The sequence below is a fragment of the Streptacidiphilus monticola genome (genome assembly GCF_042658505.1).
GTDB lineage: Bacteria > Actinomycetota > Actinomycetes > Streptomycetales > Streptomycetaceae > Streptacidiphilus > Streptacidiphilus monticola.
In genome coordinates this window covers 81,159-170,199 of the sequence record NZ_JBHSQJ010000064.1, presented here as the reverse complement: position 1 = coordinate 170,199, position 89,041 = coordinate 81,159, and the positions used below count along the sequence as shown (strand labels likewise).

The 89,041-nt window shown below is 71.6% G+C and carries 83 protein-coding genes; 53 read left to right on the top strand and 30 right to left on the bottom strand.

The features are described from left to right. Positions 1 to 127 precede the first annotated feature (127 nt). Positions 128 to 874: an STAS domain-containing protein gene (locus ACFP3V_RS16340; RefSeq protein WP_380583970.1), complete on the bottom strand. Its 747-nt coding sequence runs from the start codon at positions 872 to 874 to the stop codon at positions 128 to 130. A gap of 245 nt (positions 875 to 1,119) precedes the next feature. Next, positions 1,120 to 1,554 (bottom strand): winged helix-turn-helix transcriptional regulator, encoded by a 435-nt coding sequence (locus tag ACFP3V_RS16335; RefSeq protein ID WP_380583968.1) that lies wholly within the window; start codon positions 1,552 to 1,554, stop codon positions 1,120 to 1,122. A 153-nt stretch (positions 1,555 to 1,707) separates the two neighbouring features. Here ACFP3V_RS16335 and ACFP3V_RS16330 point away from each other — a divergent pair, with 153 nt between their 5' ends. From ACFP3V_RS16330 to ACFP3V_RS16320, 3 genes are all read left to right on the top strand, one after another. Then, a complete protein-coding gene (locus tag ACFP3V_RS16330) occupies positions 1,708 to 2,568 on the top strand; it encodes an SDR family oxidoreductase (protein WP_380583967.1) in 861 nt (286 codons plus the stop codon). Positions 2,569 to 3,127: 559 nt separating this feature from the next. Continuing rightward, positions 3,128 to 3,802 carry a Type 1 glutamine amidotransferase-like domain-containing protein gene (locus tag ACFP3V_RS16325; protein ID WP_380583965.1) on the top strand — a complete coding sequence of 225 codons (675 nt, stop codon included), beginning with the start codon at positions 3,128 to 3,130 and terminating at the stop codon, positions 3,800 to 3,802. A gap of 179 nt (positions 3,803 to 3,981) precedes the next feature. Continuing rightward, complete coding sequence (locus tag ACFP3V_RS16320; protein WP_380583963.1) at positions 3,982 to 4,158, top strand: hypothetical protein; 177 nt, start codon at positions 3,982 to 3,984, stop codon at positions 4,156 to 4,158. Positions 4,159 to 4,326: 168 nt separating this feature from the next. On the opposite strand, the gene ACFP3V_RS16315 is transcribed toward ACFP3V_RS16320, so the two are convergent. Then, entirely contained in the window at positions 4,327 to 4,941 is a 615-nt protein-coding gene (locus tag ACFP3V_RS16315; protein ID WP_380583961.1) for a TIGR03086 family metal-binding protein, read from the bottom strand. 57 nt (positions 4,942 to 4,998) lie between these two features. Here ACFP3V_RS16315 and ACFP3V_RS16310 point away from each other — a divergent pair, with 57 nt between their 5' ends. After that, positions 4,999 to 5,481, top strand: coding sequence for a MarR family winged helix-turn-helix transcriptional regulator (locus ACFP3V_RS16310; protein WP_380583959.1), 483 nt, complete (start codon positions 4,999 to 5,001; stop codon positions 5,479 to 5,481). A 282-nt stretch (positions 5,482 to 5,763) separates the two neighbouring features. On the opposite strand, the gene ACFP3V_RS16305 is transcribed toward ACFP3V_RS16310, so the two are convergent. The 5 genes from ACFP3V_RS16305 to ACFP3V_RS16280 all read right to left on the bottom strand — a co-directional run bounded on the left by ACFP3V_RS16305 (position 5,764) and on the right by ACFP3V_RS16280 (position 10,493). Then, positions 5,764 to 6,687, bottom strand: a complete 924-nt coding sequence (locus ACFP3V_RS16305) for an LLM class F420-dependent oxidoreductase (RefSeq protein WP_380583957.1) — start codon at positions 6,685 to 6,687, stop codon at positions 5,764 to 5,766. 282 nt (positions 6,688 to 6,969) lie between these two features. Continuing rightward, on the bottom strand, positions 6,970 to 7,320 hold the full coding sequence (locus ACFP3V_RS16300; RefSeq protein ID WP_380583955.1) for a hypothetical protein: 351 nt from the start codon (positions 7,318 to 7,320) through the stop codon (positions 6,970 to 6,972). A gap of 110 nt (positions 7,321 to 7,430) precedes the next feature. Beyond that, positions 7,431 to 8,060, bottom strand: a complete 630-nt coding sequence (locus tag ACFP3V_RS16295; RefSeq protein WP_380583953.1) for a DUF3887 domain-containing protein — start codon at positions 8,058 to 8,060, stop codon at positions 7,431 to 7,433. An 88-nt stretch (positions 8,061 to 8,148) separates the two neighbouring features. Then, positions 8,149 to 9,126 (bottom strand): tetratricopeptide repeat protein, encoded by a 978-nt coding sequence (locus ACFP3V_RS16290; RefSeq protein WP_380583951.1) that lies wholly within the window; start codon positions 9,124 to 9,126, stop codon positions 8,149 to 8,151. Between the two features lie 776 nt (positions 9,127 to 9,902). Next, entirely contained in the window at positions 9,903 to 10,493 is a 591-nt protein-coding gene (locus tag ACFP3V_RS16280) for a helix-turn-helix domain-containing protein (protein ID WP_380583949.1), read from the bottom strand. Positions 10,494 to 10,699: 206 nt separating this feature from the next. On the opposite strand from ACFP3V_RS16280, the gene ACFP3V_RS16275 reads away from it, so the two are divergent. From ACFP3V_RS16275 to ACFP3V_RS16265, 3 genes are all read left to right on the top strand, one after another. Next, positions 10,700 to 11,464 carry an AfsR/SARP family transcriptional regulator gene (locus ACFP3V_RS16275; RefSeq protein ID WP_380583947.1) on the top strand — a complete coding sequence of 255 codons (765 nt, stop codon included), beginning with the start codon at positions 10,700 to 10,702 and terminating at the stop codon, positions 11,462 to 11,464. Positions 11,465 to 11,701: 237 nt separating this feature from the next. Next, complete coding sequence (locus tag ACFP3V_RS16270; protein WP_380583945.1) at positions 11,702 to 12,115, top strand: peptidoglycan-binding domain-containing protein; 414 nt, start codon at positions 11,702 to 11,704, stop codon at positions 12,113 to 12,115. 118 nt (positions 12,116 to 12,233) lie between these two features. Beyond that, positions 12,234 to 13,226, top strand: coding sequence for a C40 family peptidase (locus tag ACFP3V_RS16265; protein WP_380583943.1), 993 nt, complete (start codon positions 12,234 to 12,236; stop codon positions 13,224 to 13,226). Between the two features lie 163 nt (positions 13,227 to 13,389). Here ACFP3V_RS16265 and ACFP3V_RS16260 read toward each other — a convergent pair whose 3' ends face one another. The 5 genes from ACFP3V_RS16260 to ACFP3V_RS16240 all read right to left on the bottom strand — a co-directional run bounded on the left by ACFP3V_RS16260 (position 13,390) and on the right by ACFP3V_RS16240 (position 22,126). Continuing rightward, the gene (locus ACFP3V_RS16260; protein ID WP_380583941.1) at positions 13,390 to 13,707 is read right to left on the bottom strand and encodes a hypothetical protein; all 318 of its coding nucleotides are present in this window, start codon (positions 13,705 to 13,707) and stop codon (positions 13,390 to 13,392) included. Between the two features lie 777 nt (positions 13,708 to 14,484). Beyond that, positions 14,485 to 16,446: a PIG-L family deacetylase gene (locus tag ACFP3V_RS16255; protein ID WP_380583939.1), complete on the bottom strand. Its 1,962-nt coding sequence runs from the start codon at positions 16,444 to 16,446 to the stop codon at positions 14,485 to 14,487. A gap of 97 nt (positions 16,447 to 16,543) precedes the next feature. Beyond that, positions 16,544 to 19,411 (bottom strand): stealth conserved region 3 domain-containing protein, encoded by a 2,868-nt coding sequence (locus tag ACFP3V_RS16250; protein WP_380583937.1) that lies wholly within the window; start codon positions 19,409 to 19,411, stop codon positions 16,544 to 16,546. Positions 19,412 to 19,415: 4 nt separating this feature from the next. After that, the gene (locus ACFP3V_RS16245; protein WP_380583935.1) at positions 19,416 to 20,321 is read right to left on the bottom strand and encodes a hypothetical protein; all 906 of its coding nucleotides are present in this window, start codon (positions 20,319 to 20,321) and stop codon (positions 19,416 to 19,418) included. After that, complete coding sequence (locus ACFP3V_RS16240) at positions 20,318 to 22,126, bottom strand: stealth family protein (protein ID WP_380583933.1); 1,809 nt, start codon at positions 22,124 to 22,126, stop codon at positions 20,318 to 20,320. Before ACFP3V_RS16240 ends, ACFP3V_RS16245 begins: the two co-directional genes overlap by 4 nt. A gap of 225 nt (positions 22,127 to 22,351) precedes the next feature. Between ACFP3V_RS16240 and ACFP3V_RS16235 the strand changes: the two genes are divergently transcribed. Beyond that, a complete protein-coding gene (locus ACFP3V_RS16235; protein ID WP_380583931.1) occupies positions 22,352 to 23,401 on the top strand; it encodes an LCP family protein in 1,050 nt (349 codons plus the stop codon). A 174-nt stretch (positions 23,402 to 23,575) separates the two neighbouring features. Here the strand turns inward: ACFP3V_RS16235 and ACFP3V_RS16230 are convergent, their stop codons facing one another. From ACFP3V_RS16230 to ACFP3V_RS16210, 5 genes are all read right to left on the bottom strand, one after another. Then, complete coding sequence (locus ACFP3V_RS16230) at positions 23,576 to 24,418, bottom strand: transglutaminase family protein (protein WP_380583929.1); 843 nt, start codon at positions 24,416 to 24,418, stop codon at positions 23,576 to 23,578. Between the two features lie 5 nt (positions 24,419 to 24,423). Next, complete coding sequence (locus ACFP3V_RS16225; protein ID WP_380583992.1) at positions 24,424 to 25,410, bottom strand: alpha-E domain-containing protein; 987 nt, start codon at positions 25,408 to 25,410, stop codon at positions 24,424 to 24,426. A 14-nt stretch (positions 25,411 to 25,424) separates the two neighbouring features. Beyond that, positions 25,425 to 27,011: a circularly permuted type 2 ATP-grasp protein gene (locus ACFP3V_RS16220; protein ID WP_380583927.1), complete on the bottom strand. Its 1,587-nt coding sequence runs from the start codon at positions 27,009 to 27,011 to the stop codon at positions 25,425 to 25,427. Between the two features lie 225 nt (positions 27,012 to 27,236). Continuing rightward, positions 27,237 to 28,844 carry an ABC transporter permease gene (locus ACFP3V_RS16215; RefSeq protein WP_380583925.1) on the bottom strand — a complete coding sequence of 536 codons (1,608 nt, stop codon included), beginning with the start codon at positions 28,842 to 28,844 and terminating at the stop codon, positions 27,237 to 27,239. Next, positions 28,841 to 29,737 carry an ABC transporter ATP-binding protein gene (locus ACFP3V_RS16210; protein ID WP_380583924.1) on the bottom strand — a complete coding sequence of 299 codons (897 nt, stop codon included), beginning with the start codon at positions 29,735 to 29,737 and terminating at the stop codon, positions 28,841 to 28,843. Before ACFP3V_RS16210 ends, ACFP3V_RS16215 begins: the two co-directional genes overlap by 4 nt. Positions 29,738 to 29,811: 74 nt before the next feature. On the opposite strand from ACFP3V_RS16210, the gene ACFP3V_RS16205 reads away from it, so the two are divergent. Further along, a complete protein-coding gene (locus ACFP3V_RS16205; protein ID WP_380583922.1) occupies positions 29,812 to 30,327 on the top strand; it encodes a GbsR/MarR family transcriptional regulator in 516 nt (171 codons plus the stop codon). A 360-nt stretch (positions 30,328 to 30,687) separates the two neighbouring features. On the opposite strand, the gene ACFP3V_RS16200 is transcribed toward ACFP3V_RS16205, so the two are convergent. Next, positions 30,688 to 31,239 (bottom strand): Uma2 family endonuclease, encoded by a 552-nt coding sequence (locus tag ACFP3V_RS16200; protein WP_380583920.1) that lies wholly within the window; start codon positions 31,237 to 31,239, stop codon positions 30,688 to 30,690. Positions 31,240 to 31,680: 441 nt separating this feature from the next. Here ACFP3V_RS16200 and ACFP3V_RS16195 point away from each other — a divergent pair, with 441 nt between their 5' ends. The 3 genes from ACFP3V_RS16195 (at position 31,681) to ACFP3V_RS16185 (ending at position 34,037) form a co-directional block, all read left to right on the top strand. Continuing rightward, positions 31,681 to 32,400 (top strand): helix-turn-helix domain-containing protein, encoded by a 720-nt coding sequence (locus ACFP3V_RS16195; RefSeq protein ID WP_380583918.1) that lies wholly within the window; start codon positions 31,681 to 31,683, stop codon positions 32,398 to 32,400. A 94-nt stretch (positions 32,401 to 32,494) separates the two neighbouring features. Continuing rightward, entirely contained in the window at positions 32,495 to 33,049 is a 555-nt protein-coding gene (locus ACFP3V_RS16190; RefSeq protein WP_380583916.1) for a dihydrofolate reductase family protein, read from the top strand. Positions 33,050 to 33,641: 592 nt separating this feature from the next. After that, on the top strand, positions 33,642 to 34,037 hold the full coding sequence (locus tag ACFP3V_RS16185) for a VOC family protein (protein WP_380583914.1): 396 nt from the start codon (positions 33,642 to 33,644) through the stop codon (positions 34,035 to 34,037). A 126-nt stretch (positions 34,038 to 34,163) separates the two neighbouring features. On the opposite strand, the gene ACFP3V_RS16180 is transcribed toward ACFP3V_RS16185, so the two are convergent. Further along, positions 34,164 to 34,859: an ArsR/SmtB family transcription factor gene (locus tag ACFP3V_RS16180; protein ID WP_380583912.1), complete on the bottom strand. Its 696-nt coding sequence runs from the start codon at positions 34,857 to 34,859 to the stop codon at positions 34,164 to 34,166. Positions 34,860 to 34,924: 65 nt separating this feature from the next. Here ACFP3V_RS16180 and ACFP3V_RS16175 point away from each other — a divergent pair, with 65 nt between their 5' ends. Further along, positions 34,925 to 36,250 (top strand): hypothetical protein, encoded by a 1,326-nt coding sequence (locus tag ACFP3V_RS16175; RefSeq protein WP_380583910.1) that lies wholly within the window; start codon positions 34,925 to 34,927, stop codon positions 36,248 to 36,250. Beyond that, on the top strand, positions 36,247 to 37,056 hold the full coding sequence (locus tag ACFP3V_RS16170) for an isocitrate lyase/PEP mutase family protein (protein WP_380583908.1): 810 nt from the start codon (positions 36,247 to 36,249) through the stop codon (positions 37,054 to 37,056). The genes ACFP3V_RS16175 and ACFP3V_RS16170 overlap by 4 nt, the downstream gene beginning before the upstream one ends. Before the next feature lie 383 nt (positions 37,057 to 37,439). Here ACFP3V_RS16170 and ACFP3V_RS16165 read toward each other — a convergent pair whose 3' ends face one another. Next, a complete protein-coding gene (locus ACFP3V_RS16165) occupies positions 37,440 to 38,726 on the bottom strand; it encodes an MFS transporter (protein WP_380583907.1) in 1,287 nt (428 codons plus the stop codon). 82 nt (positions 38,727 to 38,808) lie between these two features. Between ACFP3V_RS16165 and ACFP3V_RS16160 the strand changes: the two genes are divergently transcribed. Further along, complete coding sequence (locus ACFP3V_RS16160; RefSeq protein ID WP_380583905.1) at positions 38,809 to 39,786, top strand: ArsR/SmtB family transcription factor; 978 nt, start codon at positions 38,809 to 38,811, stop codon at positions 39,784 to 39,786. Positions 39,787 to 39,840: 54 nt separating this feature from the next. On the opposite strand, the gene ACFP3V_RS16155 is transcribed toward ACFP3V_RS16160, so the two are convergent. Next, on the bottom strand, positions 39,841 to 40,203 hold the full coding sequence (locus ACFP3V_RS16155) for an ANTAR domain-containing response regulator (protein WP_380583903.1): 363 nt from the start codon (positions 40,201 to 40,203) through the stop codon (positions 39,841 to 39,843). Positions 40,204 to 40,653: 450 nt separating this feature from the next. On the opposite strand from ACFP3V_RS16155, the gene ACFP3V_RS16150 reads away from it, so the two are divergent. From ACFP3V_RS16150 to ACFP3V_RS16080, 15 genes are all read left to right on the top strand, one after another. Then, positions 40,654 to 43,128, top strand: a complete 2,475-nt coding sequence (locus tag ACFP3V_RS16150) for a glycosyltransferase (protein WP_380583901.1) — start codon at positions 40,654 to 40,656, stop codon at positions 43,126 to 43,128. After that, positions 43,125 to 44,423 (top strand): glycosyltransferase, encoded by a 1,299-nt coding sequence (locus tag ACFP3V_RS16145; protein ID WP_380583899.1) that lies wholly within the window; start codon positions 43,125 to 43,127, stop codon positions 44,421 to 44,423. Before ACFP3V_RS16150 ends, ACFP3V_RS16145 begins: the two co-directional genes overlap by 4 nt. After that, positions 44,420 to 46,168, top strand: a complete 1,749-nt coding sequence (locus ACFP3V_RS16140; protein ID WP_380583897.1) for an ArnT family glycosyltransferase — start codon at positions 44,420 to 44,422, stop codon at positions 46,166 to 46,168. The genes ACFP3V_RS16145 and ACFP3V_RS16140 overlap by 4 nt, the downstream gene beginning before the upstream one ends. Positions 46,169 to 46,173: 5 nt before the next feature. After that, positions 46,174 to 47,436: a glycoside hydrolase family 5 protein gene (locus tag ACFP3V_RS16135; RefSeq protein WP_380583895.1), complete on the top strand. Its 1,263-nt coding sequence runs from the start codon at positions 46,174 to 46,176 to the stop codon at positions 47,434 to 47,436. Between the two features lie 38 nt (positions 47,437 to 47,474). Next, complete coding sequence (locus tag ACFP3V_RS16130) at positions 47,475 to 48,050, top strand: hypothetical protein (protein ID WP_380583893.1); 576 nt, start codon at positions 47,475 to 47,477, stop codon at positions 48,048 to 48,050. Between the two features lie 60 nt (positions 48,051 to 48,110). After that, positions 48,111 to 50,831 (top strand): CBM96 family carbohydrate-binding protein, encoded by a 2,721-nt coding sequence (locus ACFP3V_RS16125; RefSeq protein WP_380583891.1) that lies wholly within the window; start codon positions 48,111 to 48,113, stop codon positions 50,829 to 50,831. 173 nt (positions 50,832 to 51,004) lie between these two features. Next, positions 51,005 to 52,153, top strand: coding sequence for a permease (locus tag ACFP3V_RS16120; RefSeq protein ID WP_380583990.1), 1,149 nt, complete (start codon positions 51,005 to 51,007; stop codon positions 52,151 to 52,153). After that, positions 52,150 to 52,866 (top strand): TIGR03943 family putative permease subunit, encoded by a 717-nt coding sequence (locus tag ACFP3V_RS16115; protein ID WP_380583889.1) that lies wholly within the window; start codon positions 52,150 to 52,152, stop codon positions 52,864 to 52,866. The genes ACFP3V_RS16120 and ACFP3V_RS16115 overlap by 4 nt, the downstream gene beginning before the upstream one ends. Positions 52,867 to 53,010: 144 nt before the next feature. After that, positions 53,011 to 53,970: a metal ABC transporter solute-binding protein, Zn/Mn family gene (locus tag ACFP3V_RS16110; RefSeq protein WP_380583887.1), complete on the top strand. Its 960-nt coding sequence runs from the start codon at positions 53,011 to 53,013 to the stop codon at positions 53,968 to 53,970. A 5-nt stretch (positions 53,971 to 53,975) separates the two neighbouring features. Then, positions 53,976 to 54,851, top strand: a complete 876-nt coding sequence (locus ACFP3V_RS16105; RefSeq protein ID WP_380583885.1) for a metal ABC transporter ATP-binding protein — start codon at positions 53,976 to 53,978, stop codon at positions 54,849 to 54,851. After that, the gene (locus tag ACFP3V_RS16100) at positions 54,848 to 55,750 is read left to right on the top strand and encodes a metal ABC transporter permease (protein ID WP_380583883.1); all 903 of its coding nucleotides are present in this window, start codon (positions 54,848 to 54,850) and stop codon (positions 55,748 to 55,750) included. Before ACFP3V_RS16105 ends, ACFP3V_RS16100 begins: the two co-directional genes overlap by 4 nt. After that, positions 55,747 to 56,601: a metal ABC transporter permease gene (locus tag ACFP3V_RS16095; protein WP_380583881.1), complete on the top strand. Its 855-nt coding sequence runs from the start codon at positions 55,747 to 55,749 to the stop codon at positions 56,599 to 56,601. Before ACFP3V_RS16100 ends, ACFP3V_RS16095 begins: the two co-directional genes overlap by 4 nt. 23 nt (positions 56,602 to 56,624) lie before the next feature. After that, entirely contained in the window at positions 56,625 to 57,059 is a 435-nt protein-coding gene (locus ACFP3V_RS16090) for a Fur family transcriptional regulator (RefSeq protein WP_380583879.1), read from the top strand. 196 nt (positions 57,060 to 57,255) lie between these two features. Continuing rightward, positions 57,256 to 58,227 carry a CobW family GTP-binding protein gene (locus ACFP3V_RS16085; RefSeq protein ID WP_380583877.1) on the top strand — a complete coding sequence of 324 codons (972 nt, stop codon included), beginning with the start codon at positions 57,256 to 57,258 and terminating at the stop codon, positions 58,225 to 58,227. Beyond that, complete coding sequence (locus ACFP3V_RS16080) at positions 58,224 to 59,270, top strand: WD40 repeat domain-containing protein (RefSeq protein ID WP_380583875.1); 1,047 nt, start codon at positions 58,224 to 58,226, stop codon at positions 59,268 to 59,270. Before ACFP3V_RS16085 ends, ACFP3V_RS16080 begins: the two co-directional genes overlap by 4 nt. Positions 59,271 to 59,356: 86 nt before the next feature. On the opposite strand, the gene ACFP3V_RS16075 is transcribed toward ACFP3V_RS16080, so the two are convergent. Continuing rightward, positions 59,357 to 59,617, bottom strand: coding sequence for a type B 50S ribosomal protein L31 (locus ACFP3V_RS16075; protein WP_380583873.1), 261 nt, complete (start codon positions 59,615 to 59,617; stop codon positions 59,357 to 59,359). 37 nt (positions 59,618 to 59,654) lie between these two features. Continuing rightward, positions 59,655 to 59,819 (bottom strand): 50S ribosomal protein L33, encoded by a 165-nt coding sequence (gene rpmG / locus ACFP3V_RS16070; RefSeq protein WP_380583871.1) that lies wholly within the window; start codon positions 59,817 to 59,819, stop codon positions 59,655 to 59,657. A 160-nt stretch (positions 59,820 to 59,979) separates the two neighbouring features. On the opposite strand from rpmG, the gene rpmB reads away from it, so the two are divergent. The 4 genes from rpmB to rpmF are packed head-to-tail and all read left to right on the top strand — an operon-like array spanning position 59,980 to position 61,926. Beyond that, positions 59,980 to 60,216: a 50S ribosomal protein L28 gene (rpmB, locus tag ACFP3V_RS16065; RefSeq protein WP_380583869.1), complete on the top strand. Its 237-nt coding sequence runs from the start codon at positions 59,980 to 59,982 to the stop codon at positions 60,214 to 60,216. Beyond that, positions 60,216 to 60,521: a 30S ribosomal protein S14 gene (rpsN, locus tag ACFP3V_RS16060; protein WP_380583867.1), complete on the top strand. Its 306-nt coding sequence runs from the start codon at positions 60,216 to 60,218 to the stop codon at positions 60,519 to 60,521. The genes rpmB and rpsN overlap by 1 nt, the downstream gene beginning before the upstream one ends. An 11-nt stretch (positions 60,522 to 60,532) precedes the next feature. Then, positions 60,533 to 61,735, top strand: a complete 1,203-nt coding sequence (locus ACFP3V_RS16055) for a CobW family GTP-binding protein (RefSeq protein ID WP_380583865.1) — start codon at positions 60,533 to 60,535, stop codon at positions 61,733 to 61,735. A 26-nt stretch (positions 61,736 to 61,761) separates the two neighbouring features. After that, positions 61,762 to 61,926, top strand: coding sequence for a 50S ribosomal protein L32 (rpmF, locus tag ACFP3V_RS16050; RefSeq protein WP_380583863.1), 165 nt, complete (start codon positions 61,762 to 61,764; stop codon positions 61,924 to 61,926). Positions 61,927 to 62,012: 86 nt separating this feature from the next. On the opposite strand, the gene ACFP3V_RS16045 is transcribed toward rpmF, so the two are convergent. Together ACFP3V_RS16045 and ACFP3V_RS16040 are read right to left on the bottom strand one after the other, a co-directional pair. Further along, positions 62,013 to 62,174: a nucleotidyltransferase domain-containing protein gene (locus ACFP3V_RS16045; protein WP_380583861.1), complete on the bottom strand. Its 162-nt coding sequence runs from the start codon at positions 62,172 to 62,174 to the stop codon at positions 62,013 to 62,015. Between the two features lie 112 nt (positions 62,175 to 62,286). After that, positions 62,287 to 65,091, bottom strand: a complete 2,805-nt coding sequence (locus tag ACFP3V_RS16040; protein ID WP_380583859.1) for a glycosyl hydrolase family 28 protein — start codon at positions 65,089 to 65,091, stop codon at positions 62,287 to 62,289. Positions 65,092 to 65,525: 434 nt separating this feature from the next. Between ACFP3V_RS16040 and ACFP3V_RS16035 the strand changes: the two genes are divergently transcribed. From ACFP3V_RS16035 to ACFP3V_RS15980, 12 genes are all read left to right on the top strand, one after another. Then, complete coding sequence (locus ACFP3V_RS16035) at positions 65,526 to 66,530, top strand: LacI family DNA-binding transcriptional regulator (RefSeq protein ID WP_380583857.1); 1,005 nt, start codon at positions 65,526 to 65,528, stop codon at positions 66,528 to 66,530. Between the two features lie 113 nt (positions 66,531 to 66,643). After that, on the top strand, positions 66,644 to 69,604 hold the full coding sequence (locus tag ACFP3V_RS16030; RefSeq protein ID WP_380583855.1) for a glycoside hydrolase family 2 TIM barrel-domain containing protein: 2,961 nt from the start codon (positions 66,644 to 66,646) through the stop codon (positions 69,602 to 69,604). 67 nt (positions 69,605 to 69,671) lie between these two features. Continuing rightward, the gene (locus tag ACFP3V_RS16025) at positions 69,672 to 70,994 is read left to right on the top strand and encodes an ABC transporter substrate-binding protein (protein ID WP_380583853.1); all 1,323 of its coding nucleotides are present in this window, start codon (positions 69,672 to 69,674) and stop codon (positions 70,992 to 70,994) included. A gap of 103 nt (positions 70,995 to 71,097) precedes the next feature. Beyond that, positions 71,098 to 72,075: a carbohydrate ABC transporter permease gene (locus ACFP3V_RS16020; protein ID WP_380583851.1), complete on the top strand. Its 978-nt coding sequence runs from the start codon at positions 71,098 to 71,100 to the stop codon at positions 72,073 to 72,075. Then, the gene (locus tag ACFP3V_RS16015; RefSeq protein WP_380583849.1) at positions 72,072 to 72,959 is read left to right on the top strand and encodes a carbohydrate ABC transporter permease; all 888 of its coding nucleotides are present in this window, start codon (positions 72,072 to 72,074) and stop codon (positions 72,957 to 72,959) included. The genes ACFP3V_RS16020 and ACFP3V_RS16015 overlap by 4 nt, the downstream gene beginning before the upstream one ends. Before the next feature lie 192 nt (positions 72,960 to 73,151). After that, positions 73,152 to 73,559 carry a hypothetical protein gene (locus ACFP3V_RS16010; protein ID WP_380583847.1) on the top strand — a complete coding sequence of 136 codons (408 nt, stop codon included), beginning with the start codon at positions 73,152 to 73,154 and terminating at the stop codon, positions 73,557 to 73,559. 9 nt (positions 73,560 to 73,568) lie between these two features. Continuing rightward, positions 73,569 to 73,787, top strand: coding sequence for a helix-turn-helix transcriptional regulator (locus ACFP3V_RS16005; protein ID WP_380583845.1), 219 nt, complete (start codon positions 73,569 to 73,571; stop codon positions 73,785 to 73,787). Positions 73,788 to 74,106: 319 nt separating this feature from the next. Continuing rightward, complete coding sequence (locus ACFP3V_RS16000) at positions 74,107 to 74,610, top strand: P-loop nucleotide/nucleoside kinase family protein (protein ID WP_380583843.1); 504 nt, start codon at positions 74,107 to 74,109, stop codon at positions 74,608 to 74,610. A 138-nt stretch (positions 74,611 to 74,748) separates the two neighbouring features. Further along, complete coding sequence (locus tag ACFP3V_RS15995) at positions 74,749 to 75,093, top strand: phosphatase domain-containing protein (RefSeq protein WP_380583841.1); 345 nt, start codon at positions 74,749 to 74,751, stop codon at positions 75,091 to 75,093. A 363-nt stretch (positions 75,094 to 75,456) separates the two neighbouring features. Further along, a complete protein-coding gene (locus ACFP3V_RS15990; protein ID WP_380583839.1) occupies positions 75,457 to 76,605 on the top strand; it encodes a L,D-transpeptidase in 1,149 nt (382 codons plus the stop codon). Positions 76,606 to 76,791: 186 nt separating this feature from the next. Then, positions 76,792 to 77,634 (top strand): helix-turn-helix domain-containing protein, encoded by an 843-nt coding sequence (locus ACFP3V_RS15985; protein ID WP_380583837.1) that lies wholly within the window; start codon positions 76,792 to 76,794, stop codon positions 77,632 to 77,634. Positions 77,635 to 77,684: 50 nt separating this feature from the next. Continuing rightward, positions 77,685 to 78,476 (top strand): class I SAM-dependent methyltransferase, encoded by a 792-nt coding sequence (locus ACFP3V_RS15980; protein WP_380583835.1) that lies wholly within the window; start codon positions 77,685 to 77,687, stop codon positions 78,474 to 78,476. A gap of 178 nt (positions 78,477 to 78,654) precedes the next feature. Here ACFP3V_RS15980 and ACFP3V_RS15975 read toward each other — a convergent pair whose 3' ends face one another. The 3 genes from ACFP3V_RS15975 to ACFP3V_RS15965 all read right to left on the bottom strand — a co-directional run bounded on the left by ACFP3V_RS15975 (position 78,655) and on the right by ACFP3V_RS15965 (position 81,087). Continuing rightward, positions 78,655 to 79,311 (bottom strand): hypothetical protein, encoded by a 657-nt coding sequence (locus ACFP3V_RS15975; protein WP_380583833.1) that lies wholly within the window; start codon positions 79,309 to 79,311, stop codon positions 78,655 to 78,657. Positions 79,312 to 79,706: 395 nt separating this feature from the next. Next, positions 79,707 to 80,462, bottom strand: a complete 756-nt coding sequence (locus tag ACFP3V_RS15970; protein ID WP_380583832.1) for an SDR family oxidoreductase — start codon at positions 80,460 to 80,462, stop codon at positions 79,707 to 79,709. Beyond that, entirely contained in the window at positions 80,455 to 81,087 is a 633-nt protein-coding gene (locus tag ACFP3V_RS15965) for a TetR family transcriptional regulator (protein ID WP_380583830.1), read from the bottom strand. Before ACFP3V_RS15965 ends, ACFP3V_RS15970 begins: the two co-directional genes overlap by 8 nt. Before the next feature lie 239 nt (positions 81,088 to 81,326). Between ACFP3V_RS15965 and ACFP3V_RS15960 the strand changes: the two genes are divergently transcribed. From ACFP3V_RS15960 to mhpA, 7 genes are read left to right on the top strand one after another with little or no spacing between them, the layout of a single operon-like run. Next, complete coding sequence (locus tag ACFP3V_RS15960; RefSeq protein ID WP_380583828.1) at positions 81,327 to 82,688, top strand: MFS transporter; 1,362 nt, start codon at positions 81,327 to 81,329, stop codon at positions 82,686 to 82,688. A gap of 46 nt (positions 82,689 to 82,734) precedes the next feature. Then, positions 82,735 to 83,670: a 3-carboxyethylcatechol 2,3-dioxygenase gene (locus ACFP3V_RS15955; RefSeq protein ID WP_380583826.1), complete on the top strand. Its 936-nt coding sequence runs from the start codon at positions 82,735 to 82,737 to the stop codon at positions 83,668 to 83,670. Further along, entirely contained in the window at positions 83,667 to 84,587 is a 921-nt protein-coding gene (locus ACFP3V_RS15950; RefSeq protein WP_380583824.1) for an alpha/beta fold hydrolase, read from the top strand. The genes ACFP3V_RS15955 and ACFP3V_RS15950 overlap by 4 nt, the downstream gene beginning before the upstream one ends. Beyond that, positions 84,584 to 85,378, top strand: a complete 795-nt coding sequence (locus tag ACFP3V_RS15945) for a 2-keto-4-pentenoate hydratase (RefSeq protein ID WP_380583822.1) — start codon at positions 84,584 to 84,586, stop codon at positions 85,376 to 85,378. The genes ACFP3V_RS15950 and ACFP3V_RS15945 overlap by 4 nt, the downstream gene beginning before the upstream one ends. A gap of 2 nt (positions 85,379 to 85,380) precedes the next feature. Further along, positions 85,381 to 85,845 carry a nuclear transport factor 2 family protein gene (locus ACFP3V_RS15940; protein ID WP_380583820.1) on the top strand — a complete coding sequence of 155 codons (465 nt, stop codon included), beginning with the start codon at positions 85,381 to 85,383 and terminating at the stop codon, positions 85,843 to 85,845. Continuing rightward, positions 85,842 to 86,624, top strand: a complete 783-nt coding sequence (locus ACFP3V_RS15935) for an HpcH/HpaI aldolase family protein (RefSeq protein ID WP_380583818.1) — start codon at positions 85,842 to 85,844, stop codon at positions 86,622 to 86,624. Before ACFP3V_RS15940 ends, ACFP3V_RS15935 begins: the two co-directional genes overlap by 4 nt. Continuing rightward, a complete protein-coding gene (mhpA, locus tag ACFP3V_RS15930) occupies positions 86,621 to 88,249 on the top strand; it encodes a bifunctional 3-(3-hydroxy-phenyl)propionate/3-hydroxycinnamic acid hydroxylase MhpA (protein ID WP_380583817.1) in 1,629 nt (542 codons plus the stop codon). The genes ACFP3V_RS15935 and mhpA overlap by 4 nt, the downstream gene beginning before the upstream one ends. A 275-nt stretch (positions 88,250 to 88,524) precedes the next feature. On the opposite strand, the gene ACFP3V_RS15925 is transcribed toward mhpA, so the two are convergent. Beyond that, complete coding sequence (locus tag ACFP3V_RS15925; protein ID WP_380583815.1) at positions 88,525 to 88,878, bottom strand: YciI family protein; 354 nt, start codon at positions 88,876 to 88,878, stop codon at positions 88,525 to 88,527. Positions 88,879 to 89,041: the final 163 nt, after the last annotated feature.

The window sequence follows — 89,041 nt, the reverse complement described above, 5'->3', positions numbered from 1 at the left end:
GCGGCCGGCAGCCGGCCGCGTTGCGGCCTGGGCCGCCCCCGGCCATGCGACGTGCGGCGCATCTGAGCACCCAACCATGGCCTGCGACAGGCGGGTTCGCGGTCCTGCAGGCGACGATCGGTACGGCCTAACCCCGCGACCGCGCGTGGGGCGCGGCCGGACGAGCGGAACACTGGCAGGACCGGGTTCCTGGGCACGGCAGGAGAACAGGCCTGGTTTCCGTCAGGTCGATGATCTCTTCGAGGACCTTGGAGGGTCGGCACAGGCGCAGCGCGATGTCACGGCGGACGGCGGCCTCGCGAAGACGCAGTAACGTGTTGACGGCGCCGGTGTCGCAGAAGCGCAGCCCGGAGCCGTCGAGCCTGATCGTCTTGATACCGCGTTCGAGGACCGGCCCCAGCGCGGCGGGCAGAGTGGCGCAGGTGTGGAAGTCGAAGACGCCGTCGAGCCGGACGGTGAGCGTGTCGCGGTGGGCTGCGACTTTCATCCGCAGGAGTGAGCGGTCGCCGGCCGTGCGTCGGTCGGGTCTGTCCCAGCGGGCGCGAAGCGGCGTGTTGGCTTCTCTCAGCAGTGCGTGGGCGGCTCCATAGCTGCGTCCCAGGAGATCGGCGATGTCGCGGATGGCGACGCCGCTTTCGTACCACGCCCGGGCACTGTGGGCCATCTCGGCACGGGTGCGGCCGCGAGCCGGTTCGCGCTTGCCGGGAGCCTGTTCATGGTTGTCTCCCTTCGGTCGGTCGGTGCGACGGGGTCCATCGTCACGCCAGACCGCTGGTGAGACTGCCAATCCGCCTATGAGGGGGGCGCGTTGCGGGCCGCGCGCCGTGCGTGACGCGAAGACCGGGCAAGTTTGGGTGGAATTGTCAATTGGCATATGCCAGACCATTCTTGCCGCCGGGACAGTCCGCCGGGACGTACGGGGCGAGGCGGTGCCGGTCGGCCCGAGTGTCACCAGGCGGCCGCTGGTGCAGGTACCCCGCGAGCTGCCGGAGGCCCCGGTGACGGTGGCGGCTTCCAGCCCAGTGGCCCAGCGCCCGCCACGCCCGCCAGCCACGGATTGTGTCCGGGCTCGGCGAGGCCGGTCGTCTCATCGTCCCCCCGGCCTCACGGCCTCGTCGGCTACGGCGCAGCCGGTTCGGTCGCCCCTGCGGGCGACATGCGCGCAGTACGGCCGTCGTACTCCCGGCGGGCGGTGATGACTTCCTCGATGTGCCGCACCGACCACTCCGTGAGCGCCTTGAGGGGTTCCCGCAAAGTCTGGCCGAGCGCGGTGAGTTCGTACTCCACGTGCGGCGGCACCTCCGGGTAGACGGTCCGCCTGACCAGTCCGTCGCGTTCGAGGGTGCGCAGGGTCTGGGTGAGCATCTTCTCGCTGACGCCCGCCAGCGCCTGTCGCAGCCGGCTGAACCGGCAGGCCCCGTTCCGGCCGAGCTCGCCCAGCACCAGGACCGCCCACTTGCTGCCGATCTGGTCGAGCAGATCCCGCGACGGGCACCCGCGCTCGTACGGATCGAATGACGCTATGGCCCCGGTCACGTTCCCGACACCTGCCACAAGGCTCACCTCGATACTTTCACTCGGGTGAGTACCCTACCAGGAAGTGGTTACTTCCCAGTGGAGAGCATGCAGCTCATCCTGGTTCCCATCCCGCGGCGGACGAGCAGCGGGAGGCGTGCGAGGCACGCGGGAAAGGAAGGAAGGACCGCCATGTCGATCGTCGTCACCGGGGTCACCGGCCAGCTGGGAAGGCTCACCGTCGAGGCGCTGTTGCGTCGCGGGATCCCGGCCGCGGACATCATCGCGACCGGCAGGAACCCAGCCGGGCTCAAGGACCTCGCGGAGCGGGGCGTCACGACGCGCCGCGCCGACTTCACGGACTCCGACAGCCTGGCCGAAGCCTTCGCGGGGGCGGACAGGCTACTGCTGATCTCGGCCTCGGTCCCCGTGGAGGAGCGAGTCGCCAACCACCGCCGGGCGATCGACGCCGCCGTGACCGCGGGCGTGTCGCTGGTGGTGTACACGAGCACGACCCACGCGGACACGGCCACCACCGTCATCGGAGCCACACACCGCGAGACCGAAGAGCACCTGCGGGACCGCGGAATCCCCACGGTGTTGCTGCGCAACGGCTGGTACCTGGAGAACTACACCAGCCAGTTGGCGCGAATCCTCAACTACGGCGCCGTTGTCGGCGCCGCGGGCCAGGGGCGGATCAGCGCCGCGTCCCGCGCCGACTACGCCGAGGCCGCGGCCGTCGTCCTCACCGCCGAGGGCCACGCCGGCGCCGTGTACGAGCTCGGCGGCGACGAGCCGTTCACGCTGGCGGACCTGGCCGACGCGATCTCTGCTGCGAGCGGGAAGCAGATCGCCTACTCCGACCTGCCGGTCGACGAGTTCGCCCAGGTGCTGGTCGCCGCCGGCCTGCCCGCCGAGCTGGCGGAGGTACTGGCCGACGCCGACCTCGGCCTGGGCCGTGGCGAGATGTACACCGATTCCGGCGACCTGCGCCGCCTGATCGGCCGCCCGCCGATGACCCTGGCGGAGGCGATCGCAGCCGCGCCGTTCTAGCCCGGCACCACCTGGACGGCAGGGTGCGACCAGGGCGGGCGTGGGCTGCTGTCGCAGTCGGAGGGCGGGCGGTGTCCCCAGGGCCGGAGCCGTGGCCGACAGTCGTGCTCGACAGTCAACCTGGACACGGTCGGGGTGACGGGCATGCCTGAGCCGTTCGCCGCGAGCGTCGTGGGGGGATCGTCTGGTGAGGCGTGGCGCGGCCGGACTCGAAGGGCCGTGTTGCGGCGACGTCACCGCGGCCGAGCGCCCGGTCAGGGTCGGCGCGCCGGTGGGGCGCGTGCTTGCCCTGGTCGCGGACGAGGAGGACGCCAGGCTTGGTAGCGAGGCCGTGGTCGCAGCTCTGGCGGGTCCCGCGTCCATTCCGATGCCTGTCTGATCGGCGGGATTGCGGAGCGGTTCCCTGTGCCGTCTTCCGAGCGAACCGGCGCCCACTCCCATGCTTGTCCGCGTCAGCGGCTCGTGCTTGACTCGTCTGCCGAAATGCCCCGCGGCGGTTCAAGGTGCCCACCGTGGCTCCTTGTTGCCCAGCACGGCTCCGATGCACAAGGAAGGCGCGATGAAGCTCCTCCTCACGTCAGGCGGCGTCAGCAACCAGAGCATTCGTGAGGCCCTGTGCGACCTGCTGGGCAAACCCATCGCCGAATCCACCGCCTTGTGCGTCCCCACCGCGATGTACGGCATGCCCGGGACCGCCGTCATGACATGGCGGCAGATCGCCGGGCAGACCCCGACGCCCATGGTCGAGCTGGGGTGGAAGTCCGTGGGCATGCTGGAGCTGACCGCGCTGCCCAGTGTCGACGAGCAGAACTGGGTCCCCGTGGTCCGGGAGACCGACGCCCTGCTCGTGTGCGGTGGCGACGTCCTGTATCTGCACCACTGGATGTGCGAGTCCGGTCTGGCGGATCTCCTGCCGTCGCTGAGGGAGACGGTCTACGTGGGCCTGAGCGCAGGCAGCATGGTGATGGCCCCGCACGTGGGGGAGGAGTTCGTCGGCTGGAAGCCGGCCGCCGGGGGTGACAGCGCTCTGGGCATGGTCGAGTTCTCGATCTTCCCTCACCTGGACAACCCGATGTGCCCGCAGAACACCATGGCCCACGCTCAGAAGTGGGCCTCGCGGATGCCGGTTCCCGGATACGCGATTGACGATGCCACGGCCATCAAGGTGGTGGACGGCGCCGTCGAGGTCGTCTCCGAAGGTCAGTGGAAGCTCTTCGAGCGCTGGTCGAGTTGACCACGAGCGTTGGGGGCAGTGCTGGGGTTCGATCAGGAGTGAAGACCTCAGCTGCGATGGAGCTGCCCGGGACTGCGCACCGCGACCGAGACGCGCGTGTGCGACCGGTGCCGCGAACGCAAGCAGGCCCTGCCTGCATCGGCTCGCCGACGGGGCCGCCCGGGGTGCACCCTGGGCACATGAGACGGAGAGCGGTGCAGGACGGGCAGGCCGACAGCGAGGCCACGGCCATGGCCACGGCCACGCCGCCCACGGAGGAGCTGGCCGACCTGGCCGAGGTCGTCCAGGCAGAGGAGGGGTCCACGCCCCGGAAGACCGCCGACCCGGACGGGCGCGACGAGGGCCTCCTGGAGTAGCTTGAGGGGCCTTCGACCCTCCGCGCCGCAACTCCCATGGCGCTCAAGGCGTTCACATGCCGCCCCCCGAGTCGGCACACCACTGGGGGCGGCTGAAGTTCGATGCGCGTCGCGTCGCGTCGCGGCGAAGAGGACCCGCCTGCTGAGCCCTCTCGACCCATCGCGGCCTCAGCAGGCGGGGGTCCAGTCCGGGCGCCGACCGAGCAGCGCGAGGGTGCGGTCGAGCGGCCCGGCCCCGGGAGCGGGGTCCAGTTCGGGCTTGAAGGCGCTGCCCGCGGCGAGGCGCGCCTGGCCGCGGGGGACCGCGAGGGCGACGGCCAGCCCTGCCTCCAGCAGTTCGTCCCCCGGGTCGTAGTCGCGACCGAGGCTCCGGGCGACGTCCCAGCCGTGCACGAGGTAGTCCACCAGGTGGAAGCCGACGGCCAGGGCAGCCGGGAACTGTCCGTCCTGAGCCAACTGCGGCAGTGCGAGGGCCTGCTGAGGGCCGCTCAGCTCGGCGAAGGCCGCGGTCACGTCCTCGGCCGCGGTCAGGTGGTCCGCCACCGGATCCGACGCCGTCGGCCACTCCGCCCATACGCCCGCCTCCCCGCCCCGCCCGCGGGCCGCTGCCGCGAAGCCACGGTGCTGCGCCGTCATGTGGGCGAGCAGCCGCCTCAGGTCCCAGCCGTCACAGGGGGTCGGACGGCTGAGATCTCCAGGGCCGGCCTGGGCGGCGAATCCGGCGCTGTCGCGGACCGCCTCGGCGTCGAGCCGCAGGAGGCGATCGAACTCCTTCGAATCCATATGCATATGCCTACGATGTGCTCATGCATATGGATTGTCAACGGGTACGTTCCTGCCATGCCGGAGAACCGCCCCGACCTCGCCGCCATGATCGTCCCGCTGGGCCGCGCCCTGATGGCCGCCGAGCAGCCAGTCCTCGACGCGTACGGGATCACGATGTGGGGATACTCGGTGCTGCTCCACCTCGACGACGCGCCGGTCCGCACCCAGGCGGCCCTGGCCGAGGCGATCCGGGCGGACAAGACCCGGATCATCCCGGTTCTCGACGACCTCGCCGCCCGTGGTCTGATCCTCCGCCGGCCCGATCCAGCCGACCGCCGGGTCCGCCTTCTCTCGCTCACACCGGAGGGCCGCCGCCTGCGCGACACGGTCCAGTCCGCCATCCAGGCGGGCGAACGCCGCCTGCTCTCCGGCGTCCCACCCCGCGACCGCGACGCCTTCCTCCGTGTCCTGCGCTCGTTGTCGCAGCTGTCGGACGTCGACTTCGGCCCGCAGGCGCAGACCCGCGCGGCGGAAGAGAGGGAGTCAGGCGCCGAGTGATCGGCGGCCGTCGCCGTCGCGGGGGTTCGGCGGGCGAGGCGCTGCGTCGAGGTCGGCTCGGTGCCGCGGTCGCCACTGCCTCGCCGGACGGCCAGCGGCCCAGGCCCGGGGCAGGCCCGGCCTGGGCCTCCGGCTTCGAGGTGGTGACGAGAGCCGAACTCGGGCCGGCGGCGCACGCGCTGAGGGCGGGCCGCTGCTGCGGGCGGCTGCCGCATGTCCTGGCTGTGCGTCAGCAGCCGGGCGCAGCAAGGACGTTCGGCAGCCCCATCGGGTACCTGCCCGTCAGCCGAGCTGGGTGCCGACCTGCGAGGCGATCAGCTCCAGGTGGTCGAGGTCGTCCAGGTCGAGCACCTGGAGGTAGATGCGGCTGCTGCCCGCCTCGGCATAGCGGCCGATCTTGTCGACCACCTCCGCGGGAGTGCCGGCCAGTCCGTTGGCCTTGAGCTCGTCCACCTCGCGGCCGATGGCAGCGGCACGGCGGGCCACCTCGGCGTCGTCGCGGCCCACGCAGACGACGAGCGCGTTGCTGTACCGCATAGACTCCGGCGCGCGGCCGGCCTTCTCGACGTAGCCGCGCACGTTGTCGATCTGCGCGGCGGTCTCCTCGACGGAGACGAAGGGGAGGTTGTACTCGTCCGCGAAGCGTGCCGCGAGCTCGGGCGTGCGGACCGGGCCGGTGCCGCCGACCAGGACCGGGATCTGCTCCTGGACCGGCTTGGGCAGCGCGGGGGAGTCCTTGAGCCGGTAGTAGGTCCCCTCGAAGTCGAAGGTCTCGCCGAGCTTCGTGGCCCACAGCCCGGTGACGATGGCCAGTTGCTCCTCCAGCCTGCCGAACTTGCTCGCGGGGAACGGGATTCCGTAGGCGGTGTGCTCCGCCTCGTACCACCCGGCACCGAGGCCGAGCTCGACGCGTCCCCCGCTCATCTGGTCGACCTGCGCCACCTGGATCGCGAGTACGCCCGGGTACCGGAAGGTGGCGGCGGTCATCAGGGTGCCGAGCCTGATGCGCTTCGTCTCGCGCGCCAGCCCGGCCAGCGTCGTCCACGCGTCCGTCGGCCCCGGCAGCCCGTCGGAGTCGCCCATGGACAGGTAGTGGTCCGAACGGAAGAACGCGTCGAACCCCAAGTCCTCGGCGGCTCGGGCGATGCGCAGCAGGGTGTCGTAGGTCGCGCCCTGCTGCGGTTCTGTGAAGACACGAAGATCCATGTCCCCAACCTACGTCAGCCGCCACGGCGTCCCCCTCCGACCTGCCGCCTCGCGCGCCGTGCCGGCTCTCAGTGCCGGGCAGGGCCTAAGGGGTTCGTCGCCGACAGGTCAGGTACAGCGGCATGAAGAGGATCCACAGGCACAGGCAGCCCAGTGCCCAGGTGGCGGGCGTGGCCACTTCCATCGATCCCACCGAGAAGGAGACGGGCGTTCCCCGCCTGGAGTGGGCGGAGGCGTCGTGGTGAACCCACAGTACGGTCGCGAGGAGGACCGCCAGGGGAGTCAGCGTGGTGAGGTACGGCGCCATCGCGCGGTTGCTCTTTCGGTGATGATGCGGGCGACGGCGGCGGCGTCGTCCGGGGTGATCGTCGGGTGGACCCGGTGGCCGACGTCGAGCACGAGCGCCGTGTCCTTGTGCGGCCGGTGGGGATCGAGGTTCGACCAGTGGACGAAGTCGCCCGAGCCCCAGATGCGCCACCTGCGCGCCTTGTTGACGCCGGTCAGCGGGAGTGTTCGGACGCTGTGGATCGAGGTGTAGCGGATCCGCTTGGTGCCCCAGGGGTAGTAGCGGCGGATCGCGATCCCTTCGTCGTCGCAGCGGATGGTGCCGTCGTCGTAGGCGGCCGTGGTCATGGTCGTGGTCCCTTCCTTACGGTCCGTCGGCCGCTGGGGGCATCGGTGCGCCCGGTCACCGGCCGGGGCGTCACCGGGTCATGGCGCCACGGGGTCATGGCGCCAGGGGGTCACGGCGTCTCGGGGGCGAGGATGAAGATGCCCGCGACCTTCTCGTCGGAGTCGAACGCGATGCGGGCCTTCATGTCGCCAGCCTCATAGCGCAAGGGGATGTCGACGACCGTGTGGTCGCCGATGCGTCGCACGAACGGCTCGCCCTCGCCGAAGCCTTCGAAGGCGCCGACGAGGCCGGCCACCGTGGCCATGCCGTCGAGGCGGACGTCGTCGGTGAAGGCGGCCAGCACCTCGGCGTTGAACGACGGCCGGGCGTCGTCCATGCGGCCGTCGAGGACCGCGGCTGCGATCCGGGTGGCGCGGGCGGCGGCGTCGGTCATGTGCACGGTCTTGTCCATGGGTTGCCCCGTTCTCGGGTCGATGGGTCTGCCGAAGCGCTGGAAGGCGGCCTGGCGAGTGACTCCGAGCAGGTCCCCGATCTCCTGCCAGGTGTGGCCGGCGTCGCGGCACTGCTGCACGGACAGCTTCAGCACCTGCTCCGCCAGACCGTCGACGTCCGCGGCGAGGCGGACGAGGTCGAGATAGGCCGGCTGGGCCACGGGGCTGCCGGTGGACCGGGCCAGGAGCCCGGCCTGCTCGGCCAGGCGGGAAGCCAGGCCAGTGAGCGGCATCGGTGAATCAGTCACATGTCAAGGATGGCTTTACACGGGCGGCTCGTCAAGGATCCCTTTACAGCCTCGTCCGGTGAGTGCGCCGAGGCAGGGGAGCGCTGCTTCAGTCGCCGCCCGTGCCCAGTGCCTCGATCTCCGCGCGTACCGTCAACGCGGCGTCGTGATGGCCCAGTTCCTGCCACAGGGCGTGGGCCTCCAGGAAAAGGGCGCGAGCCTGGGTCGGGGCCTGGTCGGCTGCCTTGATCCGGCCGAGGTCGGCGAGGATGCTGGCCTGCGCGTAACGGTCGCCAACCCTCCGGGCGATGGGGAGTGCCTGTTCGAGGAGGGGGAGGCTTTCCGCCGGCCGACCGTGGTGAAGGTGGACCTCGGCCAGGTTGAGCAGCGCCACGGCCTCGCCGTCGACATCGCCCTCCTCCCGGTGGATCTCGAGGGCGGCGTGCAGGTAGTCGAGCGCTTCCGCGTCCTGGCCCAGGGCGTTCGCGCACGTGCCGAGGTTGTTCAGCGAGTTTGCTTCGGCGGACCGACGCCCCAGGGCGCGGGACATGGCGAGAGCCTGGAGCTGGTGCGTCATCGACTCGGCCCACCGTCCCTGGTGGGAGAGCAGGCTGCCGAGGTTGCTCAGGACGGCCACCTCACCGATCCGGTCCCCGATCTCACGTCGGATGCGCAGCGCGGCCGTCAGGTCCTGCGCGGACTCCTCGAAGCGGCCCGCCAGGGTCATCAGGCTGCTGCGCCCGTTGAGCAGGGATGCCTCCGCGCCGCTCTCCCCGACGGCCCGGGCCGCGGCCAGGCCGACATCGATCATGGCCAGTGACTCCGCGTACCAGCCGCACTGGCGGAAGGGGCCTCCCGCGAAGACGGGAAGTCGCCAGGCGATGTCGAACGCCTGGTGCTCGAAAGCGAGTTGAGCGGCCTCCAGCAGGGCCGCGCGCTCCTTGTCGCACCAGCCGGTGGCCGCGTCGACGTCGGCGAACACCAGGGGGTGCTGCTGCCGGTCGGCCTCCGGGAGCGCGGGGCGGCGGCCGTTGGGAAGCAGGAGGCCGTCGGCGGCGGCCACGCCACCCAGATACCAGCGGGCCATGCGGCGCGCCGCCGCCCGCTGGGCGTCGGTGTCCTCCTCGGCCAGCTGCTAGCGGGCGTAGAGGCGCAGCAGGTCATGGAGGCGGTAGCGTCCCGGTTCCGGGCTGTCCACCAGGTGGTGGTCCACGAGCTGTTCGAGGGCTTCCTCGGTGTCCTGCGCCGGATGTCCCAGCAGGGCGGCTGCGGCGGGCAGGCCGACCTCCTTGGGGGCCAGGCCGAGGAGCCGGAACGCCCGGCGGAGATCGATCGCCGTGTCGGTCTGCGGCTTGGGCAGGCCGGTGTAGGTCAGGTGGAACACCGCCCGGACGGTCAGGTCGGCTGCTTTGAGCTCGTCGAGTCGGCGGCGCTCGTCACGCAGCCGGACCGCGAGCGCGCCCACCGGCCAGGACGGTCGTGCGGTCAGGCGGGCCGCGGCGATCTGGACGGCAAGCGGAATGCCGTCGCACAGTCGGGCCAGTTCGGCTGCCGCAACCGGATCCTGGCCCACGCGGGCAGCACCGATCCGTGCGGTCAGCAGGTCGACGGCCTCTCTGTCGGTCAGCGGGCCCAACAACGTGGTTCGGGCGCCCGGAATTCCGGGCAGCCAGTCGCGGCTGGTGACCAGGACGGCGCAGGACCGTTCGGCGGGCAGGAGCGGCAGCACCTGGTGGGTGTCCTTGGCGTTGTCCAGCAGCACCAGCGCGCGTCGGCCGTGCAGGGCGCTGCGCCACCGGCCGGCGAGTTCGTCCACGTCGGCGCGCGGGTCCACGTCGCTGCCCAGGGCCCGGAGCCAGCCGCTCAGGACGTGGTGCGGGTCGCGGGGCGCGAGGTCGGTGCCGCCGAGGTCGGCGAAGAAGTGGCCGTCGGGGAAGCCCGGTGCGAGGCGGCGGGCCAACTGGAGGGCAAGGGACGTCTTGCCCATTCCGCCACCAGGGCCGCTCGCAGAGCCTGCAGCTCCTGCGCGCGCCCGGCGAACCCGGCCAGGGCTGGGGGGAGTTGGGCGACCGCCGGTTTGGGTGGCGGTTGCGCGGCGCCCGAGGTCGTGACCGCGCGGGCTTCGGGGATCCGGCTTCGGATCGTGGGCTCTGGCGAGCCGGCGGCCGCGGGTGCCTCCGGTGGGGTCGGAGCGGGCTGGGCGCCGGTGGCGATCGCGTGCAGGCGCAGCAGGTCCTCGTCGCCGTGCGTCGCCGCCAGCAGGCTGGTCAGCGCGGCGTGGGTGACCAGGCGCTTGCCGTTCAGCCAGCGCTCCCAGGAGGCGTGGCTGTAGTGGGTCAGCCGGCCCATCTGCTGGTAGGTCAGGCGGTGTTCGTCCTTGAGAGCGCGTAAGCGGGTGACCAGTTGCCGGTGCGCCGGCCCCAGATCGTCGGGCAGCGCGGCCCAGTACGTCACGACCTGTTCACCCCCTGACGACGTCACCACATGGTGGTGACGCGGTCTCACCGCGCACCTCACCGGCGCTGTGCCGATGTGATTGTCACACGCACGGTCCAGGTGCTTGGCGGCCTCTCACCGAATCCCGAAGATCGACGGAGCCAGGTTGGTCCCGGCCGCCGCACGGTCGCCGGGGCCGCGCTTCTACAGACGGGGGAACTGCCGTGCGCTTCAGGCTACTTGGCCCACTGGAAGTCACCGACCTCGCCGGAGGATGGAGGCCGGTCACCGGTCCGCGTCAGCGGGCCCTGCTGGCCACCTTGCTCCTGAACGCCAACACACCGGTGTGCGTGGACCGACTCGCCGAAACGGTCTGGGACGGCGCTCCGCCTGCCGGCTACGCCCAGACCCTGCGCAGCCATGTGATGCGGCTGCGCCGCAGCCTGCCCGCACAGGATGGGGCATGCCTGAGGGCCCAACCTCCCGGGTACGTGCTCGGGCTCGACGAGGGTGCTCTCGACGGGCACCGCTTCGAGGCGCTGTGCCGTGCAGCGGCCGACCGGTTTCACGCCGGTGCCTGGAGCGCGGTGGCCGAAACGGCGGAACGAGCCCTGACGTTGTGGCGCGCGACGCCGCTCCTGGACGTGCCCTCCCAGGTCCTGCGCGAGAGCGTCGTTCCGCGCTGGGAGTGCCTGCGCCTGCAGGTCCTGGAGTTCCGGTTCGACGCGGAACTGCGCCTGGGGCACCACCAGATGGTGGTGCCCCAGCTGCGGGACCTCGTGGCGGCTCACCCCCTGCACGAACGCTTCCACGCGCAGCTGATGGTGGCCCTGTCACGGACGGGGCGCCGTGTCGAGGCGCTCTCGGTCTACCGATCGGCACGGCGCACGCTGATCGACGAACTCGGCGTCGAGCCGGGGCAGGAGATGGCGAGCCTGCATCAGGCCATCCTGTCCGGCGCCGACCCGGGCGTCGACCGCGCGGCCTGACCTCCCCCTGTCGCGCGGCCTCGCCACTGAGCGCAGGACCGCCCGACAGCCCGCACGGGCCGGCACGGCAGGCCGTCATCGCCGGGTCTCCCGGGAGGCCCGTGCCACGCGCCTGCCACAACCGTCGCACGGCGTTGCCACGCCTGCCCGGCATGGTCGTGAGGCAGCTGCAGGACCGGCGGATCGCGGTCCGCACAGGCAATCACCGACAGTCCTCCTTCACGAGGGGAAACAACCATGGCAAACCGCTCTCTCACCCGGCCGCTCGCCCGGCGGATCGCCGCCGCCGCCGTCGGCGTCCTCGCCTTCGGCGGCCTCACCGTGGCGGCCGGCGCGCCGGCGCAGGCCGCGAGCTCGTCCCTGTGCAACTACACCAACTCCCAGCCGGAGATCACCGTCGGCAGCCAGGGCATAGCGGTGAAGCAGGCCCAGTGCGAGCTCAACTGGGCCTACGCGAAGGGTCACTCCACCAACTACGGCAACGGCTCGTACCAGGGGCTCACCGTGGACGGCGACTTCGGCTCCAACACCGAGGCCGCGACGAAGAACTTCCAGATCCACTGCATGGGCGCGACGGACCCCGACGGCATCATCGGGCCGAACACCTGGTCCGCGCTCAACTACTGGGTCAGCCAGCCCGGCTACTGCTGAACCCGGCCCACGACCCGCTCCCCATCACCCCGCTCCACCCAAGGCCCGCACCACCGCTCGGCGGGGCGCTTCGCCCTGCCCGGAAGCAGCAGTCACCTCTGCAGACAAGGAACAGTTGATGTCTCTCAAGAGACGTTCGGTCCTGGCCGTCGCGGCCGCCGCGGTTGCGCTGGTTGCCGCGACGCCCACCCTCGCCAACGCCGCCCCGACCACCGCCGCGTCCGCGGCGGCCGTCACCGCCAACTCGTCCGTGAACGGCAGCATTTCGGCCTCGGAGATCCTGTCCCGGGCGGCTTCCTGGAACGGCACGCCGTACAGCACGACGACCTACAAGTACGGCCCCGGGGGCGACATCGCCTACCGCACCGACTGCTCGGGCTACGTGTCGATGGCGCTGCACCTGGCCAGCAGCCTGACCACGATCTCCCTGCCGTCGGTGGTCCACTCCATCAGCAAGGCCGACCTTCAGCCCGGCGACATCATCGGCGTGCTCGGGCCGAACACCGGCGGCAACGCCGGTCACGTGCTGATCTTCGACGGCTGGGCGAACAGCGCCCACAGCCAGTACTACGCCTGGGAGAACTCCGGCGGCGCAGGCGTCCACCACCCCACCATCCCCTACCCGTACTGGCCGAACACCAGCGGACCCGCGGCCTCCCTGTACCAGCCCTACCGGTACGACAACGAGTCCGGCACCAGCGCCGGCGTGCCGCCGTGGCCGAACCTGGTGGAGGGTGACACCGGCACCAATGTCGAGGCCGCGCAGTACCTGCTGGACGACCACGGCGCCTCCCTCACCACCGACGGCCAGTTCGGCGCCAACACCCTGGCCGCTGCCAAGGCCTACCAGTCCTCGCACGGCCTGAGCGTCGACGGCCAGATCGGCCCGCAGACGTGGAGCTCGCTGATCGTCCAGATCCAGCAGGGCTCCACCGGCGACGCCGTCACGGCCGCCCAGCTCGAACTGGACAAGTATGGCTACGGCCTGACCGTCGACGGCCAGTTCGGACCCGCCACCGACAGCGCGGTGCGGGCGTTCCAGTCCGCGCACGGACTCCAGGTCGACGGCCAGATCGGCCCGCAGACGTGGCAGACGCTGGTCGGCGACTGACACCGCCCCCGTTCCAGGCCACTCGGGCACCGCCGGCCGCCGGCCCGCCGGGAGGCGCAAGCGGGTACGGCAGAGTGCTGCGTGCCGCAGCAGAAAGGGACCGCGACCGGAGTCTTCCCGGTCGCGGTCTGTCCGCGTCGAGCCTTCAGTCGTCCTGCCGGGCTCAGACTCCGACGAGCGCGGGGAGGTCCGCGGGGGCGGGAGGCGTGGTCGGTGCCGGCTCCGCGGTGGCCCAGTGGGCGGGGCGCAGTTCCGAGTCCAGCAGCGCGCCGAGGTTGACCTCGACGGTCAGCTCGGCGCCCAGGAGGTCGCGTCCGTGCCGGCCGAGCAGCTTCTCCAACTCGCCCACGGGGGCGAGGACCAGGATCGCGCCGGCGCGCCAGGCCGGCAGGACGACCCAGGCACGGTCGGCGCGGACGCGGGCGACGCGTGCGAGCGTCCGCGCGCGGGGGTGGTGCGTGGATTCGACCTCACGGGCCATGGAACGGTCTCCTGCTGAGGGTTGGTTGCCGGTGTCCGCTGCCGTCTGCCCGCACTCCCGCATCTCATGCCGGGAAACTCGATCCACTTCCGGGGCCCTGCAGGTAGGGGAGCGGGACGGCGCGGCCCTCCGCTCAGTCGGGCGGTTCGGGAGGGCCTGGCTGCTCGTGGGGGTCGGTCGGCGTGGGTTCGGCCGGCGGGGGAGTGGGGTCCGGCTCGGGAGGCGGGACTTGGGTGCCGGGCGGGGCCGGGGGATCCGGGGTGGTCGGCGGCCTGACGGGCTCTGGCGCGGCAGGCTGCCGCACGGGCTGTCCGAGCGGGACGTCGTTGCGCTGGGCGGTACTCATGACGGCGTGAGCTCCTCTCTGCGGGCCGCTGCTTCCGGCACCACGAGCCCCACCTGCCCCGAACGAGGACGAAATCACCTCAGCCTCACGGCGGCACCAGGGGTGGCCGGGGCGGGTGGAGGCCGGCTCCCGGCGGGGTGAGACCCGGACCGGGCGGATCGGCGGACCCGTTGCCGTCCAACGCCGCGAACGCGCCGCACTCCGCTGGGCGCGGCCGAATCGACATGTCGTCAGGATGCGTCGCTGATCGGGTCGTTCGCGTCGCCGAGCCTGTCGTCGGGGTCGAGGCGGCAGGTTCCCCGTGCGAGCGGATCGGTTCGGGGTCGGTCCGTGCCTCGCCGCCCGTGCGGGCCGGTTGCCCGGGGCCTGGCGCCTGCGCGGAGGCACCGGACGGCAGCGTGGAGCCGTCCGCCGGAGCGGCCGACCGCGCGTCAGCCCACCGCCCGCCACGGGGTGAAGGGGCCGTGGCCCGGCGTCTCCTGCCGGGCCACGTGCAACCGTCCGTCGAGGCCGATCACCGCCACGACGGCCCGTCCGTGGGCGTCGTAGGCGGCTGCCGGGGTGTGCGCGAAGGCGCCGTCCGGGACCGGGAGTTCGGACCAAGGGGTTTCCTGCGGCCAGAAGCGGTAGGCGACGCCGCCAAGGTCGCTGCGGGTGACCAGCAGGGTGCCGTGGGCCGCGGAGGGGCCGGGTGCCGCCACCACCGGGCCGAAGCCGCCTCGCCCGCCGGCCGGCTGGGCGGGCTGGCCCCAGCGGCCGCCGGGCGCGTCCTCCTCCGCCACCATGATCCTGATGGACCCGGGGCGCCGGTACGCCACCATCACCCGGCCGTCGGGCTGCAGCGCCCCCCCGGGTGGCGCGCCGGGCACGGTCAGCTTGAACCTCGGGCCGCGGCTGAGCGGCTGCCTGATCTCCGACTGTCCCCAGTGGTGCACCGCCCCGCGGTTGGCGGCGAACACCTCGACCCGCCCGTCGTGGGAGGTCAGAGCGGCGAGTCCCTCCTGGAGTTCGGAGCCCTTGAGGTCGAGCCAGTCGGACCAGCCGGTGCCCGGGTCGAGGATCCGGGCGCTGACGCCCTGGCCGGCGTTGCGCACGAAGACGTGGATCCGGCCGAGACCGTCGCGAACGGCAGTGGGTCCGCCCAGGTGGCGGGAGCGTTCGCCGCCCGCCGACGGATTGCCCAGCGTCCGCCACGGGTGGAAGGGCATCTCCGGCTCGGACTGCTCGAGCAGCACGAGCTCCCGGCCCTGCGGACCGTCCTGCGTCAGCTCGGTCAGGCGCAGGGCGAAAAGCAGCCAGCGGCCGTCGGAGCTCAGTACCGGGGCGATGCCGGGCGCGAGGGGGCCGCCGCCCATCGGGAAGGGCCCGGTCCACTCGTCCCCGCCCGGTTCGGCCTGCATCCACGCGTTGGCCTGCTGTCCGACGACGGCGAAGGCCGTCAGCCGACCCTTCGGGTCCTGACCGAGCCACCGGGTGGCCGCGGGATAACGGGGGGTGGTGCTCTGCAGCCAGCCGGTGCCGCGGGTGTTGAAGGCGATGTGGTAGTCCCCCGAGCCGGCCGGGTCACCCGTGTCCCAGGCCTCCGCGCCGCCGTAGAGGTTGAGGTAGAACTCCTTCTGCGACACCGCCTGCGGGCTGAGCCCGTGCGGCCAGCGCTCGTTGGCGTAGCCGCGGAAGCTTTCGACCGAGAACCGGCCCGTGGCTTGCGGTCCCTGGTAGCCGTCGAGGGCCGCCCAGGCGAACAGGCCCGCCGCGGTGTGGTCGTGATGGTCCGACAGGTCGCCGAAGTCCCGGTGCTGCGGGAAGCGTTCGGGGTCGTGGACCAGGCGGTCGGGGTCGGGGTCGAGGGTGCGCACCAGGGTCGGCGCGAAGAGGCCGAGCAGCTGCCGCAGGGTGTCCAGCAGCCCGTCCCTGGTGTACGCGTACTCGGCGTCGACCAGGCCGCCGGCGGGCGCGATGGTCACGGCCGACTCGATCTCGCCCGCCCAGAGCCGCTGCAACTGCCGACGGGGGCCGGGCTCCTCGGCGTGCTGGCGGATGTTCAGGAAGACCAGGGAGACGTCCGGCCGGTCCTGCAGGGTGTAGACCTCCGCGTATCCGCCGCTCGTCGGGAGGACGGCCGATCGCCAGGGGGCCCGGGGGTTGCCGAGCGCCATCGCCCCGTAGGCGGCGCGCAGGCCGTTCTGCCGGGCCTTGGTGTAGGCGGCCTTGTCCGCGACGGCCAGGCCCTCCTGGAGGCGCATCGGGTTGCGGCCGTCGGCGTCGCCGGCGCTGAGGTACACCGTGGCGCTCGGCGTGCCGGCGCGCAGGCCGTGGACCGTCGCCGGGTTCATGAAGAACAGGTCGTCGTCGGGGTGTGCGACGATCTGCAGCACCCGTGCTCCCTCGGTCACTGCGAGCCCTTCTCTCTGGTCGGAACTGGTCGGCCGTGGTGGTCCCGATGGTCCTGGTCGATCCTGGTGGTCCTGGTCGGCGGTTTCGGATCCCGGCTCACAGGGGCCACTGAGGCAGGTAGCCGGAGTGGTGGCGGCGGTTGCGGTCGGAGCCTGTCTCGAACTGCGAGGCGACCGGGAAGTAGCTGGGCAGGAAGGCGCGGAGGACCGAGTCCTGCTCGTCCTCCGGCACGTCGCCGTCCGGGAAGTCGTTCAGGCAGAAGGTGTCGTGCGGCCGCGCGGCCAGGATCCGGGCCAGTTTGGGCCGCTGCTCGGCGAGGCCCACGTTCACGAAGCCCGCGTTGATCCTTCCCGCGACGCTGCGGTGGGTGTAGTAGCCGTAGTAGTGGTGCAGCGAGGAGGCCACCGAGATGTCGCCGAGGCTGCGCAGCTGGTGCGACGCGGTCGCCGCGAACTCCTCGGGGAACCGCTGCTCCAGCTCCGCCAGCACGCTACGCCGCAGCGGGTGCGGCGCGTGGACGAAGGAGCGGACGGGCGTCTGCCCGAAGGCGGCGGCGATCAGGGCCCGGTTGTTGAGGGCGCCGGCCATGCTGTACTCGGTGGCCTCGTGCGGGGCGATCATCGGCACATGGTTGGACGACATGAAGAACCGGGCCTGCCCGTTGCCCTCGAAGAACAGCTCAGGACGTACCGGGCGGCCCACGAAGACGTCGTCGTTGAAGTACAGGAAGTGCTCCGCCAGGCCCTCGATGTGGTGCAGTCGGCTCTCGATGGCATGGGAGTTGTAGGTGGGCAGCCGGCCTGCTGAGCCGAAGATGTCGGTGTGGTCCACGACGCGGATCCGCGGATGCGAGGTGTCCAGCCAGGACGGCACCTGACGGTCGGTCACCAGGTGGATGGTGCGCACCCAGGGTGCGTACATGTCCAGGGAGCGCAGTGAGTAGCGCAGCTCGTCGCGGTTGCGGAAGCGGGCCGCGCTGGTGGCCGCGTCCTCGGTGACGACCCCGAGTTCGGCGAGCGCCGCCTGCTTGCGCTCCGCCCAGGCAAGGTCCGAGCCGTCGACCCAGGTGTAGACGACGTCGATGGGGAACTCCACGTCCCCCCAGAGCGGGCGGGTGAACAGCGCACCGGTCGGGTAGTCGCGGCCGCCAAGGGTCAACCTGCTCTGTTCCATGGCGCGTTGGGGGACCTTGGTGCCGATCGCGGTGCGCGTGGGCGAGTGGAAGAAGGGGGCGCCTTCCGGGTCGTCGTCCCAGAAGGCGACGGTGCAGCCGTAGACCTGGCCGAGGCGCAGGGTCCGCGAGGGGGACACGGCGTTCTGGTAGACGCGCAGGGCGGAGCCGGCCATGGGCTCCAACTCCGTGGCGGCACCGGCGAGTCCGGTCACCACGGGCTTCTGGGCCTGGTCGAGCAGGGCGACGTACACGGGTTCGCGGGCGTGGGCTCCGGCCAGCGCCTTCAGGACCTGGCTCCGGAAGTCGCGGTGCACCGCGACGGTGTGGCGCACCAGGCTGTCGCGGACCACCGCATAGGGGATGTCCGCGGCGTCGAGGGCGTTCGCCACGAGAGTGAGGTTGGCCTGCACCTGGTCGAACGGTGAGCGCCACTCCAGGGGACGGCACAACTGGCCGCCCTGGCTGACCAGGTGCGGATGGCGTTTGAGGATCTCCGCCTCCAGGGCCTGCTGGCGTCCCTTGCGCAGTCTGGTCGGCGCTGCCGGCTCCGCGGCGACCGGTCCGTCCAGGACGGCGGCCAGCTCGTGGGCGGCCAGTCGGTCGAGGCGCGCCTCCTCCCTGGTACCGGCCGCGGCGGTGGCGGCGAGGCGGTCGAAGAGCTTCTGCCAACGCCCGACCGGCGGCTCGGTGGCGGCCCTGCGGTCGGCGGCCTCCCGGGCGGCCGCGCCCATCGCGCGTCGCAGTTCGGCGTCGCCCATGAGCAGGCGCAGCGCCGCCGTCAGACCCGCGACGTCGTCCTGGGGCAGCAGCAGACCGTCGTGGCCGTCCGACACGATCTCCTGTGGGGCGTGCGGGGCGGCGTAGGCGATCACGGGGACACCCGCGGCCTGGGCGTCCAGCAGCGCCGCGCCGTCCACGTCCTCGGCGGCCGTGGACAGGGCCACGCTGGCCTTCGCCCACTCGGTGCTCAACTCCTCGGCAGCGCCGAGGAACTGGACCTGATAGCCCAGTCCCAGCTGTTCGGCCCGCGCGCGCAGGGTCCGGCGCGGCGGGCCGTCGCCGGCCACGCGCAGCGCCCAGTCGGGGAACTCCCCGGCCAGCGCGGCCCAGGCGGTGAGCGCCTGGTCGACCTGTGCCTCCGCCACCAGGTCCGCGACGAGCAGCACCAGGCGGGTCTGCAGGGTCGAGGCGGGTCGGTAGCCGGCGGGAGGGGTGGCCGGCACGACGGCGATCTCGGGTGCCGCGGCCCCCAGCGACTCGAGGAGCCACTGGCGGTCCGCTTCCGCGGCCACCACCAGCGCGTCCGCTCCGGCCGCGTGGCGGAGCAGCGGCTCCACCTCGGGCTGCGGGCGGCATTCCGGCGCCCGGTGCTCCTGATGCACCGTCCACACCTGTGGCGGAGCGGCCTGTTGGGCCACGGCCAGCAGCGCGGGGCTGCCGATGACGAGCACGTCGGTCTCGAGCCTTCGGAGCGCCCGCTCCAGTTCCAGGTCGGTCAGCCGGTTCAGCCGGGGCTCCCAGTCCCGCTGCACCTGGCGGCTGGCGCGCGAGGCGAGCTCGGCCCAGGCGCCCCGCGGGTCGGGCGCGTCCCGCTCCGGACGCGGCGTCGGCCCGGTGGCGTCCACCAGGAAGCGGACCGGGACCGGAGTCGCCGGGGCCTTGCGGGCCGTGCGGAGCACGCTCAGGACCGAGACCTCGTGGCTGCCGTCCAGCTCGGCGGCCTGCCGCAGTGCCCGGCGGCTCTCCGCGCTCGCGTCGTCGGCCGCGACGAGCAAAAAGGTGATCTTCATGTTCTCAGGGGGTCTCGGTCATTCGACTGCAGGTGATGCGGAAGTTGGCTGCGGGCGTGTAGCGGGGCTCGACGACCAGGGGCGCCGCGCCCGGCGCGGCCACCGCGGTCCGCGCCTGTGTCCGGACGCGTGCCGGGTCGTGCAGGTCGTGCAGCCGGTGGCCGAGTCGCAGCCGGCGTCCGTCGGCGGCGCAGAACACGACGTCCCAGTGCTCGGGTCGCCGGCGCGCCGGCGTCATCGCCGTCAGCGGCGCGGCCACGCGCAGCAGGCGATCCCCGAGGCGCTGCGGCCGGATCCGCAGGGTGCGCCCCCGGGCGACGAACTCCACCTCGCCCTCGGCCGCGGTGTCGCCGACGACCCGGAAGTCCACCTGGACGCCGCTGAGGTCGAGATGCACCTGGACCACCTCGGCGCTGGGGCGCAGTGGCGAGACGTGAAGCCGCAGGGTGCCGAAGGTGGTGCGTCCGATGCGGTGGCGCAGGCCCGTCATCACGGACCCCGCCTGCTGCCGGGTGAGACCGTGCTGGGGCCCGGTGGGCTCGGGCAGCACCAGCGGCAGCCGTCGGCTGCCGCCCAGCAGCAGGCCGGCCTTCCAGCGTCCCGCGTCCACGGGCAGCCCACCCAGTCCGGCGCCGAGCAGCACGGCGGCCTCGGCCTGGAGGCGGCCGTCGGCGGTGCGCCGGATCCGGGCGGGAGCGTGCAGGCGCCGCCGGCCCTGACGAAACGTCACTTCGGCCGCGTCGCCCGGGGTTTCCGCCGGCAGCAGCACGCACAGGTTGAGGGTGTGTCCGTCGAGCACGGCGGCGTAGCTGACCACCGCACCATGCCGGGTCCGCCGTGGCACCAGCCAGCGGTCGCGGACTGCGGCGCGCCAGGTCAGCAGCCTTCCGCGCAGACGGGCGGCGTTCATGCCGTCACGCTCCACTCGTGGTCGCGGACCAGAGCCGTCGGCTCCACGGGCGCGCCGCCGCCGGGGAGTTCGTAGGGGCTGGGCACCGGGAAGTAGGCGCCCAGGAACTGCCGCAGCGCCTCGCCGCGGCGGCCGCGGTCCTCGGTGACGACGGTGTCGTTGATGCAGAAGGTGTCCAGCGAACGGGCGGCCAGGATGCGGTTCATCCGGCGCTGGGCGGCCCGGTCGGACAGGTCGACGTAGTCGTAGCGGATCCGGCCGATGGTGGCGCGGGCCGTGTGGTACGCGTAGTAATGGTGCAGCGAGGACGTCACGGACAGGTCGCCGGGCGAACGGAAGCGGGAGAACTGCGTGCGGCGGTGGTCGTCGGCGTAGACCTGCTCGATCTCGGCGAGCACGCTGCGGCGCAGCGCGTGCGGGGTGTGCTTCATCTTCTGCGAGACCACCGTGCCGAAGTGCTGGGCGATCAGCCCACGGGTGTTCTTGCCCGCCGCGTTGACGGGCAGGTCCTCGGCCGCCGGACGGCCGTGCGGGATCAGGGCGTTGGACGGGAAGAACTTGGTCAGCCCGTTCGAGTGGAAGAACAGGTCGGGGGAGACCAGGCGGCCGAAGAGCACGTCGTCGTTGAGGTAGAGGAAGTGCTCGGCGAGCCCGTCGATGTGGTGCAGCTGGCTTTCGATGGCGTGCGAGTTGAACGTCGGGAGCGCGTCGGGGTCGGAGAAGATCTCACGGTGGTCGACCACCCGGATGTCCGGGTGGTCGGTGTTGAGCCAGACCGGACGCTGGCCGGCGGTCACCAGGTGGATACGGCGTACCCAGGGCGCGTACTGGTGGATCGAGCGCAGCGAGTAGCGCAGTTCGTCGTGGCTGGTGAACCGGGAGTCGTTGGCGGCCTGTTCGTGCAGGCGCCCCCCGCCTTGACCGCGGGCCCGGTCCCGCGCGGCCCGCCACACCGGGTCGCTGTCGTCCACCCAGGTGTAGACGACGTCGACGGGGAAGGGGTGGTCCTCGGGCAGCCAGCCGGCGAACTCGGGCAGAGTGGCGACGCCGCCGCCGTCCCCCGGGGTCCGGGCGGAGGTGAACAGCGGGCGGCCCACGGTGACCAGTCCGGTTCCGCTCGGGACGCGGGTGATCACGCGGTTGGGGCGCGGCGCCACCAGTTCGCCGTCCTCCTCGGACCAGAACTCGATTTCGACGCCGGCCTCGGGGCCGTGCACCAACTGCTCGCTGGGGTCGCAGACGTACCAGGCGACCCGGACCGCGGAGTGGCCGCGCAGGCGCCGCCAACTCGCCTGGGCGCCGCCGGGGACCATGTCGTGGCCCTGGGTCGTGGCGGGCCCGACGTGGCCGGCGCCGGATGCGAGTGCGGCGCGCAGCGCCGACTCGGCGGCGGGCCGCTCGTCCGCGGGCACCGCCAGTACGGGCGTCGAGCTGCGGCCGGAACGGACGGCGAAGTGCGTCACGCGGGCCGTTTCCAGGGCGTCGACGACGCGGTCGAAGGCGCGGGCGCGCACCTCCCAGGCCACCGGCGCCTCGCCGCGCTCGGCGCGGACCACTCGCCCCTGGTACCAGAGGGTGCGCCGGACCGCGGCCGCGCTGTGCCTGCCCTTGGCCCTACGGCTGCCTCCGGACAGCCGAACCATGGCTCTGGCGCGCGCACTTGACACCACGGCCGCCGAGTCCTTGACGGTGCTGCGGAGTTCGACGGGCACCCGGCCCGCGATGCCCCGACGGACCGCCACGGGCAGCACCTTGCGGTAGACGGAGACGACCGAAGTGGCTTCGGGGTTGACGCGCCCGCTCACCAGGTCCCCCTCCGTTCTCCATGTGAATGCCGCAGGTGTACATGCCACCAATGTCAGTTGAAGATTTGGTGAACATCGTACGAGGGCATTAGCGTACACATCCCTTCGGCCGTTGCAAGCTGCAAATCAGCAGCTGAGATGCCCTGTGCGGCCAGGAGTCGCACACAAACGAGCCACCTCGGGTGAGAGGCGGCCAAGAAGTTCACGTCAGGAGGAGCAGCTCGAATGGCAACAGGCCAGGGCAAAACGCGCACCAGGGGACAGAAGATACGCAGAGGCATCGCCTGGGGTGCGCTCGGCGTCGTCGTGGTGGGCGGCGGCCTCGGGGTGTGGGCCTACTCACACCTCGACGGCAACATCAGGACGGTCGACATCAAGAAGGCCCTCGGCAACGACCGACCGGCCCAACTCCCCACCGGCGCACAGGACATCCTGCTGCTCGGCTCCGACTCGCGCTCCGGCCTCAACGGCGACGTGATCAACGACCACGAGTACATCGGCGCCCGCTCGGACACCGCGATGCTGGTCCACATCCCGGCCGGCCGCAAGAGGGCGACCGTCGTCAGCATTCCCCGCGACACCCTGGTCGACCGCCCGTCCTGCACCTCGGAGACGGGTCGGCACGTGGCCGCGGCCCACCTGGTCATGTTCAACTCGGTGTTCAGCACCGGCGGTCCGCCCTGTGTGGTGAAGACCATCGAGAAGATGACCGACATCCGGATCGACCACTACGTCGAGATCGACTTCAGCGGCTTCAAGAGCCTCGTCGACGCCATGGGCGGCGTGGACATCACCGTCGACAAGGCCATCGACGACAAGCACTCCGGCCTCGACATCCCGGCCGGCACCAGCAAGTTGAACGGCACTCAGTCCCTGGCCTTCGTCCGGACCCGCTACAGCGTGGGCGACGGCAGCGACCTCGGCCGGATCCAGCTGCAGCAGAAGTTCCTGATCTCCGTCCTCTCGCAGATCCAGAAGCAGAAGTCGCTCAGCGATCCGGTCAAGCTGTACCGGATCGGCGACGCCGCCACCAAGGCGATCACCACCGACTCCGACCTCGGCTCGCTCACCAGCCTGCTCGACTTCGCCAAGAGCATGCAGGGCCTCAACTCCGCCCATCTGCAGACCGTCCAGCTCCCGGTCGCCTACGACGTCAAGAACCCCAACCGCGTCGTCCCCGTCCGGAAGCTGGACGACGAGCTCTGGCAGGCGCTGCGCACGGACGCCCCGATTCCGGAGGCGGTCAAGCACTCGCCCGCGCACGGCACGGTCTGATCACGGCCGGGAGGGGCGGCCCGCAGGCGCCTCCTCCCGGCCGTCGGCGGGCTTCCGCCGCGCTCGGATCCCCGCTCCGGTTCGGAGCCGCACCGGCCGGGCCCGACGGTCACGCCACGACGACCGACGGGACCGACGGCCGACGTCCGAAAGCTCGCGGAGCGCGACGCAGGCTCAGGACAGGCGCGTGAACTCGACCCGGACGAACGGCTGTTCCCCCGGTGGGCCGTGGTAGACGCCCTTGTGCGGGGGCACGTCCCCGTACTCCCGCCCCCGGGCGACGACCACGTGCGACTCACCGGGCCGGGTGCCGTTGGTGGGGTCCTGGCCCACCCACTCCCCGGCCCAGTACTCGACCCAGGCATGCGACTGCCCCTCCACCGGGCGGCCGCGTTCCGCCTCGGACTGCGGATGCAGATAGCCGGAGACGTACCGGGCCGGAAGGCCGGACGCCCGAAGCAGCGCGGCGGTCAGGTGGGCGAAGTCCTGGCACACTCCGGCCCCCTGCTCCCAGACGTCCAGGGCGCCGCTGTGCACGCCGGTGCTTCCGGGGGTGTAGGTGACCCGCCCGCGGACCAGGTCGACGACCGCGGCGGCCGCCTCGTGCGCGTCCAGCCCCGCGGTGGTCTGCCGGGCCAGCGCGGCCAGCCGGTCGGGGACGGTGGTGCGCGGGGTGGGGCTCAGGTACTCGGTCAGCCGGGAGTCCGCCGCCTCCGCGGCGATCAGCTCCCGGCTCGGCGGTGCCGCCAGCGGCGCGGGCGGCGCCGTCTCGACCAGGCTGCCGGCCTCGACCTCCAGCACGGTGTGCTGCTCCGGCAGGTCGAACACCGACACCTGGGTGCCCCAGTAGTCCCAGTAACTCCACACCGGGGCATGCGGTTTGACGGTCACCCTGGCGTCCAGCACGGTCTGCGTCGGCAGCGTGGGCGGGGTCATCCGCAGCTCGTTGTAGGAGGAACTGGCGGGGGCCGCGTAGCCGACCCGCGTCACGTGCCTGATCCGCAGTCTGCTGCCCATCGTGCTCACGCTCCCGCCTCGCTCGTCTCCGCCGGTCCGTACTCGCCCTGGGCGAACTGCAACGACCACTCCACCGGGCCGTCGTAGGGGAAGTAGCGCTCGGCCACCGCCCGGGTGGCCTCGCCGCAGGCGAGTTGCAGCCCGCGCAGCAGCGCCGGAAGCCGGTCCAGTTCGCGGGCGTCCAGGTACTCGAGCCGGGTGCGCATCCGGCCCACGGCCAGCCGGGCGGGCTCCGGACGCTGGAAGGCCGGGGCGCCGCCGGCGGCCCCGCCCAGCTCGGCCAGGCACTCCTCCGCCGTCGTCAGCGCGTGCAGCACCGACCGCGGGAAGCCCCGGTCCAGCAGCAGGAACGCCGCCGCCTCCGCCGGGTCGCCGCCCGCGCCGTGGGCGCGGCGGAAGGCCTCGTCCGCACCGCTCGCGCCGAGCAGGGTGGGCCAGTCCGGCGCGTGCAGCGCGGCCAGCACCCGGACGGCGAGCAGTCGGGCGGTCATGTCGACCCTTTCGAGGCTGCGGCCCAGGACGACGAAGCGCCAGCCGTCGTCGCGGTTCATGGTGGAGTCGGCCAGCCCGAAGAAGAGCGCGGCCCGGCGCCGGACCAGCCCCAGGTAGGCGCCCGGCCCGGTGCGGCGGGCGGCGGCGCGCTGCTCGCCGAGCTGGTGCCAGGTGGAGTTGAGGGTCTCCCACATCTCGGTGGAGACGACCTCACGGGCCGTCAGCGCGTTCTGCCGGGCCGCCGCGAGGGCGCCCTCGATGGAGCCGGGGCTGACGGCGTCGAAGGCCAGCCGGGCCAGCACCGAGTCCATCGAGCAGGGCTGGTCCGGCCCGACGACGACGCCGAGGATCGCGTGCAGCGAACGGCAGGCGGCGTCCTCGTCGCTCCAGGGGTCCTCCAGCAGCCGGTGCAGGTAGGCGTCGAGGATGCGCGCGGTGTCGTCCGCCCGCTCGACGTAGCGGCCGAGCCAGAACAGCGACTCGGCGATGCGGGAGAGCATGGTGTCGGCGACGGTCACTGCTGCTGCGCCTCCTCCTGGGTGCGGACGGCCTGGCTGCCCGGGCCGAGCTGACGGGGGCTCACGTCCTGTACGGCGACCGGGACATCCGGCTGCGGCGCCGCCTGCTGAATCGTTTCCTCCAGGGTGGGCACCCGCGGTCCCGGAAGTACCCAGGTGTCCTTCGAGCCGCCGCCCTGGCTGGAGTTGACGATGAGGTTGCCCTCGCCGAGCGCCACCCGGGTCAGCCCGCCGGGCAGCAGCCAGACGTCCCTGCCGTCGTGGACCGCGAAGGGGCGCAGGTCGATGTGGCGGGGCGCCAGCACGTCGCGACCGTCCGAGCTGCGGGAGAGGGTGGGCGAGGTGGACAGCGCCACCGGCCGCTGCGCGATCCAGCCGCGCGGGTCGGCGGCCACCTCCTTGGCCAGGGCCGCCAGGCGTGGCCGCTCCGCCTTGGGCCCGATGACGATGCCCTTGCCCCCGGCTCCGTCCACCGGCTTGAGCACCAGCCGGTCCAGCTGGTCCAGCACCTCCTCCAGCCGTCCGGGCTCCTCCGGCCGGATCGTCTCGACGTTGGGCAGCAGCGGCTCCTCCGCCAGGTAGTAGCGGATCAGGTCAGGGACGTAGGTGTAGAGCAGCTTGTCGTCCGCGATGCCGTTGCCGACGGCGTTGGCCAGGGTGACGTTGCCCGCGTGCGCGGCGCCGAGGATGCCCGGGACGCCGATGACCGAGTCGGGCCGGAAGTGCAGCGGGTCCAGGAAGTCGTCGTCGAGCCGCCGGTACACCACGTGCACCGGCTGCTCGCCCCGGGTAGTGCGCATCCGCACCCGGTTGTTCACGCAGACCAGGTCACGTCCCTCGACCAGCTGCACGCCCATCAGCCGGGCCAGCAGCGCGTGTTCGAAGTACGCGGCGTTGTGGACGCCAGGGGTGAGCACCACCACGACCGGCTCGTCCACCCCGTCCGGCGCGCAGGCCCGCAGCGCGGCGAGCAGCCGCTGCGGGTACTCGTCGACCGGCCGCACCGGCTGGTCGGCGAAGAGGGAGGGGAAGGTCCGGGTCATCACCCGTCGGTTCTCGATGACGTAGGAGACCCCGGACGGCACCCGGACGTTGTCCTCCAGCACGCGGAACCGCCCCGCCTCGTCCCGGACCAGGTCGATGCCCGCGACGTGGATGCGCACCCCGCCGGGCGGCTCGATGCCGTGCGCCGCCCGGTGGAAGTGCGGAGAGGAGTACAGCAGCCGGTAGGGCACCACACCGTCGGCGAGGACGCGCTGCCGCCCGTAGGCGTCGGCGAGGAAGGCCTCCAGGGCCAGTACCCGCTGCCTCACGCCCCGCACCAGGCCGTCCCACTCGACGGCCTCCAGCACGCGCGGCACCAGGTCCAGCGGGAACGGCCGCTCCTCCCCGCCGTAGGAGTAGGTCACGCCCCGGTCGGTGAAGGCCCGGGCCATCTGGTCGGTGCGGAAGCGCAGGTCCCCTGCGTCGAGCGGCTGGAGCGCCGCGAACACGGCCGCGTAGGCCGGGCGCACGGCGCCAGGGCTCTCGAACATCTCGTCCCACGCGTCCGCCGGCGTGTACGAGTCGAAAATGTCCGCCATTCAGCGAAGTTATGGCCCGTCCGTTTCGACGGAATGTCAGCTGCCTTACCGAATGCGCACAACCGCCCCTCAGCTCGACTCTTTCGGGGATCCTGGTCGCCCGCGTGAGCTGACGGCTCGCCAGGAACGGGGGCGTCGAGTGCCCGCGCGGTCGAGGTGGCCCTGGAAGGCTGTCCGCGGCCTACGGCCCTGTGTGACTGGGGGACCGCTCAACTCCCCTCCGCCTCACCCCACATCCCGCCGTCGCAGGCCGGCGAGACCAGCTCCCAGCAGCGCCGCCGACAGCAGCACCAGCCACACCAGCGGCGCCGTCCGCAGCTCCCCGCCCGGCAGCCGCGGCACGTGGGTGAACGGGGTGAGGTCCAGCAGCCACTGCCCGGCGTCGACCACGGGCCCGAGGTAGGCGATCAGCAGGGCCACACCCAGCACGCCCCAGGCGGCTGTCGTCCACCGCGGCAGCAGTCCGAACAACGCCGTGCCGAATCCCGCGAACAGCCAGACGGCGGGCACTTGGACCAGAGCCGCGCCCAGGAGCCTGCCGGTCCAGGTGCCGGCGTCGCCGAGGACCGCACCCGTGCCCAGGCCCGCCCCGAGTCCGCCCGCGAGCAGCAGCGCGGCCGAGCCGGCGAGCGGATAGGCGAGAAGACCGGCCGCCCAGGACAGTCGGCCGACCGCCCCGGCGAGCAGCGGTTCGGCCCGCCCCCCGGTCTCCTCGCCGCGCAGCCGCAGGGTGCTCTGGACGGCGTAGGCGGCCGAGGCCATCGCCAGGAAGGTCATGCAGGTGGACAGATAGGAGTCGACAACCCCGGTGGTGCCGCCCATGCGCTCCATCATCTGCGCGACCTGGGCGCTGTCGTCCACGAGTTGTCGCACCCCGTCGGTGATCGCGCCGAGCACCAGACCGGAGACGAGCAGCGCAGCGGTCCAGCCCCACAGGCCGGCCCGCTGGAGCCGCCAGGCCAGCCCGGCGGCACCGCGGAGCGAGGACGGAGCGTCCGCGGGACCCGGCCGGTCGGGAAGCAGGCCGGCCCCGTGGTCACGCCGCAGCAGCAGCGCGTACGCTCCCGTCATCTCCGCGGCGGCGACGACCAGTTGGAGCAGCAGCACCCACCAGCGGTCGGCCGCGAAGGGCTGGACCTGTTCGGCCCAGCCGATCGGGGAGAGCCACACCAGCCAGTGCCCGGCGCCGTGCGGACCGGCCGCGTCGCCGACGGTGCGCAGCAGGAAGGCCAGCCCCAGCAGCGCCCCGCCCAGTCCGTTGGCCGCCCGCCCGGTCCGGGCCACCTGGGCCGCCAGTGCGGCCACTCCGGCGAACAGCAGGCCGGTTGCGGCGTACGCGAGGCCGAGGGCCAGCGAACCTGACGCGGCCTCACCGAGCGTCAGGAGGACGACGGTTGCGACCGCGCCGACCGTGGCACAGGAGACGGCGGCGGTCGTGAGGGCGGCGCTGAGAGCGGTGCCGCGTCCGACGGCTCCCGCGCCGAGCAGCTCCAGTCGCCCCGCCTCCTCCTCGGCCCGGGTGTGCCGGGTCACCAGCAGCAGGCAGAGCAGCCCGATCATCAGTCCGCCGTAGGGCAGCGCCCGCCAGGCGACGACCGCGCCGAGCGAGTGCGTGTCGTAGAGCGGCCCGTAGAGGGCGCGCAGCGAGGGGTTGCCGTTGATGCTCGCCGCCAACCGGTCGCGGGACGCCTGGTCCGGGTAGAGCTTCCGGATCGAGAAGGCCGTGCCGGCCACGGTCGCGATGAGGGCGTAGAGCCAGACCGGGAGCATGATCCGGTCCCGGCGCAGGGCGAGCCGCAGCAGCGGGGACAGCCCGGCGGTGAGGGTGGTCATGCGCCGACCGCCTCGGTCTGGTAGTGGCGCAGGAACAGCTCCTCGAGCGTGGGCGGCCTGCTGGTCAGCGAGCGGACGCCGGCGTCGGCCAGGGCCCGCACCAGTGCCTCCAGATGCTCGCCGTCCACCTGGCAGCGCAGCCGGTTCCCGGTCACCTCCACGTCGTGCAGCCCTGGCAGTGCGGCCAACCCGTCGGCGGCCGCCGTCAGTTCCGCCTCCACCGAGGTCCGGGTCAGATGCCGCAGCTCGGAGAGCGTGCCGGTCTCCACGGTCCGCCCGGCCCGGATGATGCTCACCCGGTCGCACAGTGCCTCGACCTCCGACAGGATGTGGCTGGACAGCAGCACCGTGCGGCCCGCCGCCCTGGCCTCTGTGACGCAGCCGCGGAAGACCTCCTCCATCAGCGGGTCGAGGCCGGAGGTGGGCTCGTCCAGGATCAGCAGCTCGGTGTCGGCGGCGAACGCGGCCACGAGGGCGACCTTCTGCCGGTTGCCCTTGGAGTAGGCGTTGCCCTTCTTGGTCGGGTCCAGCTCGAAGCGCTCCAGCAGTTCCCTCTTGCGCGCCGGGTCCGCCCCGCCGCGGAGCCCGGCCAGCAGGTCGATCGCCTCACCGCCCGTCAGGTTCCGCCACAGCGTCACATCGCCCGGGACGTAACTCAGTCGGCGGTGCAGGGCGACCGCGTTCCGCCAGGGGTCGCCGCCGAGCAGCCGGGCCTCGCCGCCGTCGGCGCGGATCAGGCCGAGCAGGACGCGGATGGTGGTGGACTTGCCCGCGCCGTTGGGACCGAGGAAGCCGTGGACCTCCCCCTGCTCGACCGCGAGGTCCAGCCCGTCGAGGGCACGGGTCCGGCCGAAGCTCTTGACCAGGCCGGTAACGGAGAGCGCCGTTGTCATGGGGGTGACGCTACTCTGGTTTCACAATTTTGTGAATGTTACGAATCGTCTGTCCATCGAGCTATCCTCGCCCCATGGCGACCAATCCCTTGCAGCCCCCGGCCACCGAGCGCGACGTGCCCGACCCGGCCGCGATGCGGGACTTCGTCGAGCGCTTCGCGACCGTCCTCACCGAGAGCGGCATCCCGCGCATGCCCTCGCGCGTCTTCGTCGCCCTCCTCGCCACCGACTCGGGCCGACTCACGTCGGCACAGCTCGCCAAGCAGCTGGAGATCAGTCCAGCGGCCGTCTCCGGGGCGGTCCGTTACCTGGTCCAGGTCGGCCTGGTCACCCGTGAGCGCGAGCCCGGCACGCGCCGGGACCGCTATCGCGTCCTTGACGACGTCTGGCAGGAGGCGCTGACCAACCGCGACCACGTGCTCGCCCGCTGGGAGTCCGCCCTCGCGGAAGGTGTCGCCCTGCTCGGCCCCGACTCCCCGGCCGGCAGTCGGCTACGCGCCTCCCAGGAGCTCTTCGCCTTCCTCCGCCGCGAGATGCCGCTGCTGCTGGAACGCTGGAACGCCGAAAGAGCCGCAGCCCACGGAGACTGACCGGGCGTCAGGTCGCGGCCGTGGCCGGGGCTTCAGTCCCGAAGTGGTCGACATGTCGACCGACGCCACATCGGACTCCTCGACAGCGCGTACCACTGAGGGCACCTTGCCGACGGCCTCGTCGTGGATCGGCACCTGCGCCGCGGGGTGCCCGCTCCTGCCGGCGGGCGCGCCCAGGGGGCAGCCACTGCGGAATCCGGGCGTTGGGCCCTCGCCCGAGGAAGCACGTTCCGCCGGTTCCTGGGAGCCCGGGCAGCTCCGCCGCCAGTCCACTCCGCGGAAAAGCTGACAGCGCAAATTCTGCGCATGCCCGGAAGCGGACGCTGGTTTCGGAGCGCGCCCTCCCCGTCGGAATGCCTCTTAATATGGAAGAAGTCCTGAGGTATCGAGGGTGAAATTGAAGGGGGCGGGTACGTGGATCGCCTGCCCAAAGTCTGCATCCTCACGCATGCGGTACCGCCCTGCGTCAATCTCCTGGAAGAGTGTCACCGTTTTTTGCTGGGCGTCTACGATCAGGTACAGCGGAATGCCCATGATGGGGTAATCTCTCAGCTTTCCCGCCCAGTCGTTCTCGGGATTGGAAGGAGAGACGACCTCGACGGCGATCAGTGCAAGATCCGCCGGGGTGGTGTTCTTTCCCGTCGTCATGGCCTCGTCGGGCAAGTAGGTGAGGTCGGGGTTGCGCAACTTTGCAACCTCTGGGGAGTACAGGTCGGTATTGTTGGAGAACAGGTAGCCGACTGGTGCATGGCGCTCGAATTGGCGCTGGATGATGGCGAGGTTGCGCTGATGAATATCGGTGGGCGACGCCTGCATGACGATCGTGTCGCCGGAGAATTCAACTTTCCAGTCCGAGGGAATCCGGCGGCGGACCTCTTCGATCATCTGAAGGTGCTTCGGGTCGATGCTCAACGGGGCTCCTCCTGGGGGCGGCAGGCCCAGCGTACTGGGGCAGGCCACCCCTCGCTGTCCTGGCCGCGGCATTACGTCAGCCCATGGAGATCTTTGGGGCGTCAGGAGTGGGGCCCAGCGGCCCTGGGGGGCTATGGGGTGGCTGCAATGAGTTGCCAGGTGCCGCGGGTGCGGATGAGTCCGAGGTTGATCAGTGGCCGAGGTTGAAGCGGCCGCCCGACTGTGCAGCCTGGAGTGGTTCGAGGCTTCCGCGGCAGCGAAGTAGCCGGTTGCCCCAACGGCGGTAGTTACGGCAGGCACAATCCCCTGCCAGCCGTGGGCGTAGTCTGAGCGGGCGTCGGGCCTGGCAGGGTGAAGCCCCTGCGGGTTGGGGACGAAAGGTCGGCCGTGCGTGCGACGTGACACATGGGCGGCTCGGTCGGCGGTAGCGGGGGGATCCGGGTGGGGTTGGAGATCGAGAGTCGGCCGTCGGAGTTGCCCTACGTCGAGAGGGTGTGGCGCAGCCGCAGTGTCGAGGTCGGCCGGATGGTGTCGGTCGCCGCGTCGCATTGGGAGCTCGTGTTCTGGGAGCACGAAGGCAACGTGCAGGCGGCCGTGCTGGGACCGGAACCCAGGGCCTGCCTGGCTCCCGTTCCCAGGGACGCCACCTTCTTCGGGATCAGCTTCGCCCTCGGCACCTCGATGCCTCATGTGCCGATCAGCCGGCTCGTGGGTGGCAGCGCGGAGATTCCCGACGTGTCCCGCCACTCCGTGTGGCTCAAGGGTTCGGCCTGGCACGTGCCCGATTACGACAATGCGGAGGCGTTCGTGCGGCGCATGGTGCGTGAGGGGATTGTCGACTGCGACCCGATCGTGCCCGCGGTGCTTGCGGGCGCGACCCCCGACGTCTCCGAGCGGACGCTCCAGCGGCGTTTCGTCGCGGCCACGGGCCTCACCCAGGGGGCGATCCGGCAGATCCACCGTGCCCGCGAGGCGGCGGTGTTGATCCAGGAGGGGGTGCCGGCACTGGAAGTCGTGCACCGGCTGGGCTACTTCGACCAGCCGCACCTGGCGCGGTCCTTGACCCGGTTCATCGGCCGGACCGCCACTCAACTGAGCACTCCGGACCGGGCGGAGCCGCTGTCGCTTCTGTACAAGCCCTCCTCGCCGGCGCCCGCATAGTCTTCCTGACGTAGCCGACGGGGTGGCCCGCCCGGACCGGAGTGCGCTTCGGCCGGACCTGGGCAGACGGCCCCCGCACTCGTCAGGAGGATGCATGCGCAAGGTCGTTTCGGGTCTGTTCGTTTCGCTCGACGGTGTCGCCCAGGCGCCGAACGAGTGGCAGTTCGCGTTCGACGAGGAGATGGGCGCGGCCCTGGGAAAGGCGCTGGAGGAGGCCGACACGATTCTGCTGGGTCGGGTGACCTTCACCGAGTGGGCCGGGTACTGGCCCACGGTGACCGACGGCGAGGACGCCGGCTTCGCCAAGTGGATCAACGACTCGCCCAAGTACGTCGTCTCCTCCACGCTGGAGAGCGTGGACGACTGGGCGAACAGCACGCTCGTCAAGGGCGACCTGAGGGCCGCGCTGGAAGACCTCAAGGCCCAAGAGGGGAAGGACATCACCGTCGCGGGCAGTCCCACGCTGGTGCGTTCGCTTCTGGAGCAGGACCTGCTGGACGAACTGGTCCTGCTGATCCACCCGGTGGTGGCCGGCGGAGGCCGCAGGAAGCTGTTCGCCGATGACGCCGCTCTGAAGAAGCTGGAGCTGGTCAGCGCTCAGCCGACCAGCAGCGGGGTGATCATCGCAACCTACCGTCCGACGCGCTGATCACGGCTCGACCCGGGCCGGGGCCAAGGACGCGTAGCAACCCGCCTACGGCGAGCGTTCGTCAGACCGGCGACTGCTGTGCAGCGGCGGCACCCGGCCGACCGCCTCGGCAGGCACGTCACGGCGGCCCTGGTGTCCGCGGAGGCACCTTGGTTCGACGTCTGACGTTGCCCGCCTTCAATCCCGTACCCAGAGGAATGACACATGTCCCTGCTCCCCGGCGGGTTCGATGAATCCGTGGTGGTCCGCGCTGCGGATTTCCGGACCAGCAGCACCTGGACCAACGCCAGAGAGAGTCACCGTACCGGCTGAACCGCAGCCGGTTGTGCGGACCGCGCGAACCCCGGCCCCCGTCCTCGATCGGACAGGGCCGGGTTCTCACCATCCACCCAACTGAGCGTCCCACCACTGGAGTTGCGACAGGCGCGTCTTGAGGTTGCCGTCCGGACGAGACTCGTCTCCGCCGTCAACAGCCGAAGCCTCCCGAACCCGGGAAGGCGTGCAGGTGCACCTGGCACGGGCCCCGCGGCGTCGAGGTCCGGCGGAGTGTTTCCCGCGTGAACGGGCTTCTCTGGCGGGTATGTTCACGGCCATGAGTTCTGTCGTGCACGCTGTCACTTTCGACTGCAAGGACCCCTACACCCTGGCGCGGTTCTGGTCGGAGGTGACCGGATGGCCGCTTGGTGACGACGACAGCCCCGGTGACCCGGAGGCCGTGGTGCTGCCGCCGAAGGACAGTGGCGGCACTCCGCTGCTGTTCATCGCCGTGCCGGAGGGCAAGTCCGTCAAGAACCGGATCCACCTGGACCTCCAGCCCGTCGACCGTTCCCGGGAGGCGGAGGTGGAGCGCCTGCTGGAGCTGGGCGCCACACTCGTCGACGATCGCCGTCGCCCGGACGGCACCGGCTGGGCGGTCATGCACGACCCGGAGGGCAACGAGTTCTGCGTCGAGCGCAGTGCTGCGGAGCGTGCCCGGCAGTCGGGCTGACGCCACTGGGCGACGACCGCGCCGACTGCCGCAGCAGTCCGGCCGGACGGCCCGCGTGGTGGTCGGCCCGTGTCGCCCGGTCCGCGCCGGAGTTCCGGTTCGATCAGCGTTCGAGCCCGGCCGCGCTCAGTGGAGGGTGACGCCGAACAGGTCGCGAAGGGCGTTGGCCCCGGGCGGGGTCACCCGGAGGGCGCGGCCGGTGCCGATGGGTTCGAGCCAGCCGGTGTCCATCGCGTGCGCGCGCAACGCTGCGCCGAGGACGCCGGCGAGGTGGGGGCGGCGTTCCGTCCAGTCGAGGCAGCTGCGGACCAGCGGGCGGGAGCCGCGGCGCATCCTGTCCAGGTCGATTCCGATGCCGGCCAGCCACGTGCGGCCCGAAGCGGGCACGGCCAGACCGCCGTCCTCCGTGACGACGCCGCGTGCCAAGAGGGCATCCGCGAGGGCGACGCCGAGGCCACCGGCGAGGTGGTCGTAGCAGGTCCGGGCACGAGCCTCGGCGCTGCGGCGGACGCTTTCGCGCAGGTTGCGCGGTGCGGGTGCGGAGGACGACTCCGACGCGAACGCGGCCATGTCCTCGACCAGCGCGGCGGTGCCGGGCCCGGCCAGCCGCAGGTAGCGGTGACGGCCCTGGCGCTCCTCGACCAGCAGACCCCCTGCCACCAGCCGGGTCAGCTGCTCGCTCGCCGTAGACGCCACGACGCCCACCTGGTGGGCCAGTTCGCTCGCGGTCCAGGCGCGGCCGTCCAGCAGGGCGAGGCAGATCGCGGCGCGGGTGGGGTCGGCCAGGAGCCCGGCGAGCCGAGCCAGAGGTTGCGCGGACATGGGCCCATCATGCCCCGGCCACGGTTCGGCGGGCACCGAAGCATCCCGCGCCTAGCGTGGCCCGCATGACGATCTCCGACCCGTCCGCTCGCTCGTCCCGTGTCCCCGGGTACCTCGACGGTCGTGCCGTGCTCGACCAGCCGCTGCTGGTCCCCGAGCCCGCCGCCGACGCTGCGGAAGCGCCCGCAGGCTCACTGGCCTGGCTGCGCGCCACTGTCGCGCGCTTCACCGGAGACGCACAGGCGCACGCCCGTCGGCGTGCCCACGCGATGGTCCAGCTCGCCCGCCTGGACCCGCGCGAACTTCGCTGGGCAGCCGCCGGCTCGGCGGTCGGCGCGGACGACCGGCACACCGTCGTGCGCATCCTGGCCGACCAACTGGGCCTCCCGGACCCGGAGGCCGTGGCCGACGCAGTCCTGACGGTCTCCGCCGGATACTTCTGCGGCGACCTGACGCCCGCTCAGGTGAAGGCTGCCGACGAAGCCGTCGCGTCGCTGCTCACCCGAACCGCCCGGAAGGACAGCGCGGAGGACCTGGAGGCCGCCGCCCAGGGGATCGGGCTGTTGGTGCAGGCGTGCGATGCGACCGCCCGACTGGTCGAACACGCCCGCCGGGCCACCCCGGACGGACTCCCACCAGGTGACACGGACGCCCTCCTCGCCGAGGTGCTGCGGCAGGACCCGCCGGTGACCGCGCTGCGCCGACGAGCGCTGGCCGACGTCCGAGTGGGCGGGCTGGACCTCCGGGCCGGGGAGGTGGTGGTGATCGACGTCATCGCCGCAGGGTCGGACGTCTCCGCCGGCGGTGACCAGTCCGATTCGGACCCCGGCACCGATCCGGCCACTCTCGCCTTCGGCTCGGGGCCGCACCGGTGCCCGGGCCAGGCCCAGGCGCTGGCGCTCGCGACCGGGCTGCTGGAGCGTGACAACCCGGCCAGGCAGGTCACCGAAGCGGTCGCCCGGGTGCTGGACCTCGCCGCGACCTGGACCGCCTGGGACGGGCGGCCGCTGGCGGTGGACGACCGCGTCTACACACCGCACAAGGCGATCCGCCGGGTCGCCGACCATCTGGTGGACCACCTGGCCGAGTTGGAGGCCCGCCTGGCCGGCCGGGAGCCGCAGCCGGACCACTGGCACGCATCGGCGACCACCACACCGGCCGACCTCGCGCCGTTCACCCCGGAGGACCTCGACGAGGCGCGCAGCCGCCTGGTCCGGCTCGGCAGGGTCTGGGCCGACCGCCTCGGGGCGCTGAGCGACGCGCAGTTGGACCGCTCGCCCGGAGCGGGCTGGTCCTTCCGGCTGCTCGCCGCGCACGTCGCAGGCTCGCTGGACTACTACGCCGGGGCCGTCGGCCGACTCGGCGCCGCCGACCTTGAGGAGCAGGTATGAGCACGGCCGGCGCTTCCGCCGCCCTCGCCTTCCGCGAACTGCACCACCGCCCCGGCGCGCCGTTGTTGCTGCCGAACGCCTGGGACCACGCCTCCGCGGCCGCGCTGACCGCGGCCGGCTTCGCCGCCGTCGGCACCACCAGCCTGGGTGTCGCCGCCGCGGCCGGGCTGCCGGACGGCGCCGGACAGACCCGCGCCGAGACACTCCGGCTCGCGCACCGGATCGGCAGCCGGCCCTTCCTCCTCTCCGTCGACATCGAGGGCGGTTTCAGCGACGACCCGGCCGAGGTCGCCGACCTCGCGGTCGAACTCGCCGAGGCGGGCGCGGTCGGCGTCAATCTGGAGGACGGCCGCGCCGACGGCAGCCTCACCGCGCCGCACCTGCACGCGGCGAAGATCACCGCGGTCAAGGCAGCCGTGCCCTGGCTGTTCGTCAACGCCCGCACCGACACCCACTGGCTGGGCGGCGGACGCGACTCGGAGACGGCGTCCCGCCTGTCCGCTTACCAGGACGCGGGCGCGGACGCGGTCTTCGTGCCGGGGCTGGCCGATCCGGCGTCCATCGCGGTGGCGGTGGGCGCGACCGCCCTGCCGCTCAACGTCCTTGCCACGCCGGACGGTCCTTCGCTGACCCGTCTGGCCGAACTCGGTGTGCGCCGGGTCAGTCTCGGCTCGCTTCTGTTCCGGCTCGCCCTCGGTGCGGCCGTGGACACCGCCGCCCGCCTGCGCGCGAACGGTGTGTTCCCGCAGACGTCCCCGGTCCCGGGCTACGCCGCGGTGCAGGCCCTTGCCTCCTCCGGGAGCTGACGATCCGACAGGTACCAGCGCATCGGTCAGGCCGGCGACCGCGATTGCCTCGGGCCCGGGACGGTGCCGTCGTCACCGTAGTGAAGAGGCGGGCGTCCGGACCCAGTGACCGCGGCCGCCGGTTGTTGTTCCGGCAGGCACTCGTCCCGTGCTCGGCTCCTGGCCTGCGGGCCCTCGGCGCGGCCGAGTGAACGGCCTGACGGTGGAGGCCGCGCACTGGTCCACCGCTCCGCCCGGAACCGGACGCTGACCGCGTGCCGCAACCTCGGCGGCAGCTTCGCCAGCGTCCACGACGCACGCGCCGGACCGCCTTTGACGGACCGTCGGGTCCTCCCGGGGAGTCCGCTGGGCCGCCCTCGACGACCCGCCGCACGTTCCGTTGTTCAGCAAGTCACTGCCTTGTCGCCCTCGTCCTCGGCTTCGGGCAGCGGCACCGTTGCGACCATGCGGGCTGCCTCCGGCGGTGCGTCGGCGACCTCGGTCAGCGCGTACATACGCGTTCGCAGCACCAACGTGCCGAACGCGGCGGCGAGTCCCGCGCCGAGGGTGGCGGTCCACAGGACGCCCGGGCCGAGGTCGGTGTAGACGACGACGCCGAGCGTCAGCGAGGTGCAGCGCGCCACGCCCCACACCCAGCCGAACGCGCCCTGGTAGCGGCCGCGTGCGTGGGCCGGGGCGAGGTTGGCCACCGTGGCCGCGGCGATTCCGGAAGCCGCCGCCTCGCCGACGGACCACAGCAGTACCGTCAGCGCGAAGGCGAGGGGGCTACGGGCGGCACCGGTGAGCGCCACGCCGGAGACGATCAGCACGCTCGCCCCGACCTGGACCGGCAGTTGCGGGAACCGTGCCAGCCGGGCCGTCGCCATCGGCTGCAGGACCACCACGACCACCGCGTTCACCGCCGCCATCGCGCCGTAGACCGCCGGGGACAGCCCCGCGTCGCGGATCGCGAGGGGGAGGACCGACTCCGTCAGCGAGTAGACGAAGAGGCTGACCCCGAACAGGCCGAGCAGCGACAGCAGCAGACGGTCCCTGAGCACCACGCCGTAGCCGACCCCGTCGGCGTCACTGGTCGCCCCGCCTGGTCGGGCCGCGGACTGCCGGTCCCGGGGCAGCAGCGCGAGGACGACCGCGGCGTAGCCGAGGGCCGTGCCCGCGTCCACGGCGAACAGCAGCCAGTAGCCGTGTGCCGCAAGGAAGCCGCCGAGCACACCGGCCACGGCCGTGCCCAGGTTGATGCCCCAGCCGAACAGGCCGTAGGCGGCCTGACGGCGGTCCGCCTCGACGGAGTCGGCCATCAGGGCGTAGGCCGCGGGCGACACGGTGGCCCCGGACGTGCTCAGCAGCAGGGCCGCGCCGGACATGGTGACCGGGCCGGGTGCGAGGTACAGGGCGCCCTGGGCGGCGGCTGTGCCCAGCAGACCGACCAGCATGGTCGTCCGCCGGCCGATGCCGTCCGCGAGCAGGCCGCCGAGTGCGGGGCCGAGCAGGTTGCCCACGCCCAGGGCACCCAGCACCCACGGGATGTCACGGGTGCTCACCCCGCGCGAACCGAGGTAGAAGACGAGGAACGGCGTGACGACGTAGCCGAGCCGGTTGACCATGGTTCCGGCGAAGAGGGTCCAGACCGGGCGGGGGAGGCCCAGGTAGACCGAGCGCAGCGATGACATGGCGTCAGCTTGCGCTGCTCGCCGGGAGCGGGCCCAGTGATTAAGCTCAGGCTTAATCGACGTCACGGAGGGGGCGCACGTCATGGTGGGCGCCGAACTCGCTTTCACCGCGGGGGACCTTGCCCGGATCCGCTTCGCCGTCTCCCCGATGTGGGAGGTGGTCACCAGCTACCGGTCCCTGCGGCACAGCGCCGTCTACCACCGCCCGTGGGCGGAGCAGGTGGCCCCGAGGGTGCGGGAGGCCGGGCTCGACCGGGGCTGGCTCGCCGCTCTCGTCCCCGCCACCGGGTACCTCGCGGACTTTCTCAACCCGACGCCGGGCGTCGCCTTTCCGGAGCTCGCCGTGGAGCTTGACGCGATCCGGGGCGCCGACCCCGAGCGCGTCGCAGTGGAGTTGGGGATGCTGGCTGCCGAGAACCCGCTGCCCCGGCGGCTGGAGCGGGTCCGGCCCGAGCAGCTCGCTGAGCTGGTTGCCGTCGAGATCGAGACGTACTGGGAGCTGGCGCTGGCCCCGTACTGGGCGCGGATTCGGCGACTGCTGGAGGCGGACGTGTTCCACCGGGCCCGGCAGGCGGCCGAGCACGGCACCGCTCACGTGCTCAACGAGCTACACGAGAGCGTGAGTTGGGACGAGAACAGCCTGCGCCTGGTGCAGCGGCAGTGCCGGGTCGAGCGCGGCGCGGCGGGGGCGGGCCTGCTGCTGGTGCCGTCGGCGTTCGCCTGGCCGTCGGTGCTGACCCGCGTCGTGCCGCCGGACCCGCCGCAACTCGCCTATCCGGCACGGGGGATCGGCACCCTCTGGGAGTCGCGGTCGAAGGCTCCGGCGGCTGCCGTCGCGGCGGTCCTGGGACGCTCGCGGGCGCTGCTGCTCACCGAGCTGGACGCCCCCGCGTCGACGACGGAACTCGCCCGGCGGGCGGGACTGACCGCGGCGGGGGTGTCCCAGCACCTGACCGCGCTGCGGGCGGCCGGGCTGGTGAGCGCGCATCGGGCAGGCAGGTCCGTGCTGTACGCCCGCACGGAGGTGGGTAACGCCCTGCTGGTGCCGAGCGGAGGCTGACGAGGCGTCACTCCGCCCTCGCCGACACCTCCGTCAGGGGCTTGAGCGGCATCGTCAGGGGTGTTGAAGGGGCGTGGCTACCGCCTCGTGGACGAGGCGTTCGGCGATCTGCCGGACCTTTGTCCGTTGGTGCGTGCTGCGCTGGGCAAGTTCCTTGAACGCGGTCTCGGCGTCGTAGCCGTGGCGGGCCATCAGGATTCCTTTGGCCTGTTCGATGACGCCTCGGGTTGCCAGTGCGGCCCGTAGCTGGGCGTTCTCCTGCCGCAGAACGCCATCGCCCACTTCTTCCAGGGCTGCGACTTCCTCGCGGAGTTGACGCAGCGTTCCCTCCAGTGTGAGGACCAGCGCCTGAGCCATTCCCAGCGCTGCCGATGCGCTGATGACGCGGTCGGCATCTACTACCCCCGGATCCACCATGTTCTCATGATGGGGCGGCGACCCGGGGTTGATGAGACTGCAAATTGAAGGTTAACAGCGAGTTTACAGATCGTCGGGCCCACCCATTCGTCCCGGCCGGGGCTCGTCGCCTCAGTGGTCGCATGCGCCTCAGCATGTTCATTTTGGTGAACAACTCGTGACTTACTGGCAAAGCAAGCATGTCTTGTGCTCTGCTAGCTTCCATGAGTCCGTCACATGAAGCGTGACGGAGCGTCAGGCACCAAGCAGCGGTGCCTTCGCCCAGGGGGAAATCACTCGACCCCCGCCTGCGTCAGGCGGCAGGAGCAATCCGCACTGCCGGCGCCGTTCCCGATCACCTTTTCTTGAACGCGCTTTTCGCGGCTGCATTCCTGGACGTCCACCGGACGCCATGTCTGCTTTGCGCTGCCCAGGTCCTGTTCGGGCCTCGGCATGAGGGGGTAGGTATTCGTGCATTCCATCGACCCTGAAGTCGACACAAACACAGGGACCGCGCTCGAGAAGGACGGCGAGGCCGCCGGAGAAGAACGGCTTCCCGCACTCACCGTCGTCATTCCCGCCCGGAACGAGCAGGAGAACATCACCGCGCTGCTCGAACGGCTCGCCCCGGCGCTCGTACCGCTCCGGGCGGAGATCCTGTTCGTCGATGACAGCGACGACGACACCACCGCGGTCATCGAGTGCGCCGCGGTCCTGAGTCCCGTGCCGGTCCGCTGGATCCACCGCTCGCTCGCCGAGCGATCCGGCGGCCTGGGAAGCGCGGTACTCGCCGGCGCCTCGGCGGCCTGCAGCGAGTGGGTGCTGGTCATGGACGCGGATCTGCAGCACCCGCCGGAGGCCGCCGTGCGGCTCGCCGCCACGGCGCTCCGGCACGACGTCGACATCGTGATCGGCACCCGCTACGCCGGCACCGGCAGCACGGGGGAGGGCCTGGCCGCGCCGGGCCGCTCACTCGTGTCCTCCTGGTCCAACCGCCTGGTCAAGGCCGCCTTCCCGCGCCGGCTCGCGACCGTCACCGACCCGATGAGCGGGCTGTTCGCCTTCCGTCGCAGCACGGTCGACCTGCGCCGGATGCAGCCGCGCGGCTTCAAGGTCCTACTGGAGCTGCTGCTGCGCAACCCCTCCGCGCGCGTCGCCGAACTGGCCTACGTGTTCGAGCCCCGTCATGCCGGCCAGACCAAGGCGTCGCTGCGCCAGGGCGCCACCTTCCTGCGCCAGGTGGTTCGGCTGCGCCGCCAGCGACTCGTCGGACAACTCCGCAGCGGGACCCCGACCGGCAGGGAGCGTCTGCGACAGGCATGGCGGATGCTGGCCTTCGGCCTCGTCGGCACGACCGGCATCCTCGTGAACACCGGCGCCCTGTGGGGCCTGGCCCACCTCCTCGGCCTGCACAACCTGGTCGCCGCGGCCTTCGCCACCCAGGCGTCCACCCTGTGGAACTGGGCCCTGGTCGAGGTACTCGTCTACCGTGGGCGGGGCAGTGGCTCGGCGGCCGGCCGGGGCGTGCGCTTCCTGCTGATGAACAACGCGCTGATGCTGCTGCGACTGCCCTTCATCGCGCTGCTGATGCGGGCCGACCTCGGCGTCTACAGCGCCAACGCGCTGACCCTGGTGGCTCTTTTCGCGCTGCGGTTCCTGCTGTCGGACCGGGTGATCTACGCCGCGACGGGCCCCGAGGGCGGCCGGGACCCGGTGCAACTGCTGGTCGACCCGGCCGCCGAGGCCACGCCGTCCGCCGAGCGGCAGCAGCCGCAGACCCGCAGGCGCTCCCACTACCTGGCCTACCGCTACGACGTCGCGGGGACCGTCACCATCGGCTCGCAGATCCGACTGCCGGAACTGGAGTTCTTCCGCGCGGGATGGGTCGACGACGAGGACGTGGACATCGCCGTCCGGGTGGGCGACGTCGGCCCGCGCCGTCCGCGCCGACGTGCCGCGCTCACCGAGAACGGGAGCAGCGACAAGGTCCTGAGGTACGAGGAGCACCTCGGCCGTTTCGGGGCGAACTTCAGTGTAGAGCTGGGCAGTTCGATCGAGATCGTGGTCGGTCCGCTGCTCGCCCGATCGCCGCACGTGGTGTACACCAACATCGTCGAGGCCCTGCTGCGCTACGTGCTGGTGTCCCGGGGCCGGATGCTGCTGCACTCCGCCTGCATCGAACTCGACGGCACCGGCGTCATGCTCTCCGCCTACACCGACACCGGAAAGACCGCGACGGTCCTGCGCCTGCTGCGCGAGCACGGCGGCCGGTTCCTGTCCGACGACATGACCGTCGTCGACGCCGAGGGCAACGCGGTCTGCTTCCCCAAGCCGCTCACCATCAGCGCGCACACCCTGCGCGCTGTCCAGGCCGACGAACTGACCCGGAAGGAGTGGCGGCGGCTGCGGCTGCAGAGCCGGCTGCACTCCAAGGGCGGCCGTTCCATAGCCCTGCGGCTGGCCCGGTTCAACCTCCCCATCATGGGCATCAACGCGCTCACCCAGATGCTCGTGCCGCCGCCGAAGTACAGCGTCGACCGGCTGGTGCCGTGCAGACTGGGCAGTTCGACCCGGGTCGAGGAGCTGTTCATCATCCAGCGCGGCGCCCCGCGCCTGGCCGACCTCGGTTTCGCCGAGACGGTCGCCCAGATGCTCGCCAACACCGAGGACGCGTACGGCTTCCCGCCCTACCGCTACCTCGCCCCCGCCCTGACCATCGCCGGCCTTGATCACGCCGAGCTCAAGCGGCGCGAGCGGGAGATCCTGGAAGGCTTCCTGTCCGGTGTGCGGACCCGGGTCCTCGCCTCCGACAAGTTCGGCTGGGCGGACGAGATCCCGCGCCTGGTCCGCGGCGAACACCCCGCTGCGGAAGCCGGGGTGACGCCCCGTCAGCCCGTGGTCGGCTGGCCCTCGTGGCGCCGCGAGCAGCCGGCGGCCGCCGTATGATCCGAGCGCTGTACCTGACCCTCTACGCGCCGACCAGCCTCGTCCTGCTCGTCGTCGCGGGCACCACCCTCGCGTGGATGCTCGACTCCTGGCGCACGCCGCGGGCGGTCGGCCAGATGCCCTTCCCGCCGCCGGACCGTCCCCGCCTGTCCTTCTCCCTCCTCGTGCCCGCCCGGCACGAGGAGGCGGTGCTGGCCCACACGGTCCGCCGGCTGCTGCTGCAGGACCACCCCGACTTCGAGGTGCTGATCGTCGTCGGCCACGACGACCCCGGCACCACCCGGGTCGCCGAGATGCTCGCCGACGAGGACCCGCGGGTGCGCGTCGTCGTCGACCACAGCGTGCCCAAGAACAAGCCCAAGGGCCTCAACACCGCGCTGCCGCAGTGCCGGGGCGAGATCGTCGGCGTCTCCGACGCCGAGGACGAGGTCGCGCCCGCGCTGCTGCGCCACGTCGACACGCTCTTCCGCGCCGAGCAGGCCCATGTGGTGCAGGGCGGTGTGCAGTTGATGAACCTGCGCAGCAGCTGGTGGTCGCTGCGCAACTGCCTGGAGTACTTCTTCTGGTTCTCCAGCCGGCTGCACTACCACGCCCGCAACGGGTTCGTCCCGCTCGGCGGCAACACCGTCTTCCTCCGCGCCGACCTGCTGCGCGCGGCAGGCGGCTGGGACGCCGAGTGCCTGGCCGAGGACTGCGAGCTCGGCATCCGGCTCAGCACCGCCGGTGCCCGGGTCGCCGTCGCCTACAGCCCGGAGCTGGCCACCCGGGAGGAGACCCCGCCGACCCTGCGCGGCCTGGTCAAGCAGCGCACCCGGTGGAACCAGGGCTACCTGCAGGTGCTCAAGCGCGGCAGCTGGCGCGCACTGCCCACGGCAGGCCGGCGGCTGATGGCGCGTTACCTCCTGGCCATGCCGTACCTCCAGGCGCTCTCCGGCATTCTCGTGCCCGTCTCGCTGGTGGCCGTGCTGCTGCTGCGCGCGCCGGTGCCCTACGTCCTGATGACCTTCACGCCGCTCGCGCCGACCCTCACCGGACTCGTCGTCGAGGTCCTCGGACTGCACGAGTTCGGTCGCATGTACGGCATCGAGGTCCGGCTGCGGGACTACGCCAAGCTCGTCCTGGGCGCGGTGCCCTACCAGCTGCTGCTGTCCTTCGCCGCGCTGCGCGCCGCCGTGCGCGAGGTCAGGGGGGAGCGCGGCTGGGAGAAGACCGAGCACGTCGGAGCCCACCTCGCCCCCCAGGAGGCGAAGGCCGCGGCCTCCGTCCCGGTCGCAGTCAGGAGCAGCGCGGAATGACGACCTCACCACGGCCCGCACACGGGGACACCCTGACCGTCGCCCGTCCCGTCGTCCCGGACCGCCTGCCGCCGCTCGACCTGGACCTGGACCGGGCACCGGCACCCGCTCGCCGGCACCTGCGCGAGCGGCTCGCCCGGTTCGGCGAGGCGGTCCGCGGGCGCCGCGTCGACCTGCTGCTGATGCTCGTGCTGACCGCGGTGGCGGGCGTCGTCCACGCCTGGGGGATGTACGACTCCCCGGCGCGCTTCGATGACGAGGGCAGCTACACCGCCTACGCGTGGGCGGTGGAGTACCGGCACGTCCTGGGCCACTACACCTACTGGTACGCGCACCCGCCACTGGGCTGGATCCAGATCGCGCTGTGGACCTCCGTCACCGACGGCTTCCACCGCGCGCCCTACGCGGTCGCGGCAGCACGGGAGTTCATGTTCCTGTGCAAGCTGGTCTCGGTCCCGCTGCTGTACGCGCTCGCCGCCCGGCTCGGCTTCAGCCGGCTCGGCCGGGTGCTCGCCGTGCTGCTGTTCGCCCTCAGCCCGCTGGCCGTGTACTTCACCCGGGCCGCGCTGCTCGACAACATCGTCACCCCCTGGCTGCTCGCCTCCTTCTTCTTCGCGGCCTCGCCCCGGCGCAGCATCCGCGGCGCCGGCGCGTCCGCGGCCTGCTTCGCCATGGCGGTGCTGACCAAGGAGACCGCGCTGCTCTACCTCCCGGCCGTGGTGCTGCTGCTGTGGCAGTACAGCGACCGGCGCAACCGCAAGTTCCAACTCGGGCTCTTCGCCACCGTGTTCACCGTGCTCGTGAGCGCGTACCCGCTGTTCGCGCTGCTCCACAACGAGCTGCTCGTCGGTCCCGGCCACGTCAGCCTGCAGGGCGCGATCCAGTGGCAGCTGTTCGATCGCCGGGGCAGCGGCAGCATCTTCGACCCGCACAGCCTGGCCCGCACCGTGGTGCACAGCTGGATCGTGCAGGACCCCTGGCTGCCGCGACTCGTCCTCGTCACCCTGCTGCCCGCGCTGGTCCTGCGCCGCACCCGGGCCGTCGCGCTCGCCTTCGCCATCCAGGTCGTCCAGCTGCTGCGCGGGGGTTACCTGCCCTATCCCTACGTCATCGCGATGATCCCCTTCGCCGCGCTGTCGGCGGCCGGCGCCGTCGACTGGGTCTGGGACCAGGGCCGCCGGGGCCGGCTCGTCCGCCTCTACCGTCACCGGCCACGGGCGCGCTCCTACCGCCTCGCCTGGTCGGGCGCGGTGCTCGCGCTCGTCGGATGGCTCGGGGTGACGATCGGTCACGCGTGGCAGTACCCGCTGCGGGACCTGCGCACCCAGCACCGCGACGCGGGCAAGGCACAGGCTCTCGCCTGGGTCGAGAGCCACGTCCCGCACTCCGCCTACCTCGTCGTCGACGACAGCCTCTGGGTCGACCTGGTCCGCGCCGGTTTTCCGGCCTCCCACGTCATCTGGTTCACCAAGCTCGACGTGGACCCGGCGGTCAGACTGCCCACCGTGCCTCAGTGGGCGGGCATCAGCTACGTCGTCATCGACCAGCAGGACGACCTGTCCGTGCACCTGCAGAGCGACGGCAAGCCGTCCAGGGACACCTTGACCAGCTACCCCACCCTCGGCCGGGCCCTGGCCCACGTGAGTGCCGCCACGAGCTTCGGCAGTGGCCTGGACTCGATCACCGTCCGCAGGGTCGACCCCTACACCAACCCGACGACCTCGACCTCGCACGGGAAGCGGTGAACCGGATGCCCTCCCACACCGCCCCCGTGCTGCCCCGGCCGTCCGCACCGGCGTCCGCCCCGAGTCGGCGCAGACGCCGGGGACCGGCCGTCGCGGCCGCGCTCGCGGTCCTGCTGGCCGCCGGCGCGGCCGTCCCCGCGCTGACCCGGCGCAGCGCACCCCCGCCCCGCCTGTGCGCCATCGACGCAGTCCAGGCCCGCGCCCTCTCCGGCATGGCCGCCTTCGCGACCTGGCTGCGGGACAACCACGCGGCCGGATTCGTCGGCGAGGTCGGCTGGCCGGCCGGCCCCGACGCCCGTTCCTGGGCGGCCGTCGCCGAACTCTGGTACACCGCCGCCGACCGGATGCGCCTGCCGGTCACCGCCTGGGCCGCCGCCAACTGGCCCGCCGCCTACCCGATGGCCGTCTTCCGGGCCACCTCCAGCAGCGGACCGCTCGACCGCGCCGGCGCCCAGGCCGCCGTCCTGGCCCGGCACCAGGGCCCGCTGCGCGGGGTCGACGCCGCGACCGGCTCCTTCGGCACGGCCGCACCCGGGTACGACGCGGGCCACCCCGGGGTGTTCCCCCACGCCTACGGCTACGAGAACGAGGACGACTACAGCTACCTGGCGGACCAGGGCGTGTCCCTGGTCCGCCTCTCCGTCTCGTGGGAGCGCCTGCAGCCCGTGCCGTTCCACGCCTTGGACGCCACCGAGGTCCAGCGGGTGCGCGACTCCGTCTACGCGGCCCAACGGCACGGCCTGCTCGTCCTGTTGGACCTGCACGGCTACGGCGATTTCGCGGCGGGCGGCGGGCGGGGCACCCTGCGCCTGGGCTCGCCCGCTCTGCCGACGGGCGCGCTCGCGGACTTCTGGCGCCGGGCCGTCACCGCGCTGCCGCCGGTCTACGGCTACGACCTGCTCAACGAACCCCAGCACCTCGCCGCCACCGGTACGGCCGGAGCCCGCCTGTGGGAGAGCGCCAGCCGGCAGGCGGCCGACGCCATCCGCGCCGCCCACGGCCACGGGCTGCTGGTCGTCGCCGGCTACGGCGACGCGCAACCCGGGGCCTGGGGCAGGCTGCACCCAGCGCCGTGGATCAGCGACCCTCTCGACCGGGTCGCCTACGACGCCCACGCCTACTTCGACTCCGACGGCAGCGGCCGCTACGCGGCGTCGTACCCACGGGAACTGACGCTTGCTCAGCAGGCCGGCGGCGGCCCGACCCGGTCCTGCCTGCCGCTCAGCGCGTTCGACGCTTCGGACGCCCAGGATCGGACGCAGCCATGAGGCGGCCCTGGAGAGCAGCACGAGGGACCCGCCGCACGATGCCGCTGCGGTGGCTCGGGTCGGTCTGCGCGGCGGGTGCGCTGCTGGTCGGAGCGGGCGTGCTCGTCGTCCAGGACCTGCAAGCGGGTGGGGCCGCCACCCCAGGCAGCAGGGTGCCCCTGGCCAACCAGCGACCCTCGCCGCTTCCACCCGCTCCGTCCGAGAGCGTGCTGACCGTGCCCGACCCGGCGAGCCCGGGCGGGCGGGCCGTCTGCCCCACCGGTTCCGTCCCGTCGATCATGCTGTCAGGTTCACGTTTCAGCCCGGCTCCCAAGGGCGGAAGCGAGTTCGCCGCGGGCACGTACACCGTCGACCTCACCGGCCAGATCAACAACGAGACCGCCGAACCGCTGATCGTCGACGGCGTGCACGCAAGCGTCAACGGCCGAGCGTGGCACCCCGCCGTGCACGCGCCCCACACCGTGCCCCCGTACAGCTCCGCGCCGATCCGCGTGCGGGGCACGTGGACCAACTCCGCCCCAGGCCCGCTGACCTTCGGCACCAGCCTGGCCTGGAGCTGGCAGAACCCCGCACTGGCCGCCTGCCAGGAACGCGGACTGATCCCCGACGATTGACCGCAACGCATCGCCCCGCCACCCCAGACCTCCTCCGACTCCAGGGAGCACCGAGCCGCCATGCCAGCAGCCACATCAGCCGTATCCCCGGCTTCCGAACCGTCACCGCCCGCCCTGGCCGCCGACCGGCGGCGTCCGCGTCGCGGCCTGGTGCTCTTCGCCGTCGGCATCCTCACCCTGGCCCTGGCGACGGCCCTCGGGCCGGGCCGTGGGACGGCCGCGACGCAGACGACGGTGACGGCTGTGGCGGATTCGACGGTGGTGTCGGACTCCCCGACGGCCAACTACGGGACGGGTACGTCGTTGACGGCGCGGGGGTTGAGCGACACCAAGCCGGAGGCGGATGTCTACATCAAGTTCACGGTGAGCGGGCTGAGTTCGCCGCCTGCCGGGGCCCAGCTGCAGATCTACAGCAATGCCACCAGCGCCACGGGCGTGCTGCTGTCCACGGCGGGCAGTGACTGGACCGAGACCGGCATCACCTACGCCAACGCGCCGAGCCGTACGGCGACGGTGGCGAACATGACCAACCTGACGGCCTCCACCTGGGCGACCGCCGACGTCAGCAGCGTCGTCACCGGCAACGGCACCTACACCTTCGCGCTGACGACCAGCTCCACCGTGGGCAAGGTCTTCAACTCCCGCGAGACCAGCACCCCGCCGAAACTCGTCCTGAACACCTCCGCCCCCGCGACCGTCGCGGCCACCTCCGGTTCCGGCCAGACCGCTGCTCCGGGCGCGGCCTTCGCCGCGCCGCTGGTGGCCACCGTCACCGACAGCGCGAGCGCCCCCGTCTCCGGCCTGGCCGTCACCTTCACCGCGCCGAGCAGCGGACCCTCGGCGACGTTCGCCGGGGGAGCGTCCGCCGTCACTGTCACCACCGACGCCTCGGGCGTCGCGACCAGCCCCCTGCTGACCGCGAACGCGACCAGCGGCAGCTACAGCGTCTCGGCGACGGCGAGCGGGGCGACCGCGACCTCCTTCGCCCTCACCAACGGGGTCGGGCCGTCCAGCAGTTCGCCTTCGGCCTCCCCGTCGGGTTCGCAGAGTCCGCCGAGTTCTCAGACGGCGGTGACGGCTGCGGCGGATTCGACGGTGGTGTCGGATTCTCCGGATGCCAACTACGGGACGAGTACGTCGTTGACGGCGCGGGGGCCGAGCGACACCAAGCCGGAGGCGGATGTCTACATCAAGTTCACGGTGAGCGGGCTGAGTTCGCCGCCTGCCGGGGCCCAGCTGCAGATCTACAGCAATGCCACCAGCGCCACGGGCGTCGTACTGTCCACGGCGGGCAGCGACTGGACCGAGACGGGCATCACGTACGCCAACGCGCCGAGCCGTACGGCGACGGTGGCGACCATGGCCAACCTGACGGCGTCCACGTGGGCGACCGCCGACGTCAGCAGCGTCGTCACCGGCAACGGCACCTACACCTTCGCGCTGACGACCAGCTCCACCGTGGGCAAGGTCTTCAACTCCCGCGAGACCAGCACCCCGCCCACGCTCGTGCTCACCCAGGGAACCGCGTCCGCCACAGCGTCCCCCTCCCTCTCCGCCTCTGCGTCTGTCTCGGCGTCGCCGTCGCCGTCCCCCTCGGTCTCGACGACCGGGACCGGCAGCGGGGCGCTCACGGCGACCGGCGGATCCGGACAGACCCAGATGATCACGAGGGACTTCCCCTCCCCGCTCAGTGTCCACATCGCCGGAGCCGGTGCGGGTGTCGCCGTCACCTTCACCGCGCCGGCGCAGGGTGCCGCCGGCACCTTCACCGGCGGCTCCACGACCGCGGTCGTCAGCACCGACAGCAACGGAAACGCGGTCAGCCCGACGTTCACCGCCGGTGCCACGTCCGGCAGTTACACGGTGACCGCCACCGCCGACGCCTACCCCGGCAGCGCCGGCTTCGCTCTCACCAACCGGGACCCGGTGATCGTCACAGCCGGCGACATCGCCTGCCCGACCGGCTCCGCCGTCACCGCCAGCTCCTGCCAGCAGGCCGCGACCGCGAGCCTCGCCCAGAGCCTGCACCCCGACTACCTGCTGCCCCTCGGCGATGACCAGTACGACCTGGGCAGCCTCAGCGACTTCTCCAACGTCTACACCTCCACCTGGGGCGCGATGAACCCGATCGCCTACCCCGCACCGGGCAACCACGAGTACGGCTACATCGGCAGCTCCATCCAACCCACGGGCGGCACCGGCTACTTCACCTACTACGGCGACCGCTCGCACCCGCTCGCCCCCGGCTGCACCACCCAGTGCACCTCCTGGTACAGCTACGACGTGGGCACCTGGCACCTCGTCTCGCTGGACAGCCAGTGCGCGGCGATCGGCGGCTGCAATCCCGGCAACCCGGAGTACGCATGGCTGCTGAAGGACCTCAACGCCACGACCAAGCCCTGTGTACTCGCGTACTGGCACATTCCGATCTACTCCAGCAGCCAGGACCACCAGCCCGACATGCAGGCCATCTACCAACTGCTCTACACCAAGCACGCCGACCTGGTGCTCAACGGCCACGCCCACTTCTACGAGCGCTTCGCCCCGCAGGACGGGGCCGGGAACGCGGACCCGAGCAACGGCATCCCCGAGTTCATCGTGGGAACCGGCGGCAAGAGCTTCTTCCCGATCCGGGACACCCCCGCGGCCAACAGCGTCTCGCGCATCGCGAACACCTTCGGGGTGCTGCAGTTGACACTGTCGCAGAACTCCTACAGCTGGAACTTCCTCCCGACCAACGCAGGCGGCTCCACCGACAGCGGAGCGGGCACCTGTCACTGACCATGTCCCGGGTGCCCGGCGACGACGGAAGGGCGGTGCCCCCCTTGGGTCCAGGCGCAGCAGCACCGCGGTGGGACGACGCGGTTGCTGCCAGGGCGAGGACGTGGGCGTCGGTCGTGTCGCCCGCGTAGAGCCGGGCAAGGACGGTGACGGACGACTTACTGACGGCCGGTATGCTCCGGGCGCTTGTTCCTGCGGGCGTCACGACCGCAGGTGTGGTCCAGTCGGGGTGGTCGGTGAGGGTGGAAACGGGTCGAAGCTCAGCCACGGTGTCGCGGCGCGAGCCCGCGCCGTCGGGGGACGCGGCGCCGGGCCCTGGAGTGGGCGCGGTGGTCGTCGGAGTGGTGGGTCGGCTGCTGGGCTGGCTGGTGCTGCTCGGAGTGCTGGTGATCTGTCTGCTGATCATCGGTGTGGGGGTCGTGCTGGTGGCCCCGGAGGCGCCGTCGATGTTGACGGATCCTCAGTTTCAGGCGTGGCAGACGGTGCTGGTGGCCGTGGTGATCCAGGGTGTGCCGTTTCTGCTGCTGGGCACGCTGGTCTCGGCCGGGATCGCCGCGTTCGTGTCGGACCGGTTGCTGAGCCGGGTGCTGCCGCGGCGTCCGGTGCTTGCGGTGCCGGTGGCGGGGGCGGCCGGGGTGGTGCTGCCTGGCTGCGAGTGCGCGTCCGTGCCGGTGGCGGGGAGCCTGATGCGGCGCGGGGTGGCGCCGGCGGCTGCGCTGGCGTTCCTGTTGTCGGCGCCGGCGATCAACCCGGTGGTGCTGGTGGCGACGTCGATCGCGTTCCCGGGGCAGCCGCTGATGGTTCCGGCCCGGCTGGGGGCATCAATGCTGACGTCGGTGGTGATGGGCTGGCTGTGGCTGCGCTGGGGGCGGCCGGAGTGGCTGCGGCTCGCGCCCGCGGCCGCGCACCCGGCGAGCGGGAACCGTTGGGAGACGTTCCGTCGTGGCCTGCAGCACGACTTCCTCCATGCCGGAGGGTTCCTGGTGCTGGGTGCGGCAGCGGCGGCGACGTTCAACGTGACGGTGCCGCCCTCGTGGCTGCAGGCGTTCGCCGGCTCGCCGTGGTTGGCGGTGCCGGTGCTGGGGGTGCTTGCGGTGGTGCTGTCGATCTGTTCGGAGGCCGACGCGTTCGTGGCCGCGTCGTTCGGCGGCTTCCCGCCGGCGGCGCGGCTGGCGTTCATGGTGGTGGGTCCGATGGTCGACCTGAAGCTGATCGCTCTTCAGGCGGGCACTTTCGGGCGGGCGTTCGCGGCGCGGTTCACGTCCGCGACCTTCGTGGTGGCGGTGCTGGCGAGCGCGGTGGTGGGGAGCTGGTTGCTGTGAGCGGACGTCGGGCCGGGCTCCTGCTGGGCCTGTGTGGGGCCGCGCTGCTGCGCATCAGCCTCTTCAGCGATCTGTACCTGCGCTACGTCAAGGCGGGGTTGCGCCCGATGCTGATCCTGGGCGGCTTGCTCCTGGTCGTGCTCGCCGTGCTGTCGGTGGTCCTCGACCGGCGGCCCGGACAGGGCCACGACTCTCGCGACGAGCACGATGACGATGGTGGGCACGCCCACCATCCCGGCGGACGGCTGGCCTGGGCGCTGGCGGGTCCGGCGCTGCTCCTGCTGTTGTTCGCGCCCCCGTCGCTGGGCGCGTTCACGGTCGCCCGGGACGGGTCGGGCGAGATCGCCCGCCAGGTGCACTTCGCGCCGCTGCCGGCGAGCGGGGTGCTGAAGCTGACCCTGTCGGACTTCTCCTCGCGGGTGGTGTGGGACACCAAGGACTCCCTGCGGGGCCGGACCGTGCAGCTGATGGGCTTCGCCACCCCGCTCGGGGACGGGAGCTGGAAGCTCAGCCGGGTTCTGGTCACCTGCTGCGCGGCGGACGCCCGGGTGGTCACGGTCCACGTCCGCGGCCTGAGGGCGCCCGCGGCCGACGCCTGGGTGACCGTCACCGGCACCTGGCGCACAACGGAGTCGCAGCCCGCCCTGGACGGGACAGCGGTGGCCGCGATTCCCGCTCCGGCCGACCCGTACCGGGACTCCGCTCCGCGGTAGCGGGCCGCCCAGTCCAAAGGCGGCGCAGGTCAAGATTTGGTAATGGTTTTCATCGTGACCGGCTCTCAGCTAGATATGAAAACCGTTCCCAACTAGCGTGGTGGTGTCCCCAGCGACCGTTCCTCCCTGTCTGGAGTTGCCGCCATGCCCACGCACATCCCGTTCCGCCCTGCCCGAGCCGTCGCGGGCGCCGTGGCGGTCGCGGCGATAGCTGCCGTCAGTGCCTGCTCGACGACCGCGCCGGCCGCGTCCACCTCGGACAGCGGCGCTTCGGCGGGGACGGGCAAGGTGCTGCAGGTGGTGGCGGCGGAGAACTTCTGGGGTTCGATCGCCCAGCAGTTGGGCGGGGACCATGTGAAGGTCACCAGCATCATCAACAACCCGGACACTGACCCGCACGACTACGAGCCGACCGCCGCCGACGCGCGGACGGTCGCGTCGGCGCAGTACGCAGTGGTCAACGGGATCGGCTACGACGCCTGGGCGGACAAGCTGCTGGCGGCCAACCCGTCCAGCGGCCGGAGCGAGCTGAACGTCGGCGACCTGGTCGGCCTCAAGCCGGGTGGCAACCCGCACCGCTGGTACTCCCCGGAGAACGTCCACCAGGTGATCGAGCAGATCACCGCCGACTACAAGAAGCTCGATCCGGCCGACGCCGCCTACTTCGACCAGCAGAAGCAGACCTTCGAGACCCAGGCCCTCGCCCAGTACAACCAGCTGATCGGCGAGATCAAGCAGAAGTACGCCGGCACCCCGATCGGCGCGTCCGAGTCGATCGTCACCCCGCTCGCCGAGGGTCTGGGGCTGACCATGAAGACCCCGGAGTCGTTCCTCGACGCGACCAGCGAGGGAACCGACCCCACGGCCGCGGACAAGGCGCTGATCAACCAGCAGATCCAGGGCAAGCAGATCAAGGTCTACGTCTACAACAGCCAGAACTCGACCCCTGACATCGCCGCCCAGGTCAAGCTGGCCAAGGCGCAGGGCATCCCGGTCGCCACCGTCACCGAGACGCTCACCCCGGCCGGTGCGAGCTTCCAGCAGTGGCAGGTCGCCGAACTGCGGGGCATCGAAGCCGCGTTGCACCAGGCCACCGGGAAGTGACCGACATGAACCCCCTCGCAGCCCCGCGCCGGGCCGCCGCCTCCGCCCAAGGCTCGAGCGGGGCACCCGCACCCGTGCTGTGTCTGTGCGGCGCGGCCGCGCAGGTGGGCGGGCGCACCCTGTGGTCCGGGGTGGACCTGGAGGTGCGGGCGGGTGAGTTCGTCGCCGTGCTAGGCCCGAACGGGGTGGGCAAGTCCACCCTGATCAAGGTCCTGCTCGGTGTGCAGCCCGCCGCGGCCGGCGAGATCAGCGTCCTCGGGCAGCGCCCGGGGCAGGCCGGGGACCGGATCGGCTACCTGCCGCAGCGCCGCAGCTTCGACGCGAGCCTGCGCATCCGCGGCATCGACGTGGTCCGCCTCGGCCTGGACGGGCACCGCTGGGGGATCCCGCTGCGGCGCTCGCGCGCCGAGCGCGAGCGGGTCGACGAGGTCATCGACCTGGTCGGCGCGAGCGGCTACGCGCACCGGCCGATCGGGCAGTGCTCCGGCGGCGAGCAGCAGCGGCTGCTGATCGCCCAGGCCCTGGTCCGCAGGCCCGAAATCCTGCTGCTGGACGAGCCGTTGGACTCCCTCGACCTGCCCAACCAGTCCGCGGTCGCCGCCCTGCTCGGGCGCATCTGCCACGAGCAGCAGGTGGCGGTGGTGATGGTGGCGCACGACGTGAACCCGATCCTGCACCACCTGGACCGGGTGGTCTACATCGCCGAAGGCGGCGCGGCCTGCGGGCCGCCGAGCGAGGTGGTCAACTCCGAGACGCTGTCCCGGCTCTACCGGACCCCGGTGGAGGTGCTGCGCACCGCGGACGGACGACTGGTCGTCGTGGGTCAGCCGGAGGCTCCGGCGGTCCACAGCGACCGCCATGGGGAGCGGGGGCTGACATGACGTCAACCGGCTTCTCCTGGAACCTCCTCGCCGACGTCCAGCAGATGTGGTCCTACCCCTTCATGGTCAACGCCTTCCGCGCCGGTGCCGTCGTCGCCGTGGTGGCGGGGGCGGTGGGCTGGTTCATGGTGCTGCGGCGCCAGACGTTCGCCGGGCACACGCTGTCCGTCGTCGCCTTCCCGGGAGCCTCGTTCGCGGTGCTGACCGGGATCAGCCTGAGCCTTGGCTACTTCGGGTTCTGCGTCGCCGCCGCCCTGGTGCTGGCCGGGCTCCGGCGCGGCCGGGCCGCCGATGACGGCGCCGAGTCGGCGGCGACGGGGGTGCTCCAGGCGTTCGTGCTGGCCTGCGGCTATCTGTTCATGGCCCTGTACAAGGGACTGCTGGAGGGCCCGCAGGCGCTGCTGTTCGGCAGCTTCCTCGGCATCACCACCGGGCAGGTCCTGACGCTCGCCGTGGCCGGCGTCGTCGTCCTGCTCGTCCTCGCGGGGATCGGCCGGCCGCTGCTGTTCGCGTCCGTCGACCCGGCGGTGGCGGCCGCGCGGGGGGTGCCGGTGCGGCTGCTGTCGGCCGTCTTCCTGGTGCTGCTGGGAGCAGCGGTCGCGGAGGCCGCGCAGATCACCGGGGCGCTGCTGGTCTTCGCGCTCATGGTGCTGCCCGCCGCGACCGCCCAGGTCCTCACCGCGCGACCCGCGGTGAGCCTGCTGCTGACCGTGGGCATCGGCTTCGCCGTGACCTGGGCCGGCCTGGTCGCGGCGTTCTACTGGCCCTACCCGTTCGGGTTCTTCGTCACCAGCATCGCGTTCGGGCTCTTCCTGCTCGCCCACGGAGCCCGCGCCCTGGCCGGAGTGCGCGCCGGGCGCGCCGGACGGGGACCGATCGCCCTCGGAGGCACCGCATGACCACGCTCGCCGCCGCCTCCGCCTGGAGTCAGCCGTTCTTCCACCACGCCCTGCTGGCGGGCACGTTCATCGCACTCGCGTCCGGACTGGTGGGCTACTTCCTGGTGCTGCGCGCCCAGGTGTTCACCGGCGACGCACTCAGCCACGTCGCCTTCACCGGCGCCATGGCCGCCCTCGCGGCCGGCTGGGACCTGCGGATCGGCCTGTTCGTCGGCTGCGTCGCCGTCGCGCTGCTGCTGGCCGGTGTCGGCCGCAAGGGGAGGGCCGACGACGTCGTCATCGGCTCCGCCTTCGCCTGGATGCTCGGTCTCGGCTCCTTCTTCCTCACCCTGTACACCACGTCGCGCAGCGGCTCCGCCGACGGCAACGCGGGCACCAGCGTGCTGTTCGGGTCCATCTACGGCCTGGGCGGCGGACGGACCCTGGCCGCGGTGCTGATCGCCGCCGTCGTCTCCCTGGCCGTGCTGGGGATCGCCCGGCCCCTGCTGTTCGCCACCGTGGACGAGAACGTCGCCGCCGCCCGCGGCGTGCCGGTCAAGGCCCTGGGACTGCTGTTCCTGGTCCTGGTCGGAGTGACCGCCGGTGAGGCCACCCAGGCCGTCGGCTCCCTGCTGCTGCTCGGCCTCCTCGCCGCCCCGGCCGGCGCCGCACTGCGGCTGACGGACCGCCCGTTCCAGGGCCTGGCCCTCGCCGCCGGGCTCGCGGTCGCGGAACTGTGGGCGGGACTGGCCGCCGCCGCGTGGATACCGCGCTGCCCGCCCAGCTTCGCGATCATGGCTGCCGCGACCCTCGTCTACGCCGCCACCTACCTGCGCCGACCCACCATCCGCCGACAGCCGGTGGCAGCCTGAGGGACCCGGCCCCGAGGACCTCCGTGAACGCGACCCAGCCGCAACCCGCCGACGAACTCGCCCTGATCGGCCGACTCACCCACCAGCGCAGCACGGTCCTCGAAGCGCTGCTCGCCGTCGACGACTTCGTCAGCGCCCAGGTCCTGCACGCCCAACTCATCGCCGCCGGAACCCGGGTGGGACTGAGCACGATCTATCGCACCCTGACCGCGCTGGCCGAGGCCGGCCGCGCCGACACCGTCCGCGACACGGACGGCGAGCGCCTGTTCCGCTACCGGCCCGGCCGCGAGCACCGGCACTACCTGATCTGCCGCTCCTGCGGACGCAGCGTCGCCGTCGACTCCGACACCGTCGAGACCTGGGCCGAACGAACCGGCGCCGCCCACGGCTTCGCCCAGGTCGAGCACACCGTCGAACTCACCGGCCTGTGCGCCGCCTGCGCCACCGCCTGTCCCTGAACCACCCCCTCGTCCTTCCTTTCCCCGGCCCGAGCAGAAGGGACCGCCTCGCCATGCCCAGACGCCCCTCGCCCGAACACACCGTCCGCGTCAACGCCATCAAGGGCCAGGCCAGACGGCAGCTGAAACTCAATGACGACGACATCGTGATGGTGCGTCAACTCGACTGCCCACCGACGACCGCGTCCCGGTCACCGTGCTCACCGGCTTCCTCGGCTCCGGCAAGACCACCCTGCTCAACCGCATCCTCACCGAGCAGCACGGCCTGCGGATCGCCGTCATCGAGAACGAGTTCGGCGAGGTCGGCATCGACGACGCCCTCGTGCTGGACGCTGAGGAAGAGATCTTCGAGATGAACAACGGCTGCATCTGCTGCACCGTGCGCGGCGACCTGATCCGCATCCTCAGCGCACTGATGCGCCGCCGCGAGCGCTTCGACCGCATCATCATCGAGACCACCGGCCTGGCCGACCCGGCCCCCGTCGCCCAGACCTTCTTCATGGACGACGAGATCGCCTCCCAGCTGCGTCTGGACGCCATCGTCACCCTGGTCGACGCTGCCCACGTCCAGACCCATCTGGACGAGGCCAAGCCCGAGGGCGTGGAGAACGAGGCCGTCGAGCAACTCGCCTTCGCCGACAAGGTGGTGCTCAACAAGACCGACCTGGTCGACGATCAGCAGCTCGCCCAGGTCGTCACCCGCATCCGGGGCATCAACGCTCTCGCCGAGATCCTTCCCGCCCAGCAGGCGGACGTCGATCTCGCCAAGGTGCTCGACGTGCACGCCTTCGACCTGGACCGGGTGCTGGAGAGCGACCCGCAGTTCCTCACCGACACCGAGCACCAGCACGACACCACCGTCACCTCCGTCGGCATCGACCTGGCCGGCGAACTCGACGAGGACCGCCTCAACGCCTGGCTCGGCACCCTGCTGCGCACCCAGGGCGCGGACATCTTCCGCTCCAAGGGCATCCTCGCCCTGGCCGGCTCGGACCGGCAGTACGTCTTCCAGGGCGTCCACATGCTGCTGGAGGGCGAGAACGGCCGCCAGTGGCAGGCAGGGGAGGAGCGCCGCAACCGGCTCGTGTTCATCGGCCGCAACCTCGACCGGCAGCGGCTGAACACCGGCTTCGCCGCCTGCCTCACCACCGCGGGGGTGCCCGCATGAGCCCTCTCGCTACCGCCGACGCCGCCTGGGACACCGTCGTCGATGACGCCCCGGTCGCCGTCACCGCCGCGGCCGGCCTGGTCGCCGTCGCCGGAGCCGACGGCACCGCCTGGGTCCTGGACGCCGCCACCGGCGAGCCGGTCGCCACCGTGACCCTGCCCGGCGGCATCCTGGCCGCAGGGCTCTCCCCGAACGGAGCCCACCTGGCCCTCGCCGGACCCTTCGGCCACGCGCTGTGGAGCCGGGCCCTGGGCACCACGCACGTCGCCGCGACCGGTGCCTGGTCCAGCGCGGTGCGCTGGGCAGGCACCGACCGCGTCGCCGTCGCCTCCGGACGCCGCGCCCTGGTGCTCGGCGTCGACGGCCGGGAACTGTGGACCACCGACCCGGCGCCCAGCACCGTCACCGACCTCGCCTGGCACCGCGAGGGACGCCGCCTGGCCACCGCCGCCTACAACGGCGTGCGCTGCTACGAACGGCACAGCCGCCGACCCGTCGTCGAATACCCCTACCTGGGCTCGCACTTGGCGCTGGCCATCGCACCGACCGGCAAGTGGATCTGCAGCGGCAACCAGGACGCCTCCATCCACATCTGGCGCATCCTCCCCCAGCCTTCGGCCGGGGGTACCCCCATCGGCGACCTCACCATGCACGGCTACCCGGAGAAGATCAGCCGCCTGGCCTTCGACGACACCGGCTTCTGGCTGGCCTCCGACGGAGCCCCCGACATCACCGTCTGGGACTTCGCCGGACCCGGCCCCGAAGGCACGCGCCCGCGCACGCTGCGCGCCCACGAGACCGTCACCGCGCTGGCCTGGCGGCCCGGCGGAGGCGGTGTGCTCGCCAGCGCCGGAGCCGAAGGCGTCCTCGCCCTGTGGCGGGCCACCACCGGACGCCCCGGCGCACAGCTGACACCCACTCAGGCCACCGAGTATGACCAGGCGGTGACCGCCCTGGCCTGGTCCGGCCCCGACCTGCTCGTCCACGCCGACTGGCAGGGCCGCGTCCGCGCCACCCGCCTGCCCGCCGCACTCACCCGCTGACCGGCGGCACGTCCACGATGCCCGAAGGCCCCGGCAGTACTGCCGGGGCCTTCGGGCATCGCGCACGGGGATCTTGTCCGAACGCGTCACCAGCGGGCGGCTTCATGCCCCCCGTAGCGGCGGCGGAAGCGCTCGACACGGCCGGCGGTGTCCACGACGCGTGCGCTGCCGGTGTAGAAGGGGTGGCTCGCCGAGGAGATCTCCACGTCGATGACCGGGTAGGTGATGCCGTCCTCCCACACCACCGTCTTCTGGCTGGTGGCGGTCGAGCGGGTGAGGAAGGCGAAGTCGCCAGCCCGGTCGCGGAAGACGACGGGCCGGTACGCGGGGTGGATGTCTGGCTTCATGAGGGCCTCTCGTTCGCTGTGATGGGTGGGGGCGGGTTCAGCGCTCCTCGCGGAACTGCGTGTGCCGGCCCAGGACCGGGTCGTACTTGCGCAGCACCAGGCGGTCGGGGTCGTTCCGGCGGTTCTTGCGGGTCACGTAGGTGTAGCCGGTCCCTGCCGTGGAGCGGAGCTTGATGATCGGGCGCAGTTCGTTGCGGGCCATGGACGTCCTCCGAATCGTCGGCGTGTGCTGGGGACCCATCCTAGCGAAATGGAAGTCGTTTTCATCTAATGTAGCGTCAGGACAACGGCCACCGGCCGCGTACTCCCGGACGCGGCCGGTCCGTTGGTCCGTCCTACCCGCACCCGCATCGGAGTCAGCCATGTCCGCCCACTGCCAACTCACCGGCCGCAAGCCCGGCTTCGGCCACGCGATCTCGCATTCGCACCGCCGCACCAAGCGCCGCTTCGACCCCAACATCCAGCACAAGCGCTACTGGCTCCCCAGCGAAGGCCGCCATGTGCGGCTGACGCTGAGCGCCAAGGGCATCAGGACGGTCGACACCATCGGCATCGAGGCCGCCGTGGCCCGCATCCGCGCACGAGGGGAGCGGGTCTGATGGCCAAGGCAAGCAAGATCGCCAAGAACGAGCGGCGCCGCGCGATCGTCGCCCGCTACGCCGAGCGCCGTGCCGAGCTCAAGCGCACCATCGCCTCCCCGCGCAGCACCGACGCCGAACGCACGGCAGCCCAGCGTGAGCTGGCCCGCCAGCCGCGCGACGCCAGCGCCACCCGGCTGCGCAACCGCGACAGCTTCGACGGCCGCCCCCGCGGCTACCAGGGCGCCTTCGGCCTCTCCCGGATCAACCTGCGCACCCTCGCCCACGCCGGGCAGCTGCCGGGCGTGCGCAAGTCCAGCTGGTGAGGCGGCCGTTGATGTCCGATCACGCCAAGCTCCCGTTGGCCGTCGTCGCCGGCGTCGATGCCGAGGTCCGCCGCGCGACCGTCGCGGAACTCCTGGCGGCACACCCAGGCGCCGTGGTGGTCCACCACGACCTGCGCGACGCCGACGCACGTGTCGTGCACCGTTCGCTGCGCACCCTTGACGGGCCGCTCGCCGCGGAGGTTGACGTCCCGCTGACGAACGACTGCCCGTGCTGCGCGGCCCGCGCGGACCTGCTGCCGCAGCTCCGGCAACTCGCCCGCAGCGGACGGCATCCGCTCGCCGTCGTCGAACTGTGGGGCGGTAGCGACCCCCACCCCGTCACCGAGATCATCGCCGAGGGCGAGGTCGACGGCCGCGAACTCGCCGACGACGTACGCGTCTGCGCGGTCCTGGCCGCCGTGGATCCGCTGCGGCTCGTGGCCCATCTGTCGGTTTCGGAAGACCTGCGCGACCACGGCCTGCACACCTGTCCGGACGACCACCGCACCCTCGCGGACGCGCTGGCACATCAGATCGAGTATGCCCACCACCTCGTGGTCCCCCGGGCCCCGCACGGGGGAGGGGCCACGGAGGAACGCGAACGCCGACTGGCCGGCGTCGCGATGGTCCACCAACTCCATCCCACCGCACGGCGATTGGCACTGGGGACCGGAGCGCTCGCCGCGATCACCGACTGCCGCTTCGACATCACCGCCGCCCGCGACCGCGTCAACCCGGCGCTCGCACAGCTCCCGCAGGCCGCCGAGCACAGCGGCGTCAGCACCCTCGTCTGGGAACGCCGCCGCCCCCTCCACCCGCAACGGTTCCACGCGGCCCTGGAGGAACTGGTGCCCGCCGCGCACCGCAGCCGCGGCCGCTTCTGGCTCGCCAACCGCCCCGACACCATGCTCGCCTGGGACGCCGCCGGAGCCGGCCTCGTCGTCGAGGACTGCGGCCCGTGGCTCGCCGCCCTCAACGACGAGCAATGGGAGCAGTACCCGGCGCAGCGCCGCGCAGCCGCCGCACTCGACTGGCACCCCGTCCACGGCGACCGCGTCCAGCAGCTGGTCTTCACCGCAGCCGGACTCGACCGCGAAGGCATCGTCGAGCTGCTCGACTCCTGCCTGCTCACCGACGAGGAACTCGTCGCGGGCGAATCCGGCTGGAAGCTGCTGCCCGACGCCTTCCGCGACCTGCTCGACCCCGTAGCCTGACCCCGCGTCACGAAGCGAGAGACACCATGGCCGTACCCAAGCGCAAGACTTCCCGCAGCAACACCCGCCACCGGCGGGCCCAGTGGAAAGCCACCGCACCCCCGCTCGTCCCGATCACCCTCGACGGCCGCGAACACCTCGTGCCGCGGAACCTGGTCAGGGCCTACCAGCGGGGACTTCTCACGCTCTGAGGGCTTGCGGCGAGTCTGACCGGGACCGCGTGGACCGTTCGTGGAAGAACCCGCGAACGGTCCACGCCGGGCCCTTGGACCTTTCGTCAGAAGTGGGTGGCGATCCCGAAAGCCTGCCGGAGTCGGGCCATGTCGTGACGGTCGTGATCAGCCGGTTCGTAGCCCTCGTGGAAAGAGACCTGCTGCTCCGGCGACAGGCACGGAAAGTGACTCCCAGGGTGCGCCGCGGCTCGTGCGGAAACGGCCACGGCAAGGCCGCTCGCGCAGGGTGGCCGGCCAGGCCGCCGCGCCGGAAGGCGGGGGCCGACCGGCGCGGTTGGGGGCGATCGTGGTGCGCGTTCGCGCTGGTGGTGCCGTGGTCTAGGGAGTCACGGTGATCGCGGGGGCCATGTCTGCGGTGGCGTTGGTGAGTTTCCCGGGGCCGGTGGCGCCTTCGGAGCTGACGAAGCGCAGCTCGTGGTTGGTGGTCGTGTCGCTGACGGCGAGCAGCAGCGTGGACTGCTTGTCGGCGAGGGCGTTCTGGACGAAGGGGGTGATGTCGACGGTGATGTCGCGGCCGTCGATGGCGTTGCTCTGGTGGGTACCGCCTCCCTCGGGAATGATGACCGGGCCGAGGCTGAAGGTGGCCGACCTGGCGACGGAGGTGGTCGTGGCCGTGAAGCTCGGCCGGTTCTGCCAGGTCATCGTGGTGGTCGGGCAGGAGGTGCCGCCGCCGGTGCAGGTGGTGTCGCTGACGGGTTGCACGAGCAGCTGGTCGGTGTCGGTCGAGGGGACCGACGCATAGCGGTGGCCGACGTAGGTGAGGTGGAGTGTCGCCCGGGTCGGTGCCGTGGTGAGGCTGCCGAGGGGGAACTGGAGGTAGGAGAGCTTCCCGTCTCCGGTTCCGGTGGTGTACTGCTCGCCCATCAGGCCGTCGCCGGTGTTGCGGGTGATGAGGGTCAGGTCCGAGGAGTTGTTGCTGGTCTGGTCGCCGGTCCAGGCGCCCACCCAGGTGTCGCCGTTGGTGGGGGCGCCGGGCTCGACGTTCCGGGTCTGGCCGTTGGCGTCGGTGTAGGTGGTGGTCAGCGTGCTGACCCCGCTCGTCGTCAGCGGGAACTGGCTCGTGTACTCGACGAGGCGGCCCGCGACGTGGAGGTTGTTCAGGGTCGCGTTGGTGACTCCGGTGATCGTGTTGGTCGTGTTCGGGGTGGAGAACCACACGTTGTCGAGGGTGACGGTGGCGATCGGGGTCCTGGTGTACGAGTAGGTAGCGCCGGATCCGTCGGGGTTGGGGGCGAATCCCCAGTTCGCCTGCTGGTCGGCGGTGACGGTCTGGGTGGTTCCGTCGCCGCCGTTGAGGCTGACGGCTGCCCCGGTGAAGCGGGAGTTGTCGATCGAGCTGTTCCTGAGCACGATGTTCTGGATGCGGGGGTAGGTGTTGGGGCTGTTCATCACGTACAGGCCGCCGACCGCGGCCGACACGGAGTTGAAGTTGTCGAACGTGTAGTCGGTGAGCCGGTATCCGTTGGTCTGCCAGCCGAGCCGGATCGCGTTTCCGGCGGCGACGGTCCAGTTCAGCGTGTTGCTGACCGAGATGTTCTTCGAGTCCTCGGTGTCCCAGTGGTTGGCGTCGAAGCCCAGCTCGCGGGCGACGGCGTCGTAGGCGCCCACCGCGTTGACGTAGCCCTGGATGTCGGCGCCGGCGGTGCCGAGGTGGAAGTTGTTCCAGACGCCGGAGGCGAGCGGTGTGAACTCGTTGCTGGGGTCGTAGTGGCCGGAGGCGAATGCGTCGTCGTTGCCGAGGGTGAAGACGCCGTTGGCGGTGATGTCCTGGCCGCCCGCGAAGTCCGTGCCGTCGATCCAGGGCTGCCGGTAGGGGGTGAGCGCCTTGATGTTGGTGTAGATGACGTCGTTGGCGCTGTGGGTCTCCCAGTTCCACTGCTTGGCGTTGCGCTCGTAGGTGTCGTTGAAGGTCACGTTCGACGAGTGCATCACCATGACGCCGCCCTGGTGCTGGCTTCGGTAGGCGTCGTGGAGGTCGCCGCTGCTGGAGGCGTTGTAGTTGGCCACCCCGTTGCCGTCGAAGACGCCGCGGCCGTCGATCTCGATGTTGTTCGAGTTGACGATCGCGATCTCCGGTTCGAACGCCTCCATGTACGCCTGGATGCGGTTGCGCAGCAGGGCGCCCTCGTCGGTGTAGATCTTGAGCTTGCCGCCCTTGAGCCTGCTGCCGTCGAGACCGTTGACCAGGAGTCCGGACCACAGGTAGGTGCCGTTGGGGAAGTAGAGCGTGTTGAGCTGGGTGGGGTGGTCCTCGATGGTCCGGAGCGCGGCCTGCAGGGCGTAGGTGTCGTCGTCGGCGGCCATGACGCGCTCGTTGGGGTAGCGCACGTTGACGCTGGTCGCGCTCACCAGGCTGCCGGCCGAGGTCTGCTGGCCGGCCGGGATCGCGGTGCCGTCGACGGTCCGGCCGGCCATGGAACTGGTCGTCGCGGCGGGAGCCGTCTGAGCCGCGCTGTTCGGGTGCGCGGCGAGGTAACTGTTGGCGAACTCCTGGAAGTTGAGGACGCCGGTCTGCAGGTTGACCCCGGAGCCGTCCGGTGCGCTGGTGGTGTCCGGACGCTGCGCCGGGTCTTCCAGCGGGTCGTTGATGACCGCCAGGTAGGGCTGGCCCGCGGCGTTGGTCGAGTCGCCGTTGACCATGACGATGGCCTCGTTCAGCGCGGCGGTGGCGGACATCCGGAAGGTGAGGGTGTGCTTGTCCGAGCTCACCGTGACGCTGCCGGACGGGTAGTAGCGCGCCGGGTAGACGTTGACGGTGCTGATGGGGGTGCTGGGCAGCGTGACGGTGATGGTCGGTGTCCGGGAGTTCGAGGCGAAGCGCGCGATGTCGAAGTTGTGGCCGTTCTCGGTGTACTGCACGGCCTCGACGGGCGTACCGGCCACCTGCACCTGGTACTTGGCGGACGCGACGTCGGGGGAGGTCGTCGTGCCGCCGCCCACACCTGACGGTGCGTAGGTGTGGACCGTGACGGGGGTCGCGGCGTGGGCGGAGCCGGCGCCGGTGAGTGCCAGTGCTGCCGTCAGGGCGGTGCCGGCAGCGGTGGCGATGATGCGGCTCAGGCGCGAGGTGCGTCGCGGCGGGGCGGTGTTCGGCGCGGCGTCGACGCCGACCGGTCGGATCATGCCTGTCTTCTCCTCGGGACGAGACCTTTCCAGGTCTGTTCGGGCAACTGGCGTCTCCTGGGGACGGCGCAGTGTGGTCGCCATCCGGTGGGCGGGGTGCGGTCGTTGGGGCTGTCGCGAGCGTGATGAGCCCCACGGCGCCACGAGTTGACGGCAGGGGAGAGCGAGTGGCGCCGTGTGCGGAGGGTCCGGAACGGCTCACTTCCTTGACCGATCCATAAGACCGGCGTGGCGGGGACGTTAATGGCGCGTTTCCGAACGCGTCAAGGGTTCGGACGGCTTCGGTTCGGCGTAAGGGCACCGACATGGGCGGTTCTCAACCGGCTTACATAACGGCTGGATCACGACACTCGGACGGAGCCTTGCCCCGTTGTTGCGGGGGTGCCTACGCTGACGCCACTTTCGTGGATCGATAAACGCTGCAGGGAGCGATCATGGTGACGATGGCGGAGGTGGCCGCTCGCGCGGGAGTCACCAAGCAGACCGTGTCCAACGTGGTGGCAGGCAAGAAGGTGCGGCCGGAGACGCTGGAGAAGGTGACCGCGGCGATCGCCGAGCTCGGCTACACGCCGAACCTGGTGGCGCGGTCGCTGCGCACCGGCAGCACGGCGACCGTCGGGCTGTTCGTGCCGTCGGTGGCCAATCCGTTCTACTCGGAGGTGGTCGAGGAGGTGGAGAACGTCCTGGTCGGCCACGGGTACAACCTGCTGCTCGCCACCACCCGCGAGGACCCCGACTACACCCGGGCCCACCTGGAGAACCTCGCCGCGCGCTCGGTGGACGCGCTGCTCGTCGCGGGGGACAAGGGCGTCGAACAGCAGCTGCCGATGCTCACCGCCGCCAACTTCCCGGTAGCGCTGTGCGCTTGGGAGGGCGACCCGCCGACCACGCTCCCCGTGGTGTCCATCGACTACGAGCACGCCGGCTTCCTGGCCGGACGCCACCTGCGCGATCTCGGCCACCGCAATGTCGCGGTGATCGCCGACCTGCCCGCGCACACGCCCCGCGTCGCCGGGCTGCGCCGGGCGTTCGCCGCCGACGGCCTGACCATCGCCGACCGCCAGGTGTTCACCTGCCCCAGCGACGACGCCGCCGGCGGGTTCGCCGCCGCCCACGCGGCCCTGGACGCGGAGCCGGAACTGACAGCGATCTTCGCCACCCACGACATCCTGGCCGTCGGCGCCATCGAGGCAGTGATCCGATCCGGGCGCCAGGTGCCCGGCGACGTCAGCGTCGTCGGCTTCGACGACATAGCCCAGGTCGGCCGCATCGACCCGGCGCTCACGACGGTGACCTTTCCCAAACGCGAGATGGCCCAGCAGGCCGTCGAACTGCTGCTGCGCGCCGTCGACTCCGGCCGCCCGCCGACCAACGCCCTCACGCTGCTGCGCCCGACACTGACCGTCCGGGCCAGCAGCGCCCCGCCCCGCGCCTCCTAGCGTCACGAGCGCTCACCGGCACCCCACGTCACAGGAGCCGGTAGCAGGTCCCGCCCAGCCGACTCAGGGCCCCAGGTCACCTCGACGAGTTCCGAGAGGAAGCACCTCCACTGATGAACGATCTCGACCCCAACGCCTACGTCGAAGACCGGTCGCCTGGCACCGGCCGCTTGCGGCCGCGCGCCGCGTTCACCACCGACCTGCCCACGATCGCCCTGGACGGCGACTGGAGATTCCGGCTGGCGGCGGGACTGGACGACCTCACCGAGGACTTCGCCACGCCGCACTTCGACGACACCGGCTGGGATCTGCTCGCCGTGCCGTCCTGCTGGCAGATGACCGGCCTGCCCGGCGAGCCGCGGTACGGCGCCCCGGCCTACACCAACATCCGCTACCCGTTCCCGGTCGACCCGCCGCGCGTTCCCCGCCGGAACCCGACCGGCGAGTACCGCCGCGCGTTCGACGTCCCGGCCGGGTTCCCCTCCGCGTCCGCGGTGCTGCGCTTCGAGGGCGTCGACTCCGCATTCGCGGTGTGGCTCAACGGCATCCGGCTCGGTGACGGCAAGGGCAGCCGACTGACCACCGAGTTCGACGTCGCGGCACAACTGCGGCCCGGCCGCAACGTCCTGGCGGTCCGGGTGCACCAGTGGTCGTCCGGCAGCTACCTCGAAGACCAGGACATGTGGTGGCTGTCCGGGATCTTCCGGTCGGTGTCCGTGGTCATCCGCGGCGTCGAGGACTTCTTCGTCCGCGCCGCCTACGACCACACCACCGGGCGGGGCACCCTGGCCGTCGACGTCACCGCCCCCGACCGGGTGTCGCTGTCGGTCCCCGAGCTCGGCATCGTGGCCGCCGATCCGGCCGGCCCGTACGTGGTCGAGGGCGTCGAGCCCTGGTCGGACGAGAATCCGCGCCTGTACGCCGGGGAACTGGTCTCCGAAGCGGGCGAGCGGGTACCGCTGCGCATCGGCTTCCGCACCGTGGCTGTCGTGGACGGCGTCCTGACCGTCAACGGCCGGCCGATCTCCCTGCGCGGCGTCAACCGCCACGAATGGCACCCGCTGACGGGCCGGACCCTGACCGAGGACACCATGCTGGCCGACGTGCTGCTGATGAAGCAGCACAACATCAACGCGGTGCGCACCAGCCACTACCCGCCCGACCGGCGCTTCCTGGACCTGTGCGACGAGCACGGGCTCTGGGTGTTCTGCGAAGGAGACCTGGAGACCCACGGGTTCGAGCCCGGCGGCTGGCGCCGCAATCCCAGCGACGACCCCGACTGGCGCGAGGCATACCTGGACCGGGCCGCGCGACTCGTGGAACGGGACAAGAACCACCCCTCGGTCATCGTCTGGTCCCTGGGCAACGAGTCGGGCACCGGAGCCAACCTCGCTGCCGCAGCCGACTGGATCCGCCGGCGCGACGACACCCGTCTGATCCACTACGAAGGCGACTGGGCGAGCTGCGCCTACGTCGACCTCTACTCCCGCATGTACATCGGCGTGGACGAACTGGCCGCCGTGGGGCGCGGCCAGGAGGCACCGACGGCCGACCCGGCCGACGACGCCCACCGCCGCGCCCTGCCGGCCGTGCTGTGCGAGTACGGACACGCCATGGGCAACGGCCCCGGCGGCCTGACCGACTACCAACTGGTCATCGAGGCGCACCCGCGACTGGCCGGCGGCTTCATCTGGGAGTGGATCGACCACGGCATCCTCCGCAGCACCGACGAGGACGACGCCCGCTCGTTCTACGCCTACGGCGGCGACTTCGGGGAGGAGGTCCACGACGGCAACTTCGTCGCCGACGGGCTGCTGTTCCCCGACCGCACCCCGTCGCCGGGCCTGGTGGAGTTCAAGAAGGTCATCGAGCCGGTCCGGATCAGCATCGACCCGGCGCACCGGCGGATCTCGGTGCGCAACCTCCACCACGTTCGCGACACCGGCTACCTCGACTTCCGGTGGACCATGGAGGACGGCGGCGAGTCGGTGGGCTCGGGGGCCCTGAGCGTGCCTGCCACCGCCCCGGGTGCGACGACCGAGGTCGAATGGCCCGCCGACGTCCGCGCAGCCCTCGATTCCGCGCGCAAGAACCGCTCGGGGCACGAGGTGTGGCTGACCGTCAGCGCCGTGCTCGCCGCCGACGAGACCTGGGCCGGGGCCGGCCACGAGATCGCCTGGGGCCAGGCCCAGGTCGCCCCGGCCACGGCGCCCCAGCCCTTCACACCGCTGCCGGCCGTCGCCCGCGACGGGTACCTCGCGCTGGGCGCCGCACGGTTCGACGCCCGCAGCGGGGCACTGCTCCAGTTCGGCGACCTGGAGGTGGCCGGTCCATTGCTGGACATCTGGCGCGCCCCCATCGACAACGACGTACGCGGCTCAGGCGGACCACTGGCCGACCGGTGGCGAGCAGCAGGGCTGCACCGGATGCGCCACGAGATCCTGGGCGTCGAGCCCGACGGGTCCGGACTCACGGTCACCGCCCGACTCGCCCCGGCCGGGGCGTCCTTCGGGCTCGGCGTGGTCTACCGCTGGACGGGCTGCGACGAGCCGGACACGGGCCTGGCCCGGCTTCGCCTGGAGACCGCCGTCACCCCCGACGGACCGTGGACGGTGCCGCTGCCCCGGCTGGGGATCGCGATGTCGCTGCCCGGAACCGACGCCGAGGTCGAGTGGTTCGGCCCCGGCCCCGGCGAGGCGTACCGCGACTCCCGGGCCGCGGCACGCGTCGGCCGCTACCGGTCGACCGTCTCGGCGATGCAGACCCCGTACGTCCGGCCGCAGGAGAACGGCAACCGCCACCGCGTGCGCCGCGCCCGCATCACCACTGCGGACCGCACCCTGCTGATCACGGGCGACCCGGTCATCGACCTGACCGTGCGCCCCTGGAGCACCGCGGCCCTGACCGCCGCGGACCACCAGCACGACCTCGTCCGCGACGGGAGGATCCACCTGCATCTGGACCACGCGCACCACGGACTGGGCAGTGCGGCCTGCGGCCCCGGCCCCTTGGCGCCCGACGTGCTGGCCGCCGTGCCGGCCGTGTTCTCAGTGGAGTTCAGCACCGGCCGGTAGGCGGGCCTTCCCCGCCCGCCCACCGGCCGTCCAGTAAGCCCGCCCCCATCAGAAAAGGGTCTCTCACATGGACGGCACCACCATACGCAACCGCAGACTGGTGGCGCTCGCCACCGCGGCAGTCCTCGCGGCCGGCATCAGCGCCTGCAGCAGCGCCAAGAGCCCGGGCTCCGGCCCCGGCGGAGAACCGGCCCAGAACTCCCAGGTGAGCATGGAGTTCTGGGGCTGGGCACCCTCCTACGACAAGATCGTCGCCGAGTGGAACGCCGCCCACCCCGACATCAAGGTCACCTTCAAGCAGATCCCATCAGGCGGCAAGGGCGGCTACACCCAGCTCTCCGACGCGATCACCGCCGGCAAGGGCCCGTGCCTGGCCCAGATCGAGTACGGCACGATCCCGTCGATGCTCGTGAAGAACGTGCTCATGGACATCACCCAGTACGCGAGCGGCGACATGGCCAAGTTCACCCCGGCGACCGTGTCGGCCTCCAGCATCGCCGGCAAGATCTACGGCATCCCGGTGGATGTCGGCCCGATGGTCCTCTTCTACCGCAAGGACCTGTTCGCGAAGTTCCACATCGCCAGGCCCCCGGCCACCTGGGCCGAGTACCAGGCCGACGCCGAGAAGGTCGCCGCCGCCGACCCGAGCGTGAAGTTCGGCACCCCGCCGGGTGACGGCAACGACCTGGCGGCGTTCACCCTGCAGACCGGCCAGTCGTGGTACTCGACCAGCGGGAGCAGCTGGACCGTCTCCATCGACAACCCCGGCACCCGCAAGGTCGCCGCCTACTGGCAGGGCCTGAAGGACAAGGGCCTGGTGACCAGCAGCGGCAACGCCTGGGACCCGCAGTTCGACAAGGCCTCAGAGGCGGGCAAGGTGCTGACGTTCGTCAACGCGGCCTGGGCCGCGGCCGGCCTGAAGCAGGACCTGAAGGACCTGGCCGGCAAGTGGGCGGTGGCGCCCATGCCGACCTGGAGCGCCGGTGACGGCAAGAGCTCCAGCAACGGCGGCTCGGCCACCTCCGTGATGACCGGGTGCAAGACGCCCCGCGAGGCCGAGCAGTTCGCCGCCTTCCTGTCCACCGATCCGAAGGCCCTGAACACCGCCATCACCGAGGGCGGCCTGTACCCCGCATCGACGGCCGGACAGAACGCCGCCCCCCTCACGGCCGGCGACCCCTACTTCGGCGGCCAGAAGGTCGGCGACCTGTACAAGGCCTCCGCCGCCCAGATCCCCACCACGTGGACCAACGGCCCGACCTACCAGCAGGTCGAGACCGACTTCACCACCGCCATGGGCCAGGGCCCCATTCCGGCCGCCGTCACCAAGGTGCAGGCCTCGACGGTCGCCGCGATCAAGCAGCTCGGACTGTCGGTGACCAACGGCTGAGGCCCCGTCACCCAGCCGCCCGAACGGGTTCCCGCGGCCACCGGCCACCGGCCACCGGCGCCGCGGGAACCCGCCCCTGACGAACCGCCCAGCGAGGTTTCCCATGACCAGTCCCAGCAGCACCCGCACCGCGCCGCCACCGCGGTCGGGTCCCGCGGTTCCCCGCACACCTCCAGCCGGCCGGCCCCGGCGCGCCGGCCACCGCGCCGCGCTGACCGCGTCCGGCTTCCTCGCACCGTTCGCGGTGCTCTTCCTCACCATGATGGTCGCGCCCATCGGCTACGCGATCTACCAGAGCTTCTTCACCGTGCACCGCACCGGACTGTTCGGCGGCTCAAGGTCAACCGCCTTCGCGGGACTGTCCAACTACTCCGCTGCCCTCCGCGACCACGACTTCCTCGCGTCGATAGGCCGGGTGCTGCTGCTGGGCTGCGTCCAGGTCCCCGTCATGCTCGGCCTGGCCCTGCTGCTCGCGCTGCTGCTGGACTCCGGTTCGGCGCGGCTGCGCAAGACCTTCCGGCTCACCTTCTTCCTGCCGTACGCGCTGCCCGGGGCGATCGCGGCGGTGATGTGGTCCTTCCTGCTGCTCAAGAGCCTCTCGCCGTTCACCGGCCCCCTGGCCCATATCGGTGTGTCCGTCGACTTCCTGTCGCCGTCCTGGGTCCCCGTCTCGATCGGCAACATGATCACCTGGGGCTGGACCGGCTACAACATGCTGATCCTCCACTCCGCGCTGCAGACGATCCCCGCCGAGGTGGTGGAGGCCGCCGCGATCGACGGCTGCACCGGATGGCGCCTGGCCCTGCACGTGAAGATCCCCCTGGTTCGTCCCGCACTGGTGCTGACCACCGTCTTCTCCATCATCGGGACGGCGCAGCTGTACACGGAGCCGGCCGTGCTCGTCGGCGCGCGCATCCCCGGCGTCTCGCCCAAGTTCTCCCCGATCATGAACACGACGCTGGGCATGGACCTGGACAACCAGAACCTCGCCGCCGCCGAGTCCGTCGTCCTCGCGCTGGTCACGCTCGTGCTCTCGTTTGGGTTCCTCAAGTACAACCAGCGCAAGGGAGCCATGGCATGAGCACGGTCCTGGACGCCCGACCGGCCCGACCGGTCCAAGCAGCCCGAAACGGCAGGCAGTTGGCGAGCAAGGTCGCCGTCAACGGCGTGCTCGGGCTGATGGCCCTGTACACGCTGGTCCCCCTGTGGTGGCTGTTCGTCTCCGCGACCAAGGGTTCGGGCTACCTCTACACGGGCGCGCCGCTGTGGTTCTCCCACTTCGACCTGCTGACCAACGTCGAGGCCGTCTTCCGGTTCAACGGCGGTGTCTTCTCCACCTGGCTCGCCAACAGCGCTCTGTACAGCCTCGTCGGCGCGACCGTCAGCACCCTGCTGTCGGCGATGGCCGGCTACGCGCTGTCCAAGTTCCACTTCCGTGGCCGGGAAGGCGCCTTCAACGTCATCCTCGCCTCGGTCCTGATCCCGGCGCCGATGTTCGCGCTGCCGCTGTTCCTGCTCATGGCCAAGCTGAACCTCACCGACTCCTACTGGTCGGTCCTGCTGCCCAGTTGCGTCAGCCCGTTCGGCGTCTACCTGTGCCGGATCTTCGCCGCGGCGTCCGTCCCGGACGAACTGCTGGAAGCGGCGCGGCTCGACGGCGCGAGTGAACGCCGTACCTTCTACGGCATCGCCCTGCCGCTGATGGCCCCGGCACTGGTGACGGTCTTCCTGTTCCAGTTCGTCAGCATCTGGAACAACTACCTGCTCCCGTCGCTCATGCTCAACTCCCCGTCCCGCCTGCCGGTCACCGTCGGCCTCGTGCAGTGGCGCTCGGAGTTCGCCAACGGCGTGCCGCCGCTGCTGCCGATCACGGGAGCGTTCCTGTCGTTGATCCCGCTGCTGCTCGCGTTCGTGAGCCTCCAGCGCTTCTGGCGCCGGGGCCTGACCGCGGGGGCCGTCAAGTAGCCTGCCGCGGGGGCTACTTCGCCGCAGTCGGCAGGGGCGGGCGGCGGGAGCCTCCGCGCGTTTCTGTGTGCTCGCCCTCCACAACCCCTCGCGTGAGGAGCCGTCGGTCGTTCGGTCTTGCTGATGTAAGGTCTGCCTTCCAGCAAGTCAGGTTTGCTTGACTTGCTGGAAGGCAGACCTTACATTCGTCGTATGACGAAGCAGGCGCAGCAGGACCAGGTGACGCACGCGGCCCGCCGCGCCGTACTCATCGATGGCATACCGGTGTCCGCGTTGGGCGTGACAGCTCTGGCCCTGGGCAGCAACCCCCATCAGAGCACTGAGCAGAAGACCTGGTGGATCGCGGCCACGGTCGCCTTCACCCTCGCGATCGCCTGGGCTCTGTGGCGGGCGTTCCGGCGGGCGGACGAGTACCTGCGCAGGGTTCAGCTGGAGAGCATGGCCATCGCCTTCGCCGTAGTCCTCGTGGCGCTGCAGGTGGCCACCCTGCTCGATGCCGCAGGCGTCATTCAGCTCCATCAGCTCGCGGAACTGATCCTCCTCGGCGGCGTGGCCATCTGGATGACGATCGCCGACCTGCGAACCCGCTTGAACCGGTGACGGCGCACTGTGAAGAACCGACTCCGCGAACTTCGGGCCGCTCGCCGGTGGAGCCAGGCCGACCTGGCCGACCGTTGCCAGGTCTCCCGGCAGGCCATCAACGCCATCGAGACCGAGCGGCACGATCCCAGCCTGCCTCTGGCGTTCACCATCGCTGACGTCTTCGGCCTGACCATTGAGGAAATCTTCCGTCCCGACCGGACGGAGACGAAGGGCGACCCGGCCTGACATCGGCGTCCCTCAGCCGGGCCTTTCAGGAGAACGGTCGACAAGGGTCAGCGGCTCGCAGTCGTCGCTGCGCCTGGGCCACGTACTGGCGGACCGTCGTCGGGGCGATGGACATCGCCGGCCCACGCCGATCGCCGTCTGCTGACCGGATCACGACCCTCGTCCTGACCATCCTTTTTGAGTGCGCCAGGACTGCCCGGTCTCGCGGTCGCCGAAGCGCGAGGTTCCGACGGTGCCCAGGGAGTGCTCGGAGCGCCGACACGGCGGTGACCGTACCGGCCTGCGCCGGTGGGGCAGTGTGAAGGTCTAACCTTCCCCTGTGACGCAGGAATTGAGCACGGTGGTGCTGATGTGCGGTCTTCCGGGAGCGGGCAAGACCACCTACGCGATGGAGCTGGTGCGACGCGGTTACGTTCGGCTCTCGATCGACGAGGTGGTCTGGCAACGACTCGGGCAGCGCGACGCCGGCCGGGTGCTGGAGGCGCAGGCGTTCGACCAGCTCAAGGAAGAGGTCCGTCGCGAGCAGCGGCGGCAACTGGTCGAGCTGATGCTGGCCGGGCGGGATGTGGTGGTGGACTACAGCTTCTGGAGCCGGGCCGCCCGTGATGACTACAAGGCGCTGATCGAGGACCACGGCTGCCGGTGGGAGCTGATCCATCTCAAGGCGGATCGGACGACGCTGGAGCAGCGCCTCGCAGTACGCAACAGCGAGGAGGGCGCCGACTGCGTCACCGTGGACCAGGCGCTGTTCGATCGCTACCTGGCCAACTTCGAGGAGCCGGACGGAGAGGGTGAGCAGGTGGTCCTGCAGCCCTCAGCCTGAGGACAGTCGAGCCCGTTCGGCTGGGCCTGCAACCTTCGCGCGGTGAACGGTCCCTGCGACCGGGACGCGTGACTCACCGTCAACCGGCGCCCGGAATCCGGTGGAGAACCGCCGTTGCCCGCGGCTACCGTCGGCCGCATGACCAAACGTGAGGCCGTCATCTTCGACATGGACGGCACGCTCGCCGACGTGCGCAACATACGGCACCTGATCGACGGGCCCGGCGGCTTCGACGCGTTCCACCGCGCCAGCGCCGACGTACCCGCGCACGACTGGGTCGTCCAGGCCGCCCGCGCGCAACACGAAGCCGGCCGCGCCGTGCTCATCGTCACCGGCCGCGCGGAGAAGTGGCGCAGCCTCACCGCGATGTGGCTCGCCCGGCACGAGGTGCCGTCCGATGGCATGTGGATGCGCGGCGCCAACGACTACCGCCGCGACTACGTGGTCAAGCGGGAGATCCTGCGGCACCTCCGCGCCCGGTAACGTCCGGTGCACGCCTGGGACGACAACCCCAACGTCATCCAGCTGTGGCGGCGGGAGAAGATCCCCTGCACTGTCGTTCCCGGCTGGAACGCGCCGCCGGTCACCGCCTGACCTGCCGTTCGCTCCGTCACCAGCTGTCCGGCCAAGGAGGGATCGGGGTCCAGTAACCGCGAGGTGCCGCGCGGGCCTGCTCGACCAGGTCCGAGCTGCGGCGATGCCTTCCACAGCCCCCGGTTGAACCATCACCGGCGGCGGTGGGCGGCGGGATGCGGCGACGATGACGACATGGCAACCGTCCCGAAGGCCCAGGGGAACACCTTGCGCGCACACCGAACCCGACGGGTCGTCGCTCTCTCTGCGGCAGTGGCTTCGCTGGCCCTCGCCGCAGGCTGCAGCGGATCACCGAACACTCATCCGAACGGCGACGCCACGGTCCCGGCCGCCACCGCCACCGTGGCGATCTCGCCCGCCGACGGCGCAACGAAGGTCGCCCCGACCGGCGCCCTGCGCGTGACCGCGGCGGCTGGGAAGCTCACCCGGATCACCGTCACCGCTCCGGGGGATACGAACGTCCCGGGCAAGGTGTCGGCCGACCGCACGACCTGGACGCCGAGCCGCCCGCTGCGTACCGGCACCCACTACCAGGTGACGGCCACAGCCCAGGACAGCTCCGGACACACCGTCACCCAGCAGTCGGCCTTCACCACGCTGACGCCCGCACACAAGGCCGCCGCCACCGTCAACGTCGTTGCCGGGGAGACGTACGGCGTGGGCATGGAAGTCGAGGTCCGCTTCAAGGACCCGGTCAGCGACAAGGCCGCAGTGATGCGCGCGATCACCGTCAGCGCCACCCCGGCCGTCCTCGTCGTCGGGCACTGGTTCGGCGACGACCAAGTGGACTTCCGCCCGCAGCAGTACTGGACGCCCGGAACCCGGGCCACCGTGCATCTGCGGCTCGACGGCGTGCAGACCGCGCCGGGCGCCTACGGCACCCAGCAGCAGGACATCACCTTCGCCATCGGGCGCAGTCAGATCTCCACCATCGACGACCGCACCAAGCAACTCCTGGTCGTGCGCGACGGGAAGCTCGTGCGCACTCTGCCGGGAAGCCTCGGCGCCCCCGGCCACACCACCTACAACGGTCAGATGGTGATCAGCGAGAAGTACCGGGTCATCGACATGGACTCGCGGACCGTGGGTCTCGGCAGCTCCTACAACATCAAGGACGTCCCGCACGCGATGCGGCTGACGACCTCGGGCACCTTCATCCACGGCAACTACTGGCGTCCCTCCTTCGTCTTCGGCAACCAGGACACCAGTCACGGGTGCGTGGGTCTGCGGGACGTCCGCGGCGGTGGCGATCCCAGCACGCCCGCCGCCTGGTTCTACAACAACTCGCTGATCGGCGACGTCGTCATCGTCAAGGGCACGCCCGACAGGACCGTGCAGCCTGGAAACGGCCTCAACGGCTGGAACATGTCCTGGAGCGCCTGGACGACGACCAGCAGCTGAGGCCGCGGCCTCCTCCGCCGGCTGCACGGCAAAGCGTGTGACGGCCTGCTCCTTCGTGCGTCACGGGGGAGCAGGCCGCGTGCGGTCGAGCCGGTCGCGGGGCACGGTGTGCGCAGAGGACCGCGGCCCTACTTCCCGTTCGTGCCGGTCGAGTTCGTCGTGCTGACGACCGCGTAGGATCGGGGGATGCGATCCGCCGTGGGGGAAGGTGACGGGTCTGGCGTCTGGGAGGTCGCCGTGCCCGAGCGGCGCTACCGCGTGGCCGGGTTCAGGATGGCCGGGTTCCGGGACTGTGGAGCGTCGGCGGTCGACCTGAAGATGATCCCGCAGCCGACGGTGATGCTGGCGCTGGGGTTCGGCTCGGGGAGCCACTGGGTGGACGACTCCGGTGGGCGGCGTGTCCCGGGGAGCGTCGTCGCCGGGCTCGGGGCCGGGAGTCGCGGTGGGGTTCGGGTGCGGGGCGGCGGCTTCTCGGGTGTGCAGGTGCGGTTGTCCCCCTTGGTCGTGCGCGCCGCGCTCGGCATCGCGCCCGCCGACCTGGACGGCGCGGTGGTCGCCCTCGACGAGGTGTGGGGACGGGAGGCCGCGCGGATCCGTGAGCAACTGGACGCCGCCTCCTCCTGGGAGCAGTGCTTCGCGTTGACGTACGCACTGCTGGCCGGGCGGATCGCGCAAGGGCCGTGCGTCGATCCGGAGGTGGGCCGGGTGTGGCGTCGGATCCTGGCGAGTCGCGGCGTCGTGCGCGTCGAGGCGCTGGCGGCCGAGGTGGGCTGGAGCCGCAGGCGCCTGTGGTCCCGGTTCCAGGCGCAGATCGGCCTGCCGCCCAAGCAGGCCGCCAATCTCGTCCGGTTCGACCATGCCGTCCATCGGCTTGCGGCCGGTGACGGCGCGGCCCGCGTGGCGGCGGAGAGTGGCTACGCCGACCAGTCCCATCTGCATCGGGACGTCGTGGCGCTCACCGGCGCCACCCCGGCCGCGGCGGCCGGTGAACCGTGGCTGGACGTGGACCCGTTGGCCTGGGGCGGCTGAGGGAACATTTCTTCAATACTCCGTGCCACGGGTCTTGCCACGCTGGGCGTATGCCGAACGAACACCACGACCACCCACTCCGGCAGCCGTGCTACGGCGTCGACGCGCCGGCCTTCCCTGCTCTCACCGGCGCGGTGGGCGCCGCCTGCTGCCTCGCCGCCGCCCGGTGGCGGCCGGCATGGCGCGGACGCGCGGCGGTAGCAGCCGTCGGCTCGGCGGTACTCGCCTCCACCGGCGTGTACCTGCACACCACGCTCCACGGCAAACTGAGCATCTGGGAACGCGAGTTGGACCGGATCGAGCTGCAGGGCGACGAGCGGCTGCTCGACCTCGGCTGCGGACGCGGCGCTGTGCTGATCCAGGCGGCCCGGCGCCTGCCGCGGGGGCAGGCCCACGGCGTGGACCTGTGGTCCGGGAAGGACCAGAGCGGCAACAACCCCGAGGCCACCCGTGACAACGCCGCTGCGGGCGGTGTCGCCGATCGCGTCGAACTGCACACGGCGGACATGACCGCGCTGCCGTTCGAGGACGGCTCCTTCGACGTCGTGACGAGTGCGCTCGCCATCCACAACATCCCGACGCGCGGGGCGCGCCACCGAGCGGTCGACGAGGCCATGCGCGTGCTGCGCCCCGGCGGGCTGCTCGTCGTGGCGGACTTCTGGTGGGCGGTGAAGGAGTACGCCGCCCACCTCGACCGCGCCCGTCCCGGACACCCAGACTCCGGAGCAGGCAGGCAGCCCACCACCGTGCGTCCGCTCGGGCCCGGCTACTGGTACGGGGGCCCCTGGTTCGCTGTCTCACTGCTGCGTGCCGTCAAGGAGTCGCCGACGGCCGCCGCCTGACGCCGATCCTGGGCAACCAGTCGGAAGACCGACTGGATCCGAGGGCGGTGCCGTTCACGCTCGGGCCGCCCTGCCGCGCGCGGTTCTCACGTGGGGCAGGCAGGTCGGTCCGGCGACCGTGGGGGGCCGCCGGCCCGGCCCGGGCGAGTGCCTTCCGCGCGGGCGGGGGTGCAGGTCGTCAGACGAAGTAGGCCAGGTTCACGAAGAAGGCGATGTAGGCGATGACGAGAACGGTGACGAACGCTGCGAACCACCATCCGTGCACCTGACGCCACGGCACCTTCGCGCCGGGGAAGCGCGTGCGGAAATCGGACCAGCTGACCAACCCCACCTCGCGCACGGGTGCTTGTGCCGGCGGGGCGGTCAACCGGTCGAACAGGCGCTGCAGTTGTGCCTGCTCCCAGAGGCGGGTGTCGAGCACCAGCGGCGGCTCCTCCACCAAAGTGATCACCACGCGGTCCTTGTGCCCCTCCACCGGTATCCGCACCTTGTGCAGGCCGGTCACGTCCTCCTCGAGCGAGTGCCGCACCAGGTGCCCCCACCGGTCCCGGACGCTCAGCGTGCCGTCCTCCAGCACGATCGACGCTTTGGCCCGGCGCAGCGCCAGACCACCGGCGAACCACACGAAGGGGACGACGACCGCCAGGATTCCGACGATCAGCCCCGCCCAGCCAGCCCCCGGCGAAGTCCCGCGCCCCGCATCCAGCCGTAGCCCGAGGCGCAGCGTCCCCAGCACGATCAGTGGAGCCCCGCCGATCAGCGGCGTCTTGTAGACGCTGTTGTCGGCCCTGACCTTGATCGACGCGTGCTGAGCCGTCGAAGTCTCTTCTGACATTGGCCGATTGTGGCACCGCGAGATGTCGTCGTGTGCGGATTCGACCACAATCGACCGAGGGCCCGAAGGAGGCACCCACCGGCCGTCGCCGGCCGGCCGATCGGGAGGCGCGGAAGCGACTCGAGCGAATCCCAGGCGCGGGTCTCCGGCCGCCGCACGAGCCACGCCGCCGGGCGTCCCGGGGGACTGCCGGGCCCGCGGGTGGGGACGCCGTCTCGGCTGCGGACCGGGTTGCGCGGCCCCCGGCACACGAACGCCGACAGTCAGTGGTGGCGCGTGGTGAACACGGACTGATCCGTCCGTAGCAGGGGCAGCTACGGCCCCCACTGCGGCAAGGCAAGGGTGGCGCCGGCGAACCTCGCCGGCGCCACCCTTGGGTCGGGCTGGTTGCCGCATCAGAGCGAGCGCGTCTCGCCGCCGTCGACGCGGAGGTTCTGGCCGGTCATGTAGGCGGACTCGTCGCTTGCGAGGAACCGGACGAAGCGGGCGGCTTCCGCGGTGCTCTGGGCCCGGCGCAGCGGGATGCCGCTCGTCCACTCGGCGGGGACCGTGTCGGGGTCGTCCTTGGTCAGCCCGGTGAGCAGGTTGTTCATCCGGACGCCTCGCGGGCCGTACTCGTTGGCGTAGAGCTTGGTGAAGGATGCCAGCGCCGCGCGCATCGTGACCGACACCGGGAACATCGGGGTGGGCTCGAAGACGCCGGCGGTGGAGATGTTGACGATCGCGCCGCCGCCGGAGGCGATCAGACAGGGCGTCACGATCCGTGCCATGCGGACGACGTTCAGCAGGTAGAGGTCGGCGCCCTGCAGCCACTGCTCGTCGGTGATGTCGAGCAGCGGGCCGCGAGCGGCGTGGCCGCTGCTGTTGACCACGGCGTCGATGCGGCCGTACCGCGACATGGCGAGGTCGACGCAGTCCTGGAGGTCTTGGACGCGGGTGTGGGAGCCGTCCACGCCGGCGCCGCCGAGGGACTCCGCCAGGGCCCGGGCCCTGCCCGAGGGCGACATGGCGACGACGTGGTAGCCGGTGCTCGCGAACTCCCGCACGCAGGCGGCGCCGATGCCGGAGCCGCCGCCGACGACGATCGCGACCTTGTCGGCCCTGCCTGCCGTGTCTGCCGCGGCCGCGGGCGGAGGAGCGGCGTCAGGCATCCGTGTATTCCTTCAGGCGGGCGGCGACCAGGGCCTCGAGGGCGTCGGCGGCGAGGTCGGCGTACCGGGTGAAGTCGGTGTCGTCGCCTGCCGCCGCCGCCACGCGGAAGCCGTCGGTGAGCGCCCGTCCCATGACGGCCATGTCGTGGGCGAGCTGGGTGGCGACGGGCTCGGGAACCCCCGGGTAGGAGGCCCGCAGCTGCGAGGTGACGAACTGGAACATCTCCTCGCGGATGGCGAGGTACCGCTGTCGTGCGAGGTTGTCCTGCAGGCGCCGCTCGAAGGCGAAGACGAGTCCGATGCTCCAGAACGCGGCGGCCGGGTCGGCCAGGCTGGCAGAGGCGGCCGCCGACTGGCTGATGCTGTGGCGCAGCAGGTCGCGCATGCCACCGGTCGAGGTGTTGGTCTGCTTCCAGACCTCGAAGCAGTAGTCGAGCAGCGCGACGAAGAGCTGCTCCTTGTTCTGGAAGTGCCAGTAGACCGATCCGATCGGCAGCCCGGACGCGCGGGCGACGTCGGCCATGGTGGTGCCCTCGTATCCGGCCTCGACCGCGCGGGAGAGCACGGCTTCGAGGATCGCCTGCCGGGACGTCTCGGACGCCTGATGGGTCTTCCGCCTGGCCATCGGTCCCCCTTCCTGATCGTCGGTCTTCGTTCTACCAAATCCACGCCGGACCTTGACATCGGGATGGCCGGGATTCATCGTAATGAACATTCTAGAACGACAACTCTAGAGCATCTGCTCTGGATGGCGTCGGGCGAACCTCCCACGGAACACGACCCGGTACGCGGGTCCACCCCCTCATCTCCTGCGGGCCACTGCGAAGGCAGAGGTCCGCTCCGCCCCCAACAGGGAGACCCTCCATGAGGATCACCGATCACATCGCTCGAGAGAGAATGAGCGGTCTGCAGATCCGTGCCGTCATCGTCGCGATCGCCCTGGTCGTGCTCGACGGCTATGACGTCTCGCTGACGTCGTTCGCCGCGCCGTACATCGAGAAGGGCTTCGGGGTCTCCAAGGCCGAGCTCGGCCTCGTGATGTCCGGCGCCCTGATCGGCATGCTCGTCGGCTCGATCATCGTCGCGCCGCTCGCCGACCGCATCGGCCGGCGCAAGATGGGCGTCGCCTCGACCATCACGATCGCGGTGGGCATGCTCATCGGCCCGTTCGCGTCACCGGAGAGCGGGACCGGCCCCCTGGTCGTCAGCCGCATCATCACCGGCGTCGGCATCGGCGCCCTGGTGTCCGTCGTCGGCGTCGTGCTCGCCGAGTACACCGGCAAGCGCGTGTACGGGCTGGTGATGGCCGTCTACGCGGCCGCGATCAACATCGGCGGACTGCTCGGCTCCATGGTCGTGGGGCCGATGCTCGGTGCCCACGGCTGGCAGTTCGGCTGGTGGGCCGGTTTCGTGCTGAGCGTGGTCGCCGCGGCCGCCACCCTGGCCTTCCTGCCCGAGTCGCTCGCCTGGCTCTCCGAGGGGCGACGCGCGGACTCCCTGGAGCGGCTCAACACCCTGCTGGCCAAGATGCACCGCCCCACCCTCGACGCGCTTCCCGAGTCGGACTCGACCGCCGTTCGGACCAAGGGCTTGCTGCGGACCGTGTTCACCGGCCGCACCGGCGCCTACACGTTCCTGATGACGGTCGGCTACCTCGCCTACATGCTCAGCTTCTACTTCATGACGAACTGGGCGCCGAGCACGGTCGCGGACGCCCACCACAATCCGCCGATGGCAGCGCAGTTGGTCACCGCCTTCAGCATCGGCGGCATCCTGGGCAACGTGGTCTTCGGCTTCCTCGCCGACAGGTTCAACGCCCGGCTCCTCACCCCGGTCTTCCTGGCCCTGGCGACGGTGACGCTGGCGGTGTTCGGTCTGGTCGGCACGGCGATGCCGACGGCGTGGTGGACGCTCTTCGTGGCCTCGTTCTTCGTCTGCGCCGGTACCGCGGGCTTCTACGCGATCGTCCCCTCGCTGTACCCGACGCTGGCCCGCTCGACCGGTTTCGGTGTCGTCATCGGCTTCGGCCGGTTCGGCGGCATCGCGGCGCCGATCGTCGGCGGCGCCGCCTTCGACAGCGGCATGGGCATGGGGACGGCCTTCACCGTCTTCGCCCTGCCCATGCTGGTCGCCGGCCTGTGCGTCGTGGGCCTGCACCTGAGCCAGGGGCGGGCCGGCTCGGACGCGCCGGAGGCCCAGTCCCCGCTGGCCGCAGCGACCGCATAACGCCGGCCAACCCTTCGAGCCCATCCGAGAATTGAGGAGCCACGCCATGCCGCTGGCCGTCGCAGCGCTCTCCCACGCGCCGTCCTTCGGCAACGTCGACCCGGGCGGGGAGACGTTCGCCGAGATCAACGCAGCCATCGACGAGGTCCGGGCGTTCGTCGCCGCCTTCGCCCCCGACCTGGTCGTGGTCTTCGGCCCGGACCACTTCAACGGGCAGCTGTACTCGCTGATGACCCCGTGGGCGATCGGGGCGGCGGCCGAGGGTGTCGGTGACTACGGCACCACCTCGGGGCCGCTCCCGGTCGACGCCGGGGCCGCCCGCCGGTTCCACGCCGCCGTCCTGGCCGACGGCATCGACATCGGCCGCAGTGAGCGGATGACGGTCGACCACGGCGTGGTCCAGCCGCTCGACTTCGTCTTCGGGCGGGGTTTCACCCAGCCGATCGTGCCCGTGTTCGTCAACGCGATCGGGCTGCCCCTCTCGCCGATGAAACGGGTGCGCCTGATGGGCGAAGCGTTCGGGCGGGCCGCCCGGGCGATGGACAGGAGGATCCTCTTCGTCGCCTCGGGAGGGATCTCCCACAGCCCGCCGATCCCGCGCTGGGACGGCGCCCCCGACACCGTCCAGGAGCGGCTGGTCGCATACGGGCCCACGCCGGAGGAACGGCACCAGCGGGAGCAGCTGATCGTCCGGGGCATCCAGGCGATCGCCGACGGAAAGGCACCGAGCGACCCGTTGAACGAGGAGTGGGACTCGCTCGTCCTCGGCGTGCTGCGCTCCGGCGACCTGACCGCCGCCGACGCGTGGGAGAACGGCTGGTTCATGGCGGAGGGCGGCTCGGCCGCGCACGAGATGCGCAGCTGGATCGCCGCCTACGCGGCGCTGTCCACGGCCGGCCCCTACCGGTTGGCGGTCGACCACTACTGGGCGGTCGAGAAGTGGGGCTCCGGCTTCGCGATCCAGGCGGCGGTGACCGCATGAGCCGGGCACAGCACGTGGCGACGTTCTGGGAGGAGATCGCGGACCTCGAGCACACGCTCCGGTACGTGGACGCGGGCGGCTACCGCACCCGGGTCCTCGACTTCGCCGGAGCCGGAGCCGGAGCCGGAGCCCAGGCGCAGGCGGTCGTGCTCGCCAGCGGCACCAGTGGCCACATCGAGGCGTGGACGCAGAACGTCCGTCCGCTCGTGGCGGCCGGGTACCGGGTGATCGGCTACGACTACCCGGGCCACGGCTACACCAGCCCGGTGGACCACCCCCTGGAGATCCCCGACTACGAGCAACACCTGCTGGCGCTGCTCGACGTACTCGGGCTGGAGCGGGTGCACCTCGCGGGGGAGTCCCTCGGCGGCTGGCTCGCGCTCAAGTTCGCGCCCAAGCACCCCGACCGGCTGCACACGGTGATCCTCTCCGCGCCGGGCGGCCGGATGGTCGAGGAGCCGAAGCTGGACCGGACGCAGTCGGTCAGCGCCCGGGCGGTCAGCGAGCCGACGTTCGAGAACGTGAAGCAGCGCCTGCAGGTCGTCATCCACGACCCCGAGAAGATCACTGACGAACTGGTCCGGGTGCGCCAGGCGATCTACGCCCGCGAGGGCTTCGACATGGCCTACGTGTCCGCCCTGCGGGAGCCGGAGCGGCGCCGACGCAACCAGGTCACGGACGACGACTTCGCGGCGCTCCCCGTCCCCGCCCTGATGGTCTGGACCGACCACGAGCCGACCGGCGACGCCGCCGAGGGCGAGCGGCTGTGCTCACTGATCCCCGACGGCGAGTTCCTGCTGATCCGCGACGCCGCGCACTGGCCCCAGTGGGAGGGCGCAGCGCAGTTCAACTCCGCCGCGGTCGCCTTCCTGACCAGGCAGGGCACGGGTCTGGCCGGACGAGAGGACCACACGTGAACGTGTCCAAGGAGACCATCGACAAGATCGCGCGCGAGCTGTTCGAGGCCAAGCGCGGCGTGTACACCGTCCCCTATGTGAGCCCCCGGCTGCCCGAACGCGACCTCGACGCGGCCTACGCCATCTCCGCAGAGTTCGCCGCCCTGCGCGAGCGCGAGCTGGGCGTGCGACGGGTGGGCCGCAAGGTCGGCCTGACCAACCCGCTCGTCCAGCAGCGCGTGGGCATCTGCGAACCCGACTACGGGATCCTCCACGACGACATGGTGCACGCCTCCGGGACGCACCTGCCGCTGTCCCGGTACAACCGGCTGCTGATCGAGGCGGAGGTCGCCTTCGTACTCAAGAGCGACATCCTGGAGCCCACCCGCGAGGCCGTCGAGGCCGCGATCGACCATGTCACCCCCGCGTTCGAGGTCGTCGACTTCCGCTACAGCGGATCGGTGGGGCAGATCGTGGACACCATCGCGGACAACGCCGGCTGCAGCGGCGTCGTCCTCGGCGAGGAGCAACACCCCTACGGGGAGGCCGATCTGACGGCGGTGGAGATGGTCATCACCGGCGGCGGCCAGGAGATCACCCGGGGGGTGGGCAGCAACGTCCTGGGCGACCCGGTCAACGCCGTCATCTGGCTCGCCGAGACGGCGCTACGCACCGGCGAGCCGCTGCGCGCGGGCGAGGTGCTGCTGTCCGGCTCCATCGGCTACATCGAGCCCTGGCCCGCCGACGTCGAGTGCGTCGCCACCATCACCGGACTCGGTCGCGTGGTCGCGACCGCGGATTCGAAAGGCTGAACATGAGCGACTACCGCCCCGTCGACCCGACGACCCGCGTCGAGATCGAGCAGCTCATCGCGGAGCTGCTTTACCGCCTCGACCACCACCAGGCCGACACCACCTGGCAGCTGTACACCGAGGACGGCACCTCCACCGGCCCGATGGGCGACATGGACCGCGAGGGCATGAGGGCCTGGGGCGCCAAGCGCGTCCAGCAGACCGGCCTGACCGGCCGTCACTTCGTCGGCGGCATCCGCCTGGTGTGGGACGGTGAGGAGGTCGAGGGCACCGTGCAGTACCTCACCTTCCGCGACGCCCATGAGCCGCAGACGCAGCCCGCCTCGGTGGGCGAGTTCCGCGAGCGCTACCGAAAGGTCGACGGCCGGTGGCTGTTCGCCCGCCGCGAGGTCGTGCCGGTGTTCGGCGGGCAGGCAGCGGCCGCGCATGCCGCCCGGCTGGCCACGCAGGAAGGATCAGCCCGGTGAAGCGGGCGGCGCTGGGCGGCGCCAGGCCTGTCCTGTACCACCAGTCGCTGCCGTCGGCGTCGCTGCCGGAGTGGGCGGCGGCCGCCGGATACGACGGCGTCATCGTCGACCTCCAGCACGGTGAGGTCGGGCTGGAGGCCGCCTGCGGCATCCTGCGCGCGGTTCCGCGCCGGAATCCCTACGCGTACGCGCGCGTCGGATCGCTGGACCCGGCCCCGATCCTGCGGCTGCTGGACAGCGGTGCCCGCGGCATCGTCGCGCCCACCGTCGAGTCCCGCACCCAAGCCGAGGCCCTGGTCGCCGCCACCAAGTACCCGCCGATCGGCAACCGCAGCCTGGGCCCGTCCCGGCCCGCGCTGTACCCGGGCACCCCCGGCGAGCCGTACACGGACGCCGGCAACCGCGCGGTGTCCGCCGTCGCCCAGATCGAGACGAGGACCGGCCTGGACCGGGCCGAGGAGATCATCTCGACCCCCGGCCTGGACTCCGTCTACATCGGCCCGGCCGACCTCGCCGTCTCCTTCGGTCTGCCCGGACGCGGCGACTGGGAGGACGGCCCGGTCCGGGAGGCGATCACGCACCTGCGCCGGCTGACGACCGCGCACGGTGTCACCCTCGGCATCTACTCGGGCCAACCCGCCTACACGGCAGGGCTGTTCGCCGAAGGCCTGGTCGACTACGCCGGCCTGGGCATCGATCTCGTCCTGCTGAACCGCGGGTTCACCGACACCATCGCCGGGCTCGGCTCGGCACGATCCACCGCTGGGAGCATTTCATGACCACCGCCTGCGACGTCCTCGTCGTCGGGGCGGGCCCCGTCGGCCTGACCCTGGCCAATCTCCTCGGACAGCACGGCGTCCGCGTCCTCGTGGCCGAGCGCGAGCAGCAACTCATCGACTACCCGAGGGCCGTGGGCATCGACGACGAGGCCCTGCGCGCGATGCAGACCGCAGGCCTCGTCGAGGGGGTGCTCCCGCACACCATCCCCGACCAGAAGATCTACATGGTCAACGGGGACCGACTGATCCTGTCCGAAGTCAACCCGACCACACGGGAGTTCGGCTGGCCGCGGCGCAACGGCTTCGTACAGCCGCTGGTGGACCGGGTGCTCCTGGCAGGCCTGGACCGCTTCCCGAACGCTTGCGTGCGCTTCGGCGCCGAGGTCACCGACCTCGTCCAGGACGCGGACGGAGTGGTCGCCGCGTTCGCGGACGGCACGAAGGTCCGCGCCCGGTACGCCGTCGCCGCCGAGGGCGGCGCCTCGCCCACCCGCAAGCGCCTGGGCATCTCCTTCGACGGCGAGACCCGGCCCAGCGACGGCCTGGTGATCGACGTCGCCAACGACCCGATCGGCACGCCCCACGCCGTCTTCGGCGGCGATCCGAGGCGCAGCTACGCCTCCATCGCGCTGCCGCACGGCATCCGCCGATGGGAGTTCACCCTCTTCGAGCACGAGAGCCCCGACCTCGCCGACGACGACGCGTTCGTCTTCGGGCTGCTCGCCCCGCACGTGCCGGACCCGTCCAGGCTCGACATCATCCGGCGCCGCGTCTACCGGCACCACGCCCGGATAGCCGGCCGCTTCCGAGAGGGGCGGATCCTCCTCGCAGGCGACGCCGCGCACGTCATGCCCGTCGTGGGCGGCCAGGGCTGGAACTCGGGCATCCGCGACGCCTTCAACCTCGGCTGGAAGCTCGCCGCCGTCGTCAAGGGACTGGCCGACGACGCCCTGTTGGACACGTACGAGACCGAACGGCTGGGCCACGTCCGGCAGATGGTGGCCGTCTCGCTCGGCATGGCCAAGGAGATGACGGACCACGACCCGGTCAAGGCCGCGGAGCGCGACCGGATCGCCGCGAGCCGCACCGCTGAGGAGCGCGAGGCGCAGAAACGGCAGGCGTTCAAGCCGCAGCCCACGTTCGACGAGGGCGTCGTGGTGCACACCCCGCTGCCGGTGTTCAAGACGCTCCCGGCCCGCGACGTGCCGCGGCTCGCCGGCACGATTTTCCCGCAGCCGCGCGCCACCGACACCGACGGCGTGGAGATGCTCCTCGACGACGCCACCGGACAGGGCTGGCGGATCGTCACCTGGAACAACGACCCGACCGCGTTCGTGTCGGTGCGGCGGCTCGCCGTGCTGGACCGCCTCGGCGCCCGGCTCGTGCAGGTGGTGCCCAGGGCGCAACTGCCGTGGGCGCGCAAGCACGCCGCGCCCGGCGTCACCGTCGTCGGCGACCTCGGCGGCGAGGCGGGCCTGCAGGCCTGGTTCGACGCCCGCCCGGTCGGCGCAGTGGTCATCCGGCCCGACCACGTCATCGCCGCCGAGTGCCTCGCCCAGGAACTCGACGACGTGCTCGGCCGGGTCTTCGCAGCCGCCTGTCTGACCACCACGCCGGAGGGCTGAGGACGGAGCCGAACCGGTCCTCCGGGGTCGACGACGTGTACTCGCCGTTGGCGACGTCGTCGAGGTCGAGGTCACCCGCCTCGGCACCCTGCGCAACACCGTCCGCGAGGCCCCCTGGTCGCCCGGGTTCCGACGACCCCCGACCGGCCCTTCGTCCTCTCGGTGCGTCCCCAGATGCCGCCCCGGTCCCTGGGGCAACCGAGCTCAGGGCTGTGCCGTGCCTGGCGGACGGGCGCTGACACGCCGGCGCGACTGCCGGGCCACCGCACGGGCGTTCAGTCCCCGGCAGCTTCGGCTGCGGAGTGGGGGAACCGTGTGGGGGAGAACGTGACGGCACCGCCCGGGACCATCCACGGCAGCACGGTGACCGAGTAGCGGCCGGCGAGCACACCCGGATCACGCTCCGCCAGTGCCTGCGCCTCGGCAGGACCGACGCGGAAGATCGAAAGCCCCCGGAACGGGCTGTCGGTGTCGAGCAGGGGCCCCGCCGCCAGGAGGACGCCGCTCTCGTGAAGCTCGGCCAGGTGGTTCATGTGGGCGTCCTGGAGGGCCGCCGCAGCCGCTTCGTCGAGTTCGGGAGCGTCGGGACGAAGTTGCAGCAGGGCGACCGTAAAGCGGTCGAAGTCCATGGCGCGGATCGTATCGGCCTGTGCTGGATCCGCGCCTGTACGACAACGCCGAGTCCGTCCGCCGGCTCGCCGGCCCCGAGCTCCTGGTCCGCCGCCGAGGCGCCGCCGTGCGCGGCGCCTCCCGCGGGATGTGGTCGCGCTGCCGACCACATGACGCGGGCCG

Bases quoted from the DNA above. Each gene is read 5' to 3' on its own strand.
- ACFP3V_RS16340 (WP_380583970.1), bottom strand. From the start codon at position 874: ATGCCAATTGACAATTCCACCCAAACTTGCCCGGTCTTCGCGTCACGC.
- ACFP3V_RS16330 (WP_380583967.1), top strand. From the start codon at position 1,708: ATGTCGATCGTCGTCACCGGGGTCACCGGCCAGCTGGGAAGGCTCACC.
- ACFP3V_RS16325 (WP_380583965.1), top strand. From the start codon at position 3,128: ATGAAGCTCCTCCTCACGTCAGGCGGCGTCAGCAACCAGAGCATTCGT.
- ACFP3V_RS16320 (WP_380583963.1), top strand. From the start codon at position 3,982: ATGAGACGGAGAGCGGTGCAGGACGGGCAGGCCGACAGCGAGGCCACG.
- ACFP3V_RS16315 (WP_380583961.1), bottom strand. From the start codon at position 4,941: ATGGATTCGAAGGAGTTCGATCGCCTCCTGCGGCTCGACGCCGAGGCG.
- ACFP3V_RS16310 (WP_380583959.1), top strand. From the start codon at position 4,999: ATGCCGGAGAACCGCCCCGACCTCGCCGCCATGATCGTCCCGCTGGGC.
- ACFP3V_RS16305 (WP_380583957.1), bottom strand. From the start codon at position 6,687: ATGGATCTTCGTGTCTTCACAGAACCGCAGCAGGGCGCGACCTACGAC.
- ACFP3V_RS16300 (WP_380583955.1), bottom strand. From the start codon at position 7,320: ATGACCACGGCCGCCTACGACGACGGCACCATCCGCTGCGACGACGAA.
- ACFP3V_RS16290 (WP_380583951.1), bottom strand. From the start codon at position 9,126: ATGGCCCGCTGGTATCTGGGTGGCGTGGCCGCCGCCGACGGCCTCCTG.
- ACFP3V_RS16270 (WP_380583945.1), top strand. From the start codon at position 11,702: ATGGCAAACCGCTCTCTCACCCGGCCGCTCGCCCGGCGGATCGCCGCC.
- ACFP3V_RS16265 (WP_380583943.1), top strand. From the start codon at position 12,234: ATGTCTCTCAAGAGACGTTCGGTCCTGGCCGTCGCGGCCGCCGCGGTT.
- ACFP3V_RS16260 (WP_380583941.1), bottom strand. From the start codon at position 13,707: ATGGCCCGTGAGGTCGAATCCACGCACCACCCCCGCGCGCGGACGCTC.
- ACFP3V_RS16250 (WP_380583937.1), bottom strand. From the start codon at position 19,411: ATGAAGATCACCTTTTTGCTCGTCGCGGCCGACGACGCGAGCGCGGAG.
- ACFP3V_RS16245 (WP_380583935.1), bottom strand. From the start codon at position 20,321: ATGAACGCCGCCCGTCTGCGCGGAAGGCTGCTGACCTGGCGCGCCGCA.
- ACFP3V_RS16235 (WP_380583931.1), top strand. From the start codon at position 22,352: ATGGCAACAGGCCAGGGCAAAACGCGCACCAGGGGACAGAAGATACGC.
- ACFP3V_RS16230 (WP_380583929.1), bottom strand. From the start codon at position 24,418: ATGGGCAGCAGACTGCGGATCAGGCACGTGACGCGGGTCGGCTACGCG.
- ACFP3V_RS16225 (WP_380583992.1), bottom strand. From the start codon at position 25,410: ATGCTCTCCCGCATCGCCGAGTCGCTGTTCTGGCTCGGCCGCTACGTC.
- ACFP3V_RS16220 (WP_380583927.1), bottom strand. From the start codon at position 27,011: ATGGCGGACATTTTCGACTCGTACACGCCGGCGGACGCGTGGGACGAG.
- ACFP3V_RS16215 (WP_380583925.1), bottom strand. From the start codon at position 28,844: ATGACCACCCTCACCGCCGGGCTGTCCCCGCTGCTGCGGCTCGCCCTG.
- ACFP3V_RS16210 (WP_380583924.1), bottom strand. From the start codon at position 29,737: ATGACAACGGCGCTCTCCGTTACCGGCCTGGTCAAGAGCTTCGGCCGG.
- ACFP3V_RS16205 (WP_380583922.1), top strand. From the start codon at position 29,812: ATGGCGACCAATCCCTTGCAGCCCCCGGCCACCGAGCGCGACGTGCCC.
- ACFP3V_RS16190 (WP_380583916.1), top strand. From the start codon at position 32,495: ATGCGCAAGGTCGTTTCGGGTCTGTTCGTTTCGCTCGACGGTGTCGCC.
- ACFP3V_RS16185 (WP_380583914.1), top strand. From the start codon at position 33,642: ATGAGTTCTGTCGTGCACGCTGTCACTTTCGACTGCAAGGACCCCTAC.
- ACFP3V_RS16180 (WP_380583912.1), bottom strand. From the start codon at position 34,859: ATGTCCGCGCAACCTCTGGCTCGGCTCGCCGGGCTCCTGGCCGACCCC.
- ACFP3V_RS16175 (WP_380583910.1), top strand. From the start codon at position 34,925: ATGACGATCTCCGACCCGTCCGCTCGCTCGTCCCGTGTCCCCGGGTAC.
- ACFP3V_RS16170 (WP_380583908.1), top strand. From the start codon at position 36,247: ATGAGCACGGCCGGCGCTTCCGCCGCCCTCGCCTTCCGCGAACTGCAC.
- ACFP3V_RS16165 (WP_380583907.1), bottom strand. From the start codon at position 38,726: ATGTCATCGCTGCGCTCGGTCTACCTGGGCCTCCCCCGCCCGGTCTGG.
- ACFP3V_RS16160 (WP_380583905.1), top strand. From the start codon at position 38,809: ATGGTGGGCGCCGAACTCGCTTTCACCGCGGGGGACCTTGCCCGGATC.
- ACFP3V_RS16155 (WP_380583903.1), bottom strand. From the start codon at position 40,203: ATGGTGGATCCGGGGGTAGTAGATGCCGACCGCGTCATCAGCGCATCG.
- ACFP3V_RS16145 (WP_380583899.1), top strand. From the start codon at position 43,125: ATGATCCGAGCGCTGTACCTGACCCTCTACGCGCCGACCAGCCTCGTC.
- ACFP3V_RS16140 (WP_380583897.1), top strand. From the start codon at position 44,420: ATGACGACCTCACCACGGCCCGCACACGGGGACACCCTGACCGTCGCC.
- ACFP3V_RS16135 (WP_380583895.1), top strand. From the start codon at position 46,174: ATGCCCTCCCACACCGCCCCCGTGCTGCCCCGGCCGTCCGCACCGGCG.
- ACFP3V_RS16130 (WP_380583893.1), top strand. From the start codon at position 47,475: ATGCCGCTGCGGTGGCTCGGGTCGGTCTGCGCGGCGGGTGCGCTGCTG.
- ACFP3V_RS16125 (WP_380583891.1), top strand. From the start codon at position 48,111: ATGCCAGCAGCCACATCAGCCGTATCCCCGGCTTCCGAACCGTCACCG.
- ACFP3V_RS16120 (WP_380583990.1), top strand. From the start codon at position 51,005: ATGCTCCGGGCGCTTGTTCCTGCGGGCGTCACGACCGCAGGTGTGGTC.
- ACFP3V_RS16110 (WP_380583887.1), top strand. From the start codon at position 53,011: ATGCCCACGCACATCCCGTTCCGCCCTGCCCGAGCCGTCGCGGGCGCC.
- ACFP3V_RS16105 (WP_380583885.1), top strand. From the start codon at position 53,976: ATGAACCCCCTCGCAGCCCCGCGCCGGGCCGCCGCCTCCGCCCAAGGC.
- ACFP3V_RS16100 (WP_380583883.1), top strand. From the start codon at position 54,848: ATGACGTCAACCGGCTTCTCCTGGAACCTCCTCGCCGACGTCCAGCAG.
- ACFP3V_RS16095 (WP_380583881.1), top strand. From the start codon at position 55,747: ATGACCACGCTCGCCGCCGCCTCCGCCTGGAGTCAGCCGTTCTTCCAC.
- ACFP3V_RS16080 (WP_380583875.1), top strand. From the start codon at position 58,224: ATGAGCCCTCTCGCTACCGCCGACGCCGCCTGGGACACCGTCGTCGAT.
- ACFP3V_RS16075 (WP_380583873.1), bottom strand. From the start codon at position 59,617: ATGAAGCCAGACATCCACCCCGCGTACCGGCCCGTCGTCTTCCGCGAC.
- rpmG (WP_380583871.1), bottom strand. From the start codon at position 59,819: ATGGCCCGCAACGAACTGCGCCCGATCATCAAGCTCCGCTCCACGGCA.
- rpmB (WP_380583869.1), top strand. From the start codon at position 59,980: ATGTCCGCCCACTGCCAACTCACCGGCCGCAAGCCCGGCTTCGGCCAC.
- rpsN (WP_380583867.1), top strand. From the start codon at position 60,216: ATGGCCAAGGCAAGCAAGATCGCCAAGAACGAGCGGCGCCGCGCGATC.
- ACFP3V_RS16055 (WP_380583865.1), top strand. From the start codon at position 60,533: ATGTCCGATCACGCCAAGCTCCCGTTGGCCGTCGTCGCCGGCGTCGAT.
- rpmF (WP_380583863.1), top strand. From the start codon at position 61,762: ATGGCCGTACCCAAGCGCAAGACTTCCCGCAGCAACACCCGCCACCGG.
- ACFP3V_RS16040 (WP_380583859.1), bottom strand. From the start codon at position 65,091: ATGATCCGACCGGTCGGCGTCGACGCCGCGCCGAACACCGCCCCGCCG.
- ACFP3V_RS16035 (WP_380583857.1), top strand. From the start codon at position 65,526: ATGGTGACGATGGCGGAGGTGGCCGCTCGCGCGGGAGTCACCAAGCAG.
- ACFP3V_RS16030 (WP_380583855.1), top strand. From the start codon at position 66,644: ATGAACGATCTCGACCCCAACGCCTACGTCGAAGACCGGTCGCCTGGC.
- ACFP3V_RS16025 (WP_380583853.1), top strand. From the start codon at position 69,672: ATGGACGGCACCACCATACGCAACCGCAGACTGGTGGCGCTCGCCACC.
- ACFP3V_RS16020 (WP_380583851.1), top strand. From the start codon at position 71,098: ATGACCAGTCCCAGCAGCACCCGCACCGCGCCGCCACCGCGGTCGGGT.
- ACFP3V_RS16015 (WP_380583849.1), top strand. From the start codon at position 72,072: ATGAGCACGGTCCTGGACGCCCGACCGGCCCGACCGGTCCAAGCAGCC.
- ACFP3V_RS16010 (WP_380583847.1), top strand. From the start codon at position 73,152: ATGACGAAGCAGGCGCAGCAGGACCAGGTGACGCACGCGGCCCGCCGC.
- ACFP3V_RS15995 (WP_380583841.1), top strand. From the start codon at position 74,749: ATGACCAAACGTGAGGCCGTCATCTTCGACATGGACGGCACGCTCGCC.
- ACFP3V_RS15985 (WP_380583837.1), top strand. From the start codon at position 76,792: ATGCGATCCGCCGTGGGGGAAGGTGACGGGTCTGGCGTCTGGGAGGTC.
- ACFP3V_RS15980 (WP_380583835.1), top strand. From the start codon at position 77,685: ATGCCGAACGAACACCACGACCACCCACTCCGGCAGCCGTGCTACGGC.
- ACFP3V_RS15975 (WP_380583833.1), bottom strand. From the start codon at position 79,311: ATGTCAGAAGAGACTTCGACGGCTCAGCACGCGTCGATCAAGGTCAGG.
- ACFP3V_RS15970 (WP_380583832.1), bottom strand. From the start codon at position 80,462: ATGCCTGACGCCGCTCCTCCGCCCGCGGCCGCGGCAGACACGGCAGGC.
- ACFP3V_RS15965 (WP_380583830.1), bottom strand. From the start codon at position 81,087: ATGGCCAGGCGGAAGACCCATCAGGCGTCCGAGACGTCCCGGCAGGCG.
- ACFP3V_RS15960 (WP_380583828.1), top strand. From the start codon at position 81,327: ATGAGGATCACCGATCACATCGCTCGAGAGAGAATGAGCGGTCTGCAG.
- ACFP3V_RS15955 (WP_380583826.1), top strand. From the start codon at position 82,735: ATGCCGCTGGCCGTCGCAGCGCTCTCCCACGCGCCGTCCTTCGGCAAC.
- ACFP3V_RS15950 (WP_380583824.1), top strand. From the start codon at position 83,667: ATGAGCCGGGCACAGCACGTGGCGACGTTCTGGGAGGAGATCGCGGAC.
- ACFP3V_RS15940 (WP_380583820.1), top strand. From the start codon at position 85,381: ATGAGCGACTACCGCCCCGTCGACCCGACGACCCGCGTCGAGATCGAG.
- mhpA (WP_380583817.1), top strand. From the start codon at position 86,621: ATGACCACCGCCTGCGACGTCCTCGTCGTCGGGGCGGGCCCCGTCGGC.
- ACFP3V_RS15925 (WP_380583815.1), bottom strand. From the start codon at position 88,878: ATGGACTTCGACCGCTTTACGGTCGCCCTGCTGCAACTTCGTCCCGAC.